This window comes from Staphylococcus sp. FSL W8-1207 (assembly GCF_038003745.1).
Classification (GTDB): domain Bacteria; phylum Bacillota; class Bacilli; order Staphylococcales; family Staphylococcaceae; genus Staphylococcus; species Staphylococcus equorum.
The window spans coordinates 1,211,099-1,326,441 of the sequence record NZ_JBBOPU010000001.1 but is presented as its reverse complement, the minus strand read 5'-3'; the positions used below and the strand labels follow the sequence as shown (position 1 = coordinate 1,326,441).

At 33.2% G+C, this 115,343-nt stretch carries 97 protein-coding genes, 2 pseudogenes and 1 riboswitch (2 of these 100 running past the window's edge); of the genes and pseudogenes, 90 read left to right on the top strand and 9 right to left on the bottom strand.

What is annotated here, in order from left to right; all coding sequences use genetic code 11:
* From NSR03_RS06535 to NSR03_RS06490, 10 genes are all read left to right on the top strand, one after another.
* A protein-coding gene (locus NSR03_RS06535) for a peptide deformylase (RefSeq protein ID WP_021338710.1) crosses the window boundary here: on the top strand, nucleotides 1-31 show its final stretch. 458 nt of this gene lie to the left of the window's left edge; the window shows 31 of its 489 coding nt (coding positions 459-489); the start codon falls outside the window, past its left edge; the stop codon is at nucleotides 29-31.
* Complete coding sequence (fmt, locus tag NSR03_RS06530) at nucleotides 24-956, top strand: methionyl-tRNA formyltransferase (RefSeq protein WP_031265888.1); 933 nt, start codon at nucleotides 24-26, stop codon at nucleotides 954-956. Before NSR03_RS06535 ends, fmt begins: the two co-directional genes overlap by 8 nt.
* A 2-nt stretch (nucleotides 957-958) precedes the next feature.
* On the top strand, nucleotides 959-2,266 hold the full coding sequence (gene rsmB / locus NSR03_RS06525) for a 16S rRNA (cytosine(967)-C(5))-methyltransferase RsmB (protein ID WP_230621995.1): 1,308 nt from the start codon (nucleotides 959-961) through the stop codon (nucleotides 2,264-2,266).
* 3 nt (nucleotides 2,267-2,269) lie between these two features.
* Nucleotides 2,270-3,364: a 23S rRNA (adenine(2503)-C(2))-methyltransferase RlmN gene (gene rlmN, locus NSR03_RS06520; protein ID WP_002512298.1), complete on the top strand. Its 1,095-nt coding sequence runs from the start codon at nucleotides 2,270-2,272 to the stop codon at nucleotides 3,362-3,364.
* A gap of 4 nt (nucleotides 3,365-3,368) precedes the next feature.
* Nucleotides 3,369-4,112 (top strand): Stp1/IreP family PP2C-type Ser/Thr phosphatase, encoded by a 744-nt coding sequence (locus tag NSR03_RS06515; RefSeq protein WP_021338713.1) that lies wholly within the window; start codon nucleotides 3,369-3,371, stop codon nucleotides 4,110-4,112.
* Complete coding sequence (gene pknB, locus NSR03_RS06510) at nucleotides 4,109-6,157, top strand: Stk1 family PASTA domain-containing Ser/Thr kinase (RefSeq protein ID WP_021338714.1); 2,049 nt, start codon at nucleotides 4,109-4,111, stop codon at nucleotides 6,155-6,157. Before NSR03_RS06515 ends, pknB begins: the two co-directional genes overlap by 4 nt.
* Before the next feature lie 36 nt (nucleotides 6,158-6,193).
* The gene (locus NSR03_RS06505) at nucleotides 6,194-6,655 is read left to right on the top strand and encodes a hypothetical protein (RefSeq protein ID WP_142917934.1); all 462 of its coding nucleotides are present in this window, start codon (nucleotides 6,194-6,196) and stop codon (nucleotides 6,653-6,655) included.
* 193 nt (nucleotides 6,656-6,848) lie between these two features.
* Nucleotides 6,849-7,724, top strand: a complete 876-nt coding sequence (gene rsgA, locus NSR03_RS06500) for a ribosome small subunit-dependent GTPase A (RefSeq protein WP_021338716.1) — start codon at nucleotides 6,849-6,851, stop codon at nucleotides 7,722-7,724.
* Nucleotides 7,725-8,369 (top strand): ribulose-phosphate 3-epimerase, encoded by a 645-nt coding sequence (rpe, locus tag NSR03_RS06495; protein ID WP_021338717.1) that lies wholly within the window; start codon nucleotides 7,725-7,727, stop codon nucleotides 8,367-8,369. It abuts the gene before it with no gap.
* A 5-nt stretch (nucleotides 8,370-8,374) separates the two neighbouring features.
* Nucleotides 8,375-9,010, top strand: coding sequence for a thiamine diphosphokinase (locus NSR03_RS06490; RefSeq protein ID WP_046465278.1), 636 nt, complete (start codon nucleotides 8,375-8,377; stop codon nucleotides 9,008-9,010).
* A 106-nt stretch (nucleotides 9,011-9,116) separates the two neighbouring features.
* Here NSR03_RS06490 and rpmB read toward each other — a convergent pair whose 3' ends face one another.
* Complete coding sequence (gene rpmB / locus NSR03_RS06485; protein WP_002507894.1) at nucleotides 9,117-9,305, bottom strand: 50S ribosomal protein L28; 189 nt, start codon at nucleotides 9,303-9,305, stop codon at nucleotides 9,117-9,119.
* 251 nt (nucleotides 9,306-9,556) lie between these two features.
* Here rpmB and NSR03_RS06480 point away from each other — a divergent pair, with 251 nt between their 5' ends.
* From NSR03_RS06480 to recG, 5 genes are all read left to right on the top strand, one after another.
* Nucleotides 9,557-9,928, top strand: a complete 372-nt coding sequence (locus NSR03_RS06480) for an Asp23/Gls24 family envelope stress response protein (protein WP_021338719.1) — start codon at nucleotides 9,557-9,559, stop codon at nucleotides 9,926-9,928.
* 14 nt (nucleotides 9,929-9,942) lie between these two features.
* A complete protein-coding gene (fakA, locus tag NSR03_RS06475; protein WP_002507892.1) occupies nucleotides 9,943-11,595 on the top strand; it encodes a fatty acid kinase catalytic subunit FakA in 1,653 nt (550 codons plus the stop codon).
* A 500-nt stretch (nucleotides 11,596-12,095) separates the two neighbouring features.
* Nucleotides 12,096-12,761 (top strand): L-serine ammonia-lyase, iron-sulfur-dependent subunit beta, encoded by a 666-nt coding sequence (gene sdaAB, locus NSR03_RS06470; protein ID WP_002507891.1) that lies wholly within the window; start codon nucleotides 12,096-12,098, stop codon nucleotides 12,759-12,761.
* A gap of 13 nt (nucleotides 12,762-12,774) precedes the next feature.
* Nucleotides 12,775-13,644 carry an L-serine ammonia-lyase, iron-sulfur-dependent, subunit alpha gene (gene sdaAA / locus NSR03_RS06465; RefSeq protein WP_002507890.1) on the top strand — a complete coding sequence of 290 codons (870 nt, stop codon included), beginning with the start codon at nucleotides 12,775-12,777 and terminating at the stop codon, nucleotides 13,642-13,644.
* A gap of 2 nt (nucleotides 13,645-13,646) precedes the next feature.
* Nucleotides 13,647-15,692, top strand: a complete 2,046-nt coding sequence (gene recG / locus NSR03_RS06460) for an ATP-dependent DNA helicase RecG (protein WP_021338720.1) — start codon at nucleotides 13,647-13,649, stop codon at nucleotides 15,690-15,692.
* 512 nt (nucleotides 15,693-16,204) lie between these two features.
* Here the strand turns inward: recG and NSR03_RS06455 are convergent.
* A complete protein-coding gene (locus NSR03_RS06455; RefSeq protein ID WP_064782965.1) occupies nucleotides 16,205-17,764 on the bottom strand; it encodes a M4 family metallopeptidase in 1,560 nt (519 codons plus the stop codon).
* Between the two features lie 340 nt (nucleotides 17,765-18,104).
* Here NSR03_RS06455 and fapR point away from each other — a divergent pair, with 340 nt between their 5' ends.
* The 10 genes from fapR (at nucleotide 18,105) to ffh (ending at nucleotide 29,403) form a co-directional block, all read left to right on the top strand.
* Nucleotides 18,105-18,674 carry a transcription factor FapR gene (gene fapR / locus NSR03_RS06450; protein WP_002507887.1) on the top strand — a complete coding sequence of 190 codons (570 nt, stop codon included), beginning with the start codon at nucleotides 18,105-18,107 and terminating at the stop codon, nucleotides 18,672-18,674.
* Nucleotides 18,667-19,653, top strand: coding sequence for a phosphate acyltransferase PlsX (gene plsX / locus NSR03_RS06445; protein WP_002507886.1), 987 nt, complete (start codon nucleotides 18,667-18,669; stop codon nucleotides 19,651-19,653). Before fapR ends, plsX begins: the two co-directional genes overlap by 8 nt.
* Nucleotides 19,646-20,572 carry an ACP S-malonyltransferase gene (gene fabD, locus NSR03_RS06440; protein WP_002507885.1) on the top strand — a complete coding sequence of 309 codons (927 nt, stop codon included), beginning with the start codon at nucleotides 19,646-19,648 and terminating at the stop codon, nucleotides 20,570-20,572. The genes plsX and fabD overlap by 8 nt, the downstream gene beginning before the upstream one ends.
* The gene (gene fabG, locus NSR03_RS06435) at nucleotides 20,565-21,299 is read left to right on the top strand and encodes a 3-oxoacyl-[acyl-carrier-protein] reductase (RefSeq protein ID WP_002507884.1); all 735 of its coding nucleotides are present in this window, start codon (nucleotides 20,565-20,567) and stop codon (nucleotides 21,297-21,299) included. Before fabD ends, fabG begins: the two co-directional genes overlap by 8 nt.
* A 249-nt stretch (nucleotides 21,300-21,548) precedes the next feature.
* The gene (locus NSR03_RS06430) at nucleotides 21,549-21,782 is read left to right on the top strand and encodes an acyl carrier protein (RefSeq protein ID WP_002507883.1); all 234 of its coding nucleotides are present in this window, start codon (nucleotides 21,549-21,551) and stop codon (nucleotides 21,780-21,782) included.
* Between the two features lie 211 nt (nucleotides 21,783-21,993).
* Nucleotides 21,994-22,728 carry a ribonuclease III gene (gene rnc, locus NSR03_RS06425; protein WP_069820788.1) on the top strand — a complete coding sequence of 245 codons (735 nt, stop codon included), beginning with the start codon at nucleotides 21,994-21,996 and terminating at the stop codon, nucleotides 22,726-22,728.
* A 152-nt stretch (nucleotides 22,729-22,880) separates the two neighbouring features.
* Nucleotides 22,881-26,450, top strand: coding sequence for a chromosome segregation protein SMC (smc, locus tag NSR03_RS06420; protein ID WP_069820789.1), 3,570 nt, complete (start codon nucleotides 22,881-22,883; stop codon nucleotides 26,448-26,450).
* The gene (gene ftsY / locus NSR03_RS06415) at nucleotides 26,447-27,691 is read left to right on the top strand and encodes a signal recognition particle-docking protein FtsY (protein ID WP_021338725.1); all 1,245 of its coding nucleotides are present in this window, start codon (nucleotides 26,447-26,449) and stop codon (nucleotides 27,689-27,691) included. The genes smc and ftsY overlap by 4 nt, the downstream gene beginning before the upstream one ends.
* Nucleotides 27,678-28,010, top strand: coding sequence for a putative DNA-binding protein (locus NSR03_RS06410; RefSeq protein ID WP_069820790.1), 333 nt, complete (start codon nucleotides 27,678-27,680; stop codon nucleotides 28,008-28,010). The genes ftsY and NSR03_RS06410 overlap by 14 nt, the downstream gene beginning before the upstream one ends.
* Nucleotides 28,011-28,035: 25 nt before the next feature.
* Entirely contained in the window at nucleotides 28,036-29,403 is a 1,368-nt protein-coding gene (gene ffh, locus NSR03_RS06405) for a signal recognition particle protein (RefSeq protein ID WP_002507878.1), read from the top strand.
* Between the two features lie 529 nt (nucleotides 29,404-29,932).
* On the opposite strand, the gene NSR03_RS06400 is transcribed toward ffh, so the two are convergent.
* Together NSR03_RS06400 and NSR03_RS06395 are read right to left on the bottom strand one after the other, a co-directional pair.
* Nucleotides 29,933-31,246 carry an NtaA/DmoA family FMN-dependent monooxygenase gene (locus tag NSR03_RS06400; protein ID WP_069820791.1) on the bottom strand — a complete coding sequence of 438 codons (1,314 nt, stop codon included), beginning with the start codon at nucleotides 31,244-31,246 and terminating at the stop codon, nucleotides 29,933-29,935.
* 26 nt (nucleotides 31,247-31,272) lie between these two features.
* The gene (locus tag NSR03_RS06395; protein ID WP_002507876.1) at nucleotides 31,273-32,025 is read right to left on the bottom strand and encodes a 3-oxoacyl-ACP reductase; all 753 of its coding nucleotides are present in this window, start codon (nucleotides 32,023-32,025) and stop codon (nucleotides 31,273-31,275) included.
* Between the two features lie 130 nt (nucleotides 32,026-32,155).
* Nucleotides 32,156-32,254: riboswitch (TPP riboswitch) on the bottom strand.
* Between the two features lie 258 nt (nucleotides 32,255-32,512).
* Between NSR03_RS06395 and rpsP the strand changes: the two genes are divergently transcribed.
* The 4 genes from rpsP (at nucleotide 32,513) to rplS (ending at nucleotide 34,692) form a co-directional block, all read left to right on the top strand.
* Complete coding sequence (gene rpsP / locus NSR03_RS06390) at nucleotides 32,513-32,779, top strand: 30S ribosomal protein S16 (RefSeq protein WP_002507875.1); 267 nt, start codon at nucleotides 32,513-32,515, stop codon at nucleotides 32,777-32,779.
* A gap of 220 nt (nucleotides 32,780-32,999) precedes the next feature.
* A complete protein-coding gene (rimM, locus tag NSR03_RS06385; RefSeq protein ID WP_021338729.1) occupies nucleotides 33,000-33,503 on the top strand; it encodes a ribosome maturation factor RimM in 504 nt (167 codons plus the stop codon).
* Nucleotides 33,503-34,240 carry a tRNA (guanosine(37)-N1)-methyltransferase TrmD gene (trmD, locus tag NSR03_RS06380; RefSeq protein ID WP_002507873.1) on the top strand — a complete coding sequence of 246 codons (738 nt, stop codon included), beginning with the start codon at nucleotides 33,503-33,505 and terminating at the stop codon, nucleotides 34,238-34,240. The genes rimM and trmD overlap by 1 nt, the downstream gene beginning before the upstream one ends.
* Before the next feature lie 101 nt (nucleotides 34,241-34,341).
* Nucleotides 34,342-34,692, top strand: coding sequence for a 50S ribosomal protein L19 (gene rplS, locus NSR03_RS06375; protein WP_002507872.1), 351 nt, complete (start codon nucleotides 34,342-34,344; stop codon nucleotides 34,690-34,692).
* Between the two features lie 414 nt (nucleotides 34,693-35,106).
* On the opposite strand, the gene NSR03_RS06370 is transcribed toward rplS, so the two are convergent.
* Together NSR03_RS06370 and NSR03_RS06365 are read right to left on the bottom strand one after the other, a co-directional pair.
* Entirely contained in the window at nucleotides 35,107-37,722 is a 2,616-nt protein-coding gene (locus NSR03_RS06370; RefSeq protein WP_285328611.1) for a YfhO family protein, read from the bottom strand.
* A gap of 36 nt (nucleotides 37,723-37,758) precedes the next feature.
* Nucleotides 37,759-40,356: a YfhO family protein gene (locus tag NSR03_RS06365; protein WP_069820793.1), complete on the bottom strand. Its 2,598-nt coding sequence runs from the start codon at nucleotides 40,354-40,356 to the stop codon at nucleotides 37,759-37,761.
* A 371-nt stretch (nucleotides 40,357-40,727) separates the two neighbouring features.
* Here NSR03_RS06365 and ylqF point away from each other — a divergent pair, with 371 nt between their 5' ends.
* From ylqF to NSR03_RS06235, 26 genes are all read left to right on the top strand, one after another.
* Nucleotides 40,728-41,588 carry a ribosome biogenesis GTPase YlqF gene (ylqF, locus tag NSR03_RS06360; protein WP_069820794.1) on the top strand — a complete coding sequence of 287 codons (861 nt, stop codon included), beginning with the start codon at nucleotides 40,728-40,730 and terminating at the stop codon, nucleotides 41,586-41,588.
* A gap of 7 nt (nucleotides 41,589-41,595) precedes the next feature.
* Nucleotides 41,596-42,366, top strand: a complete 771-nt coding sequence (locus tag NSR03_RS06355; protein WP_069820795.1) for a ribonuclease HII — start codon at nucleotides 41,596-41,598, stop codon at nucleotides 42,364-42,366.
* 107 nt (nucleotides 42,367-42,473) lie between these two features.
* The gene (gene sucC / locus NSR03_RS06350) at nucleotides 42,474-43,640 is read left to right on the top strand and encodes an ADP-forming succinate--CoA ligase subunit beta (protein ID WP_021338735.1); all 1,167 of its coding nucleotides are present in this window, start codon (nucleotides 42,474-42,476) and stop codon (nucleotides 43,638-43,640) included.
* A 20-nt stretch (nucleotides 43,641-43,660) separates the two neighbouring features.
* Entirely contained in the window at nucleotides 43,661-44,569 is a 909-nt protein-coding gene (gene sucD, locus NSR03_RS06345; RefSeq protein WP_065367410.1) for a succinate--CoA ligase subunit alpha, read from the top strand.
* 465 nt (nucleotides 44,570-45,034) lie between these two features.
* Nucleotides 45,035-45,904 carry a DNA-processing protein DprA gene (dprA, locus tag NSR03_RS06340; RefSeq protein ID WP_069820796.1) on the top strand — a complete coding sequence of 290 codons (870 nt, stop codon included), beginning with the start codon at nucleotides 45,035-45,037 and terminating at the stop codon, nucleotides 45,902-45,904.
* Nucleotides 45,905-46,113: 209 nt separating this feature from the next.
* Nucleotides 46,114-48,183 (top strand): type I DNA topoisomerase, encoded by a 2,070-nt coding sequence (gene topA, locus NSR03_RS06335; RefSeq protein ID WP_069820797.1) that lies wholly within the window; start codon nucleotides 46,114-46,116, stop codon nucleotides 48,181-48,183.
* A gap of 165 nt (nucleotides 48,184-48,348) precedes the next feature.
* A complete protein-coding gene (gene trmFO, locus NSR03_RS06330) occupies nucleotides 48,349-49,656 on the top strand; it encodes an FADH(2)-oxidizing methylenetetrahydrofolate--tRNA-(uracil(54)-C(5))-methyltransferase TrmFO (RefSeq protein ID WP_002507863.1) in 1,308 nt (435 codons plus the stop codon).
* Between the two features lie 118 nt (nucleotides 49,657-49,774).
* Complete coding sequence (gene xerC / locus NSR03_RS06325) at nucleotides 49,775-50,665, top strand: tyrosine recombinase XerC (RefSeq protein WP_002507862.1); 891 nt, start codon at nucleotides 49,775-49,777, stop codon at nucleotides 50,663-50,665.
* 3 nt (nucleotides 50,666-50,668) lie between these two features.
* The gene (hslV, locus tag NSR03_RS06320; protein WP_002507861.1) at nucleotides 50,669-51,211 is read left to right on the top strand and encodes an ATP-dependent protease subunit HslV; all 543 of its coding nucleotides are present in this window, start codon (nucleotides 50,669-50,671) and stop codon (nucleotides 51,209-51,211) included.
* 133 nt (nucleotides 51,212-51,344) lie between these two features.
* Nucleotides 51,345-52,760, top strand: coding sequence for an ATP-dependent protease ATPase subunit HslU (hslU, locus tag NSR03_RS06315; RefSeq protein ID WP_002507860.1), 1,416 nt, complete (start codon nucleotides 51,345-51,347; stop codon nucleotides 52,758-52,760).
* A 23-nt stretch (nucleotides 52,761-52,783) separates the two neighbouring features.
* Nucleotides 52,784-53,557: a GTP-sensing pleiotropic transcriptional regulator CodY gene (gene codY / locus NSR03_RS06310; protein ID WP_002507859.1), complete on the top strand. Its 774-nt coding sequence runs from the start codon at nucleotides 52,784-52,786 to the stop codon at nucleotides 53,555-53,557.
* A gap of 251 nt (nucleotides 53,558-53,808) precedes the next feature.
* Entirely contained in the window at nucleotides 53,809-54,597 is a 789-nt protein-coding gene (gene rpsB, locus NSR03_RS06305) for a 30S ribosomal protein S2 (RefSeq protein ID WP_002507858.1), read from the top strand.
* A gap of 94 nt (nucleotides 54,598-54,691) precedes the next feature.
* The gene (gene tsf, locus NSR03_RS06300; protein ID WP_002507857.1) at nucleotides 54,692-55,570 is read left to right on the top strand and encodes a translation elongation factor Ts; all 879 of its coding nucleotides are present in this window, start codon (nucleotides 54,692-54,694) and stop codon (nucleotides 55,568-55,570) included.
* Nucleotides 55,571-55,702: 132 nt separating this feature from the next.
* Nucleotides 55,703-56,425 carry a UMP kinase gene (gene pyrH / locus NSR03_RS06295; RefSeq protein WP_069820798.1) on the top strand — a complete coding sequence of 241 codons (723 nt, stop codon included), beginning with the start codon at nucleotides 55,703-55,705 and terminating at the stop codon, nucleotides 56,423-56,425.
* A 16-nt stretch (nucleotides 56,426-56,441) separates the two neighbouring features.
* On the top strand, nucleotides 56,442-56,996 hold the full coding sequence (frr, locus tag NSR03_RS06290; RefSeq protein WP_002507855.1) for a ribosome recycling factor: 555 nt from the start codon (nucleotides 56,442-56,444) through the stop codon (nucleotides 56,994-56,996).
* Nucleotides 56,997-57,229: 233 nt separating this feature from the next.
* Nucleotides 57,230-57,994, top strand: a complete 765-nt coding sequence (locus NSR03_RS06285) for an isoprenyl transferase (protein ID WP_002507854.1) — start codon at nucleotides 57,230-57,232, stop codon at nucleotides 57,992-57,994.
* Between the two features lie 17 nt (nucleotides 57,995-58,011).
* Entirely contained in the window at nucleotides 58,012-58,794 is a 783-nt protein-coding gene (locus NSR03_RS06280; RefSeq protein WP_002507853.1) for a phosphatidate cytidylyltransferase, read from the top strand.
* Nucleotides 58,795-59,121: 327 nt separating this feature from the next.
* Entirely contained in the window at nucleotides 59,122-60,408 is a 1,287-nt protein-coding gene (rseP, locus tag NSR03_RS06275; RefSeq protein ID WP_021338739.1) for an RIP metalloprotease RseP, read from the top strand.
* Between the two features lie 19 nt (nucleotides 60,409-60,427).
* Nucleotides 60,428-62,128, top strand: coding sequence for a proline--tRNA ligase (locus tag NSR03_RS06270; RefSeq protein WP_002512313.1), 1,701 nt, complete (start codon nucleotides 60,428-60,430; stop codon nucleotides 62,126-62,128).
* Between the two features lie 362 nt (nucleotides 62,129-62,490).
* The gene (locus NSR03_RS06265; RefSeq protein ID WP_002512314.1) at nucleotides 62,491-66,807 is read left to right on the top strand and encodes a PolC-type DNA polymerase III; all 4,317 of its coding nucleotides are present in this window, start codon (nucleotides 62,491-62,493) and stop codon (nucleotides 66,805-66,807) included.
* A 187-nt stretch (nucleotides 66,808-66,994) separates the two neighbouring features.
* Nucleotides 66,995-67,462, top strand: a complete 468-nt coding sequence (rimP, locus tag NSR03_RS06260; protein WP_069820799.1) for a ribosome maturation factor RimP — start codon at nucleotides 66,995-66,997, stop codon at nucleotides 67,460-67,462.
* A gap of 23 nt (nucleotides 67,463-67,485) precedes the next feature.
* A complete protein-coding gene (nusA, locus tag NSR03_RS06255) occupies nucleotides 67,486-68,661 on the top strand; it encodes a transcription termination factor NusA (protein ID WP_069820800.1) in 1,176 nt (391 codons plus the stop codon).
* A 17-nt stretch (nucleotides 68,662-68,678) separates the two neighbouring features.
* Nucleotides 68,679-68,963: an RNase P modulator RnpM gene (rnpM, locus tag NSR03_RS06250; RefSeq protein ID WP_002507847.1), complete on the top strand. Its 285-nt coding sequence runs from the start codon at nucleotides 68,679-68,681 to the stop codon at nucleotides 68,961-68,963.
* Complete coding sequence (locus tag NSR03_RS06245) at nucleotides 68,960-69,277, top strand: L7Ae/L30e/S12e/Gadd45 family ribosomal protein (protein ID WP_002507846.1); 318 nt, start codon at nucleotides 68,960-68,962, stop codon at nucleotides 69,275-69,277. Before rnpM ends, NSR03_RS06245 begins: the two co-directional genes overlap by 4 nt.
* A gap of 4 nt (nucleotides 69,278-69,281) precedes the next feature.
* A complete protein-coding gene (gene infB / locus NSR03_RS06240) occupies nucleotides 69,282-71,393 on the top strand; it encodes a translation initiation factor IF-2 (protein WP_021338742.1) in 2,112 nt (703 codons plus the stop codon).
* Between the two features lie 524 nt (nucleotides 71,394-71,917).
* Nucleotides 71,918-72,913 (top strand): hypothetical protein, encoded by a 996-nt coding sequence (locus tag NSR03_RS06235; RefSeq protein ID WP_256092608.1) that lies wholly within the window; start codon nucleotides 71,918-71,920, stop codon nucleotides 72,911-72,913.
* Between the two features lie 64 nt (nucleotides 72,914-72,977).
* On the opposite strand, the gene NSR03_RS06230 is transcribed toward NSR03_RS06235, so the two are convergent.
* A complete protein-coding gene (locus NSR03_RS06230) occupies nucleotides 72,978-73,850 on the bottom strand; it encodes an HTH domain-containing protein (protein WP_069820801.1) in 873 nt (290 codons plus the stop codon).
* A gap of 435 nt (nucleotides 73,851-74,285) precedes the next feature.
* Here NSR03_RS06230 and rbfA point away from each other — a divergent pair, with 435 nt between their 5' ends.
* The 18 genes and pseudogenes from rbfA to rny all read left to right on the top strand — a co-directional run bounded on the left by rbfA (nucleotide 74,286) and on the right by rny (nucleotide 94,737).
* Nucleotides 74,286-74,633, top strand: coding sequence for a 30S ribosome-binding factor RbfA (gene rbfA / locus NSR03_RS06225; protein WP_031265894.1), 348 nt, complete (start codon nucleotides 74,286-74,288; stop codon nucleotides 74,631-74,633).
* Between the two features lie 128 nt (nucleotides 74,634-74,761).
* Nucleotides 74,762-75,679, top strand: coding sequence for a tRNA pseudouridine(55) synthase TruB (truB, locus tag NSR03_RS06220; RefSeq protein ID WP_069802238.1), 918 nt, complete (start codon nucleotides 74,762-74,764; stop codon nucleotides 75,677-75,679).
* 13 nt (nucleotides 75,680-75,692) lie between these two features.
* Nucleotides 75,693-76,664, top strand: a complete 972-nt coding sequence (locus NSR03_RS06215; RefSeq protein WP_069820802.1) for a bifunctional riboflavin kinase/FAD synthetase — start codon at nucleotides 75,693-75,695, stop codon at nucleotides 76,662-76,664.
* A gap of 104 nt (nucleotides 76,665-76,768) precedes the next feature.
* Nucleotides 76,769-77,038: a 30S ribosomal protein S15 gene (gene rpsO, locus NSR03_RS06210; protein WP_021338745.1), complete on the top strand. Its 270-nt coding sequence runs from the start codon at nucleotides 76,769-76,771 to the stop codon at nucleotides 77,036-77,038.
* A 154-nt stretch (nucleotides 77,039-77,192) separates the two neighbouring features.
* Nucleotides 77,193-79,292: a polyribonucleotide nucleotidyltransferase gene (pnp, locus tag NSR03_RS06205; protein ID WP_021338746.1), complete on the top strand. Its 2,100-nt coding sequence runs from the start codon at nucleotides 77,193-77,195 to the stop codon at nucleotides 79,290-79,292.
* A 399-nt stretch (nucleotides 79,293-79,691) separates the two neighbouring features.
* Nucleotides 79,692-81,365, top strand: coding sequence for a ribonuclease J2 (gene rnjB / locus NSR03_RS06200; protein ID WP_046465284.1), 1,674 nt, complete (start codon nucleotides 79,692-79,694; stop codon nucleotides 81,363-81,365).
* 307 nt (nucleotides 81,366-81,672) lie between these two features.
* Nucleotides 81,673-82,498: pseudogene (locus NSR03_RS14455) on the top strand (DNA translocase FtsK 4TM domain-containing protein); the annotation flags it as partial.
* A 179-nt stretch (nucleotides 82,499-82,677) separates the two neighbouring features.
* Nucleotides 82,678-84,123, top strand: a pseudogene (locus NSR03_RS14450) (DNA translocase FtsK); the annotation flags it as partial.
* 2 nt (nucleotides 84,124-84,125) lie between these two features.
* Nucleotides 84,126-84,839, top strand: a complete 714-nt coding sequence (locus NSR03_RS06190; RefSeq protein ID WP_021338749.1) for a GntR family transcriptional regulator — start codon at nucleotides 84,126-84,128, stop codon at nucleotides 84,837-84,839.
* 10 nt (nucleotides 84,840-84,849) lie between these two features.
* Nucleotides 84,850-86,139: an EF-P 5-aminopentanol modification-associated protein YfmF gene (gene yfmF / locus NSR03_RS06185; RefSeq protein ID WP_031265898.1), complete on the top strand. Its 1,290-nt coding sequence runs from the start codon at nucleotides 84,850-84,852 to the stop codon at nucleotides 86,137-86,139.
* A complete protein-coding gene (gene yfmH / locus NSR03_RS06180) occupies nucleotides 86,139-87,425 on the top strand; it encodes an EF-P 5-aminopentanol modification-associated protein YfmH (RefSeq protein WP_069820803.1) in 1,287 nt (428 codons plus the stop codon). Before yfmF ends, yfmH begins: the two co-directional genes overlap by 1 nt.
* 1 nt (nucleotide 87,426) lies before the next feature.
* Nucleotides 87,427-88,131 (top strand): elongation factor P 5-aminopentanone reductase, encoded by a 705-nt coding sequence (gene ymfI, locus NSR03_RS06175; protein WP_069802244.1) that lies wholly within the window; start codon nucleotides 87,427-87,429, stop codon nucleotides 88,129-88,131.
* Nucleotides 88,132-88,294: 163 nt separating this feature from the next.
* The gene (locus tag NSR03_RS06170) at nucleotides 88,295-89,125 is read left to right on the top strand and encodes a YmfK family protein (protein WP_069820804.1); all 831 of its coding nucleotides are present in this window, start codon (nucleotides 88,295-88,297) and stop codon (nucleotides 89,123-89,125) included.
* Between the two features lie 33 nt (nucleotides 89,126-89,158).
* The gene (locus tag NSR03_RS06165; protein ID WP_002507830.1) at nucleotides 89,159-89,551 is read left to right on the top strand and encodes a helix-turn-helix domain-containing protein; all 393 of its coding nucleotides are present in this window, start codon (nucleotides 89,159-89,161) and stop codon (nucleotides 89,549-89,551) included.
* 52 nt (nucleotides 89,552-89,603) lie between these two features.
* On the top strand, nucleotides 89,604-90,182 hold the full coding sequence (pgsA, locus tag NSR03_RS06160) for a CDP-diacylglycerol--glycerol-3-phosphate 3-phosphatidyltransferase (RefSeq protein ID WP_002507829.1): 579 nt from the start codon (nucleotides 89,604-89,606) through the stop codon (nucleotides 90,180-90,182).
* 307 nt (nucleotides 90,183-90,489) lie between these two features.
* Entirely contained in the window at nucleotides 90,490-91,632 is a 1,143-nt protein-coding gene (locus NSR03_RS06155) for a CinA family nicotinamide mononucleotide deamidase-related protein (RefSeq protein ID WP_069802246.1), read from the top strand.
* 173 nt (nucleotides 91,633-91,805) lie between these two features.
* Nucleotides 91,806-92,852: a recombinase RecA gene (gene recA / locus NSR03_RS06150; protein ID WP_021338755.1), complete on the top strand. Its 1,047-nt coding sequence runs from the start codon at nucleotides 91,806-91,808 to the stop codon at nucleotides 92,850-92,852.
* A 325-nt stretch (nucleotides 92,853-93,177) separates the two neighbouring features.
* Complete coding sequence (rny, locus tag NSR03_RS06145; protein ID WP_021338756.1) at nucleotides 93,178-94,737, top strand: ribonuclease Y; 1,560 nt, start codon at nucleotides 93,178-93,180, stop codon at nucleotides 94,735-94,737.
* A gap of 220 nt (nucleotides 94,738-94,957) precedes the next feature.
* Here rny and NSR03_RS06140 read toward each other — a convergent pair whose 3' ends face one another.
* The gene (locus NSR03_RS06140; protein ID WP_002507825.1) at nucleotides 94,958-95,176 is read right to left on the bottom strand and encodes a hypothetical protein; all 219 of its coding nucleotides are present in this window, start codon (nucleotides 95,174-95,176) and stop codon (nucleotides 94,958-94,960) included.
* A 164-nt stretch (nucleotides 95,177-95,340) separates the two neighbouring features.
* Between NSR03_RS06140 and NSR03_RS06135 the strand changes: the two genes are divergently transcribed.
* The 10 genes from NSR03_RS06135 to thiW all read left to right on the top strand — a co-directional run bounded on the left by NSR03_RS06135 (nucleotide 95,341) and on the right by thiW (nucleotide 104,210).
* The gene (locus NSR03_RS06135) at nucleotides 95,341-96,129 is read left to right on the top strand and encodes a TIGR00282 family metallophosphoesterase (RefSeq protein ID WP_069802248.1); all 789 of its coding nucleotides are present in this window, start codon (nucleotides 95,341-95,343) and stop codon (nucleotides 96,127-96,129) included.
* A gap of 113 nt (nucleotides 96,130-96,242) precedes the next feature.
* On the top strand, nucleotides 96,243-98,003 hold the full coding sequence (locus NSR03_RS06130; RefSeq protein WP_069802250.1) for a 2-oxoacid:acceptor oxidoreductase subunit alpha: 1,761 nt from the start codon (nucleotides 96,243-96,245) through the stop codon (nucleotides 98,001-98,003).
* The gene (locus NSR03_RS06125; RefSeq protein WP_021338758.1) at nucleotides 98,004-98,870 is read left to right on the top strand and encodes a 2-oxoacid:ferredoxin oxidoreductase subunit beta; all 867 of its coding nucleotides are present in this window, start codon (nucleotides 98,004-98,006) and stop codon (nucleotides 98,868-98,870) included.
* 193 nt (nucleotides 98,871-99,063) lie between these two features.
* On the top strand, nucleotides 99,064-99,699 hold the full coding sequence (locus NSR03_RS06120; RefSeq protein ID WP_069802253.1) for a poly-gamma-glutamate hydrolase family protein: 636 nt from the start codon (nucleotides 99,064-99,066) through the stop codon (nucleotides 99,697-99,699).
* 106 nt (nucleotides 99,700-99,805) lie between these two features.
* The gene (locus NSR03_RS06115; protein ID WP_046465286.1) at nucleotides 99,806-100,189 is read left to right on the top strand and encodes an RrF2 family transcriptional regulator; all 384 of its coding nucleotides are present in this window, start codon (nucleotides 99,806-99,808) and stop codon (nucleotides 100,187-100,189) included.
* 72 nt (nucleotides 100,190-100,261) lie between these two features.
* Nucleotides 100,262-101,155: an NAD(P)/FAD-dependent oxidoreductase gene (locus NSR03_RS06110; protein ID WP_021338761.1), complete on the top strand. Its 894-nt coding sequence runs from the start codon at nucleotides 100,262-100,264 to the stop codon at nucleotides 101,153-101,155.
* A 103-nt stretch (nucleotides 101,156-101,258) separates the two neighbouring features.
* Complete coding sequence (locus tag NSR03_RS06105) at nucleotides 101,259-101,555, top strand: thiamine-binding protein (protein WP_340719183.1); 297 nt, start codon at nucleotides 101,259-101,261, stop codon at nucleotides 101,553-101,555.
* Between the two features lie 222 nt (nucleotides 101,556-101,777).
* Entirely contained in the window at nucleotides 101,778-103,319 is a 1,542-nt protein-coding gene (miaB, locus tag NSR03_RS06100; protein WP_069820805.1) for a tRNA (N6-isopentenyl adenosine(37)-C2)-methylthiotransferase MiaB, read from the top strand.
* Complete coding sequence (locus NSR03_RS06095; RefSeq protein WP_069820806.1) at nucleotides 103,319-103,678, top strand: RicAFT regulatory complex protein RicA family protein; 360 nt, start codon at nucleotides 103,319-103,321, stop codon at nucleotides 103,676-103,678. The genes miaB and NSR03_RS06095 overlap by 1 nt, the downstream gene beginning before the upstream one ends.
* Nucleotides 103,679-103,712: 34 nt before the next feature.
* Complete coding sequence (gene thiW / locus NSR03_RS06090; protein ID WP_002507815.1) at nucleotides 103,713-104,210, top strand: energy coupling factor transporter S component ThiW; 498 nt, start codon at nucleotides 103,713-103,715, stop codon at nucleotides 104,208-104,210.
* A 184-nt stretch (nucleotides 104,211-104,394) separates the two neighbouring features.
* Here the strand turns inward: thiW and NSR03_RS06085 are convergent, their stop codons facing one another.
* A complete protein-coding gene (locus NSR03_RS06085) occupies nucleotides 104,395-105,606 on the bottom strand; it encodes a helix-turn-helix domain-containing protein (RefSeq protein ID WP_069820807.1) in 1,212 nt (403 codons plus the stop codon).
* A 142-nt stretch (nucleotides 105,607-105,748) separates the two neighbouring features.
* On the opposite strand from NSR03_RS06085, the gene NSR03_RS06080 reads away from it, so the two are divergent.
* From NSR03_RS06080 to NSR03_RS06050, 7 genes are all read left to right on the top strand, one after another.
* A complete protein-coding gene (locus NSR03_RS06080) occupies nucleotides 105,749-106,711 on the top strand; it encodes an alpha/beta hydrolase (protein ID WP_069820808.1) in 963 nt (320 codons plus the stop codon).
* 80 nt (nucleotides 106,712-106,791) lie between these two features.
* A complete protein-coding gene (locus NSR03_RS06075; protein ID WP_256092609.1) occupies nucleotides 106,792-107,049 on the top strand; it encodes a hypothetical protein in 258 nt (85 codons plus the stop codon).
* A gap of 42 nt (nucleotides 107,050-107,091) precedes the next feature.
* Nucleotides 107,092-109,014: a beta-glucosidase gene (locus tag NSR03_RS06070; protein ID WP_256092610.1), complete on the top strand. Its 1,923-nt coding sequence runs from the start codon at nucleotides 107,092-107,094 to the stop codon at nucleotides 109,012-109,014.
* A gap of 510 nt (nucleotides 109,015-109,524) precedes the next feature.
* Entirely contained in the window at nucleotides 109,525-112,173 is a 2,649-nt protein-coding gene (gene mutS / locus NSR03_RS06065) for a DNA mismatch repair protein MutS (protein WP_069820809.1), read from the top strand.
* A gap of 12 nt (nucleotides 112,174-112,185) precedes the next feature.
* Nucleotides 112,186-114,135: a DNA mismatch repair endonuclease MutL gene (mutL, locus tag NSR03_RS06060; RefSeq protein WP_021338767.1), complete on the top strand. Its 1,950-nt coding sequence runs from the start codon at nucleotides 112,186-112,188 to the stop codon at nucleotides 114,133-114,135.
* Nucleotides 114,136-114,146: 11 nt separating this feature from the next.
* Entirely contained in the window at nucleotides 114,147-114,680 is a 534-nt protein-coding gene (locus NSR03_RS06055; protein ID WP_002507808.1) for a glycerol-3-phosphate responsive antiterminator, read from the top strand.
* Between the two features lie 224 nt (nucleotides 114,681-114,904).
* Nucleotides 114,905-115,343, top strand: partial view of a S66 family peptidase gene (locus NSR03_RS06050; protein WP_069820810.1) — the 5' end (the start) only. The gene runs 596 nt beyond the window's last position; only the first 439 of its 1,035 coding nucleotides appear in the window; it begins with the start codon at nucleotides 114,905-114,907; the stop codon falls past the right edge of the window.

The following is a 115,343-nucleotide window of genomic DNA, read 5'->3' as shown; positions in this document are numbered from 1 at the left end:
TGAAATGGAGGCGTATTTTGACAATGAGTAAAATTATATTTATGGGGACACCTGATTTTTCAACTAAAGTTTTAGAAATGCTAATTGCTGAACATGATGTAATTGCAGTTGTAACGCAACCAGATAGACCAGTTGGTAGAAAGCGTACACTCACACCACCACCAGTAAAAAAAGTGGCAGTAGAACATGACATTGCGGTCTACCAGCCAGAAAAATTAGCACAATCAGAAGATTTAAAAGTACTTATTGATTTAAATGCAGACCTAATCGTCACAGCAGCTTTTGGACAATTATTACCAGAATCATTATTAGCATCACCTAAACTGGGTGCGATTAATGTCCACGCATCATTATTACCTAAATATAGAGGTGGCGCTCCAATTCATCAAGCAATTATTGATGGTGAAAAGGAAACAGGTATATCTATTATGTATATGGTTAAAAAATTAGATGCGGGTGATATTATATCTCAACGCGCTATCGAGATAGAACAGCAAGATGATGTAGGTTCGATGCACGAGAAATTGAGTTTTTTAGGTGCAAACTTACTGAAAGAAACGTTGCCCTCTATAATAGATGGCACCAATGACAGTGTTGTTCAAAATGAAAGTGAAGCGACATTTGCCTCTAATATTAATCGTGAAGACGAGAAAATTGATTGGACACTATCAGCAGAACAGATATATAACCATATTCGCGGCTTATCACCATGGCCTGTTGCTTACACGGTGATGGATGACGGAAATTTAAAAATATATGCATCTAGAATTGAAAAAGATAAAACGGGAAAACCAGGTACGATTATAGAAACAACTAAAAAAGCAATCATCGTGGCAACGGGTTCTAAAGATGCTATTGCTTTAACAGACATACAAGTTGCAGGTAAAAAACGAATGCTTGCTGCAAATTACTTAAGTGGAGTGCAAACGTCACTCGTTGGGAAGGTATTATTATGACAATAGACACGAATGTACGACAGTTAGCGTTTGAAACTTTACAAGACATCATTAATGACAAGGCTTATAGCAATATCATCATTAATGATGTTTTATCTAATAATGAATTAAATCGTGCAGATAAAGGATTATTTACTGAACTCGTTTATGGCACATTAAAAAGAAAATTTTCACTGGATTACCTACTAAAACCTTTCGTTCAAACAAAGCTCAAAGGTTGGGTAAGACAATTATTATGGATGAGTATTTATCAATATGTTTATTTAGACAAGGTTCCTGAACATGCGATTATTAACGAAGCAGTAGAAATTGCTAAACGTAAGGGTGGACCGCATAACGGTAACGTAGTGAATGGTATATTACGTAATATTATGCGCAGTGACTTGCCAGACTTCACTGAAATCACTGATGATAAAAAAAGAATCGCTATCGAATACAGTTTGCCAAAATGGTTAGTAGATCATTGGTCGACACACTTTGGTATTGAAAAAACTGAAGCAATCGCGGAATCATTTTTAACAAAAGTAGCGACAACTGTACGTGTGAATTTAACAAGGATTTCAATTGAAGATGCAATTAGAAGATTAGTTGAAGATGATTACATCGTGGAACAAGATAACGAAATTGATACGTGTTTGCATATCAGTGGCAAACCAATTATCGAATCACGTATGTTCAAAGATGGTTTAGTTTCTATCCAAGATAAAAGTTCTATGTTCGTTGCGGAATTAATGGGATTAACTGACGGCGACGAAGTATTAGATGCATGTAGTGCGCCAGGTGGAAAAGCGTGCCATATTGCAGAAGTATTAAACGGCACAGGCCATATTGATGCAACTGATATCTATGAACATAAGATAGATTTGATAGATTTCAATATTAAAAAATTACGATTGTCTAACATTTCTGCTTTTGAACACGACGCTACTGAAAAATATGGTAAAGTGTATGATAAGATTTTAGTTGATGCACCATGTAGTGGCTTAGGTGTCCTAAGACACAAACCTGAAATTAAATATGAACAATCGCAACAATCGATTCAATCATTAGTCGAAATTCAATTGGAAATTTTAAATAATGTGAAAGATAATTTAAAACCAGGTGGCACGTTAATTTATTCTACATGCACAATTGAACAATTAGAAAATGAGAATGTAGTATATACATTTTTAAAAGATAATAAAGATTTTGAGTTTGACACATTTGAACACCCGATTACTGGAGAAAAAGTGAAAACGATGCAAGTACTACCTCAAGATTTCAACTCTGATGGCTTTTTCATTACTAGGATTAGAAGAAAGGAAAATTAAATTATGATTACTGAAGAAAAGAAGAAAAAGAATAAGTTTCTTCCCAATTTTGAAAAGCAGTCCATTTATTCAATTAGATATGACGAGATGCAAGATTGGTTGATACAAAATGGTCAGCAAAAATTCAGAGCGAAACAAATTTTTGAATGGCTTTATGAAAAACGTGTAGATAGCATCGACGAAATGCTGAATTTATCTAAGGAACTTAGAGAAGTTTTAAAAGAAAGTTTTACAATGACAACTATGACGACAGTCGTTAAACAAGAGAGCCGAGACGGTACAATCAAATTTTTATTTGAACTACAAGATGGCTATACAATTGAAACAGTTCTAATGAGACATGAATATGGGAATTCAGTATGTGTTACGACACAAGTAGGTTGTCGTATTGGTTGTACGTTCTGTGCATCTACATTAGGTGGGTTGAAACGTAATCTAGAAGCGGGTGAAATAGTATCGCAAGTACTTACTGTTCAAAAAGCACTAGATGAATCAGAAGAACGCGTATCACAAATTGTTATCATGGGTATTGGTGAACCGTTTGAGAACTATGATGAAATGATGGATTTCTTAAAAATTGTCAATAACGATAATGGGTTGAATATTGGTGCCCGTCATATTACGGTATCAACTTCAGGTATTATTCCACGTATATATGATTTCGCAGACGAAGACATTCAAATTAATTTTGCTGTGAGTTTACACGGTGCAAATGATGAAATACGTTCTAGATTAATGCCTATTAACAGAGCATACAACGTTGAAAAATTAATGGAAGCTATTAATTATTATCAAGAAACAACAAATAGACGTATTACGTTTGAGTATGGATTGTTTGGTGGCGTTAATGATCAACTTGAACATGCTAGAGAATTAGCTCATTTAATTCAAAACTTAAATTGTCATGTTAATTTAATTCCTGTTAACCACGTACCAGAACGAAATTACGTTAAGACGCCTAAAGAAGACATATTTAAATTTGAAAAAGAATTAAAACGTTTAGGTATTAATGCAACAATTAGACGAGAACAAGGTGCAGATATAGATGCTGCGTGTGGTCAATTAAGAGCGAAGGAACGAAAAGTAGAAACGAGGTAGAGACATGCTAAAAGCACAATTTTTTACTGACACGGGTCAATATCGTGATAAGAATGAAGATGCAGGTGGCGTATTTTATAATCAAACAGAGCAACAGTTATTAGTGCTTTGTGATGGTATGGGTGGACATCTTGCAGGTGAAGTCGCGAGCCAATTTGTAACCAATGAACTGCAAAGTCGATTTGAAGAAGAAAATCTCATCGAGGCAGATCAAGCTGAAGATTGGTTGAGAACAACACTAAAAGCGATTAACCGTGAATTATATCAATTGTCAGTAGAAAATCCAAAATACCAAGGTATGGGTACGACTTGTGTTTGTGCATTAGTATTTGATAATTATGTAGTTGTTGCAAATATTGGAGATTCACGTGCGTATTTAGTGAATAGTAGAGATATTGAACAAATTACCAACGACCACTCATTCGTGAATCATCTTATGATGATCGGCCAAATTAGCGCTGAAGAAGCATTTACGCACCCACAACGCAATATTATTACGAAAGTGATGGGTACGGATAAATTAGTTACGCCAGATATTTTTGTGAAAAAAACGAATTTTTATGATTTTTTAATGTTGAATTCTGATGGTCTAACTGATTTTGTTCGTAATCATATGATTCAAGAAGTATTAATTCAAGACAATGAATTAGAAACACATGGACAAAATTTAATAGAACTTGCATTATCGCAAGATACGAATGATAATGTAAGTTTAATTTTGGCTGAGATTGAAGGTGATAAAGTATGATAGGCAAATTAATAAATGAACGCTATGAAGTGATTAAAAAACTTGGTGGCGGTGGTATGAGTACTGTCTATCTTGCTGAAGACTCGATACTCAACCGACAAGTTGCAATTAAAGCAATTAGAATTCCCTCGGGTGAAAAAGAAGAAACAATTAAACGTTTCGAGCGCGAAGTACATAACTTAACTCAACTTTCACACGACAATATTGTTAGTGTATTTGATGTCACAGAAAATGAAGAGAACTTCTTTTTAGTGATGGAATACATAAAAGGTCCAACATTATCAGAATACATTCAAGAAAATCATCCATTAGATATTGAAACTGTGTTGAATTTCACGAGACAAATTATCGATGGTATCAAGCATGCGCATGATACTAAAATTGTTCACCGTGATATCAAACCTCAAAATATTTTGGTGGAAAAGGATAAAACTTTAAAAATATTAGATTTTGGTATAGCTAAAGCGTTAAGTGAAACAACAATGACCGAAACGAATCATGTGTTAGGTACAGTACAGTATCTATCTCCAGAACAAGCACGAGGAAAGTCTACAGATAATGGAACTGATATCTATTCCATCGGTGTAGTATTGTATGAAATGCTTGTTGGTAAGCCTCCATTTTCAGGAGAAACCGCAGTAAGTATTGCAATTAAGCATATACAAGACCCGATGCCCAATGTTACGGAGCATCGATCAGATGTGCCACAAGCTATAAGTAATGTTGTGCTAAAAGCAACTGAAAAAGATAGATCTGAACGTTATGAAACTGTTAAAGATATGCAAGAAGATCTTGATAGTGCATTGTCAAAAAGTAGAGAGTATGAAGCAAAATATCTGTCAGATGATGCGAACACTAAAACAGTGCCTATAAATAAAGAAGAAATTGCTAATCAAACACAATCAGAAAATCAACATAAAAATATTAAAGAAACGATGCAAATCCCTATTGTGAATCAACAAAAATTCCAATCTAGTGAAGAGCATATATATGCAGTGCCAACGAAACAACGTTCAAAGAAAAAGAAGTTTTTCTACGCTATTGTAATTATTCTTTTATTATTTGGCTTATTTGGTTTTATGGCTATGGGAATGTTTGGGAGTAAGTATTTAGAGACGCCTGACTTATCTGGTAAAACTGAAAAAGAAGCAGAAACGATATTAAAAGATAATAAATTAGAACTTGGTGATATTTCTCGTGAGTATAGTGATAAATACTCTGAAAATAAAATCATTAAAACAACACCTAAAAAAGGTGAGCGTTTAGAACAGAATAGTAAGGTGGATATCGTTTTATCTAAAGGGCCTAAATTAGCAGAAATGCCTAGTCTTTATGGTATCCCTAAAGCAGAAGCGATGGATAAGTTGAAAGACTTAGGCATTAAAGACGCTAAAGTAAAACAAGCGTATACGAACCAAAATGTAGCTAAAGGATTAATCGAAGGACAAAACGTATCACCTGGCGATAAAGTTGAAGTGAATGATAGTAATATCGAATTAACTGAATCATTAGGTACAAAACAAGTTTATGTCGAAGATTATGAAAACAAATCCTTTAAAACAGCTAAATCAGAGTTAGAAGCTAAAGGCTTTAAAGTTGTGGTTAATGAAGAACAAGACGACGACAAAGTTAAGAAAGATCACGTTATCAGCCAATCACCAAAAGGTGAAGAAGTTGATGAAGGTTCAACTATTGGATTCACAGTTTCTAAAGGAGCACCTGAGGAAAAAGATGAAGACAAAGACAAGGATAAAGAAGATTCTGATAAAAAAGATGAAGATAAGTCTAAAGATGATGAACTAGACAAAACGTATACAGAGACATATCAAGTACAGTATACAGGTGATGATGATGAGAGCCAAGAAGTCAAAGTTTATGTAAGAGATAAAGATGACGAAGGCGATTCACCTTCACAGACGTACAAGATAAAAGAAAATAAAACAGTAAAAATCCCAATGACAATTCAAAAAGGTGAGACAGCAGGATATACCATTCGAGTTGATGATAAGATCGTTGCTGATAAAGATATCCCTTATGATTTTTAGCAACACTTAACGAACGAAGAGAGTTTAGTGTTGCTTATGCAAGCCAAAGCTTGCGATCCGAGCTTGCACTTAACGAACGAAGAGAGTTTAGTGTTGCTTATGCAAGCCAAAGCTTGCGATCCGAGCTTGCACTTAACGAACGAAGAGAGTTTAGTGTTGCTTATGCAAGCCAAAGCTTGCGATCCGAGCTTGCACTTAACGAACGAAGAGAGTTTAGTGTTGCTTATGCAAGCCAAAGCTTGCGATCCGAGCTTGCACTTAACGAACGAAGAGAGTTTAGTGTTGCTTATGCAAGCCAAAGCTTGCGATCCGAGCTTGCACTTAACGAACGAAGAGAGTTTAGTGTTGCTTATGCAAGCCAAAGCTTGCGATCTGAACTGGCACTTAACGAACAAAGAGAGTTTAGTGTTGCTAATGCAAGCCAAAGCTTGCGATCTGAACTGGCACTTAACGAACAAAGAGAGTTTAGTGTTGCTAATTTATCTTAGAGTCAAATAAACATAAGTGAACACCATTTCAACTGATATAAAGTCTGTTGAAATGGTGTTTTATTTTATAGGTTTTATTGTTTATATAAGAATAGTAAGATGGTTTATGCTGATTTTTATACGAAATAGTCTTAAATCATATTTAAATTAAAAAGGCTTTGCTATAATATATAAGATAATAGTTTTTAAAGAGAGGTGTCTAAGTGAAGACAGGACGCATTATAAAATCATTAAGTGGCGTTTATCGTGTAGATGTAGAAGGTGAAATGTACGATACGAAACCACGCGGTTTATTCAGAAAAAATAAATTTTCACCAATCGTTGGTGATGTAGTTGATTTCGAAGTTGAAAATATAACAGAAGGATATATTCAATACGTTCATGATAGAAAAAATGAATTAAAAAGGCCACTTGTTAGTAACGTGGATCATCTTATATTAGTAATGAGTGCAGTAGAACCTGATTTTTCAACGCAATTACTAGATAGATTTTTAGTCATTGCGCATTCGTATCATATGCGCCCGCGTATTCTCATAACTAAAAGAGATTTAGCCTCAGTTGAAACGCAGCAAAAAGTTACACAATTGTTAAATATTTATGAAAATATGGGCTATAAAACACAATTCATTAGTATCGATGATGATATTGAACCTGTTTTTGCTGCTTGGGGGGAAGGACTTGCTGTATTAAGCGGTCAATCTGGTGTCGGTAAATCAACACTATTAAATAAATATTTTCCAGAACTGAATATTGAAACGCAACATATTTCAAAAGCACTTAACCGCGGTCGTCATACTACAACACATATAGAGCTTTTTGAACGAAGCCATGGTTATATAGCAGATACGCCTGGGTTTAGTGCGTTAGATTTTACACATATCCAAAAAGACGAATTAAAAAATTACTTTATGGAGATTAATGAATACGGCGAAAAGTGTAAATTTAGAGATTGTAATCATATTAATGAACCAAAATGTAATGTGAAAAATGAGTTGGAAAATGGAAACATTGCACAATTCAGATATGACCATTACTTACAACTCTTTAACGAAATTGCAAATAGAAAGGAAAGATATTAAATGGCAAAACTTTATCCATCATTATTATCAACTGATTTTTTAAAATTACAAGAAGAATTAACAGCATTAGAAGAAGCAGGTGTAGACGGTGTACACTTTGATGTTATGGATGGTCAATTCGTGCCAAATATTTCGATTGGTTTACCAATACTTGAAGCAGTGCGTAAAGGTACGCGACTGCCAATTGATGTTCATTTAATGATTGAAAAACCAGAAAAATATGTCGAATTATTTGCCGACTACGGGGCTGATATGATCTCAGTGCACGTAGAAGCAACACCACATATTCATAGAGTAATAGAACAAATAAAGAATGAAAATGTAAAAGCAGGTGTTGTAATCAATCCTGGCACACCCGTAGATGCAATCTTACCAGTGATAAAAATGGTGGATTTTGTATTAGTGATGACGGTGAATCCTGGTTTTGGGGGTCAATCATTTATTAATGATACTGTTGTAAAATTAGATCAACTATCAAAAATCAAAGATGAATTGAACTTAGAATTTGAAATCGAAGTAGATGGTGGTATTAACAATGAGACTGTTGAAACTGTTATAAACCATGGTGCTACAATGTTAGTTGCGGGGTCATATTTCTTTAAACATGATGATTACAAAGAAGTAACGAAAACATTGAAAGGCTGAAGCTAATGAAAGTGAATTTATTGTGTGGCAATAGAAATTTGCCTGAAGGTTTATTAAAGACAGAAACAGATGAGCATTGGATTGGGGTTGATCGAGGAGCGTTACTTTTGATAGAAGCAGGGATAATACCTCGATTTGCTGTAGGTGATTTTGACTCAATTACAAGTGAGGAAAAAGCATTTGTTGAAAAACGAATTGACATTAATCCATTTAATTCGGAAAAAAATGATACAGACCTAGCTTTAGGTATTGATCAAGCAGTGACCAATGGTTATAAAGAGATTTGTGTTTATGGTGCTACAGGTGGTCGATTAGATCATTTTATGGGCGCGTTACAAATTTTAGAAAAACCAGAATATACAGAGCAAAATATTGTCATTAAACTTATTGATGTGAATAATGAAATTCAATTTTTAAAAACAGGGTCATATACGATTCAGAAAAATGACAACTACCGTTATATCTCATTTATTCCAGTCACTTATCCTACGGTTATCTCGTTAAATAATTTTAAATATAATCTAGAAAAGGAACAACTTAAACTAGGATCTACGCTTACGATTTCCAACGAACTTAACCAAACAGAAGGTGATGTGAATATTACTGAAGGCAACGTATTAATGGTGAGAAGTAAAGACTAAAATCCAATAACATAATAACGCTTATGTTTATGAGTTAATTTAAATGAGCGCATAAAAAAAGACCATTCCTCCACATAAGGACTGGTCTTTTCGTGCATTATATTTATTAAACTCTAGTTACTTTACCAGATTTTAAAGCACGTGCAGAAACCCAAACTCTTTTTGGTTTTCCGTCTACAAGAATTCTAACTTTTTGAAGGTTAGCATTCCATCTTCTTTTAGAAGAATTTAAAGCGTGAGAACGATTGTTTCCAGTTGAAGCTTTACGACCTGTTACGAAACATTGTTTGCCCATGAAAGTACCTCCTTTAATAAATATAAATACACGCATCTACTACATACTTGAATAATGTACCACAAATAAAATTAGATGTAAATAAGAAGAATGAATTTTTCTATTTACATAGATTCTACTTTTGTTAAAATCAAATTATGGTATAATTATAAACTGTGGATAAATGTAAAAATTTGCTTAATTAGATAAATTATATTATTTGTTAATTTTATAGTTAATTAAACAACCATAAACTAGGAGGCCCAATTTAAATGACATTAGAAATCACAAATGATTATGGTAGTATAGACATTTCAAACGAAGTAATAGCTTCAGTTGTGGGTAGCAAAGCAGTAGAATGTTATGGGATTGTAGGAATGGCTTCTAGACAACAAGTAAGAGATGGAATTGCTGAAATATTAGGGCATGAAAATTATTCTAAAGGTATTGTTGTAAGAGAAGGCAATGGCGTTATAGATGTTGATATGTATATCATTGTAAGTTATGGTACTAAGATATCTGAAGTAGCAAGCAATTTACAGTCAACAATAAAATATACATTAGAGCAAACATTAAAAGTAAAAGTAAATTCAATAAATATATTTGTACAAGGTGTTCGAGTTAATAATGGCACTAAGAACTAGGAGGACAATACGGAATGGTTAGCAAAATTAATGGTAAATTATTTGCCGAAATGATTATACAAGGGGCACAAAATTTATCAAATCATGCAGACTTGGTTGATTCATTAAATGTGTATCCAGTACCAGATGGAGATACAGGGACAAACATGAATTTAACGATGACATCTGGAAGAGAATCAGTAGAAGAAAACTTGTCGCAGCATATCGGTGAACTAGGAAAAACATATTCAAAAGGTTTGTTAATGGGCGCTAGAGGGAACTCTGGGGTCATCTTATCACAACTATTTAGAGGATTCAGTAAAAATTTAGAAGCGTATGATGAAATCAATGCACAACAATTAGCAGAAAGTTTCAAAGCTGGCGTAGAAACTGCATATAAAGCAATTATGAAGCCTGTGGAAGGTACGATATTAACCGTAGCTAGAGATGCTGCAGATGCTGCTATGCGCAAAGTAGAAGAAACTGAAGATTGTATCGAATTGATGACATATATTTTAGAAGAAGCAGAAATCTCACTCGAAAATACACCTAATTTATTGCCTGTATTAAAAGAAGTGGGCGTAGTAGATAGCGGTGGTAAAGGTTTAGTTGTCGTTTATGCTGGCTTCCTTAAAGCGTTAAAAGGTGAAACGGTAAGTGCTGAAACAGCCAAATTAGATAAAGATTCTTTAGTTAATGAAGAACATGATTTTCATGGTGTAATTAATACTGAAGATATCGTTTACGGTTATTGTACAGAAATGATGGTTCGTTTCGGTAAAAATAAAAAAGTATTTGACGAACAAACGTTTAGAGAAGATATGAGTACATATGGTGACTCATTATTAGTCATAAACGATGACGAAATCGTTAAAGTGCATGTACATAGTGAAAAACCAGGTGATGTGTTTAATTATGGTCAACAGTATGGAGAACTTATTAAATTAAAAGTAGAAAACATGCGTGAACAACACCGAGAAGTTGTAAAAAAAGAACAAGTAAGTCAAAGTGATGCTCAAACACCTGAAACAGTTGAAACAGCAGTTATTGCTATTTCAATGGGAGATGGTATATCTGAATTGTTCAAATCAATGGGTGCAACACATATGATTAGCGGTGGTCAAACAATGAATCCATCAACTGAAGATATTGTTAAAGTAATTGAGCAGTCACAATGTAAACGCGCAATTATTTTACCAAATAATAAAAATATTATGATGGCTAGCGAACAGGCTGCAGATATCGTAGGTGCTGAAGCTGTAGTTATCCCAACTAAATCAATACCACAAGGCATTGCTGCACTCTTTAATTATGATGAATCAGATGCTCTTGAAGTTAACAAAACACGTATGGTTGAATCACTTGAAGCAGTGACGTCAGGTTCAGTGACATATGCTGTAAGAGATACAAAAATTGATGGCGTTGAAATTAAAAAAGACGCATTTATGGGCTTAGTTGAAGATAAAATCGTTACGAGTAACGAAAATGAATTTGAAACTGTTAAAGGTTTATTGTCTGAAATGATTCAAGATGATAGTGAAATCATTACGATGATTGTCGGTGAAGATGCAAATGCATCATTGACTTCGGATATTGAAACTTGGCTTGAAACATCTTATCCAGAAATTGAATTAGATCAACATGATGGCCAACAACCTGTATATCAGTATCTTTTCTCTGTAGAATAAATATATTTATTGAACACTTGTATATAAGGATAGCTTCCATTTTAGGAAGCTATTTTAAGTTGTCGACAAGGTCTAAAAGCTTTGTTGGCAATTTTTTTATGTACGCTTTACGTTGGTATAACTACAGCTTCATTCTAAATTTCATCCTCGCTTATCTAGGGCATGACCTCAGTTTATAGTCATTGACTCATACTGGATAATTCGCATTATGACAGGCGTCTTAGATGAAAAATTCAGAAACTAAAAAATATAGAGTTAGTCTACTAAGGATAAAATTTTTGATAGCAATTATTTTATCGTATGAAAAAATTTGTATAATTAAATTAAATGGAAACATTTTTATTTATTTAAACCTTCTACAACAATATTCTTGTTTTAAATAAGGATAATGCAACCAGTATTGGTTTATAATGTCTAGCTTAATTGTTATAATGAGTTGCATGCATATAAATGTAAGCGCATTACATTAGAAACATTAAAAATAAGAGTGGGGTATAATTATGAAATATAAAACAGTTTTCGATATTATAGGACCTACAATGGTGGGGCCGTCTTCATCTCATACTGCTGGTGCAGTAAGAATTGGATTAGTAGCAAAAGATTTGTTTAATCAATTGCCAAAACAAGCTGATATCTATCTTTACGGTTCGTTTATGGAAACATACAAAGGACATGGTACAGATGTAGCACTTGTTGGTGGTTTACTAGGTTATGATACAGATGATGACCGTATACAAACAAGCTTAGAAACGGCTGAGCAAATGGGAATGAAAGTGAATTTTATAGAAATGGCTGAAGAAAGATCACATCCTAACACTGCTATTATTAATATGAGAGATGCTGATAAAGAAATTTCTGTTGAAGGTGTTTCTATAGGTGGCGGCAAAATAGAGGTAGTTGCGATTAATGGATTTAATATTGCGATTAGCGGTAATTATCCAGCACTGCTTGTTTTTCATAAAGATACTTTCGGCACAATTGGTCGTGTAGCAAATATTTTAGGTGATTCTAGTATTAATGTTGGTAGTATGCAAGTTTCTAGAAAAGAAAAGGGCGACCAAGCATTAATGACTTGTGAGTTAGATGAATCTGTGACAGATGAGATTATAGATAAAATTAAAAACGTCGAAGGTGTAGTGACAGTTTCACTCATGGGCGACGCCTAATGGAGGGTAACGCATGTTTAAAAGTGTGAAAGAATTAGTAGAAAAATGCGAAACAGAAAATAAAAAAATTCATGAAATCATGCTCGAGCAAGAAATGGAAGTTACTGGCTTATCTGAAGCTGATATTTATGCCGGTATGGATAAAAACTTACAAACGATGGAAAATGCACTTGATGAAGGTTTAGAAGGGGTAACTTCAACTACCGGATTAACTGGTGGAGATGCTGTGTTAATCAAAAATTATTTGAAGACAGGTAAATCATTATCTGGCCCAACTTTATTGGATGCAGTGAGTAAAGCAGTTGCGACAAACGAAGTCAACGCAGCAATGGGTAAAATTTGTGCAACTCCTACTGCCGGATCTGCAGGTGTAGTACCAGGCGTATTATTTGGACTCAAACCACGCCTTGAACCTACTAGAAAAGATATGCTGAACTTTTTACTTACCTCAGGAGCATTTGGTTTTGTAGTTGCCAACAATGCATCAATTTCAGGTGCGGCAGGCGGTTGTCAGGCAGAAGTTGGTTCTGCTGCAGCGATGGCAGCTGGTGCAACCGTGGAACTTGCTGGCGGAACACCACAACAATCGGCTGAAGCTTTTGCAATTTGTTTGAAGAATATGCTAGGTTTAGTATGTGACCCAGTAGCTGGCTTAGTCGAAGTGCCTTGCGTGAAGAGAAATGCTGCAGGCGCATCAAACGCAATTGTCTCTGCTGATATGGCTTTAGCAGGTGTAACTTCAAGAATCCCTACAGATGAAGTGATTGAAGCAATGTACAAGATCGGCCAAACAATGCCATCAGCATTGCGTGAAACTGGTCGTGGAGGTTTAGCTGGTACACCAACAGGTCAGCGTCTAAAACAAGAAATATTTGGTGATTAAAAATGTCAAAAGTCAATTTAATAGATAGTCCTTTTCCTTTATCACAGATAAAAGGACTGGGGCCAAAAAGGTTGTCCGTATTAAATGAATTAAATATCCATACTGTTGAGGATTTAATTTTATATTTACCAACCCGTTACGAAGATAATACAGTAATTGACTTGAATACGGCCGAAGATCAAGCGACAGTGACAGTGGTAGGAGAAGTATATTCGACACCTACTGTCGCTTTTTTTGGTCGTAATAAATCTAAGTTAACCGTACATATCATGGTCAATAATATTGCTGTAAAATGCACTTTTTTCAACCAACCTTATTTAAAAAAGAAAATTGAATTGCATGGTACGGTTACGGTAAAAGGTAAATGGAATAGAAGTAAGCAAGAGATAAATGGCAGTAGGATGTTCTTCAATCAACAAGAGTCTCAAAACTCACAATTTGAACCTGTTTATCGTGTTAAAGAAGGCATTAAACAAAAACCATTGAGAGATATGATTCGACAATCATTGGGAGAAGTCACAATACATGAATGGCTCTCTGATGAATTGAGACAAAAATATAAATTAGAGTCATTAGAGAATACGATTAAGGCGTTGCATTTTGCGACAGATAAGTCATCTTTGTTAAAAGCACGTAGAACGTATGCTTTTACAGAATTATTTATGTTTGAATTACGAATGCAATGGTTAAACCGCTTAGAAAAAACATCAGATGAAGCGATTGAAGTAGATTATAATATCAATTTAGTGAAATATTTCATTGATAGTCTTCCTTTTGAACTCACTGATGCGCAAAAACATAGTGTAAATGAAATATTCAGAGACTTGAAAGCACCAATAAGAATGCATCGTCTCTTACAAGGTGACGTAGGTTCAGGTAAAACTGTCGTAGCAGCAATCTGTATGTATGCACTGAAAACTGCGGGATTTCAATCAGCATTGATGGTGCCTACTGAAATATTAGCGGAACAGCATGCAGAAAGTTTAGTTGAAATTTTCGGTGACAGGATGAATGTGGCGTTACTTACAGGTTCAGTGAAAGGTAAAAAGAGAAAGCTGTTGTTAGAACAACTACAAAATAATGAAATTGATTGTATTATCGGCACACACGCCTTAATACAAGATGATGTAGTATTTAATAATGTTGGTTTAGTGATTACAGATGAGCAACATCGTTTTGGTGTGAATCAACGTCAATTGTTGAGAGAAAAAGGTGCGATGACTAACGTCCTCTTCATGACTGCTACACCCATTCCACGAACATTAGCTATATCCGTTTTTGGAGAAATGGATGTGTCATCCATTAAACAATTACCAAAAGGCAGAAAGCCGATTATTACTTCATGGTCCAAACATGAAGCCTATGAAAGTGTACTCAATCAAATGACTTCGGAATTAAAAAAAGGTAGGCAGGCATATGTAATTTGTCCTCTAATTGAAAGTTCTGAGCATTTAGAAGACGTACAGAACGTTGTTGAGTTATATGAATCGCTACAGATATATTATGGTTCTGAAAAAGTAGGACTACTACATGGTAAGTTGCATTCAGAAGAAAAAGATAGAGTAATGCAGCAATTTAGTAATCACGAAATAGACGTTTTAGTATCAACTACCGTTGTAGAAGTAGGGGTTAACGTACCTAATGCAACGTTCATGATGATTTATGATGCTGATCGTTTCGGTTTATCTACATTACATCAATTAAGAGGGCGTGTAGGTAGAAGTGAAGAGCAAAGTTATTGTGTACTCATTGCTTCACCGAAAACAGAAACGGGTATTGAACGAATGAATATTATGACGCAAACGACAGATGGTTTTGAATTAAGTGAACGTGATTTAGAAATGAGGGGTCCAGGTGATTTCTTTGGTGTGAAACAAAGTGGTTTGCCTGACTTCTTAGTCGCAAATGTTGTTGAAGATTATAAAATGTTAGAAGTAGCAAGAGATGAAGCGGCTGAATTAATTCAGTCTGGTGTCTTTTTCGAATCACAATATCAAATGTTGAGAACATTTGTAGAAGAAAACTTATTATATATGAGTTTTGATTAATAAAGAAGGCACAAAATAACAAAACAAGTGCTATTATGAACTAATCCCAAATTGTGGGAATAAAATAAAAACACTTTCGTTGAATTCATACTAAAATGAATTTATACGAAAGTGTTTTATTTTGGCTATAGACTTTTAACGGTTGGTGAGTAAAGTAAATAATCTCTCAGCATTTATTGTTATATTGGCGGTAGATGACTGAACTGAAAATGCCTTTATACTAAGTTTTTAAAGCACTACTACTTCATTTATGAAGATAAGTAGTGCTTATGCAATAGCTTCAGCTCTTGTATTCCATTTTCTAGGGGGCTTTGCTGGGCTGGTTCATACGATGAGACCTTGTTAGAAAAATTAGATTTCTGTCCGAGTCCGATACCCTAGGAAGGCACGCGCTTTTAAATAGAAAAGCACTAATCTATTATAAATTAATAGATTAGTGCTATAAATTTGAGAATGGGATATTTATGTCCCAGCTCCCGCTGAAACGAGAATGTATAATGTTTGCTAGTGTTTTAATTAACACCTACGCCAGTCCAAGCTTTTTCAATTGCTTTAGATGTTTCGCTATTCGTACCATAAAGGTGGTTAGAAGCTTCTTTTAATGATGCTTTTGCATCAGAAAATTGGGCGTTTGGTGTTAAGTACTGTGTGAGTGCTAAATAATAAATTTGTTCAGCTTTTTCTTGGCCAATTGCATTAATTGTTAGGTATGCAGCTTTGTTAGGAATGCCACTATTGGTATGAACCCCACCACTATCTTGGCTACCTTGTAAATATTGATCCATATGGGCAGGTTGGTTATACTGTTCTGGATTTTTTAAACTTCTTAATGCATCGCCATCTTTATTTGGTGTATATACATCTTCACCTAGTAACCAATCGTCTGAATCAACAAAATAACCAAAAACGTCAGAGAAAGATTCGTTTAATGCACCCGACTGATGACTATACTCTAAACCAGCAGTTCGTTCTGTTACTGCATGCGTGAGCTCATGGGCGACGATATCATTCGCACCTGACAATGCTTTAAACGTCTGGCCGTCTCCGTCACCATAAATCATATACTGACCGGTCCAAGCAGCGTTATTAAAGCTTTTGTCATAATGGACTACCGAATCAATGTCACCGCCGTTATTATCATAACTGTTTCTATCATGTTTATTGAGGAAATAGTTATAGACTTCTTTTGCGTAGTAATGAGCGTCTACACCAGCGCGCTGATCTTCTTTATTGAAATTATTGCTGTCATTTGTAATAGGTGAATAGGCATTTGTGGTCTCATTTGCAGTTTTAGTTTCTATAACTGCATCTTGAGAAGTATCGAGTAATGAATATGAACCATTTGCTTTTGTAACGCTTAAAGGTTGTTTTTCATCTCCATTAACGCCTGTTCCTTTACCTTCAGTTGTTGCATTTTTGATAACGTTTTGTTTTGTTAATATTTCACCAGTAGTAGCGTCAACTTGAATTTTCCAATGTGCTGCTTTAGGGGAAATGTAATTAAGTTCGATATCATAAACAAGTCTTTGTTTATCACTATTTATATCAAGGTTATTTTTACTGACTACAGGATAGCTTTTTATATTTTTTACATCAGACTTTGCTTTACCTATAGCTTCAAAAGCTTTATTTTCAGCGTTAGCAGAAGATAATTTAGCTTCATTCTCTACCTTTATGTATGGTTTATCTACATTACCATTTATTAATGTTACATTACCTTTATTATTGACATGTACTTTAATTGTTGTGCCTTCTGATGTAACGTCGTTTACCTTTGGTTTCAATGCGTAATGTGTGACACCAGTTTTATCTTGTTGCTTATCTATTACGTTGTATTGTTTGAAAGCTTCTTTATTTATAGTTTCTTGCTTGGTCTTGGATGATTGATTAACAAGAGATTGTGCATTATTTTGTAAAAATTGTTCTACATCTGCATTATTATTAATCGTAGGGGTATTTGATGATTCTAAACTTTCAGGTTTAATACTATTACTTTCTTGTGCATGAGCATAGCTTGTAGTAAAGGCTAATAATGAACATGACAGTAATGTAGTTGATAATACTTTTTTCATTAGATCCTCCTAAATAAATTATCCAATTAATGGAATAATTTTTGAAAAATAAATATAATACACCTTTAAAACAATTCAAATTATACATTTCAATTTTATTTAATTCAATATCTTAATAAATATTTATATAGAATGATTAGTGTTTGTATTTATTTTGATAATTAACCCCCTTGGAAATCGATTTAAACGTTATAATATTTCTTATATTGGTTATCTGACATGAAAAACATCTAAGGAAGTATGTTTTTTGTTGAGCTAATGAAATAGAAAGTGTTATGATGTGTTAGGAATGTTTAAGACTTGGTACTAAAAATTAGGTGATTTAGGTGGTTAGAACAAAATGAAGTTAAAAAAACAAGAACGACGCGAAGCAATTAAAAAAGAGATTGAAAAAAACCCCTTTATTACAGATTTGGATTTGAGTACACTTTTTTCAGTGAGTATTCAAACTATTAGGTTAGATCGTACATACTTAGATATTCCAGAACTAAGAAAACGAATTAAATCCGTAGCAAGAAAAAATTATGAAAGTATTCGATCCATTGATGGTAGTGAAATCATAGGCGATGTAATAAATGTTCAGCCTGATCAACTCGCAACTTCAATTATAGATATTGATGAAGATTCTGTATTTACTAGAAATAAAATTGCCAGAGGACATGTACTTTTTGCACAAGCGAATTCACTGTGTGTAGCGCTTATACATAAACCTGTTGTGTTAACTCAGGAAAGTAATGTAGCATTTTTAAAAACAGTGAAATTAAATGATACAGTACGTGCTGACGCACAAACGATTGAAATTACAAGTAAATATTATATGATAAAAGTAAATTCGTATGTCAAAGATACTTTGGTATTTAGAGGTACATTCAAAATGTATTATACAAGTGAGGATGAACAAGATGGTTAAAATAGCGATTGATATGATGGGTGGAGACGATGCACCTGAAATCGTTTTAGAAGCTGTTGAAAAAGCTGTGAATGATTTTAAAGATTTAGAAATAATTTTATTTGGTGATCAAACTAAATGCACACTCAAACATGGTCGTGTAGAAGTACGTCATTGTACAGAAGAAATTACGATGGACGATGAACCAGTTAGAGCGATTAAACGTAAAAAAGATAGCTCAATGGCACGTATGGCTGAAGCAGTTAAAGCTGGTGAAGCAGATGGTTGTGTATCTGCAGGAAATACAGGTGCATTGATGTCTGCTGGTTTGTTTATAGTAGGACGTATTAAGGGTGTTGAGCGTCCCGCATTAGTCCTCACTTTGCCAACAATTTCTGGAAAAGGATTTGTGTTTATGGATGTAGGTGCTAATGCAGACGCCAAGCCGGAACACTTATTACAATACGCCCAATTAGGCAATATTTATGCCCAAAAAATCAGGGGCGTTGAACAGCCTTCAGTAGGTTTGTTGAATATTGGTACAGAGGCAGCTAAAGGTAACACGTTAACTAAAAAAGCATTTAGTTTGATGGACGAACAAAATGTCTTCAATTTCACAGGAAATGTAGAAGCAAAAGGCTTAATGGACGACGCAGCTGATGTTGTAGTTACAGACGGATATACTGGTAATATGATTCTTAAAAATTTAGAAGGTGTTGCAAAAGCGATGGGTAAAATGCTTAAAACAACGCTTCTAAGTAGTTTCAAGAATAAAATTGCCGCATTTGTATTACGTAAAGACTTAAATGGTTTAATGTCAAAAATGGATTATGCAGAATATGGTGGCTCGGTATTATTAGGATTGAATGGCATTGTAGTAAAAGCACATGGTAGTTCTAGTGCGAAAGCTTTTTATTCAGCAATCCGTCAAGCTAAAATAGCGGGAGAACAAAATATTGTGGAAACTATGAGAGAAACGGTGGGTAAAGTAAATGAGTAAAACTGCGATTATCTTCCCAGGCCAAGGATCACAAAAAGTCGGGATGGCAAATGATTTATTTAATCAAAATGATGCTGCAACAACGATTCTTAATCAAGCACAAGCACAAATGGATTTTGATATTTTAGAAACAATGTTTTCAGATGAAGAAAATAAATTAGGTCAAACAGAAAATACACAACCGGCGTTGCTCACACATAGCTCAGCTTTATTACAAGCACTTAATAATCTAAATGCTGATTATACAATGGGCCATAGTTTAGGTGAATATGTGAGTCTAGTAGCGAGTGGTGTATTGAAATTTGATGATGCAGTTCAAATTGTTCGTAAGCGTGGACAACTGATGGCCGTCGCTTTTCCTGATGGTGTTGGAAGTATGGCAGCAGTATTAGGTTTGGATTTTGATGATGTTAATGCAATATGTCAAAAACTTTCAACAGATGAAGAAATTATTGAACCAGCAAATATAAATTCTCCTGGACAAATCGTTGTCTCTGGACACAAAACATTAATAGATAAATTAGTGGCAGAAGGCAAATCATTAGGTGCGAAACGTGTCCTACCACTTGCTGTATCTGGCCCATTTCATTCATCTATGATGCAGGTGATCAAAGACGATTTTGCTGAGTATGTTGAACAATTTGACTGGAATGATGCACAATTCCCTGTAGTTCAAAATGTGCATGCAAAAGGTGAAACAGATGCCAATGTAATTAAGGATAATATGATTAAACAATTATATTCACCAGTACAATTCATTGATTCAACACAATGGTTAATTGATCAAGGTGTAGATCACTTTATTGAAATTGGTCCTGGTAAAGTACTTTCAGGTTTAATTAAAAAGATAAATAGAGATGTGAAAATAACTTCGATTCAAACATTAGAAGATATGAAAGCGTGGAATGAAAATGACTAAAAGTGCATTAGTAACTGGTGCTTCGAGAGGTATAGGACGTAGTATAGCGATACAATTGGCAGAAGAAGGATACAATGTTGCTGTGAATTTTTCGGGAAACAAAGAAAAAGCGGATGCTGTTGTTGAAGAGATTAAAGCGATAGGCGTTGAAAGTTTTGCTATTCAAGCAAATGTTGCAAATGGTGATGAAGTAAAAGCAATGATTAAAGCGGTTGTTAGCGAATTTGGTTCTGTTGATGTCCTTGTTAATAACGCAGGTATTACGCGTGATAATTTGCTTATGCGTATGAAAGAGCAAGAATGGGATGACGTAATTGATACAAACTTAAAAGGCGTTTTCAACTGTATTCAAAAAGTGACACCACAAATGCTAAGACAAAAGAGTGGTGCAATTATTAATTTATCAAGTGTTGTTGGAGCTATGGGTAACCCAGGGCAAGCAAACTATGTTGCGACTAAAGCTGGTGTAATTGGTTTAACGAAATCATCAGCACGTGAACTGGCTTCAAGAAACATCACAGTAAATGCTGTTGCACCAGGTTTTATTGTTTCTGATATGACTGATGCTTTAAGTGATGAGCTTAAAGCAAAAATGTTAGAACAAATCCCATTAGCTAAATTCGGGAAAGACCAAGATATTTCTCATACTGTAGCATTTTTAGCTTCAGACAAAGCGAAGTATATTACGGGTCAAACAATACATGTCAATGGTGGTATGTATATGTAATTAAGTGCTACACAACATGACAAATCTTGTTTTATAAAACTTCTGAACTCATATAAGAGATTATGATATGGTATAAAGTATAGATTTAAAATGATTGTGTCACAACTTCATTACTACACTTTATTGTATAAGATCCATTTATATAATGTTTATACAGTACAATCAATTGAAATACTACTTGTATTTCAATTGATAAAGTGGGAAAATATATAAGTCTATAATAAGATTTTTTAAAGGAGGTGAATCGACGTGGAAAACTTCGACAAAGTAAAAGATATCATCGTTGACCGTTTAGGTGTTGACGCTGAAAAAGTAACTAAAGAGGCATCTTTCAAAGATGATTTAGGCGCTGACTCACTTGATATTGCTGAATTAGTTATGGAATTAGAAGACGAATTTGGTACTGAAATTCCTGATGAAGAAGCTGAAAAAATCAACACTGTTGGTGACGCAGTAAACTTTATTAATAGTATCGAAAAATAATAAAAAAAATATCTGAGTCGTTGAGATGACGGCTCAGATTTTTTATTGATTTTAAACAGAATTTATATTGTAAGATAATAGTGCTATAACGATTATCACTAGATATATAGATGGTAAATACAGTAGACAGTTTTTTCTTTAGTTTTATTGTATTTTCACGTAAAATATAAAGGTATTAGTACTTTATCATTAAATCTGAGGAGGGAATAGATTGTCCAATTATAAAAAAATAGAAATGGTTAAAGCATTTGAAAAAAAATTTGCGCAGAAGATGCAAGAATTAGACTTGAATTTTAAACAAATAGAATTATATCAGCAAGCATTTTCGCATTCGAGTTTTATAAATGATTTTAATATGAATCGTTTAGAGCATAATGAACGATTAGAATTTTTAGGAGATGCGGTATTAGAATTGACGGTTTCACGTTATTTATTTGATAAATATCCAGAATTGCCAGAGGGTAATTTAACAAAAATGCGTGCAACAATTGTTTGTGAGCCTTCACTTGTAATATTTGCGAAAAAAATTCAAATCAATGAACTTATCTTGTTAGGTAAAGGCGAAGAGAAAACAGGTGGCAGAACTCGTCCTTCACTCGTATCAGATGCATTTGAAGCATTTGTAGGTGCGTTATATTTAGACCAAGGCTTAGAATCTGTGTGGAAATTTGCAGAACAAATTATTTTTCCGTATGTCGAAGATGAAGAACTTGATGGTGTTGTAGACTTTAAAACCCAATTTCAAGAATTTGTCCATAAACAAAATAAAGGTGATGTCACTTATCGTTTAATCAATGAAGAAGGACCAGCGCATCATCGTCTATTTACTTCTGAAGTGATATTAGAAAATGCTGCAGTAGCAGAGGGTAAAGGGAAGACTAAAAAAGAATCCGAACAAAAAGCAGCAGAAAGTGCATATAAATCAATGAAAAACATAGCTAAATAACTTTGTTATAAAACAATATGATAAAAAAATCATATATTGTTAAGACCTTCGCAATAGCAATGTAGTTAATAAAGAAATATATTAGCCTTCAGGTTAATGCATGAGTATTTCTAAACTGTGAAGCAGCAAGGAACACTTTAAAGGAGAATAGCATGGTATATTTGAAATCAATAGATGCCTTTGGGTTTAAATCGTTTGCGGAGCACACAAATGTACAATTTGATGAAGGTGTAACAGCAATTGTAGGCCCTAACGGCAGTGGGAAAAGTAACATAACAGATGCAATAAAATGGGTGTTAGGTGAACAATCAGCTAAATCACTACGTGGCGCTAAAATGGAAGATATTATTTTTTCAGGCGCAGAACATCGAAAAGCTCAAAATTATGCAGAAGTTAAATTGAAATTAGATAATAGCTCAGGCAAGTTACAATTAGACGCGACAGAAATCGTCGTAACACGTCGATTATACAGAAGTGGTGAAAGTGAGTATTATCTTAATAATGACCGTGCAAGATTAAAAGATATTATTGATTTGTTTTTAGACTCAGGTTTAGGAAAAGAAGCGTTTAGTATTATTTCGCAAGGTCGTGTAGATGAAATACTAAATGCTAAACCAGTGGATAGAAGACAAATACTAGAAGAATCTGCAGGAGTTTTAAAATATAAAAAACGCAAAGCTGCTTCTGTACAAAAGCTCGATCAAACAGAAGATAACCTTTCAAGAATACAAGATATTCTATATGATTTAGAGGGGCGAGTTGAACCATTAAGAGAAGAAGCAGCAATTGCTAAAGAATATAAACATCTTTCCAAAGAAATGGAAAGAAGTGATGTACTTGTAACGGTTTATGATATTGAACAATATAGTAAGAATATTCATGAACTTGATGATAATTTAAATAATTTAAAGAGTCATCAAGCTACAAAAGATGCAGAGAAAGTACAATATACACAAGCATTAAACAAATATAAATCTGAAAGACAACAACTAGATGAACATATTGAATCATTAAATTTTCAACTTGTTAAAGCGACAGAAGAAGTTGAAAAGTATGCAGGACAACTTAACGTGTTAGAAGAACGTAAGAAAAATCAATCACAAACAAACGCTCGTTTTGAAGAAGAACAAGAAAGTCTTAAAATACAAACAGAAACCTTAAAACAAGAAAAGATAGATGCACAAAATCAAATAGATAAATTAAAAAAACAACAAAAAGAGTTGAATGAAAAAATTCAATACTTTGAATCACAACTCTATGTCAGTGATGAACAACATGACGAAAAATTAGAAACAATCAAAGATGAATATTATCAACTCATGTCTGAACAATCTGATGTAAATAATGACATTCGCTTTTTAGAACATACCATCCAAGAAAATGAAACGAAACAATCACGTTTAGATAGTAGATTACTTGAAGCCTTTGAACAACTGAAGAAAATTCAAGGCGACATCAATGAAGCTGAAAAACAAACCGCGACGGCTCAAAAAGAATTGAAAAAATCTGAGCAACAGCTCAATAATTATGAAAAGAAATTAACACAACTTAAACAACAACAATCTGAGTACGAAGAAAAATTGCATCAAGCGTATAGATTTAACGATAAATTAAAATCCCGTATCGATAGTTTGGCCACGCAACAGGAAGAATATAGCTATTTCTTTAATGGTGTAAAACATATACTTAAGGCTAAAGACAATAAACTTTCAGGGATACGTGGAGCAGTTGCTGAAGTAATTCAAGTGCCATCCGATTTAACTAAAGCAATCGAAACTGCACTTGGTGCATCACTACAGCATGTGATTGTAGATTCAGAAAAAGATGGTAGACAGGCAATTCAATATCTAAAACAAAACGGTTTCGGTAGAGCGACGTTTTTACCACTCAATGTAATTCAACCTCGCCAAATTGGTAATGAAATTATGAAAACTGCACAAAATAGTGAGGGTTTTATTAATATTGCTGCACAAGCAATTGAAGTAGATTCAGATTATCAAAATGTAGTTCAAAATTTACTTGGTAATACAATAATTGTAGATGAATTGAAAAATGCCAACGACTTAGCACGTAAAATCCGTTATCGTACGCGTATTGTGACTTTAGAAGGCGATATCGTGAACCCTGGTGGTTCAATGACGGGTGGCGGAGATCGTAAATCTAAAAGTATTTTAGCTCAAAAAGATGAACTGACAACGATGCGTGCCCAACTCGAAGATTATCAACAGCAAACATTAGCATTTGAAAAACAATTTCAAAATATTAAAAATGAGTCAGATCAACTGAGCGAAAAATATTTTGATACAAGTCAACATTATAATGCTATTAAACAAAGTGCTCATAATTATGAATTAGAACTAGACAGATTACGTAAAAGTGAAGCGCATTTAAAAGACGAGCATGAAGAATTTGAATTTGAAAAAAATGATGGCTACCAAAGTGAAACAAGTAAACAAACACTTGATGATAAAAAGCAAAGATTATCTAAAATCAAAACACAGCTACAAAAATTAGAAGATGATATCAATCTTTATACAAAACTTTCTAAAGAAGGTAAAGAAAGCACAACACAAATCCAGCAACAATTACATCAAAAGCAATCCGATTTGGCAGTTGTAAAAGAACGATTAAATACTCAAAAACAAACTGAGTCAAAAATAGCAAAACAACTCAATGATGTTATTGTGCAACATCAAAAATTAGAAGAACAAATTAAACTCTTTAATTCAGATGAAATGACAGGCGAAAAAGCATTTGAAACGATTCAATATAATATGGAACAAAGTAAAGCCGAGAAAGCAAAATTATCTCAAAACATAGAAGACGTTAAATCGCGTAGACTCGAATTGAATGATACAATTGAAGTGACGGATCAAAAACTTCAAGAAGCAAATCAAGATATTCTTTCTATAGAAAATCGTTATCAAGATATTAAATCCGAGCAGTCACGTTTAGATGTATTAATTAATTATGCGATTGATCATTTGAGCGAAGATTATCACATAACATATGAACGTGCGAGTGAATTATATGATTTAGATGAAGATATAGACGTTTTACGCAAAAAAGTAAAATTAACTAAAATGTCTATTGAAGAGTTAGGACCAGTTAATTTAAATGCGATTGAACAATTTGAAGAAATTAATACGCGTTTTACATTTTTAGATGAACAACGTGCTGACTTGAGAGCAGCGAAAACAACTTTAGAACAACTTATCGAAGAAATGGATCAAGAAGTGAAAGATCGTTTTAAAGAAACATTTCATGCCGTTCAAGGATATTTTTCAGATGTGTTTAAATCATTGTTTGGTGGGGGTCAAGCAGAACTACGCTTAACAGATGATGACTATCTATCTGCAGGTGTAGATATCATTGTGCAACCACCTGGTAAGAAGTTACAACATTTGTCACTGCTTAGTGGTGGAGAACGTGCCTTGAGTGCTATAGCATTATTATTTGCGATTTTAAAAGTTCGCTCAGCGCCATTTGTTATCTTAGATGAAGTTGAAGCGGCACTTGATGAAGCAAACGTGATACGTTATGCACAATACTTAAAAAATCTATCAGACCAAACTCAATTTATTGTGATTACACACCGTAAAGGTACAATGGAATTCTCAGATCGCTTATATGGTGTAACAATGCAAGAATCTGGAGTTTCCAAACTAGTAAGTGTTAATTTAAATACGATTGATGAAGTGATTAAGGAGGAACAAACATGAGCTTTTTCAAACGATTAAAAGATAAATTTTCAGCACCTTCAGAAGAACAAAAGCAACAACTTGAAGAATTAGAACAACAAGACGCAGAACAACAATCAGAACAACAAGGTGAAGCATCACAAGATAGAGAAACCGAAATTCAAGATAAACCAGCGAAAAAAGTTAAAAAATTAAAAGAAGCTGACTTTGATGATGATGGATTAATCTCTATTGAAGATTTTGAAGAAATTGAAGCGCAACAGCTCGGTGCCAAATTTAGAGCTGGTTTAGAAAAATCGCGTGAGAATTTCCAAGCACAACTTAATAATTTACTCGCACGTTATCGTAAAGTTGATGAAGAGTTCTTCGAAGCATTAGAAGAAATGTTAATTACTGCAGATGTTGGATTTAATACTGTGATGCAACTTGTAGAAGAATTACGTGAAGAAGCGCAACGTCGCAATATTACTGAAACAGAGGATTTACGTGAAGTTATTGTTGAGAAAATTGTAGAAATCTATCACCAAGATGATGATAACTCAGAAGTGATGAATATAGAAAATGAAGGATTAAATGTAATCCTTATGGTCGGAGTGAATGGTGTTGGTAAGACAACAACAATTGGTAAATTAGCGCATCGTTACCAAGCTGAAGGCAAAAAAGTAATGCTTGCTGCTGGAGATACATTCAGAGCTGGTGCAATTGAACAACTTAAAGTATGGGGCGAACGCGTTGGTGTTGAAGTGTTGAGCCAAAGAGAAGGTTCAGACCCAGCTGCAGTAATGTATGATGCAATTAACGCAGCTAAAAGTAAAGACGTAGATATTTTAATATGTGATACTGCTGGCCGTTTACAAAACAAATCCAATTTAATGAATGAATTAGAGAAAGTTAAACGAGTTATTGGACGTGCTGTACCAGAGGCACCTCATGAAGTTTTACTTTGTCTTGATGCAACGACAGGTCAAAATGCATTGTCACAAGCAAAATCATTTAAAGAGGTTACAAATGTTACAGGTATTGTATTAACAAAATTAGATGGTACTGCTAAAGGTGGTATCGTATTAGCGATTCGTAATGAACTTCATATCCCAGTTAAATACGTAGGTTTAGGTGAAAAATTAGATGATCTCCAACCATTCAATCCTGAGAGCTATGTGTATGGATTATTCGCTGATATGATTGAACAAAATGTCGAAGAAGCACCTGAGTCAAATCAGAGTGAAGCAGAAATTGAAGGTAATTCAGATGAGTCAAAATGATTTAATTAAAACGATACGTATGAATTATCTGTTTGACTTTTACCAATCATTACTAACGAATAAGCAAAGAAACTATTTAGAATTATTTTATTTACAAGATTATTCTTTAAGTGAGATTGCTGATACGTTTGATGTGAGTCGCCAAGCAGTGTATGATAATATAAGAAGAACTGGCGATTTAGTGGAAGATTATGAAGAAAAATTAGGATTATACCAGAATTTTGAACAAAGACAAAAATTATATGAACATATAAAACAGCATATAAATGATCCAGAAAAAATAAAACAATACATTCAAGCACTTGAAGATTTAGAATAAAAGTATATAAAGGAGGGTATTTGATATGGCATTTGAAGGATTATCCGATCGTCTGCAAGGAACGATGCAAAAAATCCGAGGCAAAGGTAAAGTTACTGAAGCAGATATTAAATTGATGATGCGTGAAGTAAGATTAGCATTATTAGAAGCCGATGTTAACTTTAAAGTGGTAAAGGAATTTGTCAAAACTGTATCAGATAGAGCTTTAGGTTCAGATGTTATGAAGTCATTAACACCTGGACAACAAGTCATCAAAATTGTGCAAGAAGAACTTACCCAACTTATGGGAGGGGAAAATGCTACGATTAAAATGGCTAACAAGCCGCCAACTGTAGTGATGATGGTTGGTTTACAAGGTGCTGGTAAGACTACCACTGCTGGTAAATTAGCATTATTAATGCGTAAAAAATATAATAAAAAGCCATTATTGGTAGCGGCAGATATTTATCGTCCTGCGGCAATTGATCAATTGCAAACAGTAGGTAAACAAATCGACATTCCAGTTTATAGTGAAGGCGATCAAGTTAAGCCACAACAAATCGTTGAAAATGCAATCGCACATGCAAAAGAAGCGCATTTAGATTTTGTTATTATTGATACTGCTGGTCGTCTACACGTTGATGAAGCATTAATGCAAGAATTAAGCGATGTAAAAGAAATTACGAAACCAGATGAAATTATGTTAGTTGTTGATGCGATGACAGGTCAAGATGCTGTGAATGTTGCAGAATCTTTTGATTCTCAATTAGAATTATCTGGCGTAACATTAACAAAATTAGATGGTGATACACGTGGTGGTGCTGCACTTTCAATCAGATCAGTTACTCAAAAACCGATTAAATTTGTAGGTATGAGTGAGAAACTAGATGGCTTAGAAGCATTCCATCCTGAACGTATGGCATCTCGTATATTAGGTATGGGAGATGTATTGAGTTTAATTGAAAAAGCACAAACAGATGTGGATGAAGATAAAGCAAAAGACTTAGAAAAGAAAATGCGTACATCTTCGTTTACATTGGAAGATTTCTTAGAACAATTAGACCAAGTTAAAAGTTTAGGACCTCTTGATGACATTATGAAAATGATTCCTGGCATGAACAAAATGAAAGGCATTGAAAATATGAATATGGACGATAAGCAAATTGATCATATTAAAGCCATCATTCAATCCATGACGCCTAATGAGCGTAACAAACCTGAAACTTTAAATGTTTCTCGTAAAAAACGTATTGCTAAAGGTTCAGGACGTTCAGTGCAAGAAATCAATAGATTGATGAAACAATTCACTGATATGAAAAAAATGATGAAACAATTTTCCGGTGGCGGTAAAGGCAAAAAAGGCAAACGCAAACAAATGGAAAATATGATGAATGGCATGAACTTACCATTCTAAAATCATAAATTTTGTATAACTATAAATAATAAAAACCAAAACAACGATGCTTAGACAAATCGTTGCATAGTGTCGACAAAGTCTATGACTTTGTTGGCATTTTTTTGTGCTTTTTTTCCTTAGTTAATAGTATCAGCCTGTATTCTTCGGCTAGTGCTTTTTCCACAGGAGTCCGCCCAACCCACTGCCACATTTCAAATAAAATGAATTTAATAAATCATTTATCGTTATTTATTGATGCAACTTATATAAAGGTAAATAAAAAACAAATGTATAATAGAATTAGTGAAAATTGTGGTCTCAAACAATTGAAAGAAGATTTGAAGATACTAAAGATATGATATGAGAAAGTGTAGAGGAATAAAAAATCTATAAATACGACGCTGATTTGTCTTGCCATAAATCCTAAAAATTAAGACTTATTAAAAAACCAAATGATGTAAGGTCATTTGGTTTGTCTTCGTTCTGTAATGATTCTTAGACAAATTACCGTTCTGGTTTCTCGTCAATTATATTATTTGAAGAATGATTAAATTTTTTCTAATCCCAAATGATCACGGAAAGTATGACCATCATAAGTTGTTCTGTATAAATTTCTTTTTTGTAATTCTGGTACAATCAATGCTACGAAATCCTCTAAACTATTTGGAAAGACAGGCGGCATCAAATTAAAACCATCGGCTACACCACTTAGTAACCAGTACTCCATTTGATCTACGATATCTTCAGGAGTACCAATCAAGGTGAAATGCCCGCCACCAGCATTTAAGTAACCGAGTAGTTCTCTTACAGTTGGATGAGTATCACGAATGATTTCCAATATTGTTTCATAACGGCCAACTGGTCCTGTAAAATCTTCTACAGGAGGTAGGGGTGGCACGGGTTCATCTAACTCCCAGTTTTGACAATCTTGTTGAATAAAGAAACTTAATTGTTTTAATGCGGTTTCCATCGGTAAGGCTTTGTCTAACTTTTCTTTCTTAGCATAGGCTTTTTCATAAGTTTCAGCGACATATGTAACTAGACCGGGAAAAATTTTGATATATCTACTATTGTTTTTTGATAATTGTAATTGTTGATCGAGCTTTTCTCGAAAAGCTTGTGCTTGTTTAAAGTTCCAGGATACTGAATACACTGCATCTGCATATTGAGTTGCTAAAGCAATACCTTGTGAAGATGCACCAGCTTGCATAGCTACTGGACGACCTTGTGGACTACTTGGCGTTGTTGATGGTCCTTTAACTTTGAAATGTTTACCATGATGATTAATAGCATTAATGTCATCATCATTAATAATTTTTTTATTCTTTCGATCATGTAAAAAATGTTTTTTATCCCAAGATGTGAATAACCGATTCATCACTTTTGCAAATTCAGCAGCAATTTCATAGCGTTCATTATGATCAGGGAGCATTTCCATACTGTGATTTAAAGCTTCTAAATCTGTCATAGAGGTGACAAGATTCCAACCTATACGTCCATTTGAAAGATGATCTAGACTGAGCAACTGTCTAGATGCAGTAAAAGGATTTGAGAATGTACTTGAAATTGTTGCGACAAGTCCAATATGTGTTGTCACATGAGCAATAGCCGATAAACTGACGATAGGATCGAACCAAAATGCCGGCATATCAGTAGAAGATTTCGCAGAAAAAGATTGATTGTCCGCGAAAAATACTGCGTCGAATAGTCCCTTTTCAGCAAGTTGAGCTAATTCCTGATAATAAGTAATTTCACCGATACGTGACACACTAGAGTTCGGCATTAACCACGCAGCTTGGTGATGACCACAAGCATATAATAAAACGCCAATATTAAGTTGTTTTTGATTTTTATCAGACATAGAAAGCACCTCCTAATTTTAATTTGTTAATTCATTGTTAAGCCACCATCAACTGTGAAATTTTGTCCTGTTATACCATTAGCTTGTTCAGAAGCTAAGTATGCAACCATGTTTGCAATGTCTTGTGGCGAAGTCACACGTTTAAGCGGTGTTGTTTGTGCAATCATGTCAAATACTTCACTCGTGGTTGTAGCACTTGCGTCAGTTGTTTTTAACAGGCCTCCTGACACGACATTAGCTCTAATACCAAATTTACCAAGCTCGGCAGCAATATTACGAGTAAAGCCAATTAATCCTGCTTTTGCAGTTGTATATTCATGATAAGGTACAACGGGATTTTGATATAAATTTGTCCCGATAGAAATAATAATGCCTTGCTGTCTTTCCAAAAATTGAGGCATGACACTTTGTGTTACATTGAAGGCAGCTTTTAAAGTGCCATCTATCTGTTGTTGATAATCATCCCATGCTAAATCTGTAAATGATTTTTGCTGTGTAGGATCAAACTTAAAACCTACTAATGCATTGTTAATCACGACATCAATTTTCCCGAAATATTGGGTAGCTTGTTCAATTAAGTGGTCAATATCATTTCTATTTGTGACATCAGCTTGAATGGCAATTGCATGGTCAGAGCCGATGTCAGAAACAAGATCTTCTGCTAACGATTTATTTTTGTAATAATTGATTATAATATTGTACCCTTGTTGCGATAATGTTTTTGCAATCGTTGCACCTAAGCCTCTACTACTACCAGTTACTAAAATAGTTTTATTCATAACTTTCACTCCTAAAATTTTAAAAAGTAAAATTAAAAAAATACACAACCCTCACTATAGAAAGTTGTGTATTAGAAATGATAGAATAGTAATATTGCAAAAAGGCAAGATTGCCCCTTGAATATAGGATATAAAATCTTTCACACTTTCCTCCGCTAGTTTCAGCTAGATCAGGTTCAAAGGGTTTGAGTTGTACTCATCTCAGTTAAAAACACCCCTAGTGCATGTGCTTATTTAATTTAATCTCAATGTATAGCTTTTAAATATAGATGTCAAGAGACTTAATATAAGACAAGGCATATCATAGTGGTGTAAAGTGCGTGAAAAGAGGAAATTGACAAAAGTACGTTATTTAAAAGGTAATTGATGAGAAAAAATGATTTTTTAAAATTGGTAAAGGATAACCTCTTTACAAATATTAGAAGAACTGGTATCATTATTTCTTGTAGAAAATAAATACTTATGAAATTAAAAGGAGAGAATATAAATGGCAGTTAAAATTCGTTTAACACGTTTAGGCTCAAAAAGAAATCCATTCTATCGTATCGTAGTTGCAGATGCTCGTGCACCACGTGACGGTCGTATTATCGAACAAATCGGTACTTACAACCCTAACAATGTAAATGCAGCAGAAGTTAAAATCGACGAAGAATCAGCACTTAAATGGTTAAAAGACGGTGCTAAACCGACTGATACAGTTCACAATATCTTATCAAGAGAAGGTATTTTGAAAAAATTCGACGACCAAAAATAAGTTTTAAACTTATTAAACAAATATAGTGTTTGTAAGAGTACCGTTTAGGTGCTCTTTTTTTAATGGAAAATATTATAATTAGTGCTTTAACATAGTTGAGAATAAGAAAATTTTCTATTGAGGAATGTATTACTATGTTAGATTTATACATGTTATAATAATTAAATAATACATAAAAATTACACAACACTTATAAGATACATTTATCGGAGGCACATATATGAAAGTTGAAGTTGGAAAAATTGTTAATACACATGGCATTAAAGGTGAAGTGAAAATAAAGTCTAATTCTGATTTTACAGATAAACGTTTTCAACCAGGAGAAATAGTTGAAATAGCACGTAAAGATAAAGCGCCACTTGAATTTAAAATTGCTTCATATCGTATGCATAAAGGACTGCATATGCTTACGTTTGAAGGTATCAATAACATTAATGATATCGAGTACCTAAAAGGTGAAACACTTTTACAAGAACGTGATCATGAAGAAATAGAACTTGGAGAACATGAATTTTATTATTCAGATATCATTGGCTGTACCGTTTTTAATGAAGATACTCCAATTGGTCGTGTGATTGAGATATTTGAAACAGGTGCAAACGATGTGTGGGTAGTCAAAGGCGACAAAGAATACCTCATTCCTTATATCGCGGATGTGGTCAAAGAGATTGATGTAGAAGGTAGACGTATTCAAATCACGCCTATGGAAGGATTATTAGATTAATGAGAATCGACTATTTAACATTATTTCCTGGCATGTTTGAAGGTGTTTTAAACCAATCTATTTTAAAACGAGCCCAAGAAAAAGATTTGCTACAAGTAAATACAGTGGATTTTAGACACTTTGCTGAAAACAAACATAATCAAGTGGATGACTACCCATTTGGAGGCGGTCAGGGGATGGTGTTAAAGCCGGAACCGATATTCAATGCAATGGATAGTATTGAGCGAACAGAAGACACAAGGGTCATTTTAATGTGCCCTCAAGGTCGTCCCTTTACTCAAGCAATTGCTAATGAACTCAGTCAGGCAGAGCACTTAGTATTTATTTGCGGGCATTATGAAGGCTACGATGAAAGAATCCGTGAACATTTAGTCACTGATGAAATTTCAATGGGGGACTATGTATTGACTGGTGGTGAACTACCGGCGATGGTAATGACAGATGCGGTAGTTAGACTTTTACCTGGTGTTTTAGGTAATCAACAATCTCACATGGATGATTCCTTTCAAGATGGTTTATTAGAGTTTCCACAATATACACGACCACGTATATACAAAGATTTGAATGTACCAGACGTTTTATTATCAGGTAACCATGCCCACATTGATAACTGGCGTTATGAACAGAAAATTTTAAGAACATGGGAAAAACGTCCGGATTTATTAGAACAGTATCCGTTGACTAAAAAAGACCAAGAAATTATAGAAAGATATAAAAAGCAATTGAAAAAAGATTAGTAGTATGCTAATATATTTTAAGTGTGCGACACACGAAAATCACTATGGTCCGCTGCTATATTTTGTCTAGGCAAGAACATAGGTTGAAGGAGAGAAAAATAATGAGTAATCACAAATTAATCGAAGCAGTAACTCAATCGCAATTACGCACAGATATACCTTCATTCCGTCCAGGTGACACTTTAAAAGTTCACGTACGTATTGTTGAAGGTACTCGCGAACGTATCCAATTATTCGAAGGTGTAGTTATTAAACGCCGTGGTGGAGGAGTTTCAGAATCTTTCACTGTACGTAAAATATCTTCAGGTGTTGGTGTGGAACGTACATTCCCATTACACACTCCAAAAATCGAAAAAATTGAAGTTAAACGCCGTGGTAAAGTACGTCGTGCTAAATTATACTACCTACGTGAATTACGTGGTAAAGCTGCTAGAATTAAAGAAATTCGTTAATCAGCAAATTAGACATAAAAAAGCGATTCCCCAATGGGAGTCGCTTTTTTTGATGCAAATATATAATATAAGCTACATTAGGTTGTCTTGCGAGAAAAATAAATTTAGTCGAAGTTTCTAGCAAACCTAAGTAGCTCATAAAAGAGGTTGAGATAAAATACATGTTCTCAGCCTCAATTATTATATTGGCAGTGGCTGACTGAACTGAAAATGCGTTTATATCAAGCTTTTAAAGAACTACTACTTCATTTATGAAGATAAGTAGTTCTTATGCAAGAGCTAAAGCGCTTGTATTCCATTTTCTAGCCAGCTTTGCCGGTGTGAGACGACGAAATCTTGTTAGAAAAATTAGATTTCTGTCTCATTCCCTTTAGCGTATAAGAAAATAACAGATTTAGCACTTTAATATTATGCTTAATTTTTTGGTTTAATCCATTTCGTGAATCCAATACTCAATATAATACCTAGAACACTTAAAACTACCAAGATAGTTGTATGTGGTGGCGTATACTTGAGTTCTATTTTTTCTTGCCCCTTTTCAACGGGGATTACGGTCATTATGCCATTGCCTTGTTTTACAGGGAGTGTTTTATCATTGGCATATGCCTTCATACCATCACGATATGCCATTGGTAAGACAAGATAGCCTTCGTCATTTTTGTCTTTTTTAATTGTATAACCAGAACGTTGTTCAGACACTTGTACATTATCTAACGCTTTAGACGCTTTATTTAAAGTTTCATAGTTTTCACCGTAAATGCCTTTAATATTAAAGCGATATTTACCTTGTGATAATTTAACTTGTAGTTTTTCATCTGCTTTTACACGCATTGTAACAGGCGTGACAAACCGACGATATTTATAAGTCAATTCATTACGACTTTGATTGTATTCGTTCACACCGACGTCATGTTGCTTGTCAGGGCTTAATAGTTCAACATCCATTTCTATATACATGTCTTTGTATTTATTTGCAGTGGAGGATGGTAGGGTGTAAGTTATGCCACCTTTGTCTTTTGTCACTGTAAGCTTTCCGTCTTTATCTCTATGCGCATTATTTAATGAGGTAGAGGTTTTGTCTAATAAATTTTCATTAGACTTAATTTGGCTGTTTGGTTTAGCATCTTTATCGTTGAACACGACACCTTGTAACATTGCTTGTTCTTTATCAAGCGGTGATTTAAGATCTTTCGAATCATACACCTTGTTGGTTATATGAGCACTTGGATATTTAATTTCGTTTGTTGAATGAATAAATGACTCTTTTTTTGAATGATGAATCGTATCTTTAGGTTCAAAACCGAAAGACATATTCGAATCATCTGGTCGACGTATACGATCATTAACGTTCCATAATGCCATTAAATTCGCTCTATTTGATAATAATCGATAAGTACTATTTTTATCAGTATGCATATTAATTTGTAATGTCTGATCATAATATTTTAATATGTCACCATCAAAAATACTTGAATATAAAGCAATACCATTAAAATGATAAATCATTGGTGAATTAAGACCATATTGCGACATATAATCAATTCTACTCAGTGGATCATCATTATGCCGTTGATTAATCTCGTCTATTTTCTTAGATAAAGCAGGACTTTTATATTTTGAAGCATGCATAGCTGATTTGGTTGATTCATAATTCCTTACATTATTGTAGTGATGATTAGAAAGAATCATACTTTGTTGAACAATAAATAATACTAATAATACTGCTAAAGGCCAACGTTTTTTTAGTAGAGACCTTTTAAATAAAAGTATCCCGATAAAAATCATAATAATGAGACAAGCGAGCATCCATGTCATTTTTTCTTTTTCAACTATAATTGTCATGATTGACATGAAAAGCAAGGCGGGGGCACATGCTAAGATATATGGCTTGAGTTTTAATTCTGAAATGTGTTGAATAAACAATGCAATTAATCCTGCTGTGGTGAAAGCAAATATGTAAACCCATCTGCGTTCGGGTGTCGAAAAGCCATTAAACATACTATCAAAATAGGGTGTCAATGAACCAACCAACATAATCCAAATCATAATTGCAAAAAATCTATAATAATAATGTTTATATAACTTAAATGATAGCAATGCTACTATAGCGATAATCGAAACAGTGATATAAAACCCATTACTAAAAAAGTGTTTTTGTCGTGCAAAATCTGTAAACATATTTATTTTAAAATGTGGATTGCTTACTCGATCATTGTTGAAAAACGAAGTAACCCCGGTATAGAATCCCCAAATACTGACTAGTGTACTTAATACTATTGCTACAGGAATAATCCATAATTTTTGCTTGCGAGTGACGATATCACTCGGGTGGGGGAATACTAATCTATAAAAGTAATATGCAAATAGTACAAGCGATTCATAATAACTAAAATAGAAATTTGAAAATAAAGTTAGAGCTACAGCAAAAATAAATAACCCTATTTTCTTTTCTCTATAAAATCGTTCAATAGCCAATAAGGAGAGTGGAAGAAAAATAAGCAAGTCTCCGTAATATGACCAAGTAAAATTAAAATAAATTACTACTGTTGAGGCACCATATAACATAGAAGCTAAAAAAACAGCATGACGATTAAATTTTATATATCTAAAATAGTAAAAGGCTAGTACGAACGTTACTACACCTTTTACAAAAGCAACAATCAGTTGGTTACTTGCCCAATACGTGATGTTACTTGGATTACTATTAAATAATACTTCTGATAGCCAGACAAAAATAAAATTAATCAAAGTAAATGGCGAAGTAGCATAATAATAAGCTAAATCTTTTACATAATCGCCACCTAAACCAAATGAATGATCATAAAAACTTTTGAATTGGCTAAAATGTTCATACAAATACATTTGAAATGGCATCATTTGTCTATAGCCATCACCACTCCCGCTAAAAACAATCCCTTCAGTTAAATAACGAAAGATATATGGTGTGAATGTTAGTAAAGCAACGCCTATACCCAGCGCAACAATACAAATAAATCTTGTAACTTTGTGGGCCCAAAGTTTACGAAACATCGTCATACCTCATCTCTGACAAACTCCTTTTAAATATTAATTTAAATTGCGCTGTGTTTTTTTATTTATGTGAATGCACCAAACTACACTCAAGATGATACTAATGACTGAAAGTGCGATCATAGTATACCAATATTGTGGTTTGTATTTAATTGTAATTTCACTGCTATCCTTATTTACAGGCACACCTGTCATCATATAATTTACTTTTAATGGTTTTACTTTTTTACCATCTACGTATGCAGTCATACCTTTTCTATAAGGAATATTAATAGAAGCAATACCTTTCTTATGGGGACCTAATATTACTTTAACGCCATTTTTGATATCTTGATAATGCCCCACATTGTTCTGTGTGCTATGTGCGGTTTCAAGCTTTTTATAATTTTCTCCATGTAAACTTTGTAATTCAAATTCATAATTACCACTAGGGCTAAGTGCAATGTTTATATCACCATTTTTATCTGGTTGTGTTCTATAAAGTTGTGTATCAACCCCAGTACGATAAGTAGAATTGTTGAATAACCGATTGTTCGAATAACCGTTTATATTTACAGAAAAATTACTATCAGGTTTGCCTCTTTTAACTTTTAGCGTCACGTAAAAATCTTTATATTGTGATCTAATGTTTTTTGGAACATGGATTTGTACTTGTCCCTGTTTATTATTGTTAGGAATATATATTTTTTTATCTGTTTTACGATTCATATTTTGATAGGTGATTTTGGTTTGATTTAATAAGTTTTCAGCTTTATCTGTGTATGTTTTACCCTCATTATTTAAAATTATTCCATCAATCATTGCATGTTCTCTATCTATAGGTTCTTTAAGTTCTTGTGCATCAAAGACTTGATCTGAAACACGCACGGAAGGCAAGTTTAAAGTATTTTCATAGATTTGGTATTGTCCATCTTTTTTAACTTTTTTGAAATGTGCAGGCACGCTATTTTGGTAATCTTTTAACATTAAATAACGAACAGATAATAAACTATTAATGTTTTGTCTACCATTCGTTGATTGGTATCTACTTACAGATTCTTCTTTCATATTAATTTTCAAATCATCGTAATAATAATCAAGTATATTGTGGTCAAAAATACTTGAATAAAGACTCATTCCCTTAAAATGCTGATACATCGGTGTATTATCTTGCTCATTAACGCGCCAATCAATCCGCTCATCTTCAGATTTTTCTTTTTTCATATTAGTAACTAACTGCTGCTGAAGCGGTGTGTTAAAGAGACTGGCATTAACATAATAACTATTTGCGCGTTGAACATGATCATCAAAATAAATTTGGTTGCGTATAAATACGACAGACACTAAAACAGAAAGTATCATAATAGACAATATAAAGAGATGCGTTAATTTCGTTCTTATTTTAGGTTCTTTAACGAAAAGTATGAGTAAACCAATCACACTAACTATAGGCATATACCATAGCCACGAAACAAACTTGTCATATTGCCAAGCACTTGCAAAGATAAACCCTATAGCGACTATAGAAGATAATATATACGTTTTTAAAGGTAATGTTCGGAAATATTTTACATAAAATCCTATTAAAATGGCCGAATTAAAAGCAATGAGATAGTGCCAGCGTTTTTGTGGTGCTGAAAAGCCATTAAATAACTGATCTACAAAAGGTAGAAAGCTAGCACAAATTGAAATCAAAGTAAAAATTGCGAATAATTTGAAATAAAAATGCTTATATAATTTGAATGATAGCAATGCTTGAATCGTTAAGAAAAGTATGACGATTAAATAATTGTCATAAAATATATTTGTATTTTGGTTAAAAGGTTCAAATAAGTCTACATCTCCATCAAAAGGGATACGTCTATTATTAAAGTAACTTTGTATTGCTGGGAAAAAGAAAAACAAACTGCAACCTAGTGCAAATAATGCTGAAATGCATAATGTCATTAATGCGTTGAATCTAGTTACGAGATCATTCTTATGTTTGAAAACCATCCTAGACATAAAATATAAAAGACCTGTTATTAATTGATAATAGGCAAAATAAAAATTATTAATTAATGAAATGGTTACGATAATTATAAAGAAACCTGGTTTGCCACTTTTTAAGAAGCGTTCGATGGACCATAGTAGTAACGGTAACCATATAAAAACGTCACTAAAAAATGGCCAATAAACTGTGAACCTAAAATAAAGTGGTGACATTACAAAAATAAATGCTGATAATACGGCTATTTTGCGATTGTGTGAAACATATTGAACATAGATAAATGTTGCTATCATTGCTATAGAAGATTTAATTATAGAAACGACTAAGGCATTTGTCATCCAAAACATCACATCAGAGGTATCCATCGGTATGACTACTTTAAGTAAGACAATGATAATGACGTTCAAAATAAATATAATATTTGTCGAAAAGTAATAACTTAAGTCAGTAAAAAAGTCTCCGCCTAGACCAAAGTCAGAAGCATAAAACCAATTGCCATGACTCCAATTATCAAACAAATACATTTGAATTGGCACCATTTGTTCCATACCATCATTAGGCCCTGTAAATAAAACGCCATCATGGATAAATCTATAAATAACATAACTGTGTCCAATAACAGCTAGTAATAAGAATAAACATGTGTACAAAAATTTACGCTTCATAAACGACTCCTGTATATGTAATAAATATAATTCCATTGTAACGATATTTTATGAATTAAGATAAAAATAACTATTATTTATTTAGAAAAATATAATTCATTAAGTCTTAAACGTTTTAAAAGTTAAAGAGCATAAATAAAAAATAAACGAATTTTAATCGTTTTTAGAGATCTAAACGTGGTGTCTAAAATAAATTGAAGTATATTACTAAATAATGTTGTAAAATTAAAGTTAATGACATTATTTTATTTATATCGTTATAGGTGACGTGTTATGATTTTAAAGTCAAAGAACAGAAAATGAAATAAAAGCACAAGTGTAAAATTAAAACTTTTAATTAAATAGAGCGTAAATAGAGAAAGGTGATATATATGGTAATTCAATGGTATCCAGGACACATGGCTAAAGCAAAAAGAGAAGTATCCAAAGAGTTAAAGAAAGTAGATGTAGTGTTTGAACTTGTAGATGCACGTATCCCTTACAGTTCAAGAAATCCAATGATAGATGAAGTAATACAACAAAAACCACGTGTAGTCATTTTAAATAAAAAAGATATGGCAAATTTAAAAGAGCTAGTAAAATGGGAAAACTATTTTAAAGGGAAAGGTTTTTATCCTGTAGCAATTGATGCAAAACACGGCAAGAGTTTAAAACTCGTAGAGCAAGCAGCAATAAAAGCAACAACAGAGAAATTCGAAAAAGAAAAGCAAAAAGGATTAAAACCACGTGCTATTAGAGCGATGATTGTTGGTATTCCTAACGTTGGAAAATCAACATTAATTAATAAATTAGCAAATAAATCTGTCACTAAAACAGGTAATACGCCAGGTGTAACAAAACAACAACAATGGATTAAAGTAGGGAAATCATTGCAATTGTTAGATACGCCAGGTATTTTATGGCCTAAATTTGAAGACCAATTAGTTGGAAAAAAATTAAGTATCACTGGAGCTATCAAAGATAGTATTGTGCATTTAGATGAAGTAGCAATTTATGGTTTAGAATTTATGAAAGAACACGACTACGAAGGGTTAAAAGAACATTACAAAGTCGATGTGCCAATCGATGCAGAGAACCTAGAGTGGTTTGATGCTATAGGGCGCCGTCGTGGATTATTAAGACGTGGTAATGAAGTTGATTATGAAGCGGTTATTGATCTAGTTATACATGAAGTGAGAAATGCCAGAATCGGCACTTACACTTTTGATATCGCTAGTGAAATGGACGTGTAAATATATTATGAGTCAAACCATTCAACAAATTAAATTATTGTTACAAGATATTCATTCGTTAGAAACTTTAAAAAATCATTCTGTTAATGACGATGATCGTAAAGGTATACAAAACGCAATTGTTTCTAGAAGAAAACAATTGGAAAAAGTTCAAAAATTACTAGAAAATTATAAAGAGATGTCTCATTATGAAAATGAAATACTGTCTGATGATGACAAAGCGTTAGTTTGTGGCATAGATGAGGTGGGAAGAGGGCCATTAGCTGGTCCTGTTGTTACTTGCGCAGTTATTTTAAATAAAGATCACCATTTCACAGGTTTAAATGACTCAAAACAACTCTCTGCAAAGAAAAGAAATATTTTGGAAGAACAATTGCTATCAGAAGTATATGCATATGCGTATGGTGTGGCAACAGTTGAGGAAATAGATCAAATTAATATTTATGAAGCAACTAAATTGGCAATGATAAGAGCAGTTGAGGCTTTATCTGTTAAGCCTACACATTTACTGATAGATGCGATGACACTAGATGTAGATATTCCTCAAACATCCTTAGTTAAAGGAGATGCTAAAAGCGTATCTATAGCAGCAGCAAGTGTATTAGCCAAAGAACATAGAGATAGATATATGCGCGAACTTGCAGTTAAACACCCAGGTTATGGTTTCGAAAAAAATGTTGGGTATGGTACTCAACAACATTTAGATGGTATTAGTCAACACGGCATAATAAATGAACACAGAAAAACTTTTGAACCAATTAAATCACTTTCAAATTAATGGTAAAAAACAAAAGATTTAAATAACTGGGCTAAATGAGTTTACAACAGCGCTTACATTTCATATAATTAGTTATGAACTTAACCTAAGAAACAGGAGGATGGAGAATGAATATCCACGAGTATCAAGGTAAAGCATTATTTCGTACTATGGGCGTTGCTGTCCCAGAAGGACGCGTAGCGTTCACTGCTGACGAAGCGGTAGAAAAAGCAAAAGAATTAAATTCAAAAGTATATGTGGTAAAAGCACAGATTCACGCTGGGGGTAGAGGTAAAGCAGGTGGAGTTAAAATTGCTAAATCACTATCTGAAGTTGAAACTTACGCTAAAGAATTATTAGGTAAGACGCTTGTAACACATCAAACTGGTCCTGAAGGTAAAGAAATTAAACGCCTTTACATAGAAGAGGGCTGCGATATTCAAAAAGAATATTATGTTGGATTTGTAATTGATCGTGCGACTGACAGTGTTACTTTGATGGCATCAGAAGAAGGCGGAACTGAAATTGAAGAAGTTGCTGCTGAATCACCTGAAAAAATATTCAAAGAAACTATTGATCCTATTGTTGGTTTAGCACCATATCAAGCTAGAAGAATCGCTTTTAATATTAATATTCCAAAAGAATCAATTAATAAAGCAGCTAAATTTTTAGTTTCACTTTATAATGTTTTCATCGAAAAAGACTGTTCTATTGTAGAAATCAACCCATTAGTAACAACTAATGATGGTGATGTTTTAGCATTAGATGCAAAAGTTAACTTTGATGATAATGCATTATTTAAACATAAAGATATCCAAGAATTACGCGATTTAGAAGAAGAAGATCCAAAAGAAATCGAAGCTTCTAAGTACGATTTATCATATATTGCATTAGATGGAGATATCGGTTGTATGGTAAATGGTGCTGGTTTAGCTATGGCAACTATGGATACAATTAACCACTTTGGCGGCAACCCGGCAAACTTCCTAGATGTAGGGGGCGGTGCAACTAAAGAAAAAGTTACTGAAGCATTTAAAATCATTTTAGGTGATGACAACGTAAAAGGTATTTTTGTTAATATCTTTGGTGGAATCATGAAATGTGACATTATTGCTGAAGGTATCGTTGCTGCAGTTAAAGAAGTAGAACTTACTTTACCGCTTGTTGTACGTTTAGAAGGTACAAATGTTGAAAAAGGTAAAGAAATTCTTAAAGATTCTGGCTTAGCAATTGAATCAGCTGCAACTATGGCAGAAGGCGCACAAAAAATCGTAAAACTTGTTAAAGAAGCGTAGGAAAGGATGGGAGCACTAAGATGAGCGTATTTATTGATAAAAATACAAAAGTAATTGTACAAGGTATCACAGGGTCAACTGCCCTTTTCCATACAAAACAGATGCTTGAATATGGTACACAAATTGTTGCTGGGGTAACACCAGGTAAAGGCGGACAAGTAGTAGAAGGTGTACCAGTATTCAACACAGTTGAAGAAGCACAAAAAGAAACAGGTGCTACAGTATCTGTTATCTATGTACCTGCGCCATTCGCAGCAGATGCAATTTTAGAATGTATAGATGCAGAATTAGATTTAGCTATCTGTATTACAGAACATATTCCAGTAATTGATATGGTTAAAGTTAAACGTTACTCAGAAGGTAAAGAAACACGTGTTATTGGACCTAACTGTCCGGGTGTTATTACTGCTGATGAATCTAAAATTGGTATCATGCCAGGCTATATTCATAAAAAAGGTCACGTAGGCGTAGTTTCTCGTTCAGGTACTTTAACTTATGAAGCTGTACACCAATTAACTGAAGAAGGTATTGGTCAAACAACAGCTGTAGGTATCGGTGGCGATCCAGTCAATGGTACAAACTTTATTGATGTGCTAAAAGCATTTAATGAAGATGATGAAACAAAAGCAGTCGTTATGATTGGTGAAATCGGTGGAACAGCAGAAGAAGAAGCTGCTGAATGGATTAAAGCTAACATGACTAAACCTGTAGTAGGTTTCGTCGGAGGACAAACAGCCCCTCCAGGTAAACGTATGGGCCATGCCGGTGCGATTATTTCAGGGGGTAAAGGTACTGCTGAAGAAAAAGTTAAAACACTTAATAATTGTGGTGTTAAAACTGCAGATACACCATCAGAAATTGGTACAACATTAATAGATGCCGCTAAAGAAGCAGGCATCTATGAGCAATTATTAACTGTAAAACAATAATTGTATTGTAAAAACCCAGCACAAATTCCGAAAATATGTCGGAGTTTGTGCTATTTTAAGTATTCAAACATTTTAGATAAAATAATACTTGCGGTTGATAGGGATAGATGTTCTTTTCTTATCAACCGTTTTTTGTTGTATGAAATTTTTATGATTTATAAAACTGAAAGATTCAATTTGTAGAAGAGATGTTTTATGTTGAATAATCTTAATTTTATAACATTTGTTATGTCTACTTTTATAATAGAAGAAAAACGATTGAAAATTTGTAGAGCTTAGCTAAAAGTAATACGTGCATAAATTTTATTTTAGTCATTAAAATATAAGGAAATTCTAGTTTGAAGTGAATTTAAAATAGAGAATTACTCCTTAAAACCTTGTTACTTTTCACTAGAAAAAGATGTGGTTTTGTAATCTAAACCATTGCTGTTTTCCATTATAATTGAGGTGAAAAGGAGAATCATTATGAGAGAACACCAATATTTAAAACTACGTTTTTCAGGTTTAACGACCCACCAAATACATCAACTGTTAAGGTATAATTCTAATTTTTTAGACTATAATCAAGTGGAACAAAATCAACTACTCAAACAATTTTTAAGTACATTAAAAACAAAGAGAAAAACAGAAATTTATGAGCAATATCTAAATATAGAAGTTAAAAACATATTAACAACGTTACGACAATGGAATTTAAAGTACATTTCAATAGAGCAGTCTTCATATCCCATATTACTTCGTGAAATCTATGAACCACCACTCATCCTTTTCTATAAAGGAAAGATATCTTTAATGCAATCTCCTCAAACTCTTGCTATTATAGGGTCAAGGCATGCGACAGAATATAGTCAAAAAGCATTGAACATTCTTTTTCCTTCATTTAAAAAAGAAAACTTAACTATAATCTCTGGCTTAGCTAAAGGCGCAGATAAAATGGCACACGAACTCGCTCTATCAATGAACATGTCTGCAATTGCAGTACTAGGTTTCGGCCATTTACAACATTATCCAAAAGAAACATTTGAAATTAGAAAACGATTAGAAATCGAAGGACTTGTAGTAAGTGAATACCTTCCTTTTCAGAGACCGCAAAAGCATCATTTTCCTGAGCGTAATAGAATAATAAGTGGATTGTCAAAAGGTATATTGATTACAGAATCTAAAGCAAATAGTGGAACATGTATTACAACAAATTTTGCCTTAGAACAAAATAGAGAAGTATACATACTACCAGGTTCTATTTTTAATCCGATGACTGAAGGGAATTTATTAAGTGCTCAAGAAGGAGCAAAAATTGTATTAAAAGCAAGTGATATATTAATAGATTATAATTGAAATTTATTTGAATCTAATGGACATTAAATGGAAGTTTATTAATGAAAGAAAAGGCATTTTATAATTATGAAATTACGATGACATTTGTTTTGTTTTTTTAGTCAATATTCTGAGAAATCCAGGTAACTTAAAATTAAAAACATTGACAAAAACAAAATAGACCGTTTATCATTTATCTTTGTAATTAGAAATGCAAGGGGGTAACTACTTTGACAGAAAATTTAGTCATAGTTGAATCGCCTGCAAAAGCTAAAACCATTGAAAAATATTTAGGTAAAAAATATAAAGTTATCGCATCTATGGGGCATGTTAGAGACTTGCCACGTAGCCAAATGGGCGTAGATGATGAAAATGATTTTGAGCCAAAATATATTACGATACGCGGCAAAGGTCCAGTTGTTAAAGAACTTAAAAAACATGCTAAGAAAGCAAAAAAAATATTCTTAGCGAGTGACCCTGACCGTGAAGGTGAGGCAATTGCTTGGCATTTGGCGAACATATTAAATTTAGAAGAATCAGTAGAAAATAGAGTAGTATTTAATGAAATAACAAAAGATGCCGTGAAAGATAGCTTTAAACATCCTAGAGGCATAGAAATGAATCTTGTTGACGCTCAGCAAGCGAGACGTATATTAGACCGTTTAGTTGGTTATAATATTTCACCAGTATTGTGGAAAAAAGTTAAAAAAGGTTTGTCGGCTGGACGTGTCCAATCTGTAGCACTTAGATTAGTTATTGATCGTGAAAATGAAATCAGAAACTTTAAACCTGAAGAATATTGGAAAATTGATGGTGAATTTAGATACAAGAAATCCAAATTCAATGCCAAATTCCTTCATTTAAAAAACAAGCCATTTAAGTTAACGAATAAAGATGATGTAGAAAAAATTACAGCACAGCTAGATGGAGATCAGTTTGAGGTAACGAAAGTAACGAAAAAAGAAAAAACACGTTATCCAGCTAATCCATTTACAACATCAACATTGCAACAAGAAGCTGCGCGTAAATTGAACTTCAAAGCCCGAAAAACAATGATGCTAGCGCAACAATTGTATGAAGGTATTGATTTGAAACGACAAGGTACAGTCGGTTTAATCACATATATGCGTACAGATTCAACAAGAGTATCTGATCAAGCTAAATCTGAAGCGAAAAGTTATATTGAAGAAACATATGGTAATAACTATTTGTCAAATCGTAAAGCTAAAGGACAACAAGGCGATCAAGATGCCCATGAAGCAATCAGACCAACTGGAACATTGCGTACACCAAATGAAATGAAAAATTATTTAACACGTGATCAACACAGATTATACAAATTAATTTGGGAACGTTTTGTAGCAAGTCAAATGGCACCTGCGATTCTAGATACTGTTGCTATGGATTTAACACAAAATGATTTGAAATTCCGTGCGAACGGACAAACGATTAAGTTTAAAGGGTTCATGACATTATACATTGAAACTACAGACGACGATGAAGGCGGTAAAGAAAATAAATTACCTAAAATTGAAGAAGGCGAAATAGTTACAGCAACTAATATTGAACCTTCTCAACATTACACACAACCACCACCGCGTTATACTGAAGCGCGTTTAGTAAAAACAATGGAAGAATTGAAAATTGGACGACCATCTACGTATGCACCGACAATAGATACAATACAAAAGAGAAATTATGTAAAAAATGAAAGTAAGCGATTTGTTCCAACTGAACTAGGTGAAATCGTTCATGAACAAGTGAAGGATTATTTCCCTGAAATCATTGATGTCGACTTTACTGTAAACATGGAGACATTATTGGATAAAGTAGCTGATGGCGAAATTCCTTGGAAAAAAGTAATTCGTGATTTTTATAGTAGCTTTAGCCAAGATGTTGAACGTGCAGAAGAAGAAATGGAAAAAATTGAAATTAAAGATGAACCAGCTGGAGAAGATTGTGAACTATGTGGATCACCAATGGTAATTAAAATGGGACGCTATGGTAAATTCATGGCATGTTCTAACTTCCCAGACTGTCGTAACACGAAAGCAATTATCAAAACGATTGGCGTGACTTGTCCTAAATGTAAAGAGGGCGATGTCGTTGAACGCAAATCTAAAAAGAACCGTATTTTCTTCGGCTGTTCAAAATATCCTGAGTGTGACTTTGTTACATGGGATAAACCTGTAGGTCGTGATTGTCCTAAATGTGAACAATATCTTGTTGAGAAAAAACAAGGACGTAAAAGTCAGGTTATTTGTTCAAACTGTGATTATAAAGAAGAACTGCAAAAATAAACAATCATATCATTTATTAATTATTGCGTAATTCAAACGTACATTACGAATATTGTTAATAATTCTATAAGCAACTAACGACACATATTTATAATGTAGACGCATATATCTATAATTATGATATGATGTCGTAGTTGCTATTTTTAATGTATTGGAGGAAATTAAATGACTCAAACTGTCAATGTTATAGGGGCTGGTCTAGCCGGTTCAGAAGCAGCATATCAATTAGCTCAAAGAGGGATAAAAGTTAATTTAATAGAGATGAGGCCAGTGAAGCAAACACCAGCACATCATACTGATCAATTTGCAGAGTTAGTTTGTTCAAACTCATTACGTGGCAATGCATTAACAAATGCAGTTGGTGTTCTTAAGGAAGAGATGAGACGCCTTGATTCACTTATTATTAGTGCAGCAGATAAAGCAAGAGTACCTGCTGGTGGTGCCTTAGCAGTAGACCGACATGATTTTGCTGGTTACGTTACAGAAACTTTGAAAAATCATCCCAATGTAACAGTGTTAAATGAAGAAATTAACAGCATACCTGATGGTTACACTATCATTGCTACAGGTCCATTAACTACAGAAAAATTGGCTGCTGAAATTGTTGAAGCTACTGGTGAAGATCAATTGTATTTTTATGATGCCGCAGCTCCAATAATTGAAAAAGAAAGTATAGATATGAATAAGGTATATTTGAAATCTCGTTATGACAAAGGTGAAGCAGCATATCTGAACTGCCCAATGACTGAAGAAGAATTCAATATATTTTATGATGCATTAATGGAAGCAGAAGTTGCACCAGTAAATGAATTTGAGAAAGAAAAGTATTTTGAAGGGTGTATGCCCTTTGAAGTTATGGCAGAACGTGGACGTAAAACTTTATTGTTTGGACCTATGAAACCAGTAGGGTTAGAAGATCCTAAAACAGGTGAACGTCCATATGCAGTTGTACAATTGAGACAAGATGATGCTGCAGGTACATTATATAATCTTGTAGGTTTCCAAACACATTTAAAATGGGGGGCACAAAAAGACGTTATACGTTTAATCCCTGGTTTAGAAAATGTAGAAATCGTAAGATATGGTGTGATGCATCGAAATACATTTATTAACTCGCCAGATGTGTTGACAGAAAAGTATGAGTTGATAGGTAGAGAAGAAGTTCATTTTGCTGGTCAAATGACTGGCGTTGAAGGTTATGTTGAAAGTGCAGCAAGTGGTTTAGTAGCAGGCATCAATGTAGCTCATAAAATTAAAGATAGAGGCGGCGTAGTATTTCCAAGAGAAACAATGATTGGAAGTATGGCTTATTATATTTCTCATGCTAAAAACGAGAAAAATTTCCAACCAATGAATGCGAATTTTGGTTTACTGCCAACTTTAGAAAAACGTGTTAAAGATAAAAAATTACGTTACGAAAAACTTGCAGACCGCGCGTTATCATATTTAGATAATTATAAGCAAACTTTATAAAATATTCGTAGATATAACCATTTTCTAAAAATTTTGTAAGTTTGACTCAATTTAATAGTTATTTTTCGCAGTCCCCTTCATCAATATGCTACAATTCATATTGATGGAGGGGTTTTTATTGGAAGAAATCCAACAGGCATATTTATTTATGTTAAAAGTTGAACGACAGTTTTCAGAGCATACTTTAAAGTCATACCACGATGATTTAGAACAGTTCAATGTATTTTTAAAACAAGAATATTTAGAGCTATCTGCATTCGAATATAAAGATGCAAGAAACTATCTAAGTTATTTATATTCGAAAAACTTGAAAAGAACCTCAGTTTCTCGTAAAATTTCTACGCTGAGAAGTTTTTACGAATATTGGATGACACAAGATGAAAAAGTTATAAATCCATTTATTCAATTAGTGCATCCCAAGAAAGAACAATATTTACCACACTTTTTTTATGAAGAAGAAATGGAAGCTTTATTTGACACTGTTGAAAAAGACCCGAAAAAAGGTTTGAGAGATAGAGTGATTTTGGAACTTCTTTATGCAACAGGCATAAGGGTTTCGGAGTTAGTCCATATAAAAGAGTCTGATTTAGATATGAATTTACCTGGTGTGAAGGTGTTAGGTAAAGGTGGTAAAGAACGCTTTATTCCATTTGGAGAATTTTGCAAGCAAAGTATAGAACGATATTTAGAATTATTTAAACCTAAAATTAAAAATGATCATAATTATTTATTAGTAAATATGAACGGTGCGCCTATCACAGAGCGTGGCGTTCGTTATGTGTTAAACGATGTTGTAAAACGTACAGCTGGCGTAACGGATATTCACCCACATAAATTAAGACATACATTTGCAACACACATGCTTAATCAGGGTGCTGATTTACGTACCGTTCAATCCTTGTTAGGTCATGTGAATTTATCAACTACAGGTCGTTACACACATGTTACAAATGAACAATTAAGAAAAGTATATTTAAACGCACATCCTCGTGCAAAAAAGGAGAATTAGATTATGAGTACATCTATTCACGCGACAACGATTTTTGCAGTGCAACATAACGGCCATTCAGCAATGGCAGGTGATGGACAAGTAACACTTGGTGAACAAGTGATTATGAAACAAACAGCACGAAAGGTTAGACGCTTATACAATGATAAAGTTTTAGCCGGATTTGCAGGAAGCGTTGCAGATGCATTTACATTATTCGAAAAATTCGAAACTAAATTACAACAATTCGGTGGTAATTTAGAAAGAGCCGCAGTTGAATTAGCTCAGGAATGGAGAGGTGACAAACAACTGCGTCAACTAGAAGCAATGCTAATCGTTATGGATGAGGATTCAATCCTTGTAGTAAGTGGTACAGGAGAAGTAATCGCACCAGACGATGCTTTAATAGCAATTGGTTCAGGAGGCAATTACGCATTGAGTGCAGGAAGAGCCTTGAAACGTCATGCCACAAATTTAACTGCAGAAGAAATGGCTTATGAAAGTTTAAAAGTTGCGTCTGATATTTGTGTATTTACAAATGATCAAATCGTAGTTGAAAAATTATAAAAATTGAAACTAAAAAAGCACAATGAAAAATAAAAATGTATAATCGTAAAAATTTAGGATATAGTAATAATAAATAAATTTACAAATAATTTTTAGAATAATTGAAATCAAAATTACGGAGGTAATTTATCTTATGGAAACGACTGGCATTAAATTAACACCAAAAGATATCGTTTCAAAATTGAATGAATACATTGTTGGGCAAGATGATGCAAAGCGCAAAGTAGCAATTGCATTAAGAAATAGATATAGACGAAGTCTTTTAGCTGAAGAAGCTAAACAAGAGATTGCACCCAAAAATATTTTGATGATCGGACCAACAGGTGTAGGTAAGACGGAAATAGCAAGAAGAATGGCTAAAGTTGTAGGTGCACCTTTTATAAAGGTCGAAGCAACTAAATTTACAGAAGTAGGCTACGTAGGTCGAGATGTTGAGAGCATGGTAAGAGATTTAGTTGACGTAGCTATTAGACTAGTTAAAGAACAAAAGAAAGCTTTAGTTGAAGAAGAAGCGAAACAAAAAGCAAATGAAAAATTAGTAAAACTTTTAGTACCTAGCATGAAGCAAAAAGCGAATAATACGAATAACGGTGGGAATAACCCTCTAGAATCACTATTTGGTGGTTCGATGCCAAACTTTGGTCAGAATAATGATGAAGAAGAGGATACACCTACAGAAGAAATCAAGACAAAGCGTTCTGAAATTAAACAACAATTGTTGAATGGTGAACTAGAAGAAGAAAAAGTAAGATTAAAAGTAGAACAAGACCCAGGTGCTATGGGCATGTTAGGCACAAATCAAAATGAACAAATGCAAGATATGATGAAACAACTCATGCCTAAGAAAAAAGTTGAACGAGAAGTTCCTGTACAAACAGCGCGTAAAATATTAACTGACCAATTTGCCGACGAACTGATTGATCAAGAATCAGCAAATCAACAAGCAATTGAACTTGCCGAGCAAATGGGTATTATATTTATTGATGAAATCGATAAAGTTGCAACAAATAATCAAAATTCAGGTCAAGATGTGTCTCGACAAGGCGTTCAGAGAGATATTTTACCAATACTTGAAGGTAGCATGGTACAAACGAAATATGGTACTGTTAACACTGAACATATGCTATTTATTGGTGCTGGAGCATTCCACGTGGCTAAACCAAGTGATTTAATTCCTGAGTTGCAAGGTCGTTTCCCAATTCGTGTTGAATTAGAAAGTCTTTCAGTAGAAGATTTTGTACGAATCTTGACTGAACCGAAATTATCACTTATCAAACAATATGAAGCGCTACTTCAAACAGAAGAAGTGACAGTCAACTTTACCGATGACTCGATTAAACGTCTGGCAGAAATTGCGTTCCAGGTAAACCAAGATACTGATAACATTGGCGCACGTCGTTTGCATACTATACTTGAAAAAATGCTTGAAGATTTATCATTTGAAGCACCAAGTATGCCCAATGCGGTTGTAGACATCACACCACAATATGTTGATGATAAGTTGAAATCAATTTCAACAAACAAAGATTTAAGTGCATTTATTTTATAATATAAATAAAAAGGAGAAGGAATATGAGCTTATTATCGAAAACTAGAGAATTAAATACACTTTTGCAAAAGCACAAAGGTATTGCCGTTGATTTTAAGGATGTAGCACAAACAATAAGTAGTGTAACAGTAACAAATGTATTTATTGTGTCTAGAAAAGGAAAGATTTTAGGGTCAAGCTTAAACGAATTGTTGAAAAATGATCGTATTATACAAATGCTTGAAAATAGACATATCCCTAAAGAATATACGGATAAACTAATGGATGTTAGAGAAACACAATCTAATATTGATATAGAAAACGTATTATCTGTGTTCCCACCAGAAAATAAAGATTTATTCAAAATTAGCCGAACTACAATTTTTCCAATTTTAGGTGGCGGTGAAAGATTAGGTACTTTAGTACTTGGACGTGTTCAAGAAGATTTCTCTGAGAATGATTTAGTTCTTGGTGAATATGCTGCCACAGTTATTGGTATGGAAATATTACGTGAAAAACATAGTGAAGTTGAACAAGAAGCAAGAGACAAAGCTTCTATTAGCATGGCAATTAATTCTTTATCATATTCTGAAAGTGAAGCAATCGAGCATATCTTTGAAGAATTAGGCGGTAAAGAAGGATTACTTATTGCATCAAAAGTTGCTGATAGAGTAGGTATCACACGTTCAGTTATTGTTAACGCTTTGCGTAAACTTGAAAGTGCTGGTGTTATTGAATCACGTTCTTTAGGAATGAAAGGTACATTTATTAAAGTGAAAAAAGAAAAATTCTTAGATGAGCTAGAAAGAATTAAATAATCGATACGTAAATTAATTTAAAAATATATCATCAAAAAGAGCGTCTAAATCATAAGACTTTTAGATGTTCTTTTAATGTGTGAAATAGTAATGTGAAAGTATTGCTTTATAAATACAAATATGATATATTTATTCACGGCTATGAAGCCAATACGCACACAAAAAGTGCAAGTATAAAGGGTGCGATATTTAGTTATCGTGTTTATATGAGCTTTTTGTGGAGGTAATAAACCAATAGGAGGATTTTAATTATGGCAGTAATTTCAATGAAACAATTACTAGAAGCAGGCGTTCACTTTGGTCACCAAACACGTCGTTGGAACCCAAAAATGAAAAGATACATTTTCACTGAAAGAAACGGTATTTACATTATCGATTTACAAAAAACAGTGAAAAAAGTAGAAGAAGCTTATAACTTCATTAAACAAGTATCAGAAGATGGCGGAAAAGTTTTATTCGTTGGTACGAAAAAACAAGCACAAGACTCAGTGAAAGCTGAAGCAGAACGTGCGGGTCAATTCTATGTAAACCAAAGATGGTTAGGTGGAATCTTAACTAACTATAAAACAATTTCTAAACGTATCAAACGCATCTCTGAGATTGAAAAAATGGAAGAAGATGGCTTATTCGAAGTATTACCTAAAAAAGAAGTTGTAGAACTTAAAAAAGAATACGACCGTTTAATCAAATTCTTAGGCGGAATTCGTGATATGAAATCAATGCCTCAAGCATTATTTGTAGTTGACCCTCGTAAAGAGCGCAACGCAATTGCTGAAGCACGCAAATTACACATCCCTATCGTTGGTATTGTGGATACTAACTGTGATCCAGATGAAATTGATTACGTTATCCCAGCAAACGACGATGCTATTCGTGCCGTTAAATTATTAACTGGTAAAATGGCAGATGCGATCTTAGAAGGTCAACAAGGTGTATCTAATGAAGAAGTAGCAGCAGAACAAAATATTGATTTAAAAGAATCAAAAGAAGCTACTGAAGCAGGAACAACTGAAGAAAACACTTCTGTTGAATCAAACTAAGAATAATGTAAAATGGGTGATAAGATATTCAAGCTTATCACCCTTTTTTAAAAACAAATATATTAAAATTCATTAAATAATGGAGGAATATGAAATGGCAATTTCAGCTAAACTTGTAAAAGAATTACGTGAAAAAACTGGTGCAGGTATGATGGACTGTAAAAAAGCTTTAACAGAAACTGATGGTGACATCGACAAAGCTATTGATTACTTACGTGAAAACGGTATTGCAAAAGCTGCTAAAAAATCTGACCGTATTGCGGCAGAAGGTTTAGTTCATGTTGAAGAAAAAGGCAATGAAGCAGCGATTGTAGAAATTAATTCAGAAACTGATTTCGTAGCTCGTAACGAAGGTTTCCAAGAATTAGTGAAAGAAATTGCTAATCAAGTATTAGAAACAAAGGCTGAAACAGTAGAAGCCTTATTAGAAACTACATTAGCTGATGGTAAATCAGTAGACCAACGTGTTAAAGAATCTATCTCAACTATCGGAGAAAAATTAAGTATCCGTCGTTTTGCTATTAGAACAAAATCAGACAATGATGCTTTTGGTTCTTATTTACACATGGGCGGACGTATCGGTGTGTTAACTGTAGTTGAAGGTTCAACTGATGTCCAAGCAGCTAAAGACGTAGCTATGCACATTGCTGCAATCAACCCTAAATATGTTTCATCTGAACAAGTAAGCGAAGATGAAATCAATCACGAAAGAGAAGTTTTAAAACAACAAGCACTAAACGAAGGCAAACCAGAGAAAATTGTAGAAAAAATGGTTGAAGGTCGTTTACGTAAATATTTACAAGAAATATGTGCAGTTGACCAAAACTTTGTAAAAGATCCTGATCAAACAGTTGAAGCTTTCTTGAAATCAAAAGGTGGAAAACTTGTTGACTTTTTACGTTATGAAGTAGGCGAAGGCATGGAGAAACGCGAAGAAAACTTTGCTGACGAAGTAAAAGGACAAATGAAATAATTTTTCATAGTTAAAACAAGAAAGAAGACACCTTTGTGCTCCGTATGAAAGATTTACTTTTGTATTGGAAGACCTATTGTGTCTTCTTTACTTGTATCAATTACATATTTTTACAATAGAGAGGATAAGACAATGGCTCAAACTTCTAAATACGATCGTGTTGTTTTAAAATTAAGTGGCGAAGCACTAGCAGGTAACGATGGATTTGGAATTAATCCAATTACGATTAAAAGTGTGGCTGAACAAGTAGCCGAAGTTGCAAAGATGGATTGCGAAATTGCAGTTATCGTTGGCGGAGGTAATATTTGGAGAGGTAAAACGGGTAGTGACCTAGGCATGGATCGTGGTACTGCTGATTATATGGGTATGTTAGCTACAGTAATGAATGCTTTAGCGCTACAAGATAGCCTTGAACAATTAGAATGTGACACACGCGTTTTAACTTCAATTGAAATGAAACAAGTTGCAGAACCATACATTCGTCGTCGTGCAATTAGACACTTAGAGAAAAAACGTGTAGTTATTTTTGCAGCGGGTATTGGTAATCCATACTTCTCAACTGATACTACAGCAGCTCTACGTGCGGCTGAAGTTGAAGCCGATGTTATCTTAATGGGTAAAAATAATGTTGATGGCGTTTACTCTGCTGATCCAAAAGTAGACCCTAATGCTATTAAGTATGAACATCTTACTCATATTCAAATGTTACAAGATGGTTTACTAGTAATGGATTCAACAGCGTCTTCATTCTGTATGGATAATAACATTCCGTTGAATGTATTCTCAATTACTGAAGAAGGTAATATTAAACGTGCAGTAATGGGTGAAAAAATAGGAACAATAATAACAAAATAATTAGAGGTGTATGAGAATGAGCGACATTATTAATGATACGAAATCAAAAATGCAAAAATCTGTTGATAATCTTTCAAGAGAATTAGCTAATATTAGTGCCGGAAGAGCCAACTCCAATTTATTAAATGGCGTAAATGTTGATTACTATGGTGCTCCAACACCAGTTCAACAACTTGCTAGTATCAATGTGCCAGAAGCACGTTTATTAGTAATTGCACCATATGATAAATCATCTGTCGGTAATATTGAAAAAGCGATCAATGCTGCTAACTTAGGTGTGAATCCTTCAAGTGACGGAGAAGTTATACGTATTGTTATTCCAGCATTAACTGAAGACCGCCGTAAAGAACTTGTAAAAGAAGTTAAGAAAATTGGCGAAGATGCGAAAGTAGCAGTTAGAAATGTTCGTCGTGATTCAAATGATGTACTTAAAAAACAAGAAAAAAATGGCGATATCACTGAAGATGATTTAAGATCACAAACAGATGATGTACAAAAATTAACTGACAACTCAATTAAAGAAATTGATAAATTATTAGAAGAAAAAGAAAAAGATATAATGTCAGTATAAACATGGTAATGATGATTATACTTCTATTCACTCATTAAGGTATATAATTACTTATAGTTAGAGCTTGAAGAAGAGGTATATCATTTATTTATCTGAACTGTATCAAATCAGACTTTGGTACAGTTTTTTTATTTGTTTATTCAATGCACCTATCTATTATGATAAAATGGTAGATAATTGCATCTAGAATCTAATTATAATAAACAGAGATGATCAAGCTCGGAGGAAATACCATGTTTAAAAAGTTAAAAAAGAAGAAAGAAAATCAGTATAAGCAATCCGATATAGATTTGGAAGTACATAATATACCCGAACATGTTGCTATAATTATGGATGGTAATGGTCGTTGGGCAAAACAAAGAAAATTGCCTAGAATAAAAGGTCACTACCAAGGTATGCAAACTGTTAAAAAAATTACTAAAGCAGCTAGTGATTTAGGAATTAAATATTTAACATTGTATACTTTCTCTACAGAAAATTGGACAAGACCTAAAAATGAAGTGAATTACATCATGAACTTGCCAGTTAACTTTTTAAGAACATTTCTACCAGAGTTGATAGAAAATAATGTTAAAGTAGAGACGATTGGTTTTATTGAGCATTTACCAACATCTACACTTAAAGCGATAGATAAAGCAAAAGAAGAAACGAAAAATAATACGGGCTTAAAATTGGTCTTTGCTATAAATTATGGCGGACGAGCCGAAATTGTCCACAGTGTGAAATCAATTTACGACAAATTGACTGCTGAAGGTTTAACAAGTGAAGCAATCACTGAAGAAATGATTAATGAGCATTTAATGACTCATTGCTACCCTGACCCAGATCTTTTGATTAGAACATCAGGAGAGCAACGTATTAGTAATTTCCTAATCTGGCAAGTATCTTACAGTGAATTTTTATTTAATGAAAAATTATGGCCAGATTTTGATAAAGAAGAATTAATAAACTGTATTAAAATTTATCAATCTCGTCAAAGGCGTTTTGGGGGATTATAAGTAGTTAGGAGAATAGTATGAAAGTTAGAACTTTGACGGCAATCATAGGACTTATCATTTTCCTCCCGGTCTTACTAAAGGGCGGAGTTATATTAATGCTGTTTTCGTATTTATTAGCGTTCATAGCATTGAAAGAATTGCTGAATATGAATATGATTAAGTTTTTATCGGTGCCAGGTATCATAAGTGCGTTAGGAATTTTAATTATTATGTTACCTCAAGGTGCGGGTAACTGGGTTAATGATTTACAATTAAAGTCATTAATAGCAATGAGTTTTATTTTATTAAGTTATACAGTGCTTTCTAAAAATAGATTTAGTTTTATGGACGCTGCATTTTGTTTAATGACGATTGCGTATGTTGGTATTGGTTTCATGTATCTTTATGAAACACGATCTGAAGGCTTACACTACATACTATTTGCATTTCTAATCGTATGGTCAACAGATACAGGGGCATATATTTTTGGTCGTTTAATGGGCAAACATAAATTATGGCCTGTGATTAGTCCTAATAAAACAATAGAAGGTTTTGTTGGTGGATTGATTTGTAGTTTAATTATTCCACTTGTTATGATTATGTTTGTAGACTTTAATATTGCAACGTGGATATTATTAATTGTTACGATCATTTTAAGTATGTTTGGACAACTTGGTGACCTTGTTGAATCAGGTTTCAAACGCCATTTTGGTGTGAAAGACTCTGGTCGAATTTTGCCTGGTCATGGTGGTATTTTAGATCGCTTTGACAGTTTTATGTTTGTATTGCCACTATTAAACATCTTGTTAATACAAGCTTAACTACAGATTCAAAGTGATACTATACAATTATATAAACAAAAATAAGGAGTTAATGAGATAAAATAACTGAGTGCTTCAATGCAGTTATTTTATTTATTAACTCCTTTTCACAAGCAAAAATACTTTGTGTAATTACGACTGTACAATGATAAGAATAATGTAAGCGAGTGACTAGAAGACATATTAAAGTTACGTGTGTCACTCAGCATTGTTGTGTTATACTTTTATAATCTAAAGTAAGCAGTTAGTCATAAGAAAATGAATCATATGAATTAATATATGAAGTATGAGCAAACAATTTATTTCGAAAATATGAGGTGTAGCAAAGTGAGTTTTCTAGTAACAATTATTTCATTTATAATCGTTTTTGGTGTCCTTGTCACAGTTCATGAGTATGGACATATGTTTTTTGCAAAACGCGCAGGCATTATGTGTCCGGAATTTGCAATTGGTATGGGACCTAAAATATTTAGTTTCAGAAAGAATGAAACGTTATATACGATTCGATTATTACCTGTCGGAGGTTACGTACGCATGGCTGGTGATGGTTTAGAAGAACCACCAGTTCAACCAGGTATGCATGTAAAAATAAAATTAAATGACAAAGATGAAATTACGCACATCATTTTAGATGATCAACACAAATTTCAACAAATTGAAGCAATAGAAGTAAAACAATGTGATTTTAAAGATGGCTTATTCATTGAAGGGGTAACATCATATAATCAAGAAAGACAACGCTATGCAATAGCTAAAACGTCTTACTTTGTAGAGAATGGTAGTTTAATTCAAATTGCACCTAGAGATCGTCAATTCACGTATAAAAAGCCTTATCAAAAATTCTTAACTTTATTCGCAGGACCATTGTTTAATTTCTTACTTACATTAGTATTATTTATTGGTCTAGCATATTATCAAGGTACAGCAACAAATTCAGTTGATGAAGTTGTTAAAGATTCACCTGCTGAACAAGCAGGTCTTAAATCTGGTGACACGATTGTTAAAGTAGGAAACCATAATATTGATGGTAAAGATGATATTGATAAAGCAGTAAAAGAAATTAAAGATAACAAGACAAAATTAGTCGTCGAACGTAATGGCAACAAGCAAACATTTGATATTAAACCTAAAAAGGTTGAACAAAAAGTAACGAAAACACACTCAGAAACAAAATATTTATTAGGTTATAGTGCAGCGACTGAACACACTATTTTCAAACCAATTGCAGCGGGTGTGGAACAAACACTTAGTGCAGGTAAAATTATTTTCACTGCAATTGTAAGTATGATTGCAAGCATTTTCACTGGAGAATTCTCATTTGATATGTTGAATGGTCCAGTAGGTATATATCATACTGTCGACTCTGTCGTTAAAACTGGTATAATTAACTTGATTTCATGGACTGCTTTGCTAAGCGTTAACTTAGGATTAATGAATTTACTACCAGTACCAGCGTTAGATGGTGGACGAATTTTATTTGTCATTTATGAAGCAATCTTTAGAAAACCAGTAAATAAAAAAGCAGAAACTACAATTATCGCCATTGGTGCCGTATTTGTATTAATCGTTATGGTATTAGTGACTTGGAACGATATTCAGCGTTATTTCTTATAAGAGGGAGAGAAGCATTTAAATGAAACAATCAAAAGTATTTATACCAACTATGAAAGAAGTGCCAGCTGGTGCTGAGGCATTAAGCCATCGACTATTATTAAAAGCAGGCTTAATCAAACAAAGTACAAGTGGAATTTACAGTTACTTACCAATTGCAGCGAGAGTATTAAATAATATTGAAGCTATCGTACGCGAAGAGATGGAGCGTATTGATGCGGTTGAAATATTAATGCCAGCATTGCAACCATCAGAATTATGGGAAGAATCAGGACGTTGGAGTGCATATGGTCCAGAACTTATGCGTTTACAAGATCGTAATGGCCGTCAATTTGCGCTTGGACCAACACATGAAGAAGTTGTGACTTCAATTGTTCGTGATGAATTGAAATCATATAAACAACTGCCAATGACACTTTTCCAAATACAATCTAAATTTAGAGATGAAAAGCGTCCACGTTTCGGTCTATTACGTGGTAGAGAATTTATAATGAAAGATGCTTATTCTTTTCATGCTGATGAAGCGTCACTAGATGAAGCATATGAAGATATGTACCATGCATATGGTCGCATCTTTAATCGTGTAGGTATTAACGCGAGACCTGTTGTTGCTGATTCAGGTGCAATTGGTGGTAGTCATACACATGAATTTATGGCGTTAAGCGAAATCGGTGAAGACACGATTGTGTACAGTGAGCAAAGTGATTACGCTGCAAATATTGAAAAAGCTGAAGTGGTTTACCATCCTAATAAAAAACATGAAGATGTACAACCGTTAACAAAAATTGAAACGCCAAATGTGCATACAGCACAAGATCTTGCGACATTTTTAAATAAACCATTAGACGAAATTACTAAATCTATGATATTTAATGTCGATGGTGAATTTATATTAGTATTAGTTCGAGGTCACCATGAAATTAATGATATTAAATTAAAAGCTTATTTTGGTACTGACAATGTGGAGTTAGCAACTGAAGATGAAATTATTAATATTTTAGGTGCAAAACCAGGTTCACTGGGTCCAGTTTTCGATAAAGACATTAAAATTTATGCAGATAATTTCATTCAAGATTTGAATAATATCGTCGTTGGTGCGAATGAAGATGGATATCACTTGTTAAACGCAAATGTCGATCGTGACTTTGAAGTAGAAGCCTATGGAGATTTTAGATTCATTTTAGAAGGTGAATTATTAGCAGATAGCTCAGACAAAGCGCACTTTGCAGAAGGTATTGAAGTAGGCCAAGTCTTTAAACTTGGAACAAAATACTCTGAATCAATGAACGCTACGTTCTTAAATGACCAAGGTAGAGCACAACCATTATTAATGGGATGTTATGGCATTGGTATTTCAAGAACATTAAGTGCAATCGTTGAACAAAATAACGATGAAAATGGTATTATTTGGCCAAAATCAGTCACACCATTTGAATTACATTTAATCACAATCAATCCTAAAAAAGATGACCAACGTGAATTAGCGGATCAATTATATACGCAATTAAAAGAAAATTATGATGTACTTTATGATGACCGTAAAGAACGTGCTGGTGTGAAATTTAATGATGCTGATTTAATCGGTTTACCAATACGTATTGTCGTAGGCAAAAATGCTGCAGAAGGCATTGTAGAAGTTAAACGTCGCGATACTGGTGACAGTGAAGATGTGCATATCGATAATTTAATCAATTATGTAAATGAATTATATACAAATTTATAATCTATAAGAGAATTGCTAGATGTTACTTATATAAAATCATAAGGCTGACGCACAAATTCAACAATCTATATTTGTGAGTGTAAATTAAAAATATACACTAGCTGTCTCATTTTTAGATATGTTTGACTCAAACTTTTAAGGAGGGGGCGGGAATACGAAATCAAATTTTAAAGTTTGATTTCTGTTCCGCTCCCATTTATTATTCACAAAAATATGAATTTAATTTATTAAGTTTAACTATTAGAATTTCACACATATCCGTTATAATATAGAGAATGGAATAATAATACATACACCGTCATTTAATGTAAGTAAGCATATACAAGTAAAGCAGTGTAATTAATAGTAAGGTGGTTATCGTCATGGCAATGACAAATCAGGAAAAATTTAAAATCCTAGCTGACCAAATTAAAATAACAAACCATTTGGAACCAGAAATTTTGGAACAAAGTGAACTAACGCGTGTGGATGTTAAGACAACAGATCGTACATGGGTGTTTCAAATCACATTACCACACTTTCTATCAATAGAAGATTATTTGCTTTTTACAGGTGCAATTACAGAAGAGTTTAAATCAATTGCAAATGTAGAATGTAATATTACGATAAATAATAAATCAAACCAAGATGAATATGCGATAAAGTATTTTAATCATTGTATTGATCAAACACAACTTTCACCTAAAGTAAAAGGACAATTAAAGCAAAAACGCTTAATTATGTCGGGAGATGTGCTAAAAGTAACTTGTCAAAATGATGTCGAGAGAGATCATTTTGATAAAGCCTGTAATGGTAGCTTAGTTAAAGCTTTTCAACAGTGTGGATTCGATATTAGTAAGATAGTTTTTGAAACGGATAGCGTTGGAAACGAAGATGATTTAGCATCATTAGAAGCACATATTCAAGAAGAAGATGAAAAGAGTGCACGTGAAGCTACTGAAAAATTAGAAAAAATGAAAGCCGAGAAGGCAAAACAACAAGATAATAATGAAAGTTCGGTAACTAAGTGTCAAATTGGTAAACCAATCCCAATTGATAATATTAAACCTATAGATTCTATCATTGAAGAAGAATTCAAAGTAGCAGTTGAAGGTGTTATTTTTGATATTAACTTAAAAGAGTTGAAGAGTGGGCGACACATTGTAGAGTTGAAGGTAACTGACTATACAGATTCGCTCGTATTAAAAATGTTCACTCGTAAAAACAAAGATGATTTAGATAACTTTAAGGCATTGAGCGTCGGTAAATGGGTTCGCGCACAAGGACGCATAGAAGAAGATTCATTTGTTCGTGATTTAGTGATGATGATGTCGGATATTGAAGAAATTAAAAAAGCTACGAAACAAGATAAATCTGAAGAAAAACGAGTAGAATTCCATTTGCATACGGCAATGAGTCAAATGGATGGCATACCTAATATTTCAGCGTACGTAGATCAAGCAGCAAAGTGGGGTCATAAAGCTATTGCAGTGACTGACCATAATGGTGTTCAAGCCTTTCCAGACGCACATGCGGCAGCTGAAAAAAATGGTATTAAAATGATTTACGGAATGGAAGGTATGTTAGTTGACGATGGTGTACCTATTGCATATAAACCTATGGATCGTGATTTGAAAACTGCAACATATGTTGTATTCGACGTTGAGACGACCGGTTTATCCAATCAATACGATAAAATTATTGAGCTCGCTGCAGTCAAAGTTAAAGACGGGGAAATCATTGATAAGTTTGAACGTTTTAGTAATCCACATGAACGTTTATCCGATGTTATTATTAATTTGACACATATTACGGATGATATGTTAGTTGATGCACCAGAAATAGAAGAAGTTCTTACTGAGTTTAAAGCATGGGTAGGGGACGCTATTTTCGTTGCTCATAACGCATCCTTTGATATGGGCTTTATAGATACTGGATATGAACATGTCGGTATTGGTGCGTCTACAAACGCTGTAATAGATACACTTGAATTATCAAGAACAATCAATACTGAATACGGTAAACATGGATTGAACTTCTTAGCCAAAAAATACGGCGTAGAGTTAACACAACACCATAGAGCAATTTATGATACGGAAGCAACGGCTTATATGTTTATTAAAATGCTTAAACAATTAGAAGAACTTGACGTTCATAATCACCAAGATATTAATACATCGTTATCAAATGAAGACGCATACAAACGTGCACGTCCGAACCACGTCACGCTTATTGTTCAAAATCAACAAGGTCTTAAAAACTTATTCAAGATTGTAAGTGCGTCCTTAGTCCAATATTATTATAGAACACCTAGAATTCCACGTTCATTATTAGATGAATATCGTGAAGGTATTCTCGTTGGTTCTGCATGTGACGAAGGAGAAGTATTTACTGCAGTAATGCAAAAAGATCAGTCTCAAGTTGAACGTATAGCTCAATACTATGATTTCATAGAAATTCAACCGCCTGCTTTATACCAAGGCTTAATTGATAGAGAACTGATACGTGATAATGAAACATTATATGAAATATATAATCGTTTAATTCGTGCGGGTGAAGTCAACGATATTCCAGTTATAGCTACAGGAAATGCACACTATTTGAATGAACATGATTCGATTGCGCGTAAAATATTGATTGCTGCACAACCTGGTAATCCATTAAACCGTTCTACATTGCCAAAGGCGCATTTTAGAACTACAGACGAAATGTTAGACGAATTGCACTTCTTGGGTGAAGAAAAAGCCTATGAACTTGTCATTAAGAATACTAATGAGCTAGCAGATCGTATAGAGCGTGTTGTTCCAATTAAAGATGAGCTATATACACCAAGAATGGAAGGCGCAAATGAAGAAATTCGAGAAATGAGCTATTCTAATGCAAAAGACCTCTACGGTGATGATTTACCACAAATTGTAATTGATCGTCTTGAAAAGGAATTAGAGAGTATTATAGGTAATGGCTTCTCTGTTATATACCTCATTTCACAACGACTAGTTAAAAAATCTTTAAATGACGGATATCTCGTTGGTTCACGTGGTTCTGTAGGATCAAGTTTTGTAGCAACTATGACAGAAATCACAGAAGTTAATCCATTGCCACCACATTACATTTGTCCAAAATGTAAAACGAGTGAATTCTTTGATGATGGCTCTGTTGGCTCTGGTTTTGATTTAGCAGATAAAAAATGTGAAACTTGTGGTAGCGACCTTATTAAAGAAGGTCAAGATATTCCTTTTGAAACATTCTTAGGCTTTAAAGGCGATAAGGTACCAGATATTGACTTGAACTTTAGTGGAGAATATCAACCGAATGCACATAATTATACAAAAGAATTATTTGGTGATGATAAAGTATTCCGTGCTGGAACAATTGGTACAGTCGCAGAGAAAACAGCTTTTGGTTATGTGAAGGGTTATTTAAATGACCAAGGTATCCATAAACGTGGCGCAGAAGTAGATAGACTTGTTAAAGGTTGTACAGGTGTTAAACGTACATCTGGACAACATCCAGGTGGTATTATTGTAGTACCTGATTATATGGATATATATGATTTCACACCTGTACAGTTCCCAGCGGACGATCAGTCTTCATCTTGGATGACAACGCATTTTGATTTCCACTCCATACATGATAACGTTCTGAAGTTAGATATACTTGGACACGATGATCCAACAATGATTCGTATGTTACAAGACTTATCAGGAATAGATCCCAAAACAATTCCAGTGGATGATAAAGAAACGATGGGCATCTTTAGTTCGCCTGAACCTTTAGGTGTTACACAAGAGGAAATTTTATGTAAAACTGGCACGTTTGGTGTACCAGAATTTGGTACTGGCTTTGTTAGACAAATGTTAGAAGACACAAAACCAACAACATTTTCAGAACTTGTTAGGATATCAGGATTATCACATGGTACAGATGTATGGTTAGGGAACGCTCAAGATTTAATACGTTCAGGTAAATGTGATTTAGCGAGTGTAATCTGTTGTCGTGATGATATTATGGTTTATTTAATGTATAATGGTTTAGAGCCGTCACTTGCCTTTAAGACAATGGAATTTGTGCGTAAAGGTAAAGGGTTGACTGACGATATGGTCGAAGCAATGGTAGACAATGAAGTACCTGATTGGTATTTAGATTCATGTAGAAAAATAAAATACATGTTCCCTAAAGCCCATGCCGCAGCTTATGTGTTAATGGCGGTAAGAATTGCTTACTTTAAAGTACATTATCCACTATATTATTATGCAAGTTATTTCACAGTACGCGCATCTGACTTTGATTTAATTACAATGATTAAAGATAAAGAAAGTATTCGTAATACTGTTAATGATATGTACTCACGTTATATGGATTTAGCTAAAAAAGAAAAAGATACTTTAACAGTGCTTGAAATAATGAATGAAATGGCACAACGTGGTTTCCGTATGCAGCCAATCAGTTTAGAAAAAAGTAAATCATTTGAATTTATTATTGAAGGCGATACTTTGATTCCACCATTTATATCTGTTCCAGGTTTAGGTGAAAACGTTGCACAAAGAATTGTAGAAGCTCGTGAAGAAGGTCCATTTTTATCTAAAGAAGATTTAAATAAAAAAGCTGGTTTATCACAAAAAGTAATAGAATACTTAGATGAATTAGGTTCTTTACCTAATTTACCTGATAAAGCGCAATTATCAATTTTTGATATGTAATGAACAAAAAGACTTAATAAATAACAAAAAGCATGAATGAACTTGTCATTATAGGCTTTTTACAAATATAGTTATTTGTCTACCAAATAAACATATGATATAATAACAGTGCTTAAAAAATTAGACTCAGGCAGAAAGAGTGGGCATAATACCCGCTCTTTTCTATTTGCCAAAACAGGAGGTCAGCATGAGTAAAATAACTGAGCAAGTTGAAGTAATAATTCAACCTGTCCTTGACGACTTAAATTTTGAATTAGTAGAAGTTGAGTTTACAAAAGAAGGAAACGATCATTTTTTAAGAGTATCTATCGATAAAGAAGGTGGCGTAGATTTAAATGATTGTGCGCTTGCTTCTGAAAAAATAAGTGAAGTAATGGATTCAGAAGATCCTATCGAACAGATGTATTATTTAGATGTTGCCTCACCTGGTGCTGAAAGACCAATTAAAAAAGAAAAAGAATATCGCAACGCTGTGACTAAACCAGTATTTGTTTCTTTATATGCTCCAATCGAAGGCGCAAAAGAATGGCTAGGTATATTGCAATCAGTTGATGATGAAACAATAGTTATGGAAGTTAAAGAGAAATCAAAAACAAAACAAGTTGAAATACCAAGAAGTAAAATCGCTAAAGCACGTCATGCAGTAATTATATAACGTGACGAGGAGGATGATAAATCGTGTCAAGTAATGAATTATTATTAGCTACTGAGTACTTAGAAAAAGAAAAGAAAATTCCTAGAGAAGTATTAATTGATGCTATCGAAGCGGCATTAATTACTGCTTATAAAAAGAACTATGAAAGTGCAAGAAACGTTCGTGTTGAATTAAACATGGACGAAGGTACATTTAATGTTATCGCACGTAAAGAAGTGGTTGAAGAATCATTTGATAACAGAGAAGAAATCGACTTAAGTACGGCACTAGTAAAAAACCCTGCTTATGAAATTGGTGATATCTACGAAGAAGACGTAACACCAAGTGATTTCGGACGCGTAGGGGCGCAAGCAGCTAAACAAGCTGTTATGCAACGTTTACGTGATGCTGAACGTGAAATACTATATGATGAATTCATCGACAAAGAAGATGATATTGTTACTGGTCTTATTGACAGAGTAGATCATCGTTATGTATATGTGAATTTAGGGCGTACTGAAGCTGTATTGTCCGAAGCAGAAAGAAGCCCAAATGAAAGCTATATTCCAAATGAAAGAATAAGAGTGTATGTGAACAAAGTTGAACAAACTACAAAAGGACCACAAATATACGTTTCAAGAAGCCATCCAGGTCTATTAAAACGTTTATTTGAACAAGAAGTACCAGAAATCTTTGACGGTACAGTAGTAGTTAAATCTGTAGCTCGCGAAGCTGGCGATCGCTCAAAAATCAGTGTACACTCAGACAACCTTGACATCGATGCAGTAGGTGCTTGTGTAGGTTCTAAAGGTAGTCGTGTTGAAGCTGTTGTTGAAGAACTTGGCGGCGAGAAAATTGATATTGTGCAATGGGATGAAGATCCTAAAGTGTTTGTAAAAAATGCTTTAAGCCCGTCACAAGTATTACAAGTTATTGTTGATGAAGAAAATCAATCAACTGTAGTTGTAGTGCCAGATTATCAATTATCATTAGCTATAGGTAAACGCGGACAAAACGCCCGTTTAGCTGCTAAATTAACTGGTTGGAAAATTGATATTAAATCAGAAACAGATGCTAGAGAAGCAGGTGTCTACCCGACAGATGTTGAAGGCACAGAAGATCAACTTAATGATGTTGTTGACGAAGAGAATGTTGATTTGGAAGACACAGTCAATGAAGACTCTGAAACAGTAACTGAAGAAGAAGACTCTGAAAAATAACTTGGGGTGATAACTTTATGAAAAAGAAAAAAATTCCAATGCGTAAATGTATACTTTCAAATGAAATGTACCCTAAGAATGACATGATTAGAGTTGTAATTAATAAAGACGGACAAATTTTTGCTGATGCAACTGGCAAACAACAAGGCCGTGGCGCTTATGTATCTAAAAATGTTAAATTAGTAGAAGAAGCGCAACAAAAAGAAACATTAGAAAGATATTTCAAATCTGATGCTGAAACGTTAGAGCCTGTTTATAAAGAGATTATACGTCTTATTTATCGTGAAGAGATACCTAAATGACAAAAGAAAAAATCGTGAATTTTTTAGGTTTAGCAATGCGTGCAGGAAAAGTTAAAACAGGCGAATCAGTCATTATAAATGATTTGAAGAATAATAAATTAAAGCTCGTAATCATTGCAACAGATGCTTCTGACAACACAATGAAAGTGATGCAGAACAAATGTGAAAGTTACCATATATCATTACGTATATTTGGAACAAGAGCTGAATTAGGACAAGCTTTAGGTAAAGCAGAACGTGTAAACATTGGAATCACTGATCAAGGCTTTGCTAAAAAGTTATTGTCAATGATTGATGAATATCGTAAGGAGTGACTATATGAGTAAACAAAGAATTTACGAATACGCTAAAGATTTAAAATTAAAGAGTAGAGATATTATCGACGAATTGCAGAAGATGGACGTTGAGGTAACAAGTCATATGCAAACGTTAGAAGATAATCAAATTCACGCATTAGATAAAATTTACAAACCTGAAAAAGCAAAAGAAGCAGAGAAAAAACAACAAAAAACTGCTCAAAACAAGCAACAATCATCAAATAATAAAGGTAACCAAAACAACAAGAATAATCAAAATAATAAAGGTAACCAAAATAATAAATCAAACAACAATAAACCGAATAACAAAAAGAATAATAAAAAATCAAAACAAATCAAACAAGAAGAACCTAAAGAAATTCCAGAAAAAATCACTTATCAAGAAGGTATTACAGTAGGTGAACTTGCGGAGAAATTAAACGTAGAGTCTTCAGGTATTGTTAAAAAACTATTCTTACTTGGTATTATGGCTAATATTAATCAATCATTAGATGAAGAAACACTAGAGTTAATCGTTGATGATTACGGTGTTGAAGCTGAAAAAGAAATTGTTATTGATGAAGAAGATTTATCAATTTACTTCGATGATGAAACTGAAGATGAAGATGCTGTTGAACGTCCAGCAGTTGTTACAATCATGGGACATGTTGACCATGGTAAAACAACGTTACTAGATTCTATTCGTCATACAAAAGTAACAGCTGGAGAAGCTGGTGGTATTACACAACATATTGGTGCTTACCAAATTGAAAATGATGGTAAAAAAATTACATTCCTAGATACTCCAGGTCACGCAGCATTTACAACAATGCGCGCGCGTGGTGCACAAGTAACGGATATAACTATTTTAGTTGTAGCAGCTGATGATGGTGTTATGCCTCAAACAATTGAAGCAATCAATCATGCTAAAGAAGCAAATGTACCTACAATTGTTGCTGTTAACAAGATTGATAAACCGACATCAAATCCAGATCGTGTAATGCAAGAATTAACTGAATATGGTTTAGTACCTGAGGATTGGGGCGGCGATACAATCTTTGTTCCACTCTCAGCATTAAGTGGAGATGGCATTGATGATTTAATAGAAATGATTGTACTTACTTCTGAAGTACAAGAATTAAAAGCTAATCCAAGCAAAAAAGCTGTTGGTACAGTAATCGAAGCTGAATTAGATAAATCACGTGGACCATCAGCCTCATTATTAGTACAAAACGGTACACTTAACGTTGGTGACTCTTTAGTAGTTGGAAATACGTATGGTAGAATTCGTGCTATGGTCAATGACTTAGGTCAACGTATAAAAACTGCAGGACCATCTACACCAGTTGAAATTACTGGTATTCATGATGTGCCAAAAGCAGGCGATCGATTTGTTGTTTTCAAAGATGAAAAACAAGCAAGACGTATTGGTGAATCTCGCCATGAAGCGAACGTAATTCAACAACGTCATGAAAGTAAGAGTGTTTCATTAGATAACTTGTTTGAACAAATGAAACAAGGTGAAATGAAAGATTTAAATGTCATTATTAAAGGCGATGTGCAAGGTTCAGTAGAAGCGCTTGCTGCATCTCTAATGAAGATAGACGTTGAAGGCGTAAATGTACGTATCATTCACACTGCTGTGGGTGCAATCAACGAATCTGACGTTACACTAGCTAACGCTTCAAATGGTATCATTATTGGCTTTAACGTTCGTCCTGATACAGGTGCGAAACGTGCTGCTGAAACTGAAGGCGTTGATATGCGTCTACACCGCGTTATTTATAGTGTTATAGAAGAAATTGAATTCGCAATGAAAGGTATGCTAGATCCAGAATTCGAAGAACAAATTATTGGACAAGCAGAAGTTCGTCAAACGTTCAAAGTTTCTAAAGTTGGTACAATCGCAGGTAGTTATGTTATTGATGGTAAAATCACGCGTAATGCTGGCGTTCGTGTCATTAGAGACAATATTGTACAATTTGAAGGTGAATTAGATACACTAAAACGTTTTAAAGATGATGCTAAAGAAGTTGCTAAAGGTTACGAATGTGGTATCACAGTTGAGAAATACAATGACTTAAAAGAAGGCGACATTATCGAAGCTTTCGAAATGGTTGAAATAAAAAGATAAGTAATTGGAGATTAATCCAATTTAATGACAAGAAAGCCTCCAATAATTTGGAGGCTTTTTATATTGACTTCAGATTTGTATATATGGCAGATAATCACTTCAATTTATAATTTTATGTTGAAAATATAAGTGGATTTTTTAATGTAATTATTAGAATTAAAGTGCTATCCAAAAGTGAAATATATAAGTATAATGATATTATTACATAAAAATCTAACAATTTAGTTTATAGATTAAAATATAACATGACTCAACTATACAACTTCAACTAGAAATAGAAATTTTAACACCTCGTAATAATGTAGCTTACTTTAAATATCAAATTAAAAAACGCCTTAACGAAACAATTTTCACAACAATTAAATCTTATATTAAAAGGGTAACATATGTTTTTCAACATCATATGTACTTATTTGGTTGCGAATAAGTAAAAATATTGTAGTAAAATTTGGGGATAACTATTTTATTGACACTAGTTGTCTATGTACTTAATTACAATTAAATGAAATAGGAGGTTATAAATGATGAGTGAATATTTAAGGGAAATCAATGAATTTTGGCAAGAATATTTAAAGCAATATAACTCTATTTATGATCAAAATACTTTAGAACAAATTATAAAAAATGATGATACAACAGCATTTTTACATCCACAGGATTTAGCGTATTTTAAAGAACATTTTGGGAATAACTTTACTGAAATACCTAGATTTAAAAAAATGATAGACTTTGCAAATGGAAAAGTAATTATTGATAAAAATAGACAAAGAATTTTATTTGAAAATGCAGAAATAAACCCTGCTATAGCTAGACCATATTTTGGAAACCCTGATTTAGCAGATATTGTTATATTAAAAAAACAGCCCGAAAATGATTTTAAAATGTATGAACCCGATATACCAGAATCTGTAGTGATAGATTATCGCCAAAGAATATTATTGGATATACAAGGTAGATTAACATTTAATGGAGAGAAACTGTTTTTACCCTATATCGATAAACATAGATGGTTTATGAAATATTTATATAACGCTTCTTCGACTTTAAAACGTTTTAATATTGATCCAAACAGAGTTATGGTACTTAACTTTTTCCCTTATCAATCGGGTCATACTGCAGGAATACCTAAAGATTTTTTAACATTTAAACATGGCTTACCTTCTCAGCGAATGAGTTTTGATTTGTTGTTGAAACTTTTAAACGATGATAAGCATCGTATATATCTTGTTAGTGAGGAAGAACTATATATTTCGATTTTAAAGAACTTTGCTCATAGTTCTTTATGTGACTATCTAATTGATCATTTATTCGTACTTGCTTCAAAACAAAATCGGTATGTTACTTTATGCAATGTGCTAAGTTACCAAGAACACAAAATACGTTTAAGAAAAAAACAAGAATTGAGTAAAATAGAATACTACAATTGGAATAAAGAACAAAGAGAAAAACGAGAAAAAGGTAATTCAGATTTTTATAGAAAAATTAGCACAATGCAAAAAGATGTAGAACATCAACACTAAAATATAAATTATAAAAAAGCCTATATTCAGCATAGAAGATATCTAAGGCGAGTATAGGCTAATTTTAAATGTCATAGTTTTTAAATATAGTCTGGATATGTGTTTTGAATTCATCTACATAATATTGAGGTTCTATGATTGTAATATACTGTGGATATTCATATGCAATTTGTAGGCTTTCTTTTTTTGAAATAATAATATTAGCGATAGTTCCATAATCATTTTTAGTTGTGTCAATAATAATGAACTGTCTTTGTATTTCGGACCAAAGAGGATCTTTAATAAGTATTTTTACAGCCTGAATATCTGAAAAAATAGCTTTATCAAACACTTCGTCAAGTTGATCGATATTTATAATTGATGACAAATTTAATATTTGTATCTTTCCTTGATACAAATAAGTAAACCAATATTTGTTTGAAAAATATCTAGTATATATAGGTATTACTTTTATAGTCAAATCATGACTTATATGAATTGCAACAAAGTTATTATTTTCAATTGCTAGTTGGAGTCTAAAAATTAACGTGGTTTTGCTCATCTCACGAGTCACTTTGAACTGGCTTAAGAGTTTGTTAGACAATATTTTTTCAGCAAGATTAGAGTTTGCGTTCAGCCCTCTAATGAGATTATAAGTATCTTCATGTATTATCGGTGTGAAATTTTTCAATCTAAAGAGCAAGTTAAGTAATCTATTATTTTTAAATTTATATCTGTCGATTCTTAAACAATGTTTTTCAAAGTTATTATCATATATTATTTCACCATCAAGGCCATGCCATTCATTATCTTCGTATAAAAAATTATTAATATCACTAAAATCTCGCTGTATGGAACGAACATTGACATTTAGTCGCTGGGCGAGTTCTTCTTTATTGAGTTTCTTTCCGTTTAAAAAGCGGGTATAAATATATAAAAGTCTTTCTGGTTTTTCCAATCATTTACAACTCCTAAAATAAATAAAATTAATTATTAAGTTGTCTTATAGTATAACATTATAGTTTATATAATGTGTGAAACTATATAAAAAATATTTATAGACAAAGGAAATGCATTTGTACGTCAGAAAATCCACTTAAAATAACAGTTGGGCATAATATTAAACACTTAAGAAATTTAAAATAGATTTTATTGACTATTAATGAAAAAATGTTTCATAATATAACAGTTAGGAATTAAAATAATGCCTAAGTGTCATAAAATGTTTATTTTTTGTTAATAATGTACAATATAAAGTGTACAGGACTCGAACAAAACTTTTGAAAATAGTAGTTACTGAAATAATAAATTTGTTTGACGTTATGAAATGAACTGTCATATAATCTTTAAGTAAGGAAACATTTCCCGGACAAATAAATCGTGTGAGGTGAATATAATGAATATGAGAGCTGAACGTGTTGGCGAACAGATGAAGCAAGAAATTATGGATATCGCTAATAACAAAGTCAAAGACCCAAGAATCGGATTTTTAACGATTACAGATGTGCAATTAACAAATGATTTATCAATTGCAACAATCTATTTAACAGTATTAGGTAATGAAAAACAAAAAGAAGATACTTTTAAAGGGTTAGAAAAGGCAAAAGGTTTTATTAAATCTGAACTAGGTTCAAGAATGAGATTACGAATTATTCCTGAATTGAATTTTGAATATGATGAATCAATTGATTACGGAAATAAAATTGAAAGAATGATTCAAGATTTACACAAAAAAGATTAATTATTATAACAAGCTGGAACAAAATCTCTTTAGATTTTATGTTTCAGCTTTTTTACATAACACAAAGTAAGCTGAGTCATGTTAATATGTAAGTAATGTAAAAAAAGAGCATTAAAGGTGGCGTGGAAATGTATAATGGTATTTTGCCTGTGTATAAAGAACGTGGTTTAACAAGCCACGATGTAGTATTTAAATTGAGGAAAATTTTAAAAACAAAAAAAGTTGGACATACTGGTACTTTAGACCCTGAAGTATCAGGCGTTTTACCTATATGTATTGGTGGTGCAACAAAAGTTAGTGATTACATCATGGATATGGGAAAATCTTATAAAGCGACTGTTACACTTGGAAGCAGTACAACTACTGAAGATCAAACTGGTGAAATCCTTGAGCAAACAACTATTGCTCAAGATGAAATTATAGCTCAGGACATTGATCAAATATTGAATCAATTTGAAGGAACGATTACTCAAATACCACCGATGTACTCATCAGTAAAAGTGAATGGGAAAAAATTATACGAATATGCAAGGAATAATGAAGAAGTAGAAAGACCAGAGCGACAAGTTAATATTATACAAATTAAACGCACATCAGAACTTCGCTTTGAAGACGAAAGTTGCCATTTCGATATTTTAGTTGAATGTGGCAAAGGAACATACATCAGAACTTTAGCGACAGATATTGGAAAAGCCTTAGCATTTCCAGCCCATATGTCAAAATTAACTAGAATTCAAAGTGGTGGGTTTGATTTAGAGGAGAGTCTCACACTCAATGACGTTGCAGAATTACATGAGCATGACACGTTACAAGAAAAGTTATTTCCTATAGAATATGGGTTAAAAGGTTTAAAACAAATTTTGATTTCAGATGAAATAGTAAAAAGGAAAATTTTAAACGGCCAAAAATTTTATAAAAAAGAATTCACAGAAGCAATAGATACGATAGTGGCATTAGTAGATGTTACAGACAATAAAGTCTTAGCAATTTATGCACCACATCCTGAAAAAAATGACGAAATTAAGCCTAAGAAGGTATTTAACTAAAGGAGAAATACGCATGAAAGTGATAGAAGTAGCTCATCCAATTCAAGAAGATCAATATATAACGGAAGACGTTGCCATGGCTTTTGGTTTTTTTGATGGCATGCATAAGGGACATGCGAAAGTATTTGATACTCTAGAGCAAAAAGCAAAATCATCCAATTTAAAAAAAGCTGTGATGACGTTTGATCCTCATCCTTCGGTAGTTCTAAATCCTGAACGGAAACGTACTGATTATTTAACACCAATACAAGATAAAGTTGAAATATTAGAGTCTTATGGCATAGATTATTGTATTGTTATTAACTTTTCTTCAAAATTTGCCAATGTACCCGCTGAAACTTTTATAGAAGAATATATTATAAAAAACAATGTTAAAGAAGTAATAGCTGGTTTTGATTTTACATTTGGTAAATTTGGAAAAGGTAATATGATGATATTAAATGAAATGGCTGAATTTAATACGACAGTTGTAAGTAAACAAGAAATAGAATCCGAAAAAATTTCCACGACTGAAATTAGAAAAGCGCTTAAAACAGGCGACTTGCAAAAGGCTAATGAAGAATTAGACTATCTCTACCGCATTAAAGGAACAGTAGTACAAGGTGAAAAACGTGGCAGAACAATTGGCTTTCCAACAGCAAACGTTCAACCTAGTGGTGATTATGTATTGCCTAAAAATGGTGTTTACGCAGTTAGTATGGAAATCGGGGCAAATAAAAAAGTTTATAGAGGTGTGGCCAATGTGGGTGTAAAACCTACATTTCATGATCCTTCTAAAGCACAAGTAGTTATAGAAGTGAATTTATTTGATTTTAACGAAAATATTTACGGCGAGCGTGTCACTGTATTTTGGCATCATTATTTAAGACCAGAAATTAAATTTGATGGGATAGATCCTTTAGTAGAACAAATGAATAAAGATAAAGAAAAAGCAAAATACTTATTATCGGTTGATTTTGGAGACGAAATATCATATAATATTTAAGTCGAATGTGTTTTACACATTTAAGGCACCTTTATCTTGGCAGTCCGAGTCTCCAACGGTTCGCTCGGTTAAAGGCGCATAAAAATAAAAGGAGGAAATTGACTATGGCAATTTCACAAGAACGTAAAAATGAACTAATTAAAGAATATCGTACACACGAAGCGGATACTGGGTCACCAGAAGTACAAATCGCTGTGTTAACTGAAGAAATCACTACATTAAACGAACATTTACGTCAACACACGAAAGATCACCATTCACGTCGTGGACTATTAAAAATGGTAGGTCGTCGTAGACATTTACTTAACTATTTACGTGACAAAGATGTACAACGTTACCGTGAATTAATTAAATCATTAGGTATCCGTCGTTAATTTTAATATGGATATTGATAGGGAAAGAACCTTTAGGGTCCTTTCCCTTTTTTATAATCTAGAAAGCATATTATTTAAAAAGTAATATACTAATATAAAATTTTTCTGAGAAATGATATGATATAACTAATAGATATATGAGAGGAGATTCGTAATGTCTCAAGAGAAAAAAGTTTTTAAAACTGAATGGGCAAATAGATCATTAACGATTGAAACAGGGCAACTTGCTAAACAAGCTAACGGTGCTGTGTTAGTTCGTTATGGTGATACAGTAGTATTATCTACTGCAGTAGCTTCAAAAGAACCACGCGATGTTGACTTTTTCCCATTAATGGTAAATTATGAAGAAAAAATGTATGCAGCAGGTAAAATTCCTGGTGGGTTTAAAAAACGTGAGGGACGTCCAAGTGACGAAGCAACATTAACTGCGCGCTTAATCGACAGACCAATTCGTCCACTTTTCCCTAAAGGATATAAACATGATGTACAAATCATGAATACCGTATTAAGTGCTGATCCTGACTGTTCTCCAGAAATGGCAGCAATGATAGGTTCATCTATGGCACTTAGTGTCTCGGACATTCCATTCCATGGGCCAATTGCTGGTGTAAACGTAGGTTATGTTGATGGTGAATACGTGATTAACCCAACTGTTGCACAGAAAGAAGTGTCGCGTCTTGACTTAGAAGTAGCTGGACACAAAGATGCTGTAAACATGGTTGAAGCAGGGGCAAGTGAAATTACTGAAAGTGAAATGCTTGAGGGAATCTTCTTTGGTCATAATGAAATACAACGTTTAGTTAATTTCCAGCAAGAAATTGTTGATCACATCCAACCAGTGAAAAAACCATTCACACCCGTTGAACAAGACGAAAAGCTTGAAGACAAAGTGAAACAGCTTACTGAAGCCAATGGTTTAAAAGAAGCTGTATTAACGTTTGACAAACAACAACGTGATATCAATCTTGACACATTAAAAGAAAAAGTCGTTGCAGAATTTATTGATGAAGAAGATGCTAATAATGCTGAACTAATTAAAGATGTTCACGGCATTTTAAATAGTTTAGTAAAAGAAGAAGTAAGAAGATTAATCGCTGAAGAAAAAATCAGACCTGATGGCCGTAAATCAAATGAAATTCGTCCGCTAGAATCAGAAGTTGGCGTCTTACCACGAGTACATGGTTCTGGTTTATTTACACGAGGTCAAACACAAGCACTATCTGTGTTAACATTAGGTTCAATGAGCGAATATCAAATTCTTGATGGTCTTGGTGAGGAACAACAAAAACGTTTCATGCATCATTACAATTTCCCTAATTATTCAGTTGGTGAGACAGGTCCAGTTCGTTCTCCAGGACGTCGTGAAATTGGACACGGTGCTTTAGGTGAACGTGCATTGAGTCATGTGATTCCAGATACTAAAGATTTCCCTTATACTGTAAGAATTGTGAGTGAAGTATTAGAATCAAATGGTTCATCTTCACAAGCGTCAATTTGTGGTTCTACGTTAGCGTTAATGGATGCAGGTGTTCCTATTAAAGCTCCAGTAGCAGGTATTGCTATGGGATTAGTAACACGTGATGATAGTTATACTATTTTAACGGATATTCAAGGTATGGAAGATGCTTTAGGTGACATGGACTTTAAAGTAGCAGGTACGCCTGAAGGCATCACTGCAATACAAATGGATATTAAAATTGATGGTTTAACAAAAGAGATTATTAGAGAAGCTTTAGATCAAGCACGAGAAGGTCGTTTAGCTATTTTAGATCATATGTTACAGACAATTGATACAACACGCAGTGAGTTGAGTGCATTTGCACCTAAAGTCGTTACGATGACAATCAAACCTGAAAAAATCAGAGATGTTATTGGTCCTGGTGGTAAGAAAATCAATGAAATCATTGATCAAACAGGTGTGAAACTTGATATTGAACAAGATGGTACAATCTTTATAGGTGCTGTTGATAAAGATGCAATCGCCGAAGCGCGTAGTATCATAGAAGACATTACACGTGAAGCTGAAGTTGGCCAAGTATATGAAGGCAAAGTAAAACGTATCGAAAAATACGGTGCATTTGTTGAATTATTCCCTGGTAAAGATGCTTTAGTTCATATTTCACAAATTGCAAATGAACGTATTGATAAAGTAGAAGATGTATTGAAAATTGGAGATACATTTAAAATAAAAGTAACAGAAATTGATAAACAAGGTCGCGTGAATGCGTCTCATAAAGTACTTTTATCAAATTAATATAAAATAAAAAATCGAATTTTATTAGAAACTAGTAAATGATATGAATCGCGTTACGATAGAATGTTTCCTGTTCTATTTTAATCGGTTTTCATATTAGAGTATACTGGTTTCTTTTTTTATTTAATTCCAATGCAAATAGTAGTTAGAATCATTCCATGAATAATGGAATACATAAGTTTATAAGACTAAAGTTTAATTTTTGGTAAATTCATAGTGTCTATTGTAGTAAAAGCGTGAATATGAAAATATCGAAGATTTATAAGTAATTGTTTATTTATTGATATCAATCCCAAACTATTTATAGTAATTACTTTAATAGTGTACATAAAGCCTATTTTAACTTATAATATACTATGAGTTTATATATGGACGGGAATTTAAATAGGAGGTAACATTTTGAGTTTAATAAAGAAAAAAAATAAAAATATTCGTATAATTCCACTTGGCGGAGTTGGAGAAATTGCGAAAAATATGTATGTCGTTGAAGTAGACGATGAAATGTTTATGTTAGATGCAGGACTGATGTTCCCAGAAGATGAAATGCTAGGTGTGGACATTGTAATTCCTGACATTCAATATGTGATTGAGAATAAAGATAAATTAAAAGGTATATTTTTAACGCACGGGCACGAACACGCTATCGGAGCTGTCACATATGTATTAGAACAAGTAGATGCGCCTGTGTATGGTTCTAAACTGACAATTGCGTTAATTAAAGAAAATATGAAAGCACGTAATGTTAATAAAAAAGTAAGATATTATACAGTGAATAATGAATCAGTTATGCGTTTTAAAGGAGTAAACATTACATTTTTCAATACAACGCATAGTATTCCAGACAGTTTAGGCGTATGTATTCATACATCATATGGTGCTATCGTTTATACAGGCGAATTTAAATTTGATCAAAGTCTACAAGGTCATTACGCACCAGACTTGAAAAAAATGACTGAAATAGGCGAAGCGGGTGTGTTTGCGCTTATCAGTGATTCGACTGAGGCAGAAAAACCAGGTTATAATACACCAGAAAATGTAATTGAATCACATATGTATGATGCATTTACTAAAGTAAAAGGCAGATTGATTGTTTCTTGTTACGCATCGAACTTTATCCGCATTCAGCAAGTATTGAATTTGGCTCAGAGGTTGAATAGAAAAGTTTCTTTCCTAGGCCGTTCATTAGAGAGTTCATTTAATATTGCTAGAAAGATGGGCTATTTTGATATTTCTAAGGACTTATTAATTCCAATTAATGAAGTTGAAAATTATCCTAAAAATGAAGTTATTATTATTGCAACTGGTATGCAAGGTGAACCAGTAGAAGCATTAAGTCAAATGGCTCAAAAGAAACATAAAATAATGAATATTGAACAAGGGGATTCTGTTTTCCTAGCAATTACTGCTTCTGCAAGTATGGAAGTTATCGTTGGTAACACGCTAAATGAATTAGCGCGTGCTGGTGCAGAAATCTTACCTAGTAGTAAAAAAATACACACTTCAAGTCATGGTTGCATGGAAGAATTGAAGATGATGATTAATATTATGAAACCAGAATACTTTATACCAGTAAATGGTGAGTTTAAAATGCAAATTGCTCATGCAAAATTAGCGAATGAATCAGGTGTACAACCTGAGAAAATCTTCCTTGTGGAAAAAGGTGATGTCGTTAACTATGATGGTGACGAAATGATTTTAAATGAAAAAGTAAATTTTGGTAATGTACTTATCGATGGTATAGGTGTTGGAGACGTAGGAAATATCGTTCTGAGAGATCGTCATTTATTAGCAGAAGATGGTATCTTTATTGCGGTCGTAACACTTGATCCGAAAAATAGACGAATTGCAGCCGGACCAGAAATTCAATCTAGAGGTTTCGTTTATGTTAGAGAAAGTGAAGCTTTATTAAATGAAGCTGAAGAAAAAGTACGTGAAATCGTTGAACTAGGACTACAAGAGAAACGAATTGAATGGTCTGAAATCAAACAAAGTATGCGTGATCAAATTAGCAAATTATTATTTGAAAACACGAAACGTCGTCCAATGATCATTCCAGTTATTTCTGAAATTTAATAGTTTCCATACTAAACAAAGAGGTTAAGACAAACGCTTAGGTAAACATATTTAAAAGTAGATTGCAGTTGATTGTTATATCTTAAATATGACATGCAAGCAACCTTTAAATCCACTCAAAGCGAATATTGTCTTACCTCTTTTGTGTTATTATAGAATACAAATAAACTTTTATTATACAATCATACTTATATAATAAAAGCTAAATACATATTATTTACGATAAATAAAAGTGATTCACATAAGAATCAATGGGTATATAATTAAAATGAAATTGAAATCAGAGTTAGAAAAGTAGGTGTGGAACGTGGCACAAACAAAAAAGAGAACTACAACTAAGAGAAAACCAACAAATACAAGAAAAAAAACAACAAATAAAAAGAAAAAACAAAGCGACAGTCCTATAAGATATGTTTTTGCTATTATCGTCTTTGTATTAATTGTACTAGGCGCGTTTCAGCTTGGTATTATTGGAACAATGATAGATAGTTTCTTGAATTATTTATTTGGTAATAGCCGTTACTTAACTTATATATTACTATTTATAGGTACAATATTTATTACTTATTATAAAGCTTTACCAAAGACAAGACGTACAGTTGGTGCTTTTATATTACAATTAGCACTACTATTAGTGACGCAAATCTTTTTTTACTTTACTAATAATGCACAAGCTCAACGGGAACCAGTATTGTCATTTGTCTATAAGGCTTATGAACAGACAAACTTTCCTGATTTTGGTGGAGGATTAATAGGATATTACTTATTAACTTTATTCACGCCTTTAATTTCTATTATTGGTATTATTATTGTGACAATTTTATTGATGGCTTCAAGTGCAATTTTACTTTTAAAACAAAGTCATCGTGATGTGTCGAAAATCGTATTTGAAAAGATGAAAGTTAAAGGTCAAGATGCTTCAGTAAACTTAAAAGAAAAAAGAAAACAAAATAGAATTAAGAAAGATGCTAAAGCGCGTGTGAAAGCAGAGAAAAAAGCTGAATTACAAGCACAACAAGCTGCTACTCAGGATAAAGCCAATAATGAAGTTAAAGATGTAAGTGATTTACCTGAAGTTTCAAATTTAACTGCAGAACAGCAACAATCCATACCTATATATGGACATGGTGATAACGATGATGATAGCGCTCAACCTACCGAAAATAAAAATTATAAACGTAGCCAACGTAATCTAAATCAAGAAGACACCAATGGACAAATATCATCACAACAAAGTTCTAAAGAGGAACAAGCTTCATTAGATCAGTTGATAGATGAATCTGAACAACCATTAGATGAAGATGGTGCAAATTCCATATCTGAAGCAGGTGAAGTTGAAAACGAAGCATATACAATACCGCCGCTTTCTTTGCTTAATCAACCTGCCAAGCAAAAAGCTACATCTAAGGCAGAAGTACAAAAAAAAGGACAGTTACTAGAAACAACACTCAAAAACTTTGGTGTGAATGCAAGGGTGACTCAAATAAAAATTGGTCCAGCAGTCACGCAATATGAAATACAACCTGCGCAAGGTGTGAAAGTAAGTAAAATCGTTAATTTACATAATGATATTGCTTTAGCACTTGCTGCGAAAGATATCCGTATAGAAGCGCCAATACCTGGACGGTCAGCTGTCGGTATAGAAGTGCCGAATGACAAGGTCTCGCTTGTTTCATTAAAAGAAGTATTAGATGAGAAGTTTCCTGCTAAAAACAAATTAGAAGTTGGATTAGGTAGAGATATTTCGGGTGATCCAATTACAGTTGAATTAAATAAAATGCCTCACTTACTCGTAGCAGGTTCAACTGGTAGTGGTAAGTCAGTTTGTATTAACGGTATTATTACAAGTATTTTACTTAATGCTAAGCCACATGAAGTAAAACTTATGTTAATTGATCCAAAAATGGTAGAGTTGAATGTATATAATGGTATACCTCATTTGCTTATACCTGTTGTGACAAATCCACATAAAGCATCACAAGCACTAGAAAAAGTAGTTGCTGAAATGGAAAGACGTTACGATCTATTCCAACATTCTTCAACTAGAAACATTGAAGGCTACAACGAAGCAATTAAACGACAAAATAAGGAACTAGAAGAGAAAAAATCTGAGTTACCGTATATAGTGGTGATTGTTGATGAATTAGCAGATCTAATGATGGTTGCAGGTAAAGATGTGGAAAATGCAATCCAACGTATTACTCAAATGGCACGTGCAGCAGGTATTCATTTAATTATTGCAACGCAACGCCCATCTGTAGATGTTATAACTGGTATAATCAAAAATAATATTCCATCAAGAATCGCTTTCGCTGTGAGTTCACAAATTGACTCTAGAACGATTATAGATAGTGGCGGTGCAGACAAGTTACTAGGTAAAGGTGATATGTTATATGTTGCAAATGGTGGTTCTACGAGAACACGTGTGCAAGGTGCATTTTTAAGCGATCAAGAGGTACAAGATATTGTTAATTATGTGGTTGAACAACAAAAAGCGAACTATGTTAAAGAAATGGAACCAGATGCACCAGTTGAAAAATCAGAAATGAAGAGTGAAGATTCACTTTATGATGAAGCATATATATTTATAATTGAACAACAAAAAGCAAGTACATCCTTGTTACAAAGACAGTTTAGAATTGGTTATAATCGAGCTTCAAGATTGATGGATGATTTAGAACGGAATCAAGTTATTGGACCACAAAAAGGTAGCAAACCTAGACAGATACTTGTGGATTTAGATAGTGATGAGGTGTAATTATGGAACTTACTTCTGTGTATAAAGTTAAAGAGTGGATGATTCAACAAATTAAAGAAGGTAAATTGAGTCCTGGAGAGCCATTGCCAAGTAATTTAGCAGTGGCTAGAACACTAAATGTTAAAACAGATGACGTTTACGATGCTGTGGATGAATTGATTACAGAGCAAGTATTATCTAATAATTTAGAGGAAGGTGCGAGTGTTAAATCACTGCACCCATTCTTCTATCCTTTAGGTGAACTTGTAAGTATTAGTCAAATGATAGAGCAACAAGGCTTTAACGCTAGAACAGAATTTATAAGCTTAGATGAAAAACCGGCTACTTCATTGGATGCATTAAGATTAAACATTCCTGATAAAGCTTCTGTGACCATTATAGAGCGTGTGAGACTCGCAGATCGACAACCAGTAGTATATTGCTTAGATAAAGTGCCTGCTGATGATTTAACGTGTGCCCAGTATCAAAACAGTGATGAATCTTTATTAAATGCGATTGAAGCTTATGCTAATAAAAAAGTTGCCTACGCAAATACAGAAATTGAGGCCATCAGTTATGAACCTCATATCTCAGATGTGCTAGATGCATCACCGCATGAAGGGCTCATGCTTTTGAAATTAATACATTATGATAATGATGATAATCCAATACTTTATTCTTTTAATTATTTCAAAAGTAGTTTAGTAAAATTTAAAACGGTTAGAAATAGAATATAAAAACAAAATTATGAAAGCGAGGCATGACAATTTGAAGATAGATAAACAGCAAAATGACTTGCATATAAAAGTAATGCCAACAACAAAATTTAAAACAACCACAATCACATTGAAATTTATGGCGCCATTAGATAGCGAAACAATGACAGCACGTTCACTATTGAGCAAAGTACTCGTTCGTGCGACAAAACAATGGCCAACGGATAAAGCATTTAACCAACACTTATCACAATTATATGGTGCATACGTTAACAGTTTTATTTCGAAATTCAAAGACAAGCATGTAATTACAATATCTTTAGAAATCGTAAATGAACGTTATTTAAAAGATCAAACACCATTATTTGAAAAGGGTTTGGATCTACTAAAAGAAATGATTTGGAACCCGTTAATTACAGATGGTGAATTTGATGAAACTTTTGTTGCACAAGAAAAATCGTTATTAACAAAAAAATTAGATGCTATAGTTGATAATAAATCACAAATTGCATTTTTAAACTTACTGAAAAATATGTTTGGAGACCAACCTTATCGCCATATAGCGTCAGGGCAAGTAGAATACATATCAGGCATAACACCTAAAAATTTATATCATACATATCAATCTATGCTAAAAGATGACTACTGCGCGGTTTATGTAGTAGGTAACGTAGATGAGCAAGCAGTGAAATCACAAATTCAATCATATTTTGATCTTAAACCTTTTCAATTTGAATTATCACATGCAGTGCCAAAGCCAAAATCACATCATTTACCACAAGAAATTATTGAAACAGATATAGTGGATCAAGCCAAACTAAATATGGGATATAAATTCCCAGCACAATATGGAGATTCACAATACTTTGCTATGGTCGTGTTAAATGTCATGTTTGGTGGAGATCCTTCCTCCGTATTATTTAATGAAGTACGTGAGAAGCAAAGTTTAGCTTATTCGATACACTCTCAAATGGATGCTAAAAATGGTTTTATGTTTGTACTTAGTGGCGTTTCAGCAGATAAATATGAAATAGCTAAAGATACAATAATAGCTGAATTTGAAAAATTTCAACATGGTGAGTTTGATGACGATAAATTAGAGCTAGCGAAAAAAGTGATTATTTCACAACGTCAAGAATCTCATGATAGACCGAAAAGTATTATTGAAATATTAAATAATAATATATTACTTGATGAAGATATGTCAGAAACTAGTTTTATTGAAGGTATACAAAATGTATCTAGAACAGATATTCAGCAATTAGCACAAGAAACAATATTAGATACGATTTACATTTTGACGAAAGGAGGTAATGACTGATGAATGAAAAATATTATAAACAAATAGACGAAAAAGTTTATGAAGCGGAGTTAAATAATGGTCTCAAGTTATTTATTATTCCGAAAAAAGGATTTCAAAAAACCTTCGTAACTTATACAACACAATTTGGTTCATTAGATAATAAATTTAAACCACATGGTAGTGATACATATGTCACAGTTCCAGATGGCGTGGCACACTTTTTAGAACATAAATTATTTGAAAATGAAGAAGAAGACTTATTTACTGCTTTTGCAGAAGACAATGCTCAAGTTAACGCATTTACGAGCTTCGATCGAACAAGCTATCTATTCAGTGCTACCGATAATGTAGACCGCAATATCAAACGCTTATTAACAATGGTAGAAACGCCTTATTTTACTAAAGAGACGGTTGATAAAGAAAAAGGAATCATTGAAGAAGAAATTAAAATGTATCAAGAACAACCTGGTTATAAATTAATGTTCAATACATTAAAAGCTATGTATGAAACACATCCGATTCGTGTGGATATTGCAGGCAGTGTTGAAAGCATTTATGAAATAACTAAAGATGATTTATATCTATGTTACGAAACATTCTACCATCCATCGAACATGGTGTTATTTGTTGTAGGTGATGTAGATGCAGAGCACATTTATGAAGTCATTGCTGAGCACGAAAATAAAAGAGATAAAGTGAATCAACCACAAATTGTCAGAGATGCTTTAAATGAAAAAAGTGAAGTTAATGAATTCAATGTAACAGAATCTATGAAACTTCAATCCCCAAGGTTAATGCTTGGTTTTAAAAACGAAACTTTAAAAAATGAACCTAACGAAGCCTATGTTAAACGTGATTTAGAAATGACACTATTTTATGAAATGGTGTTTGGTGAAGAGACAGATTTTTATCAAACGTTGCTCAATCAAGATTTAATAGATGAAACATTTGGTTATCAATTTGTTTTAGAACCAACCTATAGCTTTTCAGTTATCACGAGTGCAACACAATACCCTGATAAATTGAAAGCACTATTATTAGAGGAATTAGAAAACACACAAGGTAAACTAAGTGATGCAGAGGCCTTTAACTTATTAAAAAAACAATTTATTGGAGAATTTATCTCAGGTTTAAATTCACCAGAGTATATTGCTAACCAATACACAAAACTTTATTTTGAAGGCGTAAGTTTATTCGACTTATTAGACATTGTTGAGAGTATCACTTTAGATAGCGTGAACAAAACAGCAAATACATGTTTAAATCTAACGCAAGTTGTAGATAGTCGTTTGGAGATGAAATAAAATGAAAGCTTTGGTCATGGGTGGATCTGGTACCATAGGTTCTGCAATTGTCGATCGTTTATTAACGAATGGGTATGAAGTCATCGTACACTATAATAAATCAAACATAGAAACTCTAACAAAACGCTATGAACAGAAGTCAGTACAATTTGTAAAATGTGATTTAACTCAGTGTAATGACTTGGACAAAGCTTTTGCTTTCATAAAAAATTTGGATTGTTTAATTTATGCTAGTGGTTCAGCTTTATATGGACAACTACAGGATATGACAGACGAAATGATCGATTCGAGTTATCAAATACATGTGCGTCAATTTATAAGAACAAGTAGATATTTTGCAGATCAATTAAGACAAAGTACAAATGGTAGAATCATCGTTATCTCATCTATATGGGGTGAAACTGGATCCAGCATGGAGACTGTTTATTCAGCTATGAAAGGTGCTCAAATTAGTTTTGTTAAAGCGCTTAGCCAAGAGTTAGCTATGACGAATGTCACGGTTAATGCTATCGCACCCGGGTTTGTCAGTGGTAACATGACTCAAGTTTGGACAGCAGATGAACTTAGCGAGATAACAAAAGAACTGCCACAACAAAGATTGATTGAACCTGAAGAGATTGCACATACATGTAGTTATTTATGCCACCCATTAGCTAAGAGTATTACTGGAACGATACAAAAAGTAAACGGAGCATGGTATTTATAAATTTTAATATTGTGTAAAAAAATAAGCCAACTATGAAACATTCAATGATATAATAACAATACAATAAATCACAGGATTTAAAAAAGTGATATTAATAGATGTTTCTTGAGCACCAATCTATTATAAAATAACCGTTGTTTTTAAACTAAGGGGTGTTTATTTCATGACAGTATCTACTAAAAAAGAATGGTATTTAGAATATGAGATAACGTTGAACAGATCAGGTTTATTGGGCGATGTATCTAGTTTGTTAGGTATGATGGGCATCAATATTGTAACAATCAATGGTGTTGATGAAGGTCGTAGAGGTTTACTCATTAAGTCTGATAACTTAGAAAAAGTAAGTAGATTTGAAAATATTGTCACTGAAATTGATGATATTTCTATTACTAAATTACGTAAACCTGAACTTCGTGATCGATTGGCAGTGAGACATGGCAGGTACATAGAGCAAGATGCCGATGATAAAAAGACATTTCGTTTTGAAAGAGAAGACTTAGGTTTGCTCGTTGATTTTATGGCAGAATTATTTAAAGAAGAAGGTCATAAGCTAATAGGAATTAGGGGTATGCCTAGGGTAGGAAAGACAGAATCTATTGTTGCTGGCAGTGTCTGTGCGCATAAACGTTGGTTGTTCATCAGTTCTACATTAATCAAACAAACAGTGCGTAGCTCATTAATTAAAGGTGAGTACGATACTAATCATGTTTATATCATTGACGGAGCAGTAACAGCAAGAGAATCTAATGTAAAACACCAAGAATTAGTAAAAGAAGTTATGAGTTTGCCTTCAATCAAGGTGGTTGAACATCCTGACTTGTTTGTTGAAACAAGTGACTATGAGATGAGCGATTTCGATTATATTATTGAATTAAGAGAAAATAAGAACCAAGAAATTCATTACGAAGAAATGAAGAAACAAACTGTTAAAAGTAAAAACAACTTAGATTTTGGTAACGATGAATTTGGTGGCGGTTTTGGTTTCTTTGAATAAAAAAATGAGTAGTTATCAAGGAGGACTAACATCGTGAACACAGTTGGTCAAACTTTAAAGGGACGTCGAGAACGTTTAGGTATGACTTTAAATGAATTAGAAACACGCACACAGATAAAACGTCAAACTTTGACTTTGATAGAAAATAACGATTTTGAATCATTAAATAAGGTTGATTATGCAGAAGGTTTTATTAAAAAATATGCAAAAGCCGTTAATATTGATTCTGTACAGTTAATTAAAGCACATAGAGACGAAATTCCAAATAATGACGAAAGCATGCAAGAGACGATTGAAGCTTTTTCTAAAGAAAATAAGCCGACATATCGTAGTAAGAATAAAGAGCCGCTGCAAGTAGCTGTTATAGTAAGTGTTGTTATTATCATTTCAGCACTATTATGGATTTTAGCTGTTTTAGTATTATAATCGATTAATATATAGCAACGATTAAGTTATAAAAAAGAAAAGAGGACTTTTTATGAATATACCGAATTGGATAACTGTTTTTAGAGTTATACTAATTCCAATATTTCTTCTATTTGCACTGATAGATTTTGGATTTGGCAACATTTCATTTATCGGTGGTAATGAAATTAGAATTGAATTATTAATTAGTGGTGTTATTTTTATTATCGCGTCGTTAAGTGATTTTGTTGATGGCTATTTAGCAAGAAAATGGGAGCTTGTAACAAATATGGGGAAATTCTTGGACCCATTAGCTGATAAATTACTCGTTTCAAGTGCTTTAATCGCACTTGTGCAAATTGATTTAACAAATTCAATCGTTGCAATTATTATCATTGCACGTGAGTTCGCTGTAACAGGATTACGTTTATTACAAATTGAGCAAGGTTTTGTAAGTGCTGCAGGGCAATTAGGTAAGATTAAAACTGCTGTTACGATGGTTGCTATTGTTTGGATTCTCCTAGGTGATCCTTTAGCAACTTGGATTGGTTTTGAATTAGGACAAGTGCTGTTATACATCGGTGTATTCTTCACAGTGTTATCTGGAATTGAATACTTCTATAAAGGTAGAGATGTATTTAAAGCAAAATAATTGAGGTTAGTTCCAATACATTTACTACTCCCATACTTATCAATAAAATTAAGTACTATGATATAGCAAAACAGTCCAAAGCGATAAAATTTGGGCTGTTTTTATGTTATTTTATCAAATAACATAAAAATTGATTTGTTAAGATTTACGGAGCTTTTAAAAAGACATAAAAATCTAATCTTTAGTTTTTTAAGGAATTAAGATTTATAATTAAGTTTATCGTAAAACATTTTTCCGCTCGCTTTTAAGTGAGTAAAAAGTATAGACTAAAGTGAATTATGTAACTTAGTGTTGAGGAGGAGAAGTTGTGAAGATATCTATCATTGCGGTGGGCTCAGAATTATTGTTGGGGCAAATAGCTAATACCAATGGTCAATATTTATCAAAATTGCTAAATGGTGTAGGTCACAGTGTGGTAGAGCATACTGTAATCGGTGATAATCCAGAACGATTAGAAAGAGTCATAAAAGCATCATTTAATCATTATGATACTGTTATACTAACAGGTGGCTTAGGCCCAACTAAAGATGACTTAACGAAACATACGGTTGCTAAGGTATTAGGTCGAGAATTAGTAATTGATAAACATGCTTTGAATTACATTGAACAATTCTTCGAAGAACAGAATATTGAAATGACTCCAAATAACCGCCAACAAGCGTTAGTTATAGAAGGTTCACATGTATTAGAAAATAAAGTCGGTATGGCGCCAGGTATGTTAGTAGATCAAGATGAAAGACGTATTGTATTGTTACCAGGGCCACCAAGAGAAATGCAACCTATGGCTAAAAACGAACTTTTGCCATTCTTTTTCAATGGTGAAAGTACTATATTCTCAGAATTATTGCGTTTTGCAGGCATCGGCGAATCTAAAGTAGAAACAGTATTAATGGATTTAATAGATGGACAAACAAATCCTACGATTGCGCCATTGGCTGGAACGCACGAAGTTAATATTAGATTAACGGCAAATGGAGATACGCAACGTGAATGCGAGCAACTCATCGCTCCTATTAAAGCAGAAATTTTATCACGTATTGGTGAATATTATTATGGTTCTGATGATATATTACTGGAACAATCTTTGATGGATCAAATACGCCAATCATTTGCTATATATGATGCTGTTACAGATGGAGAATTATATTCCAGACTGCAGAATTTTAATACATCACAATTGCTTCAAGGAATGTTACCACATCATACACAATTTATAGATGAACGTGATACAATTGAAACTCAACTTTCTGTCTCTGCCAATATCGTTAAAGCTTTGTATCAAACAGAAGTTGGTATTTCAATAATGAAGCATAAGGATACAATTTATTTAGGCATTTTAGAAAATGAGAGACTTGGAATTCAGTCCTTTAAAATGACGCAAAGAAGAAATTCAATAAAAAGCAGAACTCAAAATTTTGTACTAATACGATTACTAAATTGGTTTAAATAAGCATTTAAAGTCTACAAAAATTTAAAAATATAGTACATGTGTTCTGTTTTCGTTGTAACTTCCGTCTATATAAGCGAACAAATATTCGCAAAATGCTTGCAGAATTATTTAAATCAAGGTATAGTAGGATTAAGATATTTTACAGAGATTAATCTCAATTAGGAGGTCCAACATTGGATAACGATCGTCAAAAAGCTTTAGATACAGTAATTAAAAATATGGAAAAATCATTTGGTAAAGGCGCAGTTATGAAATTAGGCGATAATAAAGCCCAAAGAGTGTCTAGCGTTTCAAGTGGTTCAGTTACTTTGGATAATGCTTTAGGTGTAGGTGGCTACCCTAAAGGAAGAATTATAGAAATATATGGACCAGAAAGTTCTGGTAAAACTACAGTAGCATTACATGCTATTGCAGAAGTACAAAAAAATGGTGGGATTGCGGCGTTTATTGATGCTGAACATGCGTTAGATCCTGTTTATGCAGAAGCTTTAGGTGTAGATATTCAAAATCTATATTTATCTCAACCTGACCATGGGGAACAAGGATTGGAAATTGCCGAAGCATTCGTTAGAAGTGGTGCTGTTGACATCGTAGTTGTTGACTCCGTTGCTGCGTTAACTCCAAAAGCTGAAATTGAAGGTGAAATGGGAGATACACATGTTGGTTTACAAGCGCGTTTAATGTCACAAGCATTGCGTAAACTTTCAGGCGCTATTTCTAAATCAAAAACAACAGCAGTATTTATTAACCAAATTCGCGAAAAAGTAGGCGTGATGTTCGGTAATCCTGAAGTAACACCGGGTGGACGTGCATTGAAATTCTATAGTTCTGTACGTTTAGAAGTACGTCGTGCTGAACAATTAAAACAAGGCCAAGATATTGTTGGTAATAGAACGAAAATTAAAGTTGTTAAAAATAAAGTAGCACCGCCATTCAGAGTTGCAGAAGTGGATATGATGTATGGTAAAGGTATCTCTAAAGAAGGAGAACTTATTGACTTAGGTGTTGAAAATGAAATTGTAGATAAATCAGGTGCTTGGTACTCATACAATGGAGATCGTATGGGACAAGGTAAAGAAAATGTTAAATTATATCTGAAAGAAAACCCTGAAATCAAAGAAGATATTAATCGTAGATTGCGTGAAGCTCTAGGCATTATCGATGGTGATGTTAAAGAAGACGAAAGTGAAAAACAAACTACGCTTCTTGAAGATGAATAGTGTTATCTAAAATTAATTAAATATTTACTATAAAATAAGCGTATATATAAAAATATGCGCTTATTTTTTTACATCAATATAAGAATTTTAAAATATAATATAACAAATATTTTGCTATATGAGCTTTATAATATAAGTGACAACAATAATTATAGTGGAAATAGTGTAAAAGAGGAGACTCAAATATTGAATTAATGTGTCAGAAACCTTGACACTTCTTAGTTTAAAACCGTACAATTACATTGTATGATTCTTATATAACTTGATATAATCATATTGAAATTGATATACAGAGCAAAATCCTAGATAAAAAGGGGGTGTTTGTGTGAGTTTATTAGACCTCCTACTCATTTTGCTAGGTATTATTCTCGGAGTTGTTGTAGGGTACATTGTAGCCCGTAATCTATTGCATCAAAAGCAATTACAAGCAAGACAAACTGCAGAAGATATTATTGAACAAGGTAATAAAGAAGCAGAGAATACTAAGAAGGAAAAGCTCCTAGAAGCTAAAGAAGAAAACCAAATCTTAAAAGAACAAAGTGAAAACGAACTGCGTGAAAGACGCGGTGATCTTCAAAAGCAAGAAGCTCGACTTCTGCAAAAAGAAGAAAACTTAGAGCGAAAATCTGATTTATTAGATAAAAAAGATGAGATTTTAGAGCAAAAAGAGTCTAAACTTGAAGAACGACAACAACAAGTAGATGCAAAAGAGAGTAGTGTTCAAACATTAATAAATAAGCATGAACAAGAATTAGAACGCATCTCTGGTCTCTCTCAAGAAGAAGCAGCACAAGAGCAACTTCAAAGAGTTGAAGATGAATTGTCACAAGATATTGCAATACTTGTTAAGGAAAAAGAGAAAGAAGCAAAAGAAGCAGTCGATAAAAATGCAAAAGAATTGTTAGCAACTACTGTTCAAAGATTAGCAGCAGAACATACTTCTGAATCTACAGTATCAGTTGTTAATTTACCAAACGACGAAATGAAAGGTCGAATCATTGGTAGAGAAGGAAGAAATATCCGTACGTTAGAAACATTAACGGGTATTGACTTAATTATAGATGATACGCCAGAAGCGGTTATCCTCTCTGGTTTTGACCCAATCAGACGTGAAATTGCAAGAACTGCATTAGTAAATCTTGTTTCAGATGGACGCATCCATCCTGGACGAATAGAAGATATGGTAGACAAAGCTCGTAAAGAAGTAGACGATATTATTCGAGATGCAGGGGAACAAGCTACATTTGAAATAAATGTGCATAATATGCATCCAGATTTAGTTAAAATCTTAGGTCGTTTACAATATCGTACAAGCTATGGACAAAATGTATTGAAACATTCTATCGAAGTTGCACACTTAAGTGGTATGTTAGCGGCTGAATTAGGTGAAGATGTTACATTAGCTAAACGTGCTGGTCTACTTCATGATGTTGGTAAAGCAATCGATCATGAAGTTGAAGGTAGCCATGTTGAAATAGGTGTAGAATTAGCAAAAAAATATGCTGAAAATGAAACAGTAATTAACGCAATTCATTCCCACCATGGTGATGTTGAACCAACTTCAATTATTTCTATATTGGTAGCAGCAGCAGATGCATTATCAGCTGCGAGACCAGGTGCTCGTAAAGAGACTTTAGAAAATTATATTAGAAGATTGGAAAGATTAGAAACACTATCTGAAAATTATGATGGTGTCGAAAAAGCGTTTGCAATTCAAGCAGGTAGAGAAATTCGAGTTATTGTATCACCAGATACTATCGACGACTTAAAATCACATCGCTTAGCAAGAGATATAAAAAGCCAAATTGAAGACGAACTTCAATATCCTGGTCATATAAAAGTGACAGTTGTTCGTGAGACTAGAGCAATTGAATATGCAAAATAAATGTTAGTCATTAAATGTCTAACTAGAGACTGCCAACAAAGTCATAGGACTTGTTGGCAGTTTTTTGATGATTCGTATCATTTACTGTTTTATGATGTTATTTAAATAGTAAAAGAACTTCTAAGTCTCAAATAACAAAAAAGAGCCTTTAACTATAAAGTTAAAAGACTCCTTATCGATATATTGAAGTAAACTTCATTATACTAAGCAATTTATATGTTTATTTGTTTAATTCCAAATCTGCAACTTTAACTTCTTTGATAATTTCAGCTGTGTCATAGCAATTTGTAGCGATATTTGCATATCTTTCTGCTAAACGGTAAGCATTGATATATAGCTCTAGACTATCTTTTGCTATATCTTCTGCATCTTCACTTTTTGATGGGTTTGCTGTAACAACTAGATCAGCAAAATGTTGTGGATCGATATTAATTGACATGTATTACTTCCAACTCCTATATTGTGGATTAAAATAATTACTATAATGAGTTATACCCCCATTACAAAATATAAAACTTAAAAATTAAAGGAATATTTACTAAAGAGCCTTTTCAATGTAAATCATTTACATTAAACTAGCATTAAGAGAGGATGAACAAGTAAATGAGAATATTATTTATTGGAGATATCGTAGGTAAAGTAGGTAGAGAAGCAATTAACACGTACTTGCCTAAGCTTAAACAAACGCATCGTCCTACAGTTACAATCGTAAATGCGGAAAATGCCGCACATGGTAAAGGATTAACTGAAAAGATATATAAAGAATTATTAAGAGAAGGCGTAGATTTCATGACTATGGGGAACCATACATACGGACAACGTCAAATTTATGATTTTATAGAAAGTGCTAAGCGTATGGTTCGACCAGCAAATTTTCCAGATGAAGCGCCAGGTGTAGGTATGCGCATTATTCAAATCAACGATCTTAAATTGGCGATTATCAACCTACAAGGTCGTGCATTTATGCAAGACATAGATGATCCATTCAAAAAAGCAGATGAATTAATTGCTGAAGCACAAAAAGAGACAGATTATATATTTGTAGATTTTCATGCGGAAACAACTTCTGAAAAAAATGCAATGGGTTGGTATTTAGATAATAGAGTGAGTGCTGTAGTAGGTACACATACACATATTCAAACTTCTGATGAAAGAATATTGCCAGGTGGTACAGGTTATATTACAGATGTAGGTATGACTGGATTTTACGATGGTATACTTGGAATCAATAGAGGAGAAGTTATCACACGCTTTATTACTAGCTTACCACAAAGACATGTAGTGCCGGATGAAGGACGTAGTATCTTGTCTGGTGTTATAATAGATATTAATAAAGATGGTAAAGCAACGCATATTGAACGCGTACTTATCAACGATGATCATCCATTTTAATTATCGTCCGTTAGTATGAATTTTAAAATAAACCACTCTTTACATAGTAATAGGGTGGTTTATTTTGATATGATTGATTATGAATTATTATAACCATTAGGAGGCAAGATGGTATGAAATCACAAGTATCATGGAAAGTTGGCGGCCAGCAAGGTGAAGGTATTGAATCAACGGGGGAAATCTTTGCTACTGCGATGAACCGTAAAGGATACTATTTATATGGATATCGTCATTTTTCAAGTAGAATAATGGGCGGACATACGAATAATAAAATAAGAGTCTCAACATCACCTGTACATGCGATAAGTGATGATTTAGATATATTAATCGCTTTTGATCAAGAAACAATAGAAGTTAACCATCATGAAATGAGAACAGATAGTATTATTATTGCAGACAGCAAGGCAAAACCAGAAAAACCTGAAGGTTGTCGTGCGCAACTCATAGTTTTACCATTTACGGCAACAGCAAAAGAATTAGGCACTGCCTTAATGAAAAATATGGTTGCTATTGGTGCTACATGTGCAGTAATGAAATTAGATATTTCAGCTTTTGAAACGCTTATTACTAATATGTTTACTAGAAAAGGCGAGAAAGTTGTCGAAATGAATATAGAGGCATTAAATGAAGGTTATCGTTTAATGATGGAGCAACTTAATGATGTTGAAGGTGACTTTGTTTTAGAAGAAACAGATGGAACACCACATCTATATATGATTGGTAATGATTCAATCGGCTTAGGCGCTTTATCAGCTGGATCAAGATTTATGGCAGCATATCCTATTACGCCTGCTTCAGAAATTATGGAGTATATGATTGATAATCTACCAAAAGTAGGCGGCACAGTTGTACAAACTGAAGATGAAATTGCTGCGGCAAACATGGCTATTGGATCAAATTATGCTGGCGTACGTGCTTTTACAGCTAGTGCTGGACCTGGACTTTCATTAATGATGGAAGCGATTGGTCTATCCGGTATGACAGAAACACCATTTGTAGTGGTTAATACTCAACGTGGCGGGCCTTCTACAGGATTGCCTACCAAGCAAGAACAATCTGATTTAATGCAGATGATTTACGGTACACATGGGGATATCCCTAAAATCGTAGTTGCACCTACAGATGCAGCAGATGCATTTTATCTAACAATTGAAGCATTTAATTTAGCAGAAATGTATCAGTGCCCAGTGATTATTTTAAGTGATTTACAATTGTCATTAGGCAAACAAACTGTTGAAAAATTAGATTATAACAAAATAGAAATTAACCGTGGCGAAACAATCCAATCTGATATAGAACGAGAAGAAGATGACAAAGCGTATTTCAAACGTTATGCATTGACTGAAAGTGGCGTATCACCTAGACCGATTCCAGGTGTTAAAGGCGGTATACACCATGTAACAGGTGTAGAGCATAACGAAGAAGGTAAGACGAGTGAAGCGGCTGATAATAGACAACAACAAATGGATAAACGTATGCGTAAAACTGAGCATTTACTGATTAAAGACCCAGTTGAGGCAGATGAACAACATGATGAAGCAGACATCTTATATTTAGGTTTCATTTCTACTAAGGGCGCAATTCAAGAAGGTAAAGATAGACTAGAAGCGCAAGGCTTAAAAGTAAATCATTTACAAATTAGACAATTGCATCCTTTTCCTAAAGAAACACTACAAAAAGCCATTGATAAAGCATCAAAAGTTGTCGTAGTTGAACACAATTACCAAGGACAACTTGCAAGCATCTTGAAAATGAATGTTACATTAGGTGATAAATTAGTGAACCAAACAAAATACGATGGTACGCCATTCTTGCCACATGAAATTGAAACAAAAGGACTTGAGATTGCCAAAGATTTAAAGGAGCTGGTATAAATGGCAACGTTTAAAGATTTTAGAAATAATGTTAAGCCCAATTGGTGCCCAGGTTGTGGAGATTTTTCAGTCCAAGCAGCGATTCAAAAAGCAGCAGCCAATATTGGCTTGGAACCTGAAGAAGTAGCAATCATTACTGGTATCGGCTGTTCAGGTCGTTTATCTGGCTATGTGAATTCTTATGGTGTACATGGTATACATGGTCGTTCATTACCATTAGCACAGGGCGTGAAAATGGCGAACAAAGACTTGACTGTTATTGCTTCCGGAGGAGATGGTGACGGTTATGCAATAGGTATGGGCCATACCGTTCATGCATTGCGTAGAAATATGAACATGACATATATTGTAATGGATAACCAAATTTATGGACTGACTAAAGGTCAAACATCACCTTCATCAGCGCCAGGTTTTGTTACAAAATCAACACCAAAAGGAAATATCGAGCAAAATGTTAAACCATTAGAGCTCGCGTTATCTTCTGGGGCAACATTTGTAGCACAAGGTTTCTCAAGTGATATAAAAGGACTTACAAAAATGCTTGAAGATGCTATTAACCACGACGGTTTTTCATTTGTGAACGTCTTTTCACCATGTGTCACATATAATAAAGTGAATACTTATGATTGGTTTAAAGAAAACCTTACAAGCATTGAAGATATAGAAGGTTTTGATGTTACAGATAAAAGTAAAGCAACACAAAAAGTTTTAGAGTATGATTCGCTAATTAAAGGCATTGTATATCAAGATACTGAAACACCTTCATATGAATCTCAAATTGAAGAAATGGAAGATACGCCATTAGCTAAAAGAGATATTCATATTGATGAAACGCAATTCAATGAATTAACAAAACAATTTGTTTAAATTGGAAGTATAGATAATACTAATATAGTAAAAATAATTAAATGATAGCATATAAGCTGATTACATACGGAGATGGATTGAGACACATTCAACACCGTATAGTATCAGCTTTTTTAGTAAATGAAGGAATAACATATTCTGATTTATAGTATTATAGAAACTTAATAGGGCTTTATACTTTGGAGGGAATACGATGATAGACCAATTTAATTCAATGACTGAACTTATGTTACATACAAGTGAAGGTGAAGATTGGGAAATTCATACGCGGCAAACAGCTCAGTCAATGATTATTACGGCAGTCCATGGTGGGGCGATTGAACGTGGAACAACTGAACTTGCTCAATCTATAAGCGAACGCGGTAACTATGATTTTTATACTTTTAAAGGGGTACGCCACAATAAAAATCACGAACTACATGTGACATCAAGACATTTCGATGAGCCCAAACTTTTACAAATGATCAATGACAATAGACATGCGATTTCTGTTCACGGTTGTATGGGTGATAAACCAGAAGTATATATTGGTGGAAGAGATCAAGCACTGATAAATTATATTAAACAATATTTATCTGAAATTAATATCATCGTTAAAGATGCGCCAGCTCATATTTCTGGACTTCACGATGATAATTTTGTTAATTGTTGTCAACACAAAGCTGGCGTTCAGCTAGAAATAACTGCGCGTCTAAGAAAAAATTTCTTTATTAACAAAAGATATAATCTTTATGATAGGGAAAATCGAGATAATTGGTCTCCATTAATGACTAATTTTACGCAAGCAATTATTGACGCTGTAAACCATTATCAACATGAGCCCAATTAACCATTTATGATGTCATTCTAACCAACATTATAATTAATATTTGCAAAACAAAACATAATAAGATATTATAGATATATGATATCGATAATAGGAAGTTGATAAACAAATGAAATGTTCTAAGGCAACAGATTATGCATTACACGCTTTATTATTTATGATAAAAAGTAACGGTGATTCAAAAAGAATACCAGTACAAGACTTAGCAGCTGCATTGAAAGTTTCTACTACTTATTTATCTAAAATTTTAACACGACTTGTAAAAGCTGGGATAATTTCAGCAAATAGTGGTGCTAAAGGCGGCTATCAATTAAAAAATGGATGGCAAGAGGTTTCAATATATGAAATTATTGTAACTATTGATGGCAAACAAAGCTTACTAGAAGATAGTTTTAACCATGGTGAAGGTTGTTCTATTAAACAAATCATGGATGAAGCGGAACGTAGTTTAATAAATAATTTAGAACAAAAAAAATTAAAGGACTTAGCTTAATACTAAGTCCTTATATTATTCAATTAATTATAGATATTAAGAATCTTTAAAAGGTATAAAGGAGTGGAGTAAATGGATTATGAAATCATAGTTATTGGTGGCGGTCCTGCTGGCTTAAGCGCAGCATTGAATTTTGGAAGAGGTATGATGCATACATTGGTTATTGATGAGGATAAACCACGAAATCGAGTGACATCAGAATCACATGGTTATTTAACGCAAGATGGTATTTCACCAACTGAATTCAAACAAAAAGCAAAACAAGATATTGCTAAATACAAAGATGTATCATTTTTAGCAGAACGTGTTTTAGATATTAAGGAAAACGATGACGGATTTGAAGTTTTTACCCCAGGACAATCATTTACAGCAAGACAAGTGTTACTCGCAACAGGTTTAAGAGAACGAGGACCAGACATACCTAGTTTCAATGAATTTTATGGACAATCAATATTTTATTGTCCGTGGTGTGATGGCTATGAAATGCGTCACCGTAAATTGGCTATCATTTATACAGTTGAGAGGATGGCACATATGGTTAAATTATTAAGTAACTTTTCAAAAGATCTTATCGTTTTTACAAATGGTGAAAGTGTTACAACCGAAGATAAAGCATGGCTTAAAGCTAAAAACATTGATATATATACCGATTTCATTGCTGATTTAAATGGTGAAAATGGTCAATTGACTCATATTACATTAGCAAATGATGAAAAAGTTGAAGTTGAAGGTGGATTTAGCCAAATGCAATGGGATACTCATTTTGATTTCTTGAAAAATTTGAGTTTAGAGCGTGATGAAAATGAAAAATTTGAAGTCAATGCATTTGGTGAAACTTCAATTAAGCATTTTTATATTGCAGGAGAAACGAAAGATAATTTCGCTGGCCAAATTATAGATGCAGCGGCCAATGGCGGTATGGTTGCTAAAATGATAATGATGACACAAATCAATGAAGATTTTTAAAATATATCTTATGAGATAAATGATTAACGCTTTATATCTATGCCTTGAACATCTTATTTGATAGACTAAAAGATAAATAAAACAGATAAGGGGCTGAAGTGATATGCATGATACGTTAATGAGTGTCCAAATTATTCCGAAAACTGCTAATGGTGAAGATGTTATACCTTATGTTGATGAAGCGATAAAAATAATTGATGATTCTGGTTTGGCTTATAGAGTTGGACCACTAGAAACGACAGTACAAGGTGAGATGAATGAATGTTTGATCTTGATTCAAAAGTTAAATGAGCGTATGGTCGAATTGGAGATACCGAGTACGATTAGTCAGGTTAAGTTTTATCATGTTCCTGAAGGTATTACAATCGAGATACTTACTGGAAAATATGACGAAATTTAAAAAAATATATAATAAAGAAAAGCGATTCAACATATCAAGATGTTGAATCGTTTTTGCTTATTGGGAAAGACTTTTGCACTTTGGGGCTAAATTTAATATAATGAAGTAATGATTATGGATAAAGTTATAGAACTTTGAACGACTAGGTTGAAATACCAAAAAATAAAACATATTTTAAAACATGTGTTCATAGTTTATATGATATAGAAAGGATTTTGTAGAGTGAATGAAGAGCAAAGAAAAAGTACTTCTATAGATATTTTAGCCGAACGAGATAAGAAGACTAAAGATTATAGCAAGTATTTTGAGCATGTCTATCAACCACCAAGTTTAAAGGAAGCACGTAAACGTGGTAAAGAAGAAGTGAACTATAACCGTGATTTCCACATAGATGAAAAATTTCGCAATATGGGTCAAGGGAAGACCTTCTTAATTAAAACATATGGTTGTCAAATGAACGCGCATGATACAGAAGTCATGGCTGGTATTTTAGGCGCTTTAGGTTATACTGCTACAGAAGATATTAATCATGCTGATGTGATTTTAATTAACACATGTGCAATACGTGAAAATGCAGAGAGTAAAGTGTTTAGTGAAATTGGTAATTTAAAACACTTAAAACGAGAAAAGCCAGAAACAGTTATCGGTGTATGTGGTTGTATGTCACAAGAAGAATCAGTTGTTAACAAAATTCTTAAATCATACCAGAACGTTGATATTATTTTCGGAACACATAATATTCATCGTTTACCAGAAATTTTAGAAGAAGCTTATTTATCAAAAGCGATGGTAATAGAAGTATGGTCAAAAGAAGGAGACGTTATTGAAAACCTTCCTAAAGTAAGAAAAGGTAATATTAAAGCTTGGGTAAATATTATGTATGGCTGTGATAAATTCTGTACATATTGTATTGTGCCTTTTACAAGAGGTAAAGAGCGTAGTAGACGTCCAGAAGATATCATTGCTGAAGTGAGAGATTTAGCACGCCAAGGTTATCAAGAAATTACGTTGCTGGGTCAAAACGTTAATGCTTATGGTAAAGATATAGAGGGCTTAGAATATGGTTTGGGTGATTTATTAGAAGATATTACACAAATTGATATACCAAGAGTGAGATTTACTACAAGTCATCCTTGGGACTTTACGGATCGTATGATTGAAGTTATTGCAAACGGGGGCAATATTGTACCTCACGTACATTTACCAGTTCAATCAGGTAACAACGCAGTATTAAAAATTATGGGACGTAAATATACACGTGAAAGCTATTTAGATTTAGTAAATAGAATTAAAACGAAGATACCTAACGTGGCATTGACTACAGATATTATCGTAGGTTATCCAAATGAAACTGAAGCACAATTTGAAGAAACTTTAACATTGTATGACGAAGTTGAATTTGAACATGCATATACTTATATTTATTCACAAAGAGATGGTACACCAGCAGCGAAGATGAAAGATAATGTGCCTTTAGAAGTGAAGAAAGATAGATTACAACAATTAAATAAAAAAGTGGCTTATTATTCAGAACAAGCTATGAAGCAATATGAAGGCAAAGTAATCCAAGTATTGTGTGAAGGTTCCAGTAAGAAGGATAATGATGTGTTAGCGGGTTATACTTCTAAAAATAAACTTGTTAACTTCAAAGCGCCTAAAGAAATGATAGGCAGAATTGTTGATGTACAAGTTGACGAAGCGAAGCAATTTTCATTAAACGGTACATTTTTACGTGCGAGTGAAAAAGCAGTGGTGACTCAATAATGTATGAAAAAGATGACATATTAGCTGAAGTAAATCGCATTAGTGAACGAATCAAATCATTGGATACAGTTAAAGATTATCACACTGTTGAACAACAAATTCATTACAATAAAAATATTGAACAACGCATGAAAGATTTAAAAAAAACACAAAAGCAATCCGTAAATTTACAAAATTACGGTAAAACAGAAGCTTTAAAACAATCTGAAGGTAAAATACAAGGTATTGAGCAAGATATTAATGTGCTACCGATAGTGGAAGAATTCAGAGAATCGCAAACTGAAGCCAACGATTTATTACAAATGATGATAAGTACAATGTCTGATTGTTTGAATCAACATGAGCAAAATGAGGACTAGCAAGTAATGTACTTTCAGGAAAGGAATGAACCGAATGAAGTCAATTAAGACGAAAAGGTTAACATTAACCGCAATATTCATCGCTATCAATGTAGTGTTGAGTAGTATTATTGTCATTCCGTTAGGCCCGATTAAAGCAGCACCTATTCAACATTTAATTAATGTACTATGTGCCGTGTTTGTTGGCCCTTGGTTTGGACTAGCTCAAGCATTTATTTCTTCTGTATTACGTATGATTTTTGGTACTGGTAGCTTCTTCGCCTTTCCTGGAAGTATGGTAGGTGTACTACTCGCAAGTGGTTTTTACCATTACCGTAAGCATATCTTTATGGCTGCGGTAGGGGAAGTGATAGGGACAGGTATTATTGGTAGTATAGTTTGTATTCCATTAGCCTGGATACTTGGCTTTTCTAACTTTGCTATTAAACCGTTAATGTTAGCATTTATCGTTTCAAGCATTATTGGTGCTATCATCAGTTATATATTATTAATGATATTGAAAAGAAAAGGTATATTAAAACGCTTCTTATAAGCTATATAAGATTTACGAAACGAGATTAAGACTCAAATAATTAATCATGAAGTTTTTGGATGGATAACGAAACAAGTTATGACATGCTAATATTCTTGATTACTTATAGAGACTTGGTCTCGTTTTTATGAATAAAGACTTATGACTACTTTACTTTTACAATCTTGATAACATTAAAGGTATTTTATGTTTTATAATTTTTTAAGCGGTATTGTTTTGGAGTTAGTCCAATAGAACGTTTGAAAACTTTAATAAAGTAGCTTTGATCTGAAAAGCTGAGCTGATGAGCTATTTCAGAAATGGATAAACTTGAGTTATCCAACCATAATTTAGCTTCTTCTAGTTTTTTCTCTGTAATATAGGCACTTATCGTAATACCAACTTCTTTCTTGAATAAATGAGATAAATATTTTGAACTTAAATTTACATGCTTTGCTAATATATCTAAAGTTAAAAGTTGATATAAATGGTTATAAATATATTGTTTCACTAAATTAATGGGCTGTGAATATTTATCACTGTTTAATTTTTTTACTTGATTAGCAAATTCTATAAATATATATTCTACTGATTTTAATAAGTCAATTTCCTTTTCTACCTCTATCTTTTGGATGAGTATATCACTCATTGAGTAAGCTACTTCATAGTGTAATCCACCTTCGATTGCTGATCTACTCGCTATGGCTACTGCAGAAATAGCTAAATTTTTATCATTACGAGTAAGATTATCAGGCATAACTACCCCAACTTTTTCTAAATCAATTGTATTTTTAAAAATATTTTTTATACTATCAATATCTCCTTGTTTTATATATTCATTAAATTTATTTTCTAATAAAATATCATGATGTAATTGTTCATTAAGACGTTTAATTGAAAGCTCGAAATCAATATCATTTTCTAAGATTAACGTATTAAGTGATTGTTCTTTAATAGCTAATGGAGATAGTTGTTTGTTAAATAACAGAAAATAAACCAGTTGTCCCATATTAATGAGGTCATTTTTTTTATAGATAGGGATGGAGTTAAAATAAATTCTTAAATTCTTTTTTAAATAAAGTGGCACTTTATAACGCTTTATATAATCATAAAAAAGACTGTTAGTCACTTCTTCTAACACACAAGGCCCTATAGTTAAGTCAAAGTATGTTGTTCGTAAACATAAAAAACATTCTATATTATTAAGTGATCTGATGAAGGGTATTTCAAAAATAGATTCATTTTCAGTAAATAGTTCTTGATAAAGTCCATCTGTGGGAAGAAAAGGGTTTTCCCGATTTACAAACTTAAATTCTTTAATAGTGATATTTGCCTTGCTTATTGAAATATTCATACCAGTATTTTCTTGTAGCATTTTACAAATATAATCAAGTTCATCTTTTTTTTCATATTTCATAAAGCTTCCTCCCTTATTGATAGAAAATATACTATTTTTATGGAAAAAGTGCAATTAAATCTTTTGGGAAAAGAATAGAATAAGAGATATAAGAAAAGATTTATTTATTACGCTGTTTGTAAATAAAAGGAGTGACGCTACTGTGGATATAGTAAGAAAAAAATTAAGTGAAGATAAAAAAGAAAATGCTATAAATAGTATGAAGTTATTAACTAAACTTCCTGGCCCTGTATTAGAATATTTGATTAGATTCAATCTTAGAACTTTTAGAAAAGCTATGGAAAATCAAGATCAAAAACTATTAAATTACAGTCAACCAATTTATAAAGAAACGTATAAAATTTACGGTTGGAAAAATTTAATTTCATTAAATATATATCGAAGTGATAGCAACGCGGATGGCAAGAAACCGCTACTTTATTTTATTCATGGTGGTGCATTTATTGGTGGTTCTTCCTATGTAAATGATAATTTCATGAGAGCACTTGCTGACAGAACAGGTTACGTTATTGCGAGTGTAGATTATACCTTATCACCTGAAGCTAAATATCCAGAAGGGTTAAACGATTGCTATAAGGGCTTAAACTATTTATTGAAATACGCGAGTGATTTTGATATTGATACAACTCAAATTAGCATAGCCGGGGATAGTGCAGGTGGTAATTTAGCAGCGGCATTAATATTAAAATTAGCAAAAGAACAGATTAAAATCCAAAACCAAATTTTATATTATCCTTTGACAGATTTAGTTTCTTTAGACAAACCCAGCTATAAACAACAAGGTGCAGCTTTTCAAGGGATGAAAAAACTAATTTTCGTATGTCAGCGTTTATATTTAAAGAACAAAAAGGACAAACACTTACCTTATGTATCACCATTAAGAGCAAATATACCAACTGAAATGCCTAATACTTTAATTATGGTAGCTGAAAATGATGGGCTAAAAAGTGATGGTATAGAATACGCTGAGTTATTAGAAAAATCTGGGCATAAAGTATCATGCCTATTATATGAAAATGCTTATCACGCATTCATAAATAATCTTGGATATTCACCTGAAGCTGATGATGCACTTGAAGAAACAATTCATTTTGTGACAAACTAAACAAGAAAATTTTGACAAGTAAACAATTCATTTGGAGCGACGCAAATTTCGTAATACTTATTTTAAGGGAGAAATGTCTTATGAAAAACAATGAAATAATTAAAAATTTATCGTTAGAAGAAAAAATTAAAATTGTAACTGGTCATGCATTTTGGTATACGCATGACCTAGAAGATAAAGGATTAAATGCATTACTACTAACTGATGGTCCTTCTGGGGTAAGAAAGCAAGAAGAGGGAGCTGATGCTTTAGGCTTAAATCAAAGCATAAAAACTATTAGTTTTCCAAGTTTAGCACTAATTGCTAGTTCATTTGATAAAAATTTGCTACGTCAATAGGGTGAATATTTAGGACAAATCGCAAAAAGTGAAAAAGTTAATGTGTTGTTAGGTCCTGGTATAAATATTAAAAGAAACCCTTTGGCTGGTAGGAATTTTGAATACATGTCTGAAGATCCTTTAGTAGCTGGTAAGCTTGCAACAGCTTATATTAATGGTTTACAGTCTCAGGGTATTGGAGCAAGTGTAAAACACTTTGCCGCTAATAATAGAGAGAATCAACGATTTACCAATTCTTCTAATATAGATGAACGAACACTGAGAGAAATTTATCTTAGTGCATTTGAAACAGTTGTAAAATATGCTCAACCAGCTACGATTATGAGTTCTTATAATGCTATTAACCATGTTCCCGTTTCTGAGAATAAATGGCTACTTACAGATGTGCTGAGAAATGAATGGGGATATCAAGGTGTCGTTGTCTCTGACTGGTCGGCGGTAAAACATCGTTCCAATTCATTAAAAGCAGGGCTGAATTTAGAAATGCCTGGTAAGGGACAAAGCACATTGACTGAAGTAACAAATGCTGTAAAAAATGGCGAATTGGACGAGCATATACTAGATACCTCAGTGGATCGTGTTTTAACGTTAATTAAACAACATCAAATCAAAGATGAAGCGCAGTCTTATGACAAAGCGAGTTACCATGATTTCTCAAGAGTACTAGCAAGTAAAAGTATTATTTTATTAAAAAATGAAAACAATAACCTACCAATAAATTCATCATCATTAGGCTTGATTGGTGAACTTGCAGCTAAACCAAGAATTCAAGGTGGCGGTTCTTCTAAAGTTAATCCATATAACATTGTAACGCCGTTGGAAGCTTTTAATAAACATCAAGTTGAATATGCTCAGGGTTATTACATTAGTAATCATGAAGTAAATCAAAAGCTTCAACAAGAAGCAGTAAAAGTAGCGAAACAAAACGACCAAGTAATATTATTTTTAGGCTATCCTGAAAGTTATGAAACTGAAGGATTCGATAAAAATGCTTTAGCATTACCAGACAATCAATTAACATTATTAGATGCAGTAACGAGAGAGAATCAAAATGTAACTGTTGTTTTACAAAATGGTGGGACAGTACTTATGCCTTGGGCACATAAAGTGAAATCTATTGTTGAAACCTATTTATCAGGTGAAGCAGTAGGAGAAGCAATCAAAGATGTCTTAACTGGTAAACAAAATCCAGCAGGTAAATTAACAGAAACTGTTCCAAAACGACTTGAAGACGTTCCCTCGTATTTAACATTTAATCAAAGTAAAGCAGAAGAAGATTACAGAGAAGGCATATATGTAGGTTATAGATATTACGATACAAAACATATCAAAACGCAATTTCCATTTGGCCATGGTTTAAGTTATACAACCTTTGAGTATTCTAATATCAAAATTGCTCCTCAAGAAAAGAGCTTGAAAATTAATCTGGATATCAAAAATACGGGGAAAATATTTGGGGAAGAAGTTATACAAGTTTATATTGGAAATCGTGCAAGTGATATAGATATGCCACTCAAAGAACTTAGAGATTTTGAACGTATTGCTTTAGATGCAAACGAATCAAAAATAATTACATTTGATATACCTTATAAAGCTTTGCGCTGGTTTAATAATAATACAAGACAGTGGCAAATAGATGATGGAGAGTACGTAGTATATGTAGGTTCTTCAGTTGAAGATATCAGATTAGAGCAATCAATTACTTTAGATATAACTAATCAAACAAAATCGTATTGGATTCATGAAGATACTTATGTATATGAATTAGTGTTAAGAAAAAATGAAATCAAACAATCACTGAAACGATATCAATTAGATGAACTCATAGGTAAGGTAACAGAAGATCCAGAACTTGCGCCACTTTTTGAAAATTTACCATTACGTTCACTTATAATGCTCGATATGGATATAGCGACAGTACATGACTTTATCAATGCCGCAAATGAAGAATTAAAGCATAAATAATTATATGTAAATTGATTGTTATAAAATGCAGCGCAATTTAATTTATTTAGTATTTTTATACTATACGATGTTACAATATGATTATTATGATTTGTAGTATAAATACAAAACCCCTCACTGTGCCAGTAGTGAGGGGTTTTGTTCGTGTGGCTTTATCATTACATTTGCATAGACAATATACATATAACATATACGCATCAATATAGTTTGAATACTTAAAATTAAGTTTTTTCTAAAAACGCTTATAAAAGCGTTTGATAAAAATTAAGCTTTAACGCTATGATTGAATAAATAGGCGTAATATCTAAAGTTATGTTAAAATTTAAGAGTTAAATTAACTAATTAAGTTAAAGAAAATTAAATGGATAGCGATAACATAAATGCTAATTTTTACTAAATAGATAAATGTAAAAACATTGATACAATGCAACTTACATATTCAAAATTAAGTATAATCCAAATTGATAATTTAAAAGTAAGAAACTAATAGAAGGATTGTGAAATATCAAAATGACTAACCAAACTCCTATGATGCAACAGTATTTAAAAATAAAATCACAATATCAAGATTGTCTATTATTTTTTAGATTGGGCGATTTTTATGAAATGTTTTTTGATGATGCGAAAGAGGCGTCAAGAGTATTAGAAATCACTTTGACGAAAAGGGATGCCAAAAAAACGAACCCAATACCGATGTGTGGTGTACCTTATCATGCAGCAGATGGCTATATTGAAACATTGATTAGCAATGGATATAAAGTAGCTATATGTGAACAAATGGAAGATCCAAGACAGACTAAAGGTATGGTTCGTCGTGAAGTTGTTAGAATTGTTACTCCTGGAACGGTAATGGATAAAGGTGGCGTTGATGAAAAACAAAACAACTATATATTGAGTTTTGTGAAAGATAGTGCCGCTTATGCATTAAGTTATTGTGATGTTTCAACTGGAGAGTTGAAAGTTACACATTTCGAAGATGAAGCGACGCTAATGAATGAAATTACAACTATTAATCCTAATGAAATCGTCGTAAACGAGAATATTGGTGATGATTTAAAACGACAAATCAGTTTAACAACTGAAACGATAACGGTATTATCGGAAATTTCAGATGCACAATATAATGTAAATACTATGAAAGAACACAACTTGTTTAATGCGACACAATTGTTGTTAGATTATATATATCACACACAGAAAAGAGATTTATCCCATATTGAAGCAGTTGTTAAATATGAAGCGGTAGACTTTATGAAAATGGATTTTTACGCTAAACGAAATTTAGAATTAACAGAAAGTATTCGTTTAAAAACTAAAAAAGGAACATTGCTCTGGTTAATGGATGAGACTAAGACGCCAATGGGTGCCAGACGATTAAAACAGTGGATTGATAGACCACTTATCCATAAAGCACATATAGAATCTCGTTTAGATACAGTAGAACAGTTTCTTAATCATTTCATCGAAAGAGATACATTAAGAAATCATTTGAATCAAGTTTATGATATTGAACGCTTAGTAGGCCGTGTAAGTTATGGTAACGTCAATGCACGTGATTTAATTCAGTTGAAACATTCTATTTCAGAAATCCCAAATATTAAAAATCTACTTAATGATTTTGATGAACAGATGACTGCACAATTTAAAGCGCTAGAGCCTTTAGAAGAATTACTTGGCTTACTAGAAGAAAGTTTAAAAGAAGAACCACCAATCTCTGTAAAAGAAGGTGGCCTTTTTAAAACTGGTTTTAATAGTGGGTTAGACGAGTATTTAGAGGCATCTAAAAATGGAAAGTCATGGCTAGCTGAATTACAGGCAAAAGAACGCCAACGTACTGGCATTAAATCGTTAAAGATTAGTTTTAATAAAGTGTTTGGTTACTTTATTGAAATTACTAGAGCGAACTTACAAGGTTTCGACCCAACAGCATTTGGATATCATCGTAAGCAAACATTATCTAATGCAGAACGTTTTATCACAGATGAATTGAAAGAAAAAGAAGACATTATTCTTGGTGCTGAAGATAAAGCAATCGACTTAGAATATCAATTGTTTGTTCAACTAAGAGAAAAAATTAAAACCTATACAGAACGTTTACAAAAACAAGCAAAAGTTATATCAGAACTTGATTGTTTACAAAGTTTTGCAGAAATTGCACAAAAATATAACTATGCACGTCCAACTTTTAGCGAAGACAAAACACTACAATTAACCAATTCGCGTCATCCGGTTGTCGAACGCGTGATGGACCATAATGATTATGTGCCAAATGATTGTGAATTAGATCAAGATACATTTGTCTATTTAATAACTGGGCCTAATATGTCTGGTAAATCCACATATATGCGCCAAGTAGCCATAATTAGTATCATGGCTCAAATGGGAGCATACGTCCCTTGTGAATCGGCAACGCTCCCAGTCTTTGACCAGATATTTACAAGAATAGGCGCCGCAGATGATCTTGTATCAGGTAAAAGTACATTTATGGTTGAAATGTTAGAAGCGCAGAAAGCACTCGCACATGCGACAGAAAATAGTTTGATTATTTTTGATGAAATTGGAAGAGGTACTTCGACCTACGATGGATTAGCACTTGCACAATCAATGATAGAATATGTTGCGAATACGTCTCATGCTAAAACACTATTTTCTACGCATTATCATGAGTTAACAACTTTAGATCAGTCTTTATCTTGTTTGAAAAATGTGCATGTAGCAGCAAACGAATACAAAGGTGAACTTATCTTCTTGCATAAGGTTAAAAATGGCGCAGTAGATGATAGTTATGGTATTCAAGTAGCTAAATTAGCACATCTACCTGACGAAGTAATTTCACGTGCGCAAGTCATATTAGATGCGTTTGAACAGACTGACAAACAAGAAAACCAAGTCGTAGTTAACAAACTTGAAGTAGACTCAAGTATTCAAGATGCACAATACTCAAATGTAGAAGAACCAGTTGCAACATATCCTGAGCAATCGGAATATGCAAAACAGGATGATAAAAAAAATCAATTTGAACAAACAGCATTTGAACTATTTGATGCGCCGGTCGAGCAATCTGAAATAGAAAATGAAATTAAGACGTTGAATTTATCTAATATGACACCGATAGAAGCATTAATTAAATTAAGTGAATTACAAAAACAATTGAAATAGAGGTGAAGTCAAATGGGTAAGATTAAAGAGTTGCAAACATCATTAGCGAATAAGATTGCTGCTGGAGAAGTTGTTGAACGTCCAGGTTCAGTAGTCAAAGAGTTATTAGAAAATGCCATTGACGCCCAAGCGACTGAAATCAATATCGAAGTTGAACAATCTGGCGTAGCATCTATTCGTGTCGTTGACAATGGTACGGGTATTCATATAGAAGATTTAGGTCTCGTCTTTCATCGACATGCAACAAGTAAACTAGATGCAGATGATGATTTGTTTCATATTCGCACACTTGGATTTCGTGGAGAAGCATTAGCAAGTATCTCTTCTGTTTCCAAAGTGACACTGAAAACATGTACAGATAATCAAGAAGGCCAAGAGATTTATGTGGAAAATGGTGAAATTCTTAATCAAAAACCTGCAAAAGCGAAACAAGGTACTGATATATTAGTTGAATCATTATTTTATAATACACCAGCGCGCTTAAAATATATTAAAAGTTTATATACTGAATTAGGTAAAATTACAGATATCGTAAATCGTATGGCGATGAGTCATCCAGATATCCGTATTTCACTTATTTCAGATGGCAGAACGATTCTAAAAACAAATGGTTCAGGACGTACAAATGAAGTTATGGCAGAAATATATGGGATGAAAGTGGCTAAGGATTTAGTACACATTACGGGTGAAACAAGCGACTATCGCTTAGAAGGCTATGTTGCTAAACCAGAACATTCACGAAGTAATAAACATTATATATCTATTTTTATTAATGGTAGATATATCAAAAACTTTTTAATAAACAAAGCAATTTTAGAAGGCTATCATACACTGCTAATGATTGGCAGATTTCCAATTTGTTATATTAATATTGAAATGGATCCGATACTGGTCGACGTCAATGTGCATCCAACTAAATTAGAGGTGCGTTTATCTAAAGAAGATCAGTTGTTTGAACTGATCGTAGAAAAAATACGAGAAGCTTTTAAAGATCGTATTTTAATACCGCAAAATGATATGAATAAATTGACGCAGAAAAATAAAGTGCTGGATAAATTTGAACAACAGAAAATTGATTTTGAGAAACGCAAACAGCAAAGAGATGCTACACATTCAACGAATTTGAATTTTGACCTTGATGATAATCAGCCCAATGAAACAAATCAATCTAATCAAACCTTAGATAATACATTCTCAAATCCGAATACCACTTCAAACGATTCCTATTCAGTGAAAGAATCGACTTATGATTATGCTAAGACGCAAAGAGATGTGTTGACTGATATGGAAGAACAAGATATTACTGATACATTAGCACCTTCTGAAGATGTATCTGAGGCATCAGATATTAAAGGAAGTATCAGTAGCAACCCTTCACAGCGTATACCTTATATGGAAGTCGTAGGTCAAGTGCATGGCACATATATTATTGCGCAAAATGAGAACGGTATGTTTATGATTGATCAACATGCTGCACAGGAACGAATTAAATACGAATATTTTAGAGAAAAAATAGGCGATGTCTCTAATGAAATACAAAATTTATTAATTCCTTTAACTTTTCACTTCTCAAAAGACGAGTTGATGATTATCAATCAACACGTAGAAGAATTAGATAAAGTAGGCGTGCATTTAGAACCGTTTGGTGGTAATGATTATATTGTTGATAGTTATCCAGTGTGGTTTCCTGCTGCTGAAGCGGAAGAAATTATTAAAGATATGATTGAGTATGTCTTAGAGCATAAAAAAGTGAATGTTAAAAAAATACGTGAAGAAGCTGCTATTATGATGAGTTGTAAGAAATCAATTAAAGCAAATCACTATTTAAAAAATAATGAAATGGCAGATTTAGTGAATCAATTGAGAGAAACAGAAGATCCGTTTACATGTCCACATGGCAGACCGATAATCATTAATTTTTCAAATTATGAATTAGAACGCTTATTTAAGCGTATTATATAGGAGGTTAGTGGATGAAGCCATATATTTTACCGGCTATTCGCTCAATGAAAGATTTAGAAAAACTGATACAGACAGATTATAAAGAATGTGTGTTATTAGATACGCATATAGGTCATATCAAAAGCATTATGGAATTGATGAAGAAGAATAATATAGAAGTGTATATGCATATCGATTTAATTAGAGGTATGAGTCACGATGAATTTGCTTGTGAATTTATCATTCAAAACTACCATCCCAAAGGCATCGTATCAACAAAAACGAAAGTTATAAACAAAGCCAAAGCGTTGAATACGACTACTGTTTTTCGTGTATTTATTCTAGATAGTCATGCACTAACTAGAAGTATTGAGCTTATAAAACGTGTTGAACCTGACTTTGTTGAAGTGTTGCCTGGTATAGCAACAAAGGCAATAAAAATCATTAATGAAGAGACAAATACGTCTGTGATTGCTGGTGGTTTGATTAATGATGTTGAGGAAGTTGATGTTGCGGTGGAAAATGGTGCGAAATATATCACTACAAGCGATAGGGATTTATGGTAATACAACTAAAGCAGTTAAATTAACAGTCGTTCTAATAAAGAATAAAGGTTGAATGGCATTGACTATAATGTAATTGTCTTACTAGAATTAGCTATTTTAGAAACGCATTAAATCATTTTATTAATGTATAATCATTTCTAAAGCTTATAGCTAATTCTTTTTTTTTACCATTTTTTAATGAATAGTATTAATTTATATAAATTAAAATCCTAGGGGGAGATTTAATGATAAAACCAAGAAAATTATTAAGAGGCGACACTGTTGCAATTGTATCTTTATCTCCTGGTTTAGCCGGAGAAGATTCGATTTTATGGCGAACTAAACAAGGAATCGAACGACTGGAAACCGTATTTGGTTTGCATGTGAAAGTCATGCCCAATGCACTCAAAGGTATTAAATATGTACGTGAACACCCTGAACTGCGTGCTTCTGATTTAAATGAAGCATTACAAGATAGTGATGTAAAAGCGATTATAAGTTGTATTGGTGGTGAAGATGCCATTCGAATATTACCTTATGTAGATTTTCAAGCAATTTACGATAACCCAAAAATTTTCTCGGGTTACTCTGATTCAACGACTGTCCACATGATGTTTTATAAAATGGGTATTGTTAGTTTTTATGGACAAGCCTTATTAACAGATTTTGCGGAGAATATAGAAA

Coding starts and splice junctions, on each gene's coding strand:
- NSR03_RS06355 (WP_069820795.1), top strand. CDS start 41,596: ATGAGTCAAACCATTCAACAAATTAAATTATTGTTACAAGATATTCAT.
- NSR03_RS06280 (WP_002507853.1), top strand. CDS start 58,012: ATGAAAGTTAGAACTTTGACGGCAATCATAGGACTTATCATTTTCCTC.
- NSR03_RS06130 (WP_069802250.1), top strand. CDS start 96,243: ATGAAATCACAAGTATCATGGAAAGTTGGCGGCCAGCAAGGTGAAGGT.
- sdaAA (WP_002507890.1), top strand. CDS start 12,775: ATGTTTAAAAGTGTGAAAGAATTAGTAGAAAAATGCGAAACAGAAAAT.
- NSR03_RS06170 (WP_069820804.1), top strand. CDS start 88,295: ATGACAGTATCTACTAAAAAAGAATGGTATTTAGAATATGAGATAACG.
- fabD (WP_002507885.1), top strand. CDS start 19,646: ATGAGTAAAACTGCGATTATCTTCCCAGGCCAAGGATCACAAAAAGTC.
- rpsO (WP_021338745.1), top strand. CDS start 76,769: ATGGCAATTTCACAAGAACGTAAAAATGAACTAATTAAAGAATATCGT.
- trmD (WP_002507873.1), top strand. CDS start 33,503: ATGAGAATCGACTATTTAACATTATTTCCTGGCATGTTTGAAGGTGTT.
- ylqF (WP_069820794.1), top strand. CDS start 40,728: ATGGTAATTCAATGGTATCCAGGACACATGGCTAAAGCAAAAAGAGAA.
- NSR03_RS06410 (WP_069820790.1), top strand. CDS start 27,678: ATGAGTCAAAATGATTTAATTAAAACGATACGTATGAATTATCTGTTT.
- trmFO (WP_002507863.1), top strand. CDS start 48,349: ATGACTCAAACTGTCAATGTTATAGGGGCTGGTCTAGCCGGTTCAGAA.
- NSR03_RS06235 (WP_256092608.1), top strand. CDS start 71,918: ATGAGTGAATATTTAAGGGAAATCAATGAATTTTGGCAAGAATATTTA.
- NSR03_RS06135 (WP_069802248.1), top strand. CDS start 95,341: ATGAGAATATTATTTATTGGAGATATCGTAGGTAAAGTAGGTAGAGAA.
- NSR03_RS06270 (WP_002512313.1), top strand. CDS start 60,428: ATGAAACAATCAAAAGTATTTATACCAACTATGAAAGAAGTGCCAGCT.
- mutL (WP_021338767.1), top strand. CDS start 112,186: ATGGGTAAGATTAAAGAGTTGCAAACATCATTAGCGAATAAGATTGCT.
- NSR03_RS06095 (WP_069820806.1), top strand. CDS start 103,319: ATGTATGAAAAAGATGACATATTAGCTGAAGTAAATCGCATTAGTGAA.
- sdaAB (WP_002507891.1), top strand. CDS start 12,096: ATGAAATATAAAACAGTTTTCGATATTATAGGACCTACAATGGTGGGG.
- rplS (WP_002507872.1), top strand. CDS start 34,342: ATGAGTAATCACAAATTAATCGAAGCAGTAACTCAATCGCAATTACGC.
- NSR03_RS06245 (WP_002507846.1), top strand. CDS start 68,960: ATGACAAAAGAAAAAATCGTGAATTTTTTAGGTTTAGCAATGCGTGCA.
- rpsP (WP_002507875.1), top strand. CDS start 32,513: ATGGCAGTTAAAATTCGTTTAACACGTTTAGGCTCAAAAAGAAATCCA.
- NSR03_RS06505 (WP_142917934.1), top strand. CDS start 6,194: ATGCAAGCCAAAGCTTGCGATCCGAGCTTGCACTTAACGAACGAAGAG.
- NSR03_RS06110 (WP_021338761.1), top strand. CDS start 100,262: ATGGATTATGAAATCATAGTTATTGGTGGCGGTCCTGCTGGCTTAAGC.
- NSR03_RS06140 (WP_002507825.1), bottom strand. CDS start 95,176: ATGTCAATTAATATCGATCCACAACATTTTGCTGATCTAGTTGTTACA.
- pgsA (WP_002507829.1), top strand. CDS start 89,604: ATGAATATACCGAATTGGATAACTGTTTTTAGAGTTATACTAATTCCA.
- tsf (WP_002507857.1), top strand. CDS start 54,692: ATGGCAATTTCAGCTAAACTTGTAAAAGAATTACGTGAAAAAACTGGT.
- rimP (WP_069820799.1), top strand. CDS start 66,995: ATGAGTAAAATAACTGAGCAAGTTGAAGTAATAATTCAACCTGTCCTT.
- NSR03_RS06365 (WP_069820793.1), bottom strand. CDS start 40,356: ATGAAGCGTAAATTTTTGTACACATGTTTATTCTTATTACTAGCTGTT.
- ffh (WP_002507878.1), top strand. CDS start 28,036: ATGGCATTTGAAGGATTATCCGATCGTCTGCAAGGAACGATGCAAAAA.
- NSR03_RS06395 (WP_002507876.1), bottom strand. CDS start 32,025: ATGAATAAAACTATTTTAGTAACTGGTAGTAGTAGAGGCTTAGGTGCA.
- rnpM (WP_002507847.1), top strand. CDS start 68,679: ATGAAAAAGAAAAAAATTCCAATGCGTAAATGTATACTTTCAAATGAA.
- NSR03_RS06085 (WP_069820807.1), bottom strand. CDS start 105,606: ATGAAATATGAAAAAAAAGATGAACTTGATTATATTTGTAAAATGCTA.
- yfmH (WP_069820803.1), top strand. CDS start 86,139: ATGAATGAAAAATATTATAAACAAATAGACGAAAAAGTTTATGAAGCG.
- dprA (WP_069820796.1), top strand. CDS start 45,035: ATGAGAGAACACCAATATTTAAAACTACGTTTTTCAGGTTTAACGACC.
- hslU (WP_002507860.1), top strand. CDS start 51,345: ATGGAAACGACTGGCATTAAATTAACACCAAAAGATATCGTTTCAAAA.
- infB (WP_021338742.1), top strand. CDS start 69,282: ATGAGTAAACAAAGAATTTACGAATACGCTAAAGATTTAAAATTAAAG.
- fabG (WP_002507884.1), top strand. CDS start 20,565: ATGACTAAAAGTGCATTAGTAACTGGTGCTTCGAGAGGTATAGGACGT.
- NSR03_RS06265 (WP_002512314.1), top strand. CDS start 62,491: ATGGCAATGACAAATCAGGAAAAATTTAAAATCCTAGCTGACCAAATT.
- NSR03_RS06285 (WP_002507854.1), top strand. CDS start 57,230: ATGTTTAAAAAGTTAAAAAAGAAGAAAGAAAATCAGTATAAGCAATCC.
- NSR03_RS06105 (WP_340719183.1), top strand. CDS start 101,259: ATGCATGATACGTTAATGAGTGTCCAAATTATTCCGAAAACTGCTAAT.
- NSR03_RS06515 (WP_021338713.1), top strand. CDS start 3,369: ATGCTAAAAGCACAATTTTTTACTGACACGGGTCAATATCGTGATAAG.
- frr (WP_002507855.1), top strand. CDS start 56,442: ATGAGCGACATTATTAATGATACGAAATCAAAAATGCAAAAATCTGTT.
- NSR03_RS06125 (WP_021338758.1), top strand. CDS start 98,004: ATGGCAACGTTTAAAGATTTTAGAAATAATGTTAAGCCCAATTGGTGC.
- ftsY (WP_021338725.1), top strand. CDS start 26,447: ATGAGCTTTTTCAAACGATTAAAAGATAAATTTTCAGCACCTTCAGAA.
- NSR03_RS06215 (WP_069820802.1), top strand. CDS start 75,693: ATGAAAGTGATAGAAGTAGCTCATCCAATTCAAGAAGATCAATATATA.
- pnp (WP_021338746.1), top strand. CDS start 77,193: ATGTCTCAAGAGAAAAAAGTTTTTAAAACTGAATGGGCAAATAGATCA.
- fmt (WP_031265888.1), top strand. CDS start 24: ATGAGTAAAATTATATTTATGGGGACACCTGATTTTTCAACTAAAGTT.
- NSR03_RS06455 (WP_064782965.1), bottom strand. CDS start 17,764: ATGAAAAAAGTATTATCAACTACATTACTGTCATGTTCATTATTAGCC.
- rpe (WP_021338717.1), top strand. CDS start 7,725: ATGGCAAAACTTTATCCATCATTATTATCAACTGATTTTTTAAAATTA.
- NSR03_RS06190 (WP_021338749.1), top strand. CDS start 84,126: ATGGAACTTACTTCTGTGTATAAAGTTAAAGAGTGGATGATTCAACAA.
- NSR03_RS06480 (WP_021338719.1), top strand. CDS start 9,557: ATGACATTAGAAATCACAAATGATTATGGTAGTATAGACATTTCAAAC.
- rpmB (WP_002507894.1), bottom strand. CDS start 9,305: ATGGGCAAACAATGTTTCGTAACAGGTCGTAAAGCTTCAACTGGAAAC.
- codY (WP_002507859.1), top strand. CDS start 52,784: ATGAGCTTATTATCGAAAACTAGAGAATTAAATACACTTTTGCAAAAG.
- fapR (WP_002507887.1), top strand. CDS start 18,105: ATGAAGTTAAAAAAACAAGAACGACGCGAAGCAATTAAAAAAGAGATT.
- NSR03_RS06400 (WP_069820791.1), bottom strand. CDS start 31,246: ATGTCTGATAAAAATCAAAAACAACTTAATATTGGCGTTTTATTATAT.
- sucD (WP_065367410.1), top strand. CDS start 43,661: ATGAGCGTATTTATTGATAAAAATACAAAAGTAATTGTACAAGGTATC.
- pyrH (WP_069820798.1), top strand. CDS start 55,703: ATGGCTCAAACTTCTAAATACGATCGTGTTGTTTTAAAATTAAGTGGC.
- hslV (WP_002507861.1), top strand. CDS start 50,669: ATGAGTACATCTATTCACGCGACAACGATTTTTGCAGTGCAACATAAC.
- ymfI (WP_069802244.1), top strand. CDS start 87,427: ATGAAAGCTTTGGTCATGGGTGGATCTGGTACCATAGGTTCTGCAATT.
- recG (WP_021338720.1), top strand. CDS start 13,647: ATGTCAAAAGTCAATTTAATAGATAGTCCTTTTCCTTTATCACAGATA.
- rimM (WP_021338729.1), top strand. CDS start 33,000: ATGAAAGTTGAAGTTGGAAAAATTGTTAATACACATGGCATTAAAGGT.
- fakA (WP_002507892.1), top strand. CDS start 9,943: ATGGTTAGCAAAATTAATGGTAAATTATTTGCCGAAATGATTATACAA.
- plsX (WP_002507886.1), top strand. CDS start 18,667: ATGGTTAAAATAGCGATTGATATGATGGGTGGAGACGATGCACCTGAA.
- NSR03_RS06115 (WP_046465286.1), top strand. CDS start 99,806: ATGAAATGTTCTAAGGCAACAGATTATGCATTACACGCTTTATTATTT.
- yfmF (WP_031265898.1), top strand. CDS start 84,850: ATGAAAGCGAGGCATGACAATTTGAAGATAGATAAACAGCAAAATGAC.
- NSR03_RS06055 (WP_002507808.1), top strand. CDS start 114,147: ATGAAGCCATATATTTTACCGGCTATTCGCTCAATGAAAGATTTAGAA.
- thiW (WP_002507815.1), top strand. CDS start 103,713: ATGAAGTCAATTAAGACGAAAAGGTTAACATTAACCGCAATATTCATC.
- smc (WP_069820789.1), top strand. CDS start 22,881: ATGGTATATTTGAAATCAATAGATGCCTTTGGGTTTAAATCGTTTGCG.
- pknB (WP_021338714.1), top strand. CDS start 4,109: ATGATAGGCAAATTAATAAATGAACGCTATGAAGTGATTAAAAAACTT.
- NSR03_RS06120 (WP_069802253.1), top strand. CDS start 99,064: ATGATAGACCAATTTAATTCAATGACTGAACTTATGTTACATACAAGT.
- NSR03_RS06370 (WP_285328611.1), bottom strand. CDS start 37,722: ATGTTTCGTAAACTTTGGGCCCACAAAGTTACAAGATTTATTTGTATT.
- NSR03_RS06490 (WP_046465278.1), top strand. CDS start 8,375: ATGAAAGTGAATTTATTGTGTGGCAATAGAAATTTGCCTGAAGGTTTA.
- NSR03_RS06075 (WP_256092609.1), top strand. CDS start 106,792: ATGAAAAACAATGAAATAATTAAAAATTTATCGTTAGAAGAAAAAATT.
- sucC (WP_021338735.1), top strand. CDS start 42,474: ATGAATATCCACGAGTATCAAGGTAAAGCATTATTTCGTACTATGGGC.
- rlmN (WP_002512298.1), top strand. CDS start 2,270: ATGATTACTGAAGAAAAGAAGAAAAAGAATAAGTTTCTTCCCAATTTT.
- mutS (WP_069820809.1), top strand. CDS start 109,525: ATGACTAACCAAACTCCTATGATGCAACAGTATTTAAAAATAAAATCA.
- truB (WP_069802238.1), top strand. CDS start 74,762: ATGTATAATGGTATTTTGCCTGTGTATAAAGAACGTGGTTTAACAAGC.
- rpsB (WP_002507858.1), top strand. CDS start 53,809: ATGGCAGTAATTTCAATGAAACAATTACTAGAAGCAGGCGTTCACTTT.